The organism is Falsihalocynthiibacter sp. S25ZX9 (assembly GCF_041205405.1).
GTDB classification, from domain to species: Bacteria; Pseudomonadota; Alphaproteobacteria; order Rhodobacterales; family Rhodobacteraceae; genus Falsihalocynthiibacter; species Falsihalocynthiibacter arcticus.
This window is the reverse complement of the sequence record NZ_JBGFCD010000007.1, coordinates 111,955-212,685: the sequence shown is the minus strand read 5'-3', so window position 1 is coordinate 212,685 and position 100,731 is coordinate 111,955. Positions and strand designations below refer to the sequence as shown.

The window sequence follows — 100,731 nt, the reverse complement described above, 5'->3', positions numbered from 1 at the left end:
TCAATGGGTTCTACAATCCGCGACGGCGCCATTCAGCACTGGGATGGAAAAGTCCCGTCGCTTTCGAACGGAAAGTGGCTTAAACGAGCACTTGGGGCGGCACTAAAGCGCGACAGGTCCAGTATTGTCCATGTCAACGGCGCAACAATGGCGGGCGAAGCGTCGCTCCCCAATGGCGGAGTCAAGGATTCTGGCTGGGGCCGGTCGGGTCACTATGCCGTCGAGGATTTCACCGAAATTCGTTTAACAACGGTCAGCAGCAAACCGGGGCACTTTCCTTTTTAACCAGTTTTCCCGTGGTGAATTTTGTATTTTCCACGGGGAAATGGAAGGCCGCCATCCGTAAGAGAGCTCTCGCTGATTTGGTGCTTTTTCGTTTGTTCGATCTCACGGTCCAATTAAACATACTGCGCCTGAACCTGTCAGGGAAAGGCGCAGTCCAGATGATTGCGCGTCATTTGGCGTCGAAATTTTCCGCAAGCTATGGGGCGGGTGCCTTAACTGGCGATCCTGTCCCGCATACGATAATACGCCATGCCCACTGCGATCATGAGGCTCCCCATGCTGCGACCAACAGGCAAACTCCAATGGCGCACATTTTCAAAAACGTTGAATTCTGAGGCCTCTCCAGCGATTTCTCGTGCGGTGAGGTCGGCGAGGATATGCGTGAGGGCAATCCCATGGCCCGAGTATCCCTGCACATAGAAAACGTCTTTTGAGAGGCGACCCACTTGCGGAATGCGGTTCAAGATGATCCCATCAAGCCCCGCCCAACTGTAATCAATACCGACACCTTTGAGGCGCGGGAATGTGCGCTCCAATGCGGGGCGAAGTTCCGCCGCGATGTCGCCGCTGTCGCGTCCCGAATAATTGGTGCCGCCGCCAAACATGACGCGGTTGTCCGCTGTCAGACGGTAGTAATCCAAAATGAAACGCCCGTCATAGACCGCGATATCCTGTGGATTGATCGCCCGCGCGACGTCGGCGTCCAGTGGTTCGGTTACCATATTTGCTAAAGAGGCGGGGAACAGTTTTCCGCGAAGTTTTTCCTGCTCCAGCAGATGATAGGCATTACCAGCAAGGACAATTTTATCTGCTGTGATGACGCCGTTTTCGGTCACAAGTTTTGGCCGTGCACCGTATTCAATGGCTGTAACCTTAGTGTTCTCGAAAATCTGCGCGCCCAGCGATTGGGCCGCCAGCGCTTCACCCACACATAGGTCCAGCGAATGCACGTGCATGTTGCGACGGTTGAGCAACCCGCCGATATAGAGATCGGATTCTAGATACTCGCCCATTTTGTCCGCGGGGACCATTTCAAGGTGATCCTGCATGCCGCGCGCGCATCCTTGCTCAAAGGTCGCCGTCAACTCGCGCAGATGGCTTTTGTTCAAGGCCGTTTGCATTTGCCCGAACTTTAAATCGCACTTAATCCCGTATTTTTCCACACGGTTTTTGATGATGTCGTGGCCCCGCCACCGTAAATCCCAAACAAATTCAGAGGCTTGATCGCCTAAGGTTCGTTTGAATTCGCGCTCCATTGCTGTATCGCCAGACAGGCTTCCGGTAATTTGCCCGCCGTTACGCCCCGTCGCACCCCAACCGATTTGGTTGGCTTCGCAGACAGCCACGCGCAGGCCGCGTTCAGCCAGTTCAACGGCCGTTGCAATCCCCGTAAATCCCCCGCCAACGATGGCGACATCAACGTCGATGTCACCATCCAACGCTGGAAACCCGTCCTTATGACGGGCCGAAGCGGCATAGTAGCTTTTAGCATGCTCCAACTTTCTTACTGCACTTCACCAAAACACATGTACTTTAGCTCAAGGTAATCTTCTGTGCCGTATTTCGAGCCTTCGCGCCCGAGACCAGATTGCTTAACCCCGCCAAATGGGGCGACTTCAGTAGAGATCAGACCTGTGTTGATGCCCACAATCCCTGTTTCCAAAGCCTCGGCCACGCGCCAGATCCGATTAACGTCTTGTGCATAGAAATACCCAGCGAGGCCGAATTCAGTATCATTCGCCATGCCGATCACTTCTTCTTCGGTTTCAAAGCGGAACAGGGGTGCCAAGGGGCCAAAGGTTTCTTCGCGCGCTACGGCCATGTCGGGCGTCACGTCCGTAAGAATTGTGGGCTCAAAGTAGGTTCCGCCCAAGGCATGCCGCTTGCCGCCCATGGCAATTTTTGCGCCTTTTCCCGTGGCATTGGCGATGTGCTCTTCGACCTTGAGCACAGCCGCGTCACTGACCAATGGGCCAGTTGTGATGCCGGCCTCCATGCCATTGCCGATATTCAGCGCCGACATCGCCGTTTGAAGTTTGGCCGCGAAGGCCTCATAGACGCCCGATTGAACGTAAATGCGGTTGGCGCAAACGCAGGTTTGACCGTTGTTGCGGAACTTCGAGATCATGGCGCCCGTGACGGCCGCATCCAAATCGGCGTCGTCAAAAACAATAAACGGCGCGTTGCCGCCCAGCTCCAAGCTCATCTTTTTGATGGTGTCCGCGCATTGTTGCATTAGGATTTTCCCAACGCGCGTGGACCCCGTGAAGGTGATTTTCGCCACCTTAGGGTTTTCGCAGAGTTCCTGTCCCGTTTCGGCGGCATTGCTCGACGGAATGATATTCAAAACCCCTGCTGGAATGCCCGCACGTTCGGCTAAAACGGCCATGGCCGTCGCCGACAAAGGCGTGAGTTCTGCGGGCCGCGCAACGAAGGTACAGCCAACCGCCAAAGCGGGAGCGACCTTGCGAGCGATCATTGCGTTGGGGAAATTCCACGGCGTAATGGAGCCAACAACGCCAATGGGTTGCTTGATCACAAGGATACGTTTGTCGCGTTGGTGGCCCGGAATAACATCGCCATAGATGCGCTTGGCTTCTTCGGCGAACCACTCAATAAAGGACGCGCCGTAGAGGATTTCGCCTTTGGCTTCGGCCAATGGTTTGCCCATTTCCGCTGTTAGGATGGTGGCTAAATCATCGGCGTTCGCAACCAAGAGGTCGTACCATTTGCGCATAACCCCCGCGCGTTCCTTGCCCGTCCATTTGGCCCATTCCTTTTGGGCTTTATGGGCGTGGTCGATTGCGTCGCGGACCATCTCAACGGGCACATCGGCGACCTGTACAATTTCTTCGCCGGTTGCCGGATTGAGAACGGCAAAGGTTTTCTCGGTCTCAATCCACTTGCCATTAATATAGGCGCGCGGTTCCAAAAGACTGGGATCGTTTAAAGCGAGGGTCATTATGCATCTACCTTTGCTGCGGAGATTGAATCTTCAAGGATATCAAGCGCTTCAGCAAAGATATCGTCGGGAATAGTGATCGGCGCAAGGAAGCGAAGGACGTTGCCATACACGCCACAAGTGAGCAACACGAGGTTGCGTTTGAGCGCTTCCATCCGCACGCGGTTAGTGAAATCCGCATCCGGCTTGGAGCCATCAACGGTGTTAAATTCTGTGGCCACCATAAAACCTTGGCCACGAACATCAACCATTTGTGGCGTCGTTTGCCTGATTTGTTCTAGGCGCTGTTTTAGGCGCGAGCCAAGCTCGTTGGCGCGGGCGCAAAGGTCTTCTTCCTCAATCACATCCAAAACGGCGTGCGCCGCCGCAATTCCAAGGGGGTTGCCGCCGTATGTTCCGCCCAAACCACCCGGATTTGCGGCGTCCATAATCTCGGCTTTTCCCGTTACTGCAGCAAGGGGCAGGCCGCCCGCAAGCCCTTTGGCCATCGTCGTTATATCGGCGGACACATCATAGCCATCCATCGCAAACATTTGCCCCGTACGCGCAAATCCTGTCTGAACTTCATCCGCGATCATGACGATCCCGTGCTCATCACACAGGCGGCGCACTTCGCGCATGAGGGCGGCAGGGGCGGCATAAAACCCGCCTTCGCCTTGGACGGGTTCGATAATGATCGCCGCAACGCGGGTGGGATCAAGGTCTGCTTTGAAAAGCTTGGTCAAGGCGGACATCGACTCGTCGGTTGAGACACCATGTAGTTCAATCGGAAACGGGATGTGATAGACATCCGGCATCATGGCGCCGAAGCCCTTTTTGTAGGGCTCAACCTTGCCCGTTAGCGACATGCCCATAAACGTGCGTCCGTGAAAACCACCGCCAAAGGCGACAACCGCAGGGCGTCCGGTATACGCGCGCGCAATTTTGATCGAATTTTCAACAGCTTCCGCGCCCGTCGTCACAAACACGGTGCGTTTTTCAAAGTCACCGGGAACGATTTCATTCAGCCTCTCACCCAAGCTGATGTAGTTTTCATAGGGCAAAACTTGATGGCAAGTATGGGTGAAACGGGTCATTTGGTGTTGGACGGCGGCCATGACTTTCGGGTGGCAATGCCCCGTGTTGACCACCGCAATCCCCGCCGCAAAGTCGATGTAACGGGTGCCTTCAACGTCCCAAACTTCGGAGTTTAACGCACGGTCAACATAGATTTGCGTCATCATGCCTACGCCACGGGCAATTGCCCCCGTGCGGCGTTCTGCGATTGCTGCGTTTGTCATTTCGGTCTCCATTATCTTTATGGCGATAAGCTCTTAAGGGCGGTCAGCTTTGAAAAACTTCTCGATGTGATCGGCGAAGGATGCGGAAGTTAAGTCTTCACCCGCTCGGTTTGCGGCATCTTCGCGGACATCCACAGGCAATACCTTGCCACGGGTTGCCAAAAGATCGGTCAAGAAGGGGCCAGTGAACTCTGGATGCGGCTGAATAGTCAGTGCCTTGTTGCCATAGACAAGGATCGCATTCTCGCAGAATTCCGAACTGCCAACAACCTTTGCATCCGCTGGCTTTTCGACGATTTGGTCTTGATGCCACGCGATGATATTTTGTTCGCCAAACATGTCAGACGTATATTTTTGTGGGCCGACGGACCAGCCTTCCTTGAATTTTTCGACCTTCCCACCCAAAGCTTGTGCCAGAATTTGATGGCCGAAACAGATGCCCACAATCGGAATGCCCGACGCATAGGTTTCCCGCAGGAAATCTTCGAGCGGCGCAATCCAGTCATGGTCTTCATACACGCCAAACCGCGATCCGGTAATCAACCAGCCTTCCGCGTCATTCGGGCTGGTGGGGAAAATCCCGTCGAGGACGGGGAAGTTTTCAAACTCAAAGCCTTTGCCCTCAAGGAGCTTCACGAAAAACTCGTTGTAGTCGCCATGTTCGTCTTGGGTTTCGTCGGGTGCGTGGCCGGTTTGAAGGATGCCGATTTTCATGGATTAAATCCTTCCAACGGGTGCGGTTTTTGCCCCCATCTGTTCGGCAAGCACACAAAGCCAATCATGCGCCACGTGCGCTGCTGCAATGGCGGTAATCTCCGCGTGATCGAACGGAGGCGAAACCTCGACGATGTCCATCCCAATGAGGTTTAAGGGCTTGAGGCCGCGCACGAATTCCAAAGCCTGCCACGACGCCAAGCCCCCCGGAACAGGCGTCCCTGTGCCCGGTGCAAAGGCAGGGTCCAAGCCATCTATGTCAAAGCTCAAATACACCGGCGCATCGCCTGCGCGCTCAACCGCAACCTTGATCGCGGCGTCGATACCGTTGCGGTGAATCCATGGGCTGGTGAGTACCTCAAATCCGTAATCGCTTGCGTTATAAGTCCGCAATCCCACTTGGGTTGAGCGGCTTACATCGATGATACCCTCGTTGACAGCACGCGCAAACATGGTGCCGTGGTTCATCTCGGTGCCGTTGTCTTCCCATGTGTCGCAATGCGCATCAAATTGAATGAGGGCGATGGGGCCGTGTTTTTCTGCATGGGCTTTAAGGAGGGGGTAGGCGATGGAATGATCGCCGCCAATCGTGAGGAGGCGTGTGCCTGTGGCGATGATCTCGCGGGCTTGCGCTTCGATCGCTGGTTTGATCGTTTCGGGGTGATGTGGATCAAGAAATACATCGCCGAAATCGACAACCGATAGGGTTTGGAATGGGTCAAAGCCCCACGGAAACGCTTGCAATTCCGCGAGTTGAACGGAGGCCGCGCGCACGGCTTGCGGGCCGAGGCGACAACCGGGGCGAAAGGTGACGGCGTTGTCAAAAGGAACGCCCATAACGGCCACATCGACCCCCGTCAAATCGCGGGAATATTTGCGCCGCAGGAAGCTTAACGCGCCCCCGTAGGTCATCTCTTGCCACCTGCCCTTGGGGTCCGTTTTTCTAAACGCTTGATCGCCAGAATTTGTCATCTCAGCCTCACAATCCAAACCGGTCTTTAAAACCATAATACCAAGAGCCAATCACGGAGTAGGGCACGCGGAACATGCGTCCCCCCGGGAAGGGAATCCACGGGACATTGGCAAAAACGTCCAAACGAGTGCGGTCGCCGTCAATCGCTTCGGCCAGAATGCGGCCAAAGGTGTGCGATCCGGTAATACCGTGCCCAGAATAACCATGTGCGAAATAGGTGTTGTCGTTTAGCCGGCCCATTTGCGGGACGCGGCTAAAGGATAGGGCGAAGTTGCCGCTCCATGCATATTCGACCTTTTTGTCGCGCAACTCAGGGAAGACTTTATCCATGTTTTTGCGCAGTTTTGCCTCGATATTCTTGGGGTCAGCACCGCCGTAAACGGTACCGCCGCCAAACAAAAGACGGTTATCAGCAGAGAGGCGATAATAGTCCAGAATATAGCGAATATCTTCGATGCAAGTGTCCGTTGGAAGAAGGCGTTTCGCCAGATCATCGTCCAATTGTTCCGTCGCCATAACTTGGGTCGAGACGGGCATGACACGACTGGTAAGCCCCGGCACGACGTGGCCAAGATAGGCGTTGCCACAGAGGACCAGCGTTTTACAGGTGATCGTGCCAGTGTCGGTCGTGATCACAGGCTCCTTGGCGTCGCTATTTACGCTACGCACCATCGACATCTCAAAGATTGTGCCGCCATTTTTCTCAAAGGCGTCCGCTTCTCCAAGGGCCAAGTTGAGCGGATGCATATGGCCGCCGGCGTGGTCAATCATCCCGCCAGCATAGACGTCAGACCCGACGTAGTTCTGGATTTTGTCGGGGCCGATCATCTCTTGGGTTTCGATGCCATAGCCGCGCCACAAGGCTAGGCGCTCCTCTAGCTCCTTCATGTGAGCCGAGGTATAGGCGGTAAAAACATTGGTCGGTTTGAGGTCGCATTCAATGCCATAAGTGGCCACGCGCTCGCGGATGATGTCGCCGCCTTCCATGACCAAACCCGCAACAAAATTCGCGGTGTCTTTACCATAGCGACGGTCGATGGTTTGCAGCGAGGCGTTCAGGCCATTAACGACCTGTCCGCCATTGCGACCAGACGCGCCCCAGCCAATGCGGGCGCCTTCAACGATGGCGACTTGGTAGCCCTTTTCGGCCAAATGCAGCGCGGTCGAGAGGCCGGAGTATCCTGCGCCTACAACACAAACGTCGAATTTTTGATCGCCAATCAATGGCGCACGCAACGTCCGCGTGTTCGCAGATGCGGCGTAATAGCTGGTGGTGTGTGCGCCATCACCAGCGTAGTTTTTTTGTGTAACGGCCATTAGACGACCTCCAAATATGTTTGATATTCTAACTTAGTTACTGTTTCGAGGAACCGCTCCAATTCCTGCCGTTTTGATTGCACGATAAGCTGGATGAGCGAAGGATCGAAAATTTCTGCGACGATTGGCCCCTGTTCAAAGGCGTCGATTGCCGCCGCCCAATCCAATGGGAGTTGCGGCATTCCGGCTTCATACACGTTGCCCGTTAAAGGCTCGGGCGCACGTGTTTTGCCTTCAATACCCGCAAGGGCGGCACCCAAAATTGCCGCGAGAACAAGGTAGGGGTTTGCGTCCGCGCCCGCAACACGATGCTCAATGCGGCGTGCTTTGTTGTTTCCACCGGGGATGCGAATGGCCGCCGTGCGGTTTTCATAGCCCCAAGCAACGGTCGTGGGGGCATGTGAATTGGGGCGCAGTCGACGGTAGCTGTTGAAATGTGGCGCAAAGAGTAGCGCACTTTCCTGCATTGCATCCGTAAGGCCGCCAATCGCTGCGCGCATGATATCCGAACCCTCCTCGGAGCCATCATCAAATACATTCTCGTCTTTTTCGTTCAGCAGGGAGAAGTGAACGTGAAGCCCGCTTCCCGCGCCATCGCCATAGGGTTTGGCCATAAAGGTCGCTGTGTGGCCATGGCTTTTTGCAAAGCCTTTGACGATGCGTTTGAACATCATCGCGTCATCGGCCGCGCGCAAGGGATCGTCGGTGTGCAATAGGTTGATCTCAAATTGCCCTGCGCCGGTTTCGGAAATCGCCGCATCAACGGGGATGCCACTCTCTGCACAAGCAGCATAAACGTCATCTAAAAACGGCGACAATCGCTCAAGTTCTTGCACCGAAAGCACGTTCTCGGTGTCGAACTTCTCGGACGATGGAATGCCGCCTTGTTCGTGCAGATCGGTGAGGTAAAATTCAAGCTCGGTCGCCACAACAGGGCGCAGTCCAAGAGCCGCAAACCGCGCGACGACCGCCGCAAGCGCATGCCGTGAATCGGTGGGATGCGGTGCACCATTCTCATCATACATGCAAACTGGAACAAACCCAGAGGACGCGCCCATCCAAGGCGATGGCAGGATTTCGTCGCGGATTGGCAAGCAAATTCCGTCAGCGTCGCCTGACTCAAATACTAGTTCGCTGCCTTCAATATCACGGCCCCAAACATCGACCGTTGCCGCCGACATGGGCATACGAAGGGAGCCGTCAAAGACTTTATCTACTTGATCAATGGGCAATCTTTTCCCACGGAAGGCGCCGTTGATATCGCAAAGGGCCACCATAACCGAATTGTACTTGGGTTCAGACTTCGTGCTCATCGACATTACTTCCTTAAAATACGAGGCCACAAAATAATGTGATACCCTTTGTCTAGTTGTGATAGCGTTATTGACAAGAGTCAAGCGTCCGACTAAGGATTTAGCATGAGCCAAGGGGAAAAACGCGCAATGAGTTTTAACATCCCAGAGATCGAAAGTTCTGGTGAGCGGACAAGCCAAGAGTATGTCTATGCGCGTCTTCGCAATGCAATCATGGTGGGTGCAATTCCGACAGGGGAGTCCCTGACAATGCGTGGCTTGGCAGAGCAACTTGACCTCAGCCCAACCCCCATTCGCGAGGCCCTGCGCCGCTTGAGTTCTGAGTCCGCTATCGTGTCACAAGACAACCGTCGAATGCTCATTCCCTATATGACCCAAGGTCGGTTTGAAGACCTGATCGCCACGCGGATCACGCTAGAATGCCACGCCGCCTTGCGCGCTTTGCCCTATGTCTCCGATATTTTGATAGAGGAGATGCGGGCGATTGATATGCAGATGGACGAGGCGTTGGTGCGGCTGGATTATGATGCTCTCACGGCGTTAAATCACGTTTTTCACAACCGTCTTTATCGTGCAAACCCAGACCATATTTCGATGCCCCTTGTCGAGAGTATCTGGCTTCAATTGGGACCATTTCAGCGGGAGGTGATATCCGAACTTGGCGCGTTTTACGAAATTGACCGACACAAAGAAATCCTAACAGCCCTAGACAATCGAGATGCCGACGGGCTGTCTTCTGCCATTCAAAAAGACATCGAAGACGGCGTTGCGGCCGCTGGTCGTGACGCCATTGCTTTACGTGATGACGTTGTTATCTGAAACGTCTCCAACCAACCGAGGTTCCTATGACACAGCAAACAACAGCCCATTGGCACGCCGCAGCCAAGTCCCTGAAAATTCAGGCACATGGGATCATTGGCGGTAAATCCACACAGGCCCAAAGTGGCAAAACCTTTGCCTCCATCAGCCCGATTGATGGCGCATATCTGGCCGAGGTTCCGCTCATGGAATCGGCGGATGTCGACATGGCTGTTGCGAGCGCACGGGCCGCTTTTGAGGACGGGCGCTGGTCGCATCAACCTCCTGCGGCGCGCAAGGCGGTCCTGATGCGTTTTGCGGAGTTGATCCGTGAAAGCCGCGATGAACTTGCGCTGCTGGAAACGCTGGATATGGGCAAACCGATTGCCGACAGCCTCTCCATCGACGTGCGCGCCGTTGCCAATTGCTACAGCTATTACGGCGAGGCACTCGACAAGGTTTATGACGAGGTTGCCCCCACAGGGAAGGACTTCTTTGCCATGGTCACCAAGGAGCCGCTGGGCGTCGTGGCTGCAGTTGTACCGTGGAATTTCCCGATGCTCATGGCCTCGTGGAAGGTCGCGCCAGCCCTTGCTATGGGGAATTCAGTGATCCTCAAACCTGCCGAACAATCCTCGCTCACAGCGATCCGTTTGGCCGAACTTGCGCTCGAAGCGGGCGTCCCAGAAGGCGTTTTCAACGTGGTGACCGGACTTGGCCCTGACGTGGGCCGCGCACTGGGTATGCACATGGATATCGACGGGTTGTTCTTTACGGGCTCCACCCAAGTCGGCAAATATTTCATGGAATATGCGGCAAAATCCAACCTCAAGAAAATCGGTTTGGAACTGGGCGGCAAAAGCCCGAACATCATCCTTTCAAGCTACCGCGACACGGCCCATGCCGCCCGCGTTTCTGCAAATTCCGCTTGGTTCAATCAAGGCGAAATGTGCACCTGTCCTAGCCGTTTGATCGTCGAAGAGTCCATCCATGACGAGGTTATCGAGGTGCTCAAAGAGGTCGCCAAAACCTATGCGCCCGGTGACCCCCTTGATCCCGCAACCTCCATGGGCGCCCTTGTTGATGCCCGCCACACGCAGCGCGTTTTGGGCTTTGTTGATATCGCGAGGGAAGAGGGAGCCGACGTTGTCATTGGTGGCCGTAAAACACGCGAGGAAACGGGCGGAAGTTACGTAGAACCCACGATTTTTGACAATGTGACAAACGACATGCGGGTCGCGCAGGAAGAGATTTTTGGCCCGATGATTTCGGTCATTTCGGTAAAGGATCAGGACGAAGCCATCAAGGTTGCAAACGACAGCCCCTATGGTTTGGCCTCGGCGGTCTGGACGGATGATCTCTCGACGGCGCATAAGATGTCATCGAAAATCCGTGCAGGAATGGTCTATGTCAATTGCTATGACGCCGACGATATGACCACGCCTTTTGGGGGCTATAAACAGTCCGGTATCGGGCGGGATAAATCGCTGCATGCGCTTGATAAATACGTCGAACTCAAAGCGACGTGGATCAAGCTATAAGCTTTCCCCCAAAGCAAATCCTGCAAGCTTAGATTGGCTTGCAGGAATAATTTAAAGTTTGTCGCGCAAAGAATACCACAGCATAGCGAGGATCAGCATCGGGTGCTGCATTCTTGGACCACCGGGGAAACGGGGCGTCGGAATTTGCGCCATTACGTCAAACCGCTCAGACTGGCCTGCTATGGCTTCTGCTGCGATTTGGCCGGATAGGGTTCCAAGCGCAACGCCTGATCCAGAGAAACCCGACATGGATAAAATGTTGCCGGCATAACGTTCATAATGCGGCAAACGGTTCATGGTGATGCCCAATGTCCCCCCCCAAGCGTGGTCGATTTGCACGTCTGCAAGCTGGGGAAAGATTTCGCCCAACGGCTTGCGAACCTGTTTGGCAATGTCCTTGGGAAAGCGGTAACCGTAACTCTCGGTGCCGCCAAACAGCAAGCGGTTGTCGTCGCTGAACCTAAAATAATTCACCACGAATTTTGAATCGGCGACCGCGACATTGCCTTTAATGATCTGTTCTTGTTGCTCCGGACTCATAGGTGCGGTTGCAACCACGTAGTTGTTGATCGGCATAACGCGGCGCGCAACATCGGAATGTAAATCGCCAATATAGCCGTTACAGGCCAAAACAAGTTGGTCGGCGGTTATGCAGGCTTGATCCGTGTGGATTTTGACTTTTGCCCCTGTTTCAACTTTTGTAACCCGACTGTTCTCATGCAGCTTTGCCCCTTGCGCCACCGCCATCCGCGCCAGTCCCAAAACAAATTCAAGCGGATCAATATGACCCGAACGCGTATCGAGGGAGCCGCCAAAATAGACAGGCGAATTCACCGTTGCGCGCATTTCTTCTTGGTCTAGAAACCGAACGTGCGGATAGTCGTATTGCGTGTTCAACTTGTCGACATAGTCGCGACTGTGGCGCACGAAACGTTCGCGGTGATCGGCATGAATTATGCCCTGATGATAGTCGGCATGCACCAATTCTGAGCTGGCGAGCTCCCTGACCAATTCAACCGCCTGTGTGCCGATGGTCCAAAGCTCCTTGGCGCGTTCAAGACCGAATTTGGCTTCGAGTTCGTCTTGGTCAAGCCTCTGGCCCTGCCCAACTTGGCCCCCATTGCGCCCAGAGGCGCCAAATCCAACACGCTGTGCTTCGACAAGGCGCACGTCATAGCCGCGCTTTGCCAAATGCAGGGCTGTTGACAGGCCGGTAAACCCGCCGCCAATGACGCAGACATCGCATGAAACATCGCCTGCGATGGCGTCAAAACCGCCCAAATGTTTCGCCACAGATGCGTAATAGGACGGCGGGTAGGTGCCCGCCGTGTCGTTCACAGTAAGGAGGTCCCTCACACGTTTAACAACAGATGCTGCCGCTCCCATGGTGAAATTTCACGCTGGTACTCCTCGTTTTCCGCAAGCTTAATATCCAAATAAAGCTGACAGAACTCAGGGCCCAGAATCTCCCAGACTTCCTTGGCATCGGCGAAAATATCGAGCGCTGCGTTCAGGCTTGGAGGGAGACGGTCGTCCGTTTCCCAGACCTCGTTTCTGGCTTCCGCACGCGGCTCAATCTTGTTTTTCATGCCCAGCAACCCACAGGCCAGAGACGTCGCAATCGCCAGATACGGATTGCAATCCATTCCGATTACGCGGTTTTCCAATCGGCGTCCTTCTGGAGAGGAGTGCGGAACGCGCAAACCGGTTGTTCGGTTGTCAGCGGCCCATTCCAAATTGGCGGGCGCGCTTTGTCCCTCAACGGTAATGCGACGGTAGGAGTTGATATAGGGGGCGAGCAACGGCACAGATTGCATCAGATATTTTTGCGACCCTCCGATGAAGTGATAAAACTTTTCGGTGGCAGAGCCATCCTCATTCGAGAAGATATTTTTGCCGGTTTCTTTGTCGACAATCGATTGGTGAAGGTGCATCGCGCTTCCAGGTTCGTCACGCATCGGTTTCGCCATAAAGGTTGCGAAAATACCGTTCAGTAGCGCCGCTTCACGGATGGTGCGCTTGAAATAGAACACTTGGTCGGCGAGCAACAACGGGTCGCCATGTTGCAGATTAATCTCGATCTGGCCCGCGCCGCCCTCCTGAATGACGGTGTCGATTTGCAATCCCTGCGCCTCTGCGAAATCATAGATCGTATCAATAACGGGCCCATATTCGTCCACTGCGGACATCGAGAAAACTTGCCGTCCGGCACTTTTGCGCCCCGTGCGGCCAATCGGTGGCTCGATGGGCTCATTTGGATCGACGTTTGGCTTGGCCAGATAAAACTCGATTTCTGGGGCGACAACAGGTTTCAATCCTAGTTCATCATAGAGCTTTAGAACCCGTCGCAGTACATTGCGCGGCGCAACTTCTAAATCCGCACCCTCGCGGGTTTTCATATCACAGATAATCTGCAACGTCGGTTCACCCGCCCAAGGGGCCGCGGATGCGGTGTTCATATCTGGAACGAGGATAATGTCTTTCTCAAGCCACTGGTTCTCGATTTCCATATCCACAAACTCACCGGAAATCGTCTGATAAAAGAGCGAAATCGGCAAGTAGAATATCTCGTCTGGTTTAAACTTATATGCGGGCATCGCCTTGCCGCGCGATGTCCCAACGAGGTCTGGAATGATGCATTCCACCTCGTCAATGGAGCGACCATCAAGGTATTCCAAAAAAGCAGTTGGAAGACTGTCAGCCCACGATTCGGTTTTCTTGATTTTCCTAATTTTAGACACTTGTAGCTTCCTTTGCGATCTTTTGATCAAAAATTCAATTCGATGATGTGGTCGCGAGATTTAAACTTTGTTCTAAGTCCCCAGCCATGGCAATCGCCGCAGCTTCCTCATCCCGCTGTGCGAGAGCCTCTAGAAGCTCTGAATGTTTGTCCGGTAGGTTTTCAGTTCCATAGCGACTGCAATTGACGCGCAGACTTGGCCCAACTTGCACCCAAAGAGAGAGGGCCGCGCGAAAAAGGACGGGCGCTTGCGCCAAGGCATATATCTTGAAATGGAATCGATTGTTTCGTTCGAGGTATGTTTCGATATCGCCCGTTTCAATGGCGGTGTCGATTTCCGCGTCAATCGATGATAATTCCGTAATATCTTGTTTAGTAATGTTTTTTATCGCCCGACGTGTAAGCTCTGGTTCGACTTTTAAGCGCAAAAAATAGACGTCCTGAAAATTTATAATATTCATTTCTGGCACGACAATCCGCCGATTTCCAAGCGTAACGAGTGCATTTTCCGCCGCAAGCCGCCGTATTGCCTCGCGCACCGGGGTCATACCCGCACCAAGACTTTCGGTTAATCCCATGATGGTTAGAGGCTGTCCTGGCGAAAAACGACCAAGCAATATCATGTCGCGCAGACGCTCATAAACCGCTTGGTGTTCTGGAATTTTTTTGGCTTCTATTGTCATCTAATTTACATACCGCTTTTTATGGGCTGACATCTTTTTCACGAATTTTGTTGCTTTTGTCAAACTTTTGATCAAATTATTATCTACACATTCGGAGGTGACGATGAAATTAATTCCAATTACTGTTGCAATCAGCCTTGCGGCGACATTTGCAAATGCACAAGAGGTTCGGGTCTATAACTGGTCCGATTATATCGACGAAGAACTTTTGGAAAAGTTCGAGAAGGAAACTGGCTACAAGCTAATATACGATGTTTTCGACAGCAACGAAGTTCTCGAAACTAAAATGCTGACAGGGGACTCTGGCTACGACGTTGTTGTCCCAACGGCGGACTTCCTACAGCGTCAAATCGTGGCGCAAGCTTTCCAGAAGTTGGACAAGTCGCAACTCTCGAACATTGACAATATGTGGGATGTCATTGAGGCGCGCACGGCGCAATATGATCCCGACAATGCGTATTCCATCAACTATATGTGGGGCACGACGGGTCTTGGGATCAATCTAGGCAAAGTTCGGGAAGTGCTGGGCGAGGACGCCCCGCTCTCAAGCTTGGACCTCGTGCTGAAGCCAGAAAATATGGAAAAGCTGGCCGAATGTGGCGTGTATTTTCTCGACGCTCCAACGGAAATCATCCCGATGACGTTGAAGTTCTTGGGCGAAGATCCTGATACGACTGACCCAGAGATTATTGCTAAGGCCGAAGGGGCGCTGCTTGCTGTGCGTCCTTATATCAAGAAGTTCCACAGCTCCGAGTATATTAACGCCCTTGCGAATGGCGAAATTTGCGTGGCCGTTGGTTGGTCTGGGGATATCCTTCAAGCACGGGATCGCGCGATCGAAGCTGACAATGGAGTTGAGATTGTTTTCAACGCCTTCAAGGAAGGCTCCTTGATGTGGTTTGACCAAATGGCCATCCCTGTTGATGCTCCAAATCCAGAAGGTGCGCACGCGTTTTTGAACTTCATTATGGACGCCGAGAATATGGCGGCTGCGTCGAATTACGTCTATTACGCCAATGGCAACAAGGCGAGCCAAGAGTTCTTGCTTGAGGATGTGATTGGCGACACGGCGATCTATCCAGACGAGGATACCGTTAAAAACCTTTACACAAAATCGCCCTACGAGGCGAAGCTACAACGGGTTGTGACGCGCTTGTGGACCAAAGTTAAGTCCGGCACCTAAGTTTAGGTAATTTATAATACTCCGCCCGAGCCACATGGCTTGGGCGTTTCTTTCTGGAAAGATGACATGAACCAAAACGCCATTTTTGCCCCTTGGGAAGATGTTAAAGCAAAGCCGCTGATCTCCTTTGACAATGTCACCAAGCGTTACGGAGATTTCACCGCCATCGACAAGATGAGCTTGGCAATTTATCCGAAAGAGTTTTTCGCTTTGTTGGGGCCCTCGGGCTGCGGGAAAACCACGTTGATGCGGATGCTCGGTGGGTTTGAAGAGGCTAGCGAAGGCACAATCACCATCGACGGGCAGAATATGGCTGGCATCCCCGCCAACAAGCGCGCGGTTAATATGATGTTCCAATCCTACGCGTTGTTTCCGCATTTGACGGTTGCGGACAACCTAGCGTTCGGTTTGAAACGTTCTGACATGCCAAAATCAGAAATTCAGGGCCGCGTCGAAGAGATGCTGCGCCTTGTTCAACTGCAGAAATTCGCCAAACGCAAACCGCACCAGCTTTCCGGTGGCCAGCGACAACGCGTGGCCTTGGCACGCGCTTTGGCAAAGGCACCCAAACTGTTACTGCTCGACGAACCTCTCGGTGCGCTGGATAAAAAACTGCGCCACGAGACTCAGTTTGAGCTTATGGACATTCAGGAAAAAACGGGCACGACCTTTGTGATTGTGACCCACGATCAGGAAGAAGCCATGACCATGGCCAGCCGGATTGCCGTTATGGACCACGGAAAACTTGTTCAGGTCGACACCCCCGCGCGCGTCTATGAATCGCCCAATTCCGTTTATGTGGCCGACTTTATTGGCGACGTGAATATCATTGAGGGCATGGTCACGGAAATTTCCGAAGACGCCGCCGAGCTTTCATGGTCGGAGAATAATAGTGGCCTTCGCGCCATGGTGGGGGAAGGCGTTACAAAAGGGTCGTCCGCCGCTTTTGCCATTCGCCCCGAGAAAGTCACGATCGACACCGACGAGCCGGTTGATCGGCACAATCGCGTGACAGGGCAGGTGGAAGATATTGCCTATCTTGGCAATATTTCGACGTATTATGTGCGCTTGGCCACGGGCCAGTTGGTAAAAGCACAAACGGCAAATAATCGCCGTATTTCGCGCAGGAATATCACGTGGAAAGATACCGTCTGGTTGTCGTGGACCGACACCGCCGGCATCATTTTGCACAAATAGGGGCACAGCATGAAATTATCTCGTTCGCTTTTGATCGGCATCCCCTATTTCTGGCTTTTCATCTTGTTTTTGGTGCCGTTCGGGATCGTTCTGAAAATTTCGCTGTCCGATATCCAACTCTCGATTCCGCCTTATACGCCGACGCTCGATTTTTCCGAAGGTTGGGCAGGGTTTCGAGAGTTTCTAAGTGCACTGGATTTTGAGAATTACATTTTCTTGACCGAGGATGACCTTTATTGGAAGGCCTATCTCTCCAGTATTAAAATTGCGACCGTATCGACGTTTTTCACCCTTCTTGTGGGGTTTCCCATTGCTTACAGCATGGCCAAAGCGCCCGATGAGTGGCGTCCGAGCCTGATGCTTTTGATCATTCTGCCCTTCTGGACCAGCTTCCTTATCCGTGTTTACGCGTGGATTGGAATTCTGTCGAACGAGGGTTTTTTGAATCAATTTCTAATGGGTTTTGGCCTCATTTCGGAGCCCCTCACCATCCTGAACACAAATACGGCGGTCTATATTGGCATCGTTTATACGTACCTCCCCTTCATGGTTTTGCCGATTTATGCCACCTTGGAAAAGCTAGACGGCACCTTGATAGAGGCCGCAGAAGACCTTGGCTGCACGCGGTTCTCGGCATTCTGGTCGGTCACGGCCCCGCTTTCAAAACCGGGGGTTATTGCAGGTTGTTTCCTCGTTTTCATTCCGGCCTTGGGCGAATTTGTTATCCCGTCGCTCTTGGGGGGATCCGAAACACTGATGATCGGTAAAGTGTTGTGGGAAGAGTTCTTCTCGAACCGCGATTGGCCCGTGGCTTCGGCGGTTGCGACGATCCTGTTGCTGCTCCTGATCATTCCAATCGTCCTGTTCCAACGCAACGAGCAAAAACAACGGGAGGAGGGGCAATGAGACGTCTAACTGGCTTCAACATCATCGCCCTCACGCTTGGGTTTGCATTCCTCTATATCCCCATCCTGATCCTCGTGATCTTCAGTTTCAACGAGTCCAAACTGGTAACCGTTTGGGCGGGGTTTTCCACCAAATGGTATGGCGAGTTGCTGCAAAATCAAGCGTTCCTTGATGCGGCGTGGGTCACCGTCAAGGTTGCCTTTTTCTCGTCCATTATCGCGACCATCCTTGGTACGATGGCGGCGTTTGTTCTTGTACGTTCGGGGCGGTTTTTCGGACGCACGTTGTTCTCGGGGATGATTTATGCGCCATTGGTGATGCCCGAAGTTATCACGGGTCTGTCGCTTTTATTGCTCTTTATTTCGATCGGGATGCCGCGCGGTGTGGTCACCATCGTTCTGGCCCACGGAACGTTTTCGATGTGCTATGTCTCGGTTGTAGTTTCGTCGCGGATGGCGTCGTTTGACCGCTCCCTAGAAGAGGCGGCCTATGACCTTGGCTGTTCTGGTTGGGATGCCTTCAAAAGCGTGACTTTGCCCATTATCGCCCCCGCAGTCATCTCTGGCTGGCTGTTGGCCTTTACATTGTCGCTCGACGATTTGGTGATCGCAAGCTTTACCACGGGCCCGTCGTCGACCACACTTCCGATCAAAATCTACTCGTCCGTTCGGATGGGGGTTAGTCCGGAAATCAACGCGCTCTCAACGATTATCATCGGTATCGTTACGTTTGGCGTCTTAACGGTGTCGATCCTCTCTAAACGCGCAATCACCCGCCAACGCTTGGCAGAACGCGCTGCAGAACAACACTGATAGCGCGCTTGGTTGCAATGAGAAAACGAACCTGATGATGTCCCCCGATTCTCAAAGATTGGTTGCGTTGAACTTGCGTTAAATCAAGGACGATTGATTCTTCCATCGCTAGATAAGCAGCATGAAGAACGCCTTTGCACATTTTTCCAGATTATTGCTGATCGTGAGTTTCGCCTTGAGCAGTGCGGTTGCCGTAGCTGGCAGCAATGACGCAGGCGTTTTCATGGAAATTTGCGCCGACGGTGTAGCTGAAACGGTGCGGATCGACGACGACAGCAATGCAGTTGACCCTTCGCACACCTGTAATGATTGCGTGATGTGCTGTCTGCAGATCGGGGCGGATCTGGAAAATTCTTTTGGCCAGAAGCTGACCTTCGCGCAGTTGAAACTTAAAACAGATTTCGCTTCTTACCAAATACCCCTAATTCAAAAACGTGGCATTCGCCCGAACCCACGCAGCCCTCCCCTAACTGAATTTTCAGGCCGGATCTCAACTGATACTATAGAGTTCACCCTGAAAACACAGAGCGACGGGCGCCCTTACCTGAAGGATGCTGTCGCATGACGCTCCATAAAAACCTCCTGAATATCGTCGCATTCGTTGTGACATTGTTTTTCTTAGCACTCCCCGCAGCCGCTGAATCGGTTCTCGCCAAACTGCTCCCCAGTGTTCAGGTCGAGGAATTGGTCGAAGGGGCGGATGCCTTTGGTGCCATGAGCGCGGAAATTCCAGCGGTGGAGGTTCTCAAAGACGGAGAGCGCATCGGTTGGGCCTTTGTTACGTCCGACTATGTTTCGACCACTGGCTATTCTGGCAAACCCATTCACACCATGGTCGCTCTCGATGACGCGGCACAAGTGGCGGGTGTGCTTCTTGTCAAACACTCCGAACCGATTGTTTTGATTGGTATTCCCGACGCAAAGATGAAAGCGCTGGTGGCCAATTATCGCGGTCTTGATCTGGTGGTCGAGGCTGAATCCGGTGGTACAGCCCACAAACTCGATATTATTTCTGGCGCTACGGTGACCGTTATGGTGATCGACGATTCCATTGTTCGGGCTGGCCTGAAAGTTGCCCGCGTGCTCGGGCTGGGCGGCTTGGCGGTTGAGGAAAAAGGCACAGGTCCCCAATTTGAGATCAACCCAGACGCAGAAGCCTCCACCGATTGGATGACCCTTGAGGGCGACGGCACAGTGCGGCGTCTGTCGCTGGATGTGGGGCAAATCAACGAAGCCTTCGCGGCGATGGAAGACCCTCGCGCGGCCAAGCGCGCCCTAACCGAATCCCCCGAAACCACCTTCATTGAGATGGAGGTTGCGCTTCTTTCCCCGCCTGCAATTGCGCGCGCAATCTTGGGGGATGCTGTTGCCGCAAATATTGATGACTGGCTGGGCGAGGGCGAATATGCCTTGGCCATCGTGGGGCGCGGGCTCTATTCCTTTAAAGGGTCGGGCTATGTGCGCGGCGGAATTTTTGATCGAATTGTTCTGATCCAAGACGACGTATCGGTCCGGTTTCGCGATCGGATGCACAAGCGGATCAACACCATCGCTGCCGATGGCGCTCCGGCGTTTGAAGAGGCTGACCTCTTTAAAATCCCCGCCGATAGCGGCTTTAACCCGACTGAACCTTTCCGCATCCAACTTCTGGTGCATCGCGAAGTGGGTGCAATCGAGAAGGTCTTTACCACCTTCGATCTAAGCTACCGTTTGCCAGAAAAATACATCCGTCCAGTTGCTGTCGCGCCCACAACAGAAGTGCCCGCGAGTGTAGAAGACGTGCTCTCGCAATCTGAAGCCGACGCGCATCAGGCGCTCTGGAAACGGATTTGGGCGGGCAAGCAGGTCGAGATCGCAGTGCTGGGTGTGATGCTATTCGTGCTGACCGGTGTGTTCTTCTTCCAGACTTTCGCCACCCGCAATGAACGCAAATTCTATTGGTTCCGTATCGGCTTTTTGACCGTGACGCTGGTTTACCTCGGCTGGTTCGCCAACGCGCAATTGTCCGTGGTCAACCTTATGGCGCTGTTTGGTTCGCTTGTGTCTGGGTTCAGTTGGCAGGCCTTCTTGCTTGACCCGATGACCTTTATTCTGTGGTTTGCGGTCGCCACGGCGCTGCTGTTCTGGGGGCGTGGGGCTTATTGTGGCTGGCTCTGTCCGTTTGGCGCGTTGCAAGAGTTGCTCAACCAAGTGGCGCGGGCCTTGCACATCCCACAATGGACCCTGCCGTGGGGTTTGCATGAACGCTTGTGGCCGTTGAAGTATATGATTTTCCTTGGTCTTTTCGGGGTTTCCCTTGTTAGCATTGAGCAGGCAGAGCACCTCGCCGAAGTTGAGCCGTTCAAAACCGCGATCATCCTAAACTTTGTGCGGGCATGGCCCTTTGTGGCCTATGTTGGCGCGCTTCTTATCGCGGGTTTGTTCGTTGAGCGCTTCTTCTGTCGCTACCTTTGCCCCCTTGGTGCGGCGCTGGCCATTCCTGCGCGCTTGCGGATGTTTGACTGGCTCAAACGCTACCATGAATGCGGCAACCCGTGCCAGACCTGCTCCAACCAATGCCCCGTACAGGCGATCCATCCAACGGGCGAAATCAACCCGAACGAATGCATCAACTGCCTGCATTGTCAGGTACTTTATCAATCCAAAACAACCTGTCCCGTTGTCATCAAGAAGGTCAAACGCCGCGAAAAAGCTGGCGCGGCCCCTGATCTTTCGCGTGCCAATCTGGGACACCCGAACCAAATAAAAACCTAATTTACCAACTGAAAGGACGAGAAATGTCTGATAAAATGAACCTTCCAATGACTCGGCGGAGCATGCTAGGCGCTACCGCTGGAACCGCGGCCCTCGCGGGCGCATTTGGCAGCCGCGCCATGATGGCCGGTGGAGCCATTGGTGCTGCGACAATGGCCACTGCCACCAGCGCACGCGCGGCGGCAGGTGCAGAAGTTGGCCCAGGTCAGCTTGATGAATTCTACGGCTTCTGGTCCTCGGGCCAATGTGGCGAGATGCGCATTTTGGGCATTCCCTCCATGCGCGAATTGATGCGGGTTCCCGTGTTCAACACCTGCTCGGCCACTGGCTGGGGCATCACCAATGAATCCAAGAAAATTCTGACTGAGGGCCTTCTGCCCAAGACCAAGGAATATCTCGCTGCAAACGGTCACGAGTTCCCGCCAAACGGTGACTTGCACCACCCGCACATGTCCTTCACCGAGGGCAAATATGACGGCCGTTTCCTGTTCATGAACGACAAGGCCAACACTCGCGTTGCCCGCGTGCGCTGCGACGTGATGAAATGTGACAAGATCATCGAGATTCCGAACGCGAAGGCGATCCACGGCCTGCGTCCGCAAAAATGGCCACGCACCAACTATGTCTTCTGTAATGGCGAAGATGAAACACCAATGGTTAACGACGGTTCCGTTTTGGACGAGCCCGAAAAATACGTAAACTTCTACACTGCCGTCAATGCCGACGAAATGACCGTGGCATGGCAGGTGATGGTTACAGGCAACTTGGACAACACCGATTGCGACTACGAAGGCAAATACGCCTTCTCGACTTGTTACAACTCGGAAATGGGTATGAACCTTGCCGAGATGACCGAGTTCGATATGGACCACGTCGTGGTATTCAACATTGCCGAGATCGAAAAAGGTATCGAAGCGGGCGACTTTATTGAACTGAACGGTGTAAAAGTTCTGGATGGCCGTAAGGGACTAGAAAATAACTACACGCGTTACATTCCTGTTCCAAACAACCCGCACGGTTGTAACATGGCACCCGACAAAATCCACCTCTGCATCGCGGGCAAACTATCGCCTACAGTGACCGTCATCGACGTGCGGAAACTGGACGCCCTTTTCGAAGGCGAAACAGATATGCGCAGCGCTGTTGTTGCAGAACCGGAGCTGGGTCTTGGGCCACTTCACACCGCGTTCGACGGTACTGGCCGCGCCTACACCACGCTATTCTTGGACAGCCAAGTTGTTGTTTGGGACATTGCAAAGGCTATTGAGCTTTACAATGGGGCGGACGTTGACCCGATCATCACGAAAGAGGATGTACACTATCAGCCGGGCCACAACTCAACCGTTATGGGCGAAACTCTAGAAGCGTCCGGTAAATACTACCTGACGATGAACAAGTTCTCCAAAGACCGGTTCCTCAATGTTGGTCCGTTAAAGCCCGAGAACGAGCAGTTGTTCTCGATCGATGGCGACAAGCTGACATTGATCCACGATGGCCCAACCTTTGCCGAGCCGCATGACGCGATTATGGTTGATCCGAGCAAAATCAACCCGAAATCCGTCTGGGATCGCAACGATCCAATGTGGGAGGATGCGCGCATTCAAGCTGAGGCGGATGGTGTTGATCTTGACGACTACCAAGACACAGTGATCCGTGATGGCAATAAAGTTCGGGTCTATATGTCGAGCCAAGCGCCAGCTTTCTCACTGGAATCCTTTACCGTTCAGCAGGACGATGAGGTGACCGTTTATGTCACAAACTTGGATGACATCGATGACCTGACCCACGGTTTCACATTGGGGAACCACGGTGTTGCCATGGAAATCGGGCCGCAGGCAACCGCGTCCGTGACCTTTGTTGCGGCACAACCGGGCGTCTATTGGTACTATTGCCAATGGTTCTGTCACGCACTCCACATGGAGATGCGCGGCCGGATGTTTGTTGAGCCAAAGGCGTAAAACCATGTTACGTGCCCTGACCCTTGTGTTGTCATTTCTGATTGCGTTGCCCTTATCGGCAGCGGAAATCAGTGTGCCGTCTGGGTCGGGGCTCCTTGCCAATGCCATCGCCGGAGCAACCTCCGGCGATGTGCTCACTCTTGAGGCGGGCCTTCACGCAGGCCCTGTTATTATCGATCTTCCCCTTACATTGACGGGCCCGCCTGAGGCCATCATCGACGGCATGGGGCAGGGCACCGTCATCACAATTGATGCCTCCGATGTGGTCATTAAGGGCCTGACCATCACCGGTTCGGGTCTCGACAGCAAGAACCTTGATGCTGGTATCAAAATTCTCAAAAAAGCTGACCGTGCCTTGATTGAGGGCAACCGTTTGCTTGGCAATCTGCATGGAGTTGACGTGCATGGCGGCCACGACGCCGTGGTGCGCGAAAACACGATTGAGGGCACGCAAACCCCGCGGATGAATGATCGCGGCAACGGCATCTACGTGTGGAATTCTCCGGGGACTGTTGTTGAGGGCAACTCGGTTCGCTGGGGTCGTGACGGGATTTTTTCCAATGCCTCGCGCAAGGGCACCTACCGCAACAACCTGTTCCGCGACCTGCGTTTTGCCGTGCACTACATGTATACCAACGACTCCGAGGTGTCGGGCAACGTGTCGATTGGCAACCATCTTGGCTTTGCCATCATGTTTTCCAACAATGTCATTTTGCAAGATAACCTGAGCCTGTCGGACATCAGTCACGGCATGATGCTGAACTATGCCAACAACGCCGATGTGTCGGGAAATCTGGTGCGCGGTGGGGCAAACCGTTGCACCTTTATCTATAATGCGCACAAAAATCTGATCTATAATAACCGCTTTGAAGGCTGCAATATTGGCATCCATTTTACCGCAGGTTCCGAGCGTAACATCCTTACAGGGAACGCTTTTCTCGGCAATCGGACACAGGTCAAATATGTCGGAACGCGCGATATTGAGTGGAGCTTTGAGGGGCGGGGTAATTACTGGTCGGATCATTCCAGTTTCGATTTGAATGGCGACGGCATCGCCGACAGTGCGTTTCGTCCCAATGATTTGATGGACCATCTTTTGTGGTCCCAACCCGCCGTTGCCTTGCTGACGGGGGCACCCGCTGTGCAACTTATCCGCTGGGCGCAATCCAGCTTCCCCGCTACACTCCCCGGAGGCGTGGTCGATAGTGCGCCTTTGATGGTCGCGCCAACCATTACCGTTCTCCCACAATATACCGCGATGGAGGCCGACGCGGCTTCCCGCAGGAATGAAAGTGACTTTGATGACTTCGACGTTAACGATCTCGCAACTCACTAAGACGTTCGGCGGGGTCAAAGCCCTGTCCAATGTTTCCCTAAGCGTCGCCCCGGGCGAGCGCGTGGCGCTGCTTGGTCATAACGGCGCGGGTAAATCGACCTTGATGAAGATGATATTGGGCCTGATTGCGCCCGATAGCGGCGACATTTCGGTCTGTGGCGTGGCGCCTGGTGATCCTGAGGCGCGTTCGCGTGTCGCTTATTTACCTGAGAATGCGGCCTTCCATTCCGCTTTGTCGGGGTTGGAGCAGATCACCTATTATATGCGTCTGCGCAAAGTGAACACAGCGGGGGCGATGAACTTGCTGGATCGGGTGGGCTTGGCTCATGCCGCGAAACGACGGATTGGCACCTATTCAAAAGGGATGCGGCAACGCGTGGGCCTTGCCCAAGCCCTGATCGGTCATCCGACGCTATTGGTTTTGGATGAACCGACTAGCGGTCTTGATCCTGTTTCTCGCCGCGATTTTTACGAACTGTTGGATGGCTTGGCCGCGGATGGCGCGTCGATCTTGTTGTCGAGCCACGCCTTAACCGAGGTCGAAGCCCGCACCGATCGCTTGTTGATCTTGTCGGGTGGCAAAATGGTCGCCGAAGGAACCATGCCCGAGTTGCGGCGCAAGGCAGCGTTGCCCGTCGCGATGCGCATTTCCGCGATCAACGGGTATGATACGGATATCATGGCGGCCTTGCCCGATGCCATTCGGGTGAATGGGGCGCTTCACCTGACTTGTACGCAAGAAGAAAAACTAACCATGCTCGTGCGTATCTCTGCTTTGGAAAACAAGGTTGCGGATGTCGATATTATCCCCCCAAGCCTTGAAGATATTTACAGTTTTTTCAGCCGGAGGGATGGCCAATGATTGCCCGCATCCTCGCAACCGCCACCACCGAAATTCACATCGCACGGCGCAATCTCTGGGTTCTGATCGCGGTGTTGCTGATGGTGGTCTTCTCGCTGGTTTTATCGGCAGCGGGTTCGGCTCCGACTGGCGCGCTTGGCGCGGATCGCTTGTCGGTTGTTGTGGCCTCGCTCACGTCTTTGTCGGTCTATCTGGTGCCTCTGGTGGCGCTTTTGATGTCGTTTGATGCGGTCGCGGGCGAGGTCGAGCGTGGCACATTGCCCCTGCTTTTGACCTATCCGGTTGCCCGTTGGGAGGTTCTCGCGGGGAAAATGGTGGCACATACGGCCATCCTGATCGTCGCAATACTCGCAGGTTATGGTGCGGCGGCGGTGATCACGATTGCTGCTGATCCAACGGCCGTTTCGGGGTTGGGCGCATTGTGGCGGTTGACGTGGACGTCTACCTTGCTCGGCGCAACGTTTCTCGGAATTGGCTATGCGCTCTCGTCTTTGGCGCGTCGCGCTTCGGGGGCGGCTGGGCTGGCGATCGGGCTTTGGTTGGGGCTGGTTGTTCTGTATGATCTGGGCCTGCTGGCCGCAGTAGTCGCCGACGATGGCGGCACGTTCACCACCTCCGTCTTTCCCTTCGCGCTGCTCGCCAACCCCGCCGATGCGTTCCGCTTGTTCAACCTGACTGCTTCACAGGCCACCGCTGCTGCGTCCGGTGTTGGCGGTGCTGCTGCTGTTATTCCACAGTGGCAGTCGATGTTCTCCGTCGTGGTCTGGCCGCTATTGGCGCTTGGACTTGCTGCGCTGGCTTTTCGAAAGGTCGAGCCATGAGGACCCTTCTGATCGCCCTGTCGCTCCTCACTTTGACGGCTTGCAAAGAGGAGGTCGTGCAAGACACGACCGCTGTGCCGCTTTCTGAGGAAGCCGTCGGACATTATTGCCAAATGAACCTGTTGGAACATGATGGCCCCAAAGCGCAGGCCCATTTGGCGGGCCTACCGCGTGCGCCGCTGTTTTTCAGTCAGGTGCGTGACGTGGTCGCCTATCTGCGGATGCCTGAGCAAAGCCATGAAATTCTCGCCGTCTGGGTCAATGACATGGGCGCTGCAAGCGCCACTTGGGATGCGCCCGGAGCAACAAACTGGATCACCGCCGAGGAGGCCGTTTATGTTGTCGGGTCGCGTGTGGTGGGAGGCATGGGTGCGCCAGAAATCGTGCCGTTCTTGAAGCCGGAAGATGCAAATAAATTTGCGAAAACCAATGGCGGGCAAGTTATGAACCTCGCAGAAATTCCAGATAGTGCCGTTCTGGCGCCCGTTGTCTTGGATGGCAACACAGATGATGCAGATTTTGAGACCCGCCAGCGCGCCTTGTCGCGCAAACTCGGAGAATAAACCTATGACCAATCGCCGTCGTTTTCTGGCCATCAGTGCCGCCGCATTTGCTTTCCCTGGCTTTGGAGCTGCCCAACCTGTTTACACGTGGGAGGGTGTCGCCCTTGGTGCGCGTGCAACCCTGCGTCTGGCCCACCCCGACGCGCCCGCGATCAGCGCACGGGTGGTGGCGGAAATTTCACGGCTGGAAGATATCTTTAGCCTTTTTCGTGCCGACAGCGCGCTGTCACAATTGAACCGCACAGGCACCCTGCAAGCGCCGCCGTTTGAATTACTTGAATGCCTGTCGCTTGCGGGCGCTGTGCATGTGGCGAGCGATGGTCGATTTGATCCAACGATCCAGCCGCTTTGGAAAAGCTACGCTGAAGCTTCGGCACAGGGAGCGCTGCCTGATGCGCAAACGCTGGAATTGGCGCGTGCGCTGACGGGGTGGACGAACGTAAATCTCGACGCTGACGAAATTGCAATGCGGCCCGGTATGATGCTGACACTGAACGGGATCGCACAGGGCTATATCGCGGATCGTGTGGCGGATATGCTAAGCGCCGAGGGGTTGACCAATATCCTGATTAATACGGGCGAGTTCCGCGCGCTTGGCCAGCATCCAAATGGCGGTGCTTGGCCCGTCAAACTGGCGGCGGGAGGCGAAGTGCCCCTTGTTGCACGAGCTCTTGCCACATCTGCCCCATTGGGAACGACGTTTGATACGGACGCGCAAGTGGGCCATATCCTTGACCCGCGCACGGGTTTGCCGACCCCGCTAAACTGGCAGGAGATTTCAGTTTCTGCAAATTCGGCGGCCCTAGCCGACGCGCTCTCGACAACGGCCTGCCTCTTTGAGACCCGTGCGGAAATCGAGAATTGTCTGGCAAAGTTCCAAGGTGTCCGTCTTGAGGCAGCCGCATCCGTTTAACGGGAATGGGGATCAGGCGCGATGCTCCTCGGTTTGGCGATCCCTTTTGGCTTTGAGGCATTCGCCCTGCGTAGGATTACAGCATTTTGAGACAAAACGGGCGCGACGGGATCGGCGCTCGATGTGGCCGATGGTGATACTATCGTTGACCAGCTTGCCGCTTCAAAGCACCCCATGGGATCCTCGACTTGGCGAAATTTCGCAAGTATGACAGCTACCCATGTCGCGGGAAGTTTGCGCGCCCGCGTATTTGAATGGTGTCTTCCAATAGAAGGCAGAGCCAGCTCCTCTTCGACGGTCTCCATAAAAAAGTTGCCAAAAAATCGCTAAAACCGTAGTTTCTTCATACGATTGTAAGGATTTGGAAAACTCACGGACCCTGGGGAGGGATTAACTTGACTACATACGCATTTGAAGGCTTCGCCGTTTACTACGACAACTCTGTGGAGGAAGATACGGGCGCTGCCTTTTCGGGCATCACTCTTGAAATTGTGGTTCCGGAATCTACAACTGATTTTAGATATGTAACTCTGCCGCTTGAACCTGGTGAAGATGATGTAACGGAAACCAATGTTGATACCCACATCGACGATTACACAGTGCGTATCAACGGTGATACAGTCTTAGAAGATAGTGACTTCTACGAGGGTATTTTTGAGGTCAAGTGGCTGGATGGCGGCGTTGCACGCTCTACCATCGTCTATATTGCCGACTTTCGGAATGTGAATGTACCAGGCCTTGGGGTCGTCGACCCCCAGAATATTTTTGTTCTCTCAGGGGACGCGTTCCCCGCGTTTACATCTCTCCAAGAGGTGCAGGATCTTTTGGACAATCCGAATACCGAGATTGTGATCCCAACCGGTGCCTTTGCTCCAGGAGCAACAATCCAACTCAGCAGTCTCGACGCTGTTGTTACCGAAAATGACATCATAACGGGCGACAACAATGCCAACACGTTCGCTGGTGGCGGTGGCAATGATCTTATCGAGGGACTTGGCGGCGATGACCGTTTGTATGGAGGCAACGACCACGACCGTCTGAATGGTGGCACGGGGGCTGATGTGCTCAGTGGCGGGAATGGCATTGACCGTGCCGAGTACTCGGATGCAACGGCATCGGTACGCGCGGATCTCGCGTATAGCGGTAACAACACTGGCGAAGCTGAGGGCGACACCTATTTCTCCATCGAGAACCTGCTGGGATCCTCTTACGGCGACATTTTGGCGGGCAATAACGCTGCGAATAGTGTTTTCGGCGGCAATGGCAACGATTTTCTGATCGGACGTGGCGGCAATGACAATCTGTACGGAGGTAACAACCACGACAGGATGAATGGTGGCGCAGGAGCGGACGTGCTCCACGGCGGTTATGGTATTGATCGCGCGGAGTATACGACGGCATCCACGATGGTGCGCGCGGATCTTGGCTATAGTAGCAATAACACAGGTGAAGCGGCGGGGGATACTTACGTATCCATCGAGAACCTACTCGGGTCTGGATACGGAGACATTCTCGCGGGCAATAACGCTGCGAATAATGTTTTCGGCGGCAATGGCAATGATCTCCTAATCGGACGTGGCGGCAATGACGGTCTGTATGGTGGAAACAACCACGACAGGCTGAATGGTGGCGCAGGAGCGGACGTGCTCCACGGCGGTTATGGTATTGATCGAGCGGAGTATACGACGGCCACTACGATGGTGCGTGCCGATCTTGGGTATAGCAGCAATAACACAGGTGAAGCGGCAGGGGACACCTACATTTTGATCGAGAACCTGCTGGGATCCACTTACGGCGACATTTTGGCGGGCAATAACGCTGCGAATAATGTTTTCGGTGGCAATGGCAACGATTTTCTGATCGGACGTGGCGGCAATGACGGTCTGTATGGGGGTAACAACCACGACCGTCTGAATGGCGGCGCAGGGGCTGACGTGCTCCACGGCGGTTATGGTATTGATCGCGCCGAGTATACGACGGCCACAACCATGGTGCGCGCTGATCTTGGGTATAGTAGCACCAATACGGGTGAAGCGGCAGGGGATACTTACGTATCCATCGAGAACCTGCTGGGGTCTTCCTTTGACGACTTTCTCGCGGGGAACAACGCGGCGAACTCCCTTTTGGGCGGCAATGGCGACGATCTTTTGGTCGGGCGCGGCGGCAATGACCGCCTCTATGGTGGTAACAATAACGACCGTTTGCTTGGAGGCACAGGCAATGACTATCTCCAAGGCGGTCAAGGCGCGGATGTCTTTATTTTCGACGCGAACTCCGGTGTTGACACAATTTCCGATTATGACGCCCTTGATTTGATCCGTATCCAAAACGGTGCAGAAACCATGGCGGACTTCACATTCACCGACACAGTTGAGGGGCTGCTGATTGAATTTGGCAGTGTAGATATTTTCCTGAGCGGTCTGGACCGTGCGGATGTGAATGCAAGCGATTTTGATTTCGTCTAACGCGTGGAACTAACGGGGCGGGTACTGCGATGATGCGTGGTGCCCGCCTTCTTTGCGGGGTCAAAATGTGCGTAAAAGCGAGACGCATGACAGGACCGCTCGGCGTTATATTTTTGCGCGAATGAGGCGCGGGCACGCAATCGGTTGTGGTTGCGCCTCGAGTATGACGCAAAATATGGCCAAATGGCTGCGTGTTTGGAAGCGCCGCTTGGCTGGAGAATACCCGTTTCATTTCGTTTTACAGCGTCCAAAAAGGGGTTGATTCTGCTCCCCCAGGCGTCTTCTCCCCGCGATCAAGTGTGTGATGTTGGCTTTCGAAATTTTATGGCTGCCGCACTAAAACCCCCCAAAAGTCACCAAATAGTCATACATTTCGGCGAACCTTTGCCAGATGCGAGTGTGTTTGGAAAATGGCTGGACGTAAGTCTGTGACGGGCTATGAGTGCCCGCAAGAACACAAATTCGCCTCAAGGCGGAACATACAGGCTTAGGAGCAGTAGCATGTCCAATACATTTGCGGCCTTTTTGGTCGCATTGAAAATGATGGAATCCGGTGGAGACTATCAATCTGTAAACTCGCTTAACTTTTTGGGAGCCTATCAATTCGGCGAAGCGGCCCTCACTGATCTTGGGTATGTCCGATACGACGGCAACGCCTATGATAACAACTATAGTGGTGGTTTCACGGGCAAAGGCGGGGTCCGATCAGCCAAAGATTTCCTCTCCAACAAAAAAGAACAGGATCGCGCGGCAAAGGCGTGGATGACGCTGATGTGGGACTATATCGAGCTTCACAAGATCGCGCATTATAAAGGTCGCAATGTTGGCGGCTCAAAACTGACGGCGAGTAGCATGTTGGCGGCGTCGCATTTGTTGGGCGCGGGTGCTTTGAAAGAATACATTCAATCGAATGGTAAGGCCGATTTGCGCGATCCGTATGGCACGCCGCTCAAAAAATATATCAACAAATTTAGCGGCTACGACGTTCGGGTCGCCTCGCGCTAATCGCCCCCTTGTTTTGGACCTCGTCGCGGAGCATATGGGCGATAGCGGTCAGGATGATGCCGTTTGTGTTGACATCGCTGTAGAGATACATCGGTTTGTGGTCTTGGGCGAAGATACCAGCCGAGAACCCTTGTCCCTCAATTCTGGCTTTGTCGCGAATGAAGGCCACTAACTTCTGGGAATAGGGGTGGGGAACCGTCGCGGCCCAAAGATACGCTGATTTGGAGCTGATAACCTCCGCCTTGCGACGAAATGCGGGTGTTTGAAACTTGCTTGAACTGGAGGTGAAGGCAACAACCCAGCTTTCATCCAAATCCCTATCAAAGCGGACACCTTGATAGGAAAACCACGGCGAAAAATCCAAAAGCGTCTCAGAGGCACATTTCAACGTGCCCGTTTTTTCATACCACCTGAGTTGCGCGTCAAACAACACGCGCGCCAAATAGGCCGTTGGCTCGTCTTTTCCTAGCTCGATTTCCTGCAAAAGGGCAGGTTCCGTACCAAAATGCCCAATAGATGCGGCGGTATAAAGGAAGTTTATCTGCTGCTCAGTTTTGGAACCCTGCCTGTCGTCGGCATAGGGCGAGTCAATTTCCTGACCTGCCATAGCATACCCGAGCCGCGAATACTGGGTGCAATGGGACAGGTATTTATCGACCAATTTCCCGTTGATGTAATCATAGGGATGACCGTCGCGCACAATACGGTTCAGGTCCCAGCCATCCAAAATACGCTGCACGGTTTCTGGCGCCGCCAAACCGTCCTGTTTTACAGCAAAAAGCGCGACCAAGAACCGTCCCGCATCACATGCGTCGAAATCCTCAGAAATACCGCGCCCCGTCTCTGTTGACAGTCTTGCAGGCGGCAATCGCGCGCCATCGATTGTCACAGGCGGTAAGTTCGCCAGTACTGTTTCAACGCGTTCGGTTGCGTTTTTACGGTCGATGATACCAAGGGAGCATGCGGACATAATACCACGCAACTGACTGGCAATGTCCCACATCGTGGCGTCGCGGTTCACGCGGCCACCAGATCCGCCCTTGGCTGTGCCCGCACAAAGCCCCGTGGTTGAATGGGAATACCGTTCAATATACTGCCAAGCCAGCGCCGCATCTTGCAGCAACTTTTTACGTTCCTCCGCGACTGGGGGGGCGACGGTTGGGGGCAAGGTTGCCAGCAAGCGCCGCGTTGATTGGAGGTTGCTTAAGATCGGTTCAGACGCAAAAAGATAGTCAACCATACCGCTGACCGAGCGAAGTTTGGCACGGCCCTCATGGCGCATCGTGGTCAAGCGATGGATGAGAGACGCCCGCTTGATATACGTTGAAACATTTTCGGGCGTGATGACAATCGTCATATCTGCGACGGGGTTCAACGGCAGAAGCGTTTGCGCTGGCATGTCGGGAGCGCCGTGACTGGCAATTTGGTACCGACCGTCGGGGCGCAGGCCAAAATAGGCATTCGGCGTTTCTGGCGGCAACAGAATGATCCGCGTGTCTGCCGATAGGAGCGCGCTGTCGCCCTGCGTAAAGTGAATACACTTGGTTTCAATTTCATGCGAGGCGGTCGCAGGGCAGGGGCTGAAGGCGTCCTTGCCAAAGCGCGTGAAGGGGATGCTCGCCGCCGTAAGCTCTTGTTCAAACGCATCAAGGGCATCCTTTGATAGCGGCGTCTCATTCTCAATCAAAGCAAGGCTTAAGCTTGAGGCGGGGTAGGCGTCGGTCTGGAGCAAAAGATCGGTGGGCCGCGAGATAAAAAAACTGCCGGAATTGTTCGCGTCGGCGAGCTTCATGGCGAGTGCGGTCAATTGTTCCACCACGTCTTTTTCAGGCAATTTAGACGCGATATCGACGGGAATACATATAAGGCCACCCACGACCGTTTCCTCACTGGCGGACGTCCCAAATGGGCGCGCGCCCGTGTCCGAAAATTTGAAAAAAGTCCCGCCACTAACGACGATTTGCTCTCGGCCCATCGCCTTGATGTCCGGTGTCTTCTCAGAGTTGAAGGGTTGCAAAAAGACCCGAAACCCAGAGCCACGAAACGCGGCATGATCCAGATCGTCGTCTGGAAAGGGGTCATAAAGCGTCGTGACATTGGACCCGAGCACGTGAAGCGGGCTATCGCTGGGGCCAGTCGTTAGGTTGGCGCGTAACTTCGCCGCGGTGCGCATTTGAAAGTAGCGACGATCACTTGCGCGTCGCGGTATTTGTGCTGCGACTTCAAAAAGTCCAGCCTCTGTTTGGGCAAGCGTTTCGACCAGCCGCCCGACAGTCGAATCGAAACCCCGCCCCTCGGAGAAGTCTAGAGCGCAGCAGATTGGAAGCCCCCGCGACATGAAAAGTTTTGCGAGCAACTCCACCAAATGCGAGGAGGTTGTCTCCGATACTCCAACTAAGCAAATAGTCACAGAATGCGCTACATCTTGCGCATGCACACCTGTGCCAACCCTAAATGAAGGCACGATAGACACCCCAGCGGAGGCCATGAAATTGCGTCGATTCAGCATAAATTAATTTCCAGGAAATCTATTCATATTGATTTATGTCATAAATTCAGTTATTTATGCAGTATATTGTAGCTGAATATATTGCGATAGCGCCAACAGCGGCGCACTCAGTTCATTGCTTTTCTAGACTAACTCATTTTCAGGCATTGTCTGGGTCGCGGGATTAAGTCCTCGGGGGGGGGTATTGGGTGCGGAAAATGTTGTTTGAAGACAGGACAGGCACGCGCGTTGTCCTTTGGAGGGGTGTTGTTGCGAGCCTTCTAATTGGGCTTCCACTGTGGGCCGGCGACTATCTGTATCGAATTTATAATCTGCCCACATTACCACATGTCGTGGCTTCTAGCACAGAACAACTTGAGCGACTTGATCCCGATCTTTCGGGCTTGGGGCAAGAGGCTTGGTTTGAAAGCCGCCTTAAGCCCGAAGTCACAGAAAATTGCCAGCACTCGGCAAATGGTGCGCGCAAGGTCTTTGGCTATCTTCCAGCGAACGATCCGCGCGCTTTATCTGGATTTTGGCAGCACTGCTCCGACTTAGATGCGGTCATCGCGGAAAGCTTTGTTTTTGACGCGCACAGCCAAGGTCTAACATCCGTTGGTCAGGATTATTTTGCGTCGAAGCGAGATGTGAAGTTGCCAGACGTCCTGCTCTCCATCAAGCCGCAGTCGAGCGAATTGGAGCAAGATTTTGAACGGTTCCTTATGGACCAGAAAAAACGCGCAACCTTGGTGGATGAACTCGCGTTGGAAACCGCTGGTCGCACCTTTGCGGGGCTGTGTTTGGATCTGACAGGGTATCCCGCGCTCGCCTCCGATGGGCTTGTCGCCTTGCTTGATGAAGTTGCGTCCATGCGGGAGGGGAGCGACACAAAAACCTGTCTCATCGCAGGTGCGAATGCGGCGCTTTGGCAACGCAAGGACTTGATCGATGCTGTGGATTTTGGGGTCGTTCAGGGCTTCCAGACGAATAGAACGGCGTTCACACCCATTGCCCCCGCGGACTGGTTCGCGCCCGCAATGGCCGAGGTGTCTACGCATCTTACTGTCGAAAAACGGGTCATTGCCCTTGGAGCGTTCGGGGAACAGTGGCAGACGGGCCGTGCCACCAGCCAAACCGTTTCCTACAGTGAGGCGCAGTGGATGACGAACCGATTTAAGGGCAGCGTTGGCGAAAACCTTCAACTCGGAAACACGTATCTTCAATTCGTAGACACAGACCGGCAACGAAACCGGATTTGGCTTTCTGATGCTGTTTCGCTCTACAATCAGATGCGCGCGTTGGAAAACGACCAGACCGTCGCAGTTTGGCCGTTAGGGTATGAAGATCCAGCGATTTGGCCGGTTTTGTCGGCGCCAGTCGACAGTGATGCGGCGCGCAACAGTTTGTCGAGGCGCATTTCCCTTGAGGACAGCTTGATCCATATCGGCCGCGGCGTTGCGGTTATGGAGGTCGTGAATGCCACCGTGGGAAGGCGGAAAGTCACATTCGACGGGTCCGGACGTGCGATCACGCAAACCTATGAAACACTGCCGACCCCTGCAATACTGCGCCATGACGTACATCCCAATGACACGCAAGCGCTCGTGACGTTCAACGGTTTTGGGGGTGAAAGCGACCTCAATACATTGCTTGGTGTTTTGCACGACAACAATATCAGCGCGACCTTTTTCCTAAGAGATCGCGGGCTGCTTGATATTGGGGCCAAACTCCCTCATGTGGAGGCGCTTGGCCACACTCTTGGTACAATTGTCAGAAGCCTTGCTACGGCAGGCCCATTTGAAGCCGATCTAGAACAACTGGCCAATAATAAAGCGCAACATGTATTGGCCCATCTAACCGGACACCGCACGACGCTTATTCGCAACGCGGGCCAACCCCTTGATATGCCATCAACCCGAAAGGAACTCGCAGTAACGCGTGCGTGGGTTGCGCAAGATTTCATTCCAATATCCAACGGAGCCGTATTCCAAAATCCCGAGACGGATCGCGCAGGCTTTGTTGCCCAACTTCGTGAAGCAAGTCTCACAGGCCATCCGGCGGTTATGTCGTTTGATCTGACAACCAAATATGCTGCGGAGCTTATTGCAACTCTGCCGGACCTGTTTGCCGATTTGCGGCGGGACGGGTTCACGTTTGCGCCCTTGGCCGAAGTCGCCAACCTTGGTGCGGCGGAAATAGCTCCGCTCGATCCGAATTCAATGAGGGCGCGCGACACGGTCACCTATCGCCTTCTCAACTTCTGGTATTTTGGCCTAACGACAAGCTTCCTTGTCTTGCTTGTTTTTGCGATTGCCAGATCGTTGATTTACCTTGTTTTGGCTTTCTTTCGCAAGCCTTCGCCACAGCGTGACCCTGAATACCTTCCGGGGATTACAGTTGTGGTGCCAGCCTATAACGAGGCGAATGTTATTGTGCGGAGCGTTTGGTCAATTCTGGGCTCCAACTATCCCAACTTTGAAATCATCGTGGTGGATGATGGCTCGTCCGACGGAACCTATGATACGGTCAACGCGGAGTTTCACAATCATCCACGCGTAAGGATCATCCGGCAAGAAAACGGCGGCAAATGGCAGGCCGAGAACCACGCTCTGCAGTATATCAAAACGCCCTTCTTTGTGGGGGTGGATGCCGATACTATTTTAGACCCCGATGCTCTAGGTTGGTTGGTTCAGCACTTCAAAGACGAGCGTGTCGGAGCGGTGGCAGGCTTTGTGGAGGTCGGTAATCGAAAGGGGTATCTGACATCCTGCCAAGCGCTGGAATACCTCGTTAGCCAAGCGGTCACGCGGCGCAGTTTCGAAACCATCAACGGTATTTTTGTTGTGCCCGGTGCGATCGGGGCTTGGCGCGTTGCGGCAGTTGAGGCCGCAAATAGGTATTCGGGCGATACAATCACCGAGGATGCCGACCTGACGGTTGCGGTACATCGCGCCGGTTATACCGTGCGTTTTCAGGAGCAAGCGCGCGCCTATACTGAGGCCCCCGAACAGACTAAAGCTTTCTTAAAGCAACGGCGGCGCTGGACGTTGGGGATGCTGCAAACCTCGTGGAAACATTGGCGCTCTATTCCAGAACGCCGTGCGATTGGGCTTGTGTCGATTATGGACGCGATCTGGTTTAGTCTGTTGACGAGTATGGTGTCGCCTTTCGTCGATTTGCTTTTGCTCAGCATCTTGGTCAAGACGGTGATTGAATACAGCCTGCATGGTGCGCTCAACGTCACAGGATTTCCAACCGTGGTCTTGATCAGCTATATTGTCCTTGTGGCTATCGACATGGCCTACACTCTTACAGCGTTCTGGTTTGAACGAAAGTTCGACCTAAAACTGCTGTTGCTGACAATTATCCTGCGTTTTGGATATCGGCAACTGATCTATTTTTCGTCCTTTCAAGCGATCAGAGACGCGATAACTGGCCGCTTGCCCGGCTGGCAAAAACTGGAACGCACAGCTTCCCGACTAAGCGGCAACCTAAATTTTGTGAGCCCGGTTCTTGTGAGCATAAAACAAACAGACTCGGGCCGGAAAATGAGAACTTAAAACCTGCCAGTTGCGTTGCAGAACGAAAGTGCTTGCGGCGAAATATCGTCCGGAGATTGACGGACTGCGTGCCATCACAGTTCTCGCGGTCATTGTTTATCATGCTGATACGACATTCTTGAGGGGAGGGGGCCTTGATCTCGCAATTAATCATGGAAAATTTGAGCCTCGGACGATTTACCTTCGGGAACTTCCTTACGGGTTGCCACGATTTTAGCGACATTAGGTCTGCGCGCCGTCATTTCATCCCTCGCGCTGCTTAACGCCTCTACGCTGCCCTTAGTTGCGGGTGCTTCCGTGATTTTAGTGTTTGCAGTTGGCAACACCCCAATCGCACCTCTTTTGTCGTGGCGACCATTGGTTGCTATGGGGTTGATCAGTTGCAGCGCGACTGCACGCTTCAACACCCCCAGTCCCCCGACGTTTTCGGATTGATTGCCTTGTCGATCTTGGTAGCGACGTTCACATACCACTTCGTTGAAATACCCTTCCGAAAACGTAACAAAAGGGCCGTGATATCCTTACGCGGGCGTATCTCTTGCCGTCGTCGGTGTCGTGTTGGCAATTGGGGTTGCCCAATCCACACCGCGACCCACCAGCGTTTCCATCCCGCGAGCACCGCCAAAATAGACTTTTTGCGGACGTTGGATCCCGAGATTTCGGTCTTATAACTTGAGAATTTCCTGTGCCCGAATGGCGTGTGTGACACAATGATCGGGTCGACTTCTATGTTTCGCAATGAAGGGCATCTTTCAATCGAAGGATCGCGCTATCTCGGGACGCATACTGATTTCATGCGTAAAATCATTGCTAAATCCAATCTAAGGTATGGAGCTTAGGAACGGGGAAATATTCGCATCGATGCCAGCTATGGGAAAAGTTTTTCCATGAGGTCAGACGTGGCCAAATCCAAAAGAATGGCATGTGAATTCAAGAAAAAGAGGCCCGCAAAATTTGAAGCTTAGAGGCGCCGTGCAAATTATATTTGTAAGACAACTTGTTCTAATGTGTGATTCTTTAATGCCACACACAACATTAGATTATGTTTCTCTCTTCCTGATTTTCTTCTCAGCCCTTGTGATTGTCGTGGGGATCGTTGTCGTCCATGAAATCCCGAGTAAAGGCGCAAAAGCGCGCAATCACCCACAGTTGGATGCGATCAAGATCACCAGTTATTTAGGCTTGCTGGTCTTTCCACTGTGGATGTTTGCTCTCATCTGGGCACACTTCCGTCCTTGGACCGTTTCGGGCCTTGAGGGGACTTCCGACAGCCCTCCGCCGGAACAGAAATAGCCTCCCCGCCAACGATCCCTTCTTCATACAACCCAGTCAGGACGCCAGAAAATGGAAATCCTTGTTACGATTGCCTATCTGTTTTTGATCCGGTTGGTTTTCTTTGATTTTAAATGGTTGAAGTTCAATCTTGTCTGGGGGCTTTTGTGCTCTGGCCTTTATGCTTCGGCCGCTTTGGTTGAGGTTGTTTTTCTTGGACAACTTACCCCTTATTCGGATTCCGCGTTTGTCCAGAGATACGTCGTCCAGATTGGGCCCCAATTTGGCGGCACAGTCACAGAGGTTCACGTTAAACAGGACGACATAGTGAAGCTCGGCGATCCTTTGTTCAGTCTCGAGAAGGACACGTTCCAAGCTACGGTCGATGAAAATCAAGCCAGTCTGGTTTTGGCCAAGCAAAATATAAAAATCATGCAGGCGCAATTGACCTCTGCCGGAGCAAATGTTGCGCATCAGGAAAGCTTGCTTGAACAGACTTCTGTTCAGGTTGAAATTTCCAAAGCAGCTGTCTCAGCGGCACAGGCCCGAGCTAAATACGATGTCGACGAAGCGGCCAGACAAACAAAACTGGCAGAAGAAGGTGCTGCACGAAAGGACCTAGCGGAGCGTGCGCGTCAGACCGCGGCTGTTTCAACCGAATTGGTTATCGAGGCTGAAAAGCAGCTAAAAGAAGACGAACTGATTGCGCGTGATAGCTCCGAACTGGACGTGGCAAAGGCAGCCTACGAAGAAGCAAAACTGTCGCTTGATGCGATGATCGATGGCGAACATGCCTCCGTTAGATTGGCTGAGGCGGCGTTGGCCCATTCCACAGCAATTTTGAAGGACCGCACAGTCTATGCGCCCTCGGATGGTCAGATTCTGAATCTCCAACTTCAACCCGGCGATGTTGTGCGGCTTAAAACGCCCGTCCTGACATTCGTGAACGAAGCCGATCCTTGGATTTTGATGAAAATTCGCCAAAAGGGTGCGCAGCATATCACCGTTGGCGATATCGGCGAAGTGGCCTTTGAAATGTACCCGGGTTACGTGTTTGCCGCCGAAGTCACGCGGATCATTTACGGCAATGGAAACGCCCAGTTGCAGCCTTCTGGCGTGCTCCCGAGGGAGCAACAGGTCGTACCGGGGGAAACATTTTTTGTGGCAATGAGGCTGACCGATCAGTACCCCAACTTCCCGTTGCGTTTTGGGGCTAAGGGGATCGCTGCGATTTATACCTCCGACGCGGCCGATATACTCAAGGTCTTGCGGAAAATTGAACTGCGTTCCGAGAGTTATCTGAACTACGTGTACAATCCATTCCGAGGATAAACGCGTCCGCGTTAACTCTCGGCGCTATCCCTATTTATGCCTGACGCATTCAAGGTTGACCGTAACGAGGCTTACTTGGGCTGAGATATGTTTATACGGTTCTAGTTGTAAAACCGCAGTGCCCAACTAGGTTGGAAGGTGGACCGACGGACAAATTTTGTACTATACAACAGACAACAGTTTGATCTTGCGCCAGAAAACAGAGAGTTCATATTTTGGTTCTTCTCGACCTTCGGCGCGCCAACAATGAGGGACTACAATGGTCGACACCACCAAGACGCCTGCGCCATCTAACCATTTCGACGAAATTTACGGCTCCGACGAGATGTCGGTCCCGCTTTCAGAAAGCATCTTTCCCGGAAGCGAAAGTGACCCGCGCAATGTCTATGCATCGATCCGCGACGAGTTGATGCTTGACGGTAACTCGCGCCAAAACCTCGCAACGTTCTGCCAGACTTGGGAAGAGCCTGAAATCCACCAATTGATGGACGATTGCATTGATAAAAACATGGTGGACAAGGACGAATATCCACAGACTGCGGAGATCGAGCAACGCTGTGTGCGTATGCTTGCGGACCTTTGGAATGCGCCCAGCGATGAAGCTACGGGTTGCTCTACGACAGGGTCGAGCGAGGCGGCGATGCTGGGTGGATTGGCGATGAAGCGCCGCTGGGAAGCCCGCCGCAAAGCCGAGGGTAAGCCGATCGATAAGCCCAACCTGATCACAGGTCCCGTGCAGGTTTGTTGGCATAAATTCACCCGCTATTGGGATGTGGAACACCGCGAAATTCCGATGGAAAACGGACGCCTTTTGATGACGCCAGAAGAGGTGTTGAGCCTGTGTGACGAGAACACCATTGGTGTCGTGCCCACGCTTGGCGTAACGTTCACGGGGCAATACGAACCCGTTGAGGCGGTTTCTGCGGCGCTCGATAAGTATGAAGCGGAAACGGGCCTTGATATTCCGATCCACGTTGATGGAGCTTCTGGCGGATTTCTCGCGCCGTTCTGTGCCCCTGAATTGATGTGGGATTTCCGCTTGCCGCGGGTGAAGTCGATCAACGCGTCCGGCCATAAATTCGGCCTCGCGCCGCTTGGTGTGGGCTGGATCGTTTGGCGCAGCGCCGAAGACCTCCCCGAAAACTTGGTGTTCTGGGTGAATTATCTGGGCGGGAATATGCGCGATATTGGGCTTAATTTCTCGCGGCCGGGTGGCCCGATTACCTGCCAATATTATAATTTCCAGCGACTTGGGCGCGAAGGCTACACCAAAATCCACAAGTCGTGCTACGCGACTGCGCAATATCTCGCGGCCGAAATCGGCGCGCTTGGACCTTTTGATATTGTCTACGATGGGGACATGACATCTGGCATCCCAGCCCTGTGTTGGACGCTCAAACCCGATGTTGATCTTGGATTTACCTTGTTCGATTTGGCCGACCGTCTGCGGATTTATGGCTGGCAAGTGCCCGCATATACCTTGCCTGCAAACTGTCAGACCCAAGCTATTCAACGCATTTTGGTGCGCAACGGAGTCAGTCGCGACCTTGCTACGCTCCTGATGCGCGATATCCGTAAAGCGTTGGCACATTTGACAAAACATCCGGCGGAAACACCGCTCGGCGAAAATGCCGCCGGTGGTTTTCATCATTGACCGAAGACTGTCGCACCCCCTCCACTGATGGGCCGAAAGTCAGCGCTGCAAGCGGCCCATGGCCGTTTGTAACGCGCCGGCAATATGCGCACCAAGGGCAGCAGCACGTCTGGCGCTCGCGAGATCATCGCAAGGGATTGCGGCGGGCATTTTTGCCCACTTATAGTGACGCGTGGAAACCAGAAAGCCTGAACGTCTGGATCGGCAGCGGGTTCTCGATTGGATCGTTCTTGTTCATCGCAGGTTCGATTCTAACGCTGTGGCCTGTGGCCGCGCGCACCTTTTCGATGTCTGGATTTGACGTTAATGCGGTCTTTTTCCTCGGTTCGATCTTTTTCACGATAGCGGGATACCTGCAGTTGTTTCAGGCAGCGAACTCGGGCGCATTACCGCATGAAAGCGCTGAACCTCGGCGATTTTTTTTGATTGGCTGGCAACCCTCTCAAATCGGCTGGCTTAGTAGTTTTTTGCAATTTCTGGGAACGCTTTTGTTTAATGCCTGCACTTTTATGGCGTTGCTGTCGATTGAAAGCTGGCTTCAACAGGATTTAGCGATTTGGGTGCCCGACCTGCTTGGGTCCATCCTTTTTCTCACCTCTGGATATCTGGCATTTATCGAGACCTGCCACCGCTATTGGTCGTGGCGTCCGTGGGATATCTCGTGGTGGGGCGCGTTGGTCAATTTCGCGGGTTGCGTCGCGTTTATGATCTCTGCCGTCATGGCCTTCGTGCCGTCAGGTGGCGCGAGCAGTGCTGTTATTACTGCGTCGGTCGCTTGGACGTTGATTGGAGCAGTTGGATTTTTTGCGGGCGCTGCGCTCGTGCTGGTGGAATGCCGCGTAAACGCCTCTCCACCAGTTGCGTTGCCGTCCACAACTCCGGCCTTATAAGGCGCTTACTGGTTAAGGGGGCGCCAAAGATCGTTCACGTGGCCGGCGATGATTTCGGGGACCTCAAGGCAGGGCAGATGCCCAACCCCTTGGATGATTTCCAGTTTTGAATTCGCGATCAAGTCAGAGAGTGCACGCACAAGTTCGGGCGGCGTCGCTTTGTCTTCGGAGCCGCCAATGCAGATTGTGGGGACGGTGATTGCGCGGGTTGATACGGTCAGGTCCGCGTCGCGAATGGCTCTGCATGTTTGCGCATAGCCCTCGACGGTGGTTCGCGTCAGCATGTTGCGATATCCCGTCAATTGCGCGGATTTAGTCTTGTGGAATTCTGCTGAAAACCACCTTTCCATCACCGCATCCGCCATGGGTTCTAGGCCCGTGGCTTCGACCGCGTCGATGCGTGGGTTCCACGTGGCGTCGTCGCCGATTTTGGCGCCCGTGTTACTCAACACAAGTCCAGCGACCAGGTCGGGGCGAAGGGCAGCAAGAGATTGGGCAATCAATCCACCAACGGACACGCCGCAAATGATGGCCGCTGTGAGGCCAAGATGGTCCATCAAATCGGCCACATCTTGAGCGAGGCCTTCAATGCTAATCGCTCCCATATCACTCAAGCCGTGCCCGCGTTTGTCCATCATCAATTTAGGAACATCCGGCAACCTGTCTGCTACACCCTGCCAAATCCGAAAATCCGTTCCCAAGGAGTTGAGGAAGACAATCGGCCTCGCTCCCTTAGTTCCGGAGTGGAAGCTGTAGTGCAAATTGGTGTCGCGGATTCTTTCGAATTGTAATGACATAGTGTGGCTGCCCGTTATCCAAGGGTGGAGCGTACCAGCTGCGGTACGCGTTTTCAAAAACCTGCGGCGCGAAACCGCACTGACCTAATACATAACGTATCACAGGCTGATCTGCGTGCACTTCATTTTTTATGTCTGTGATGAACTTAGTGATGGAGAGTGGTTAAGTATATATATTAAATTCAATAGGTTACTATTCGATTCTAATGCGTCACATCAACCTCAGTGGGCAAGCGACACTATCTAAACATGCGACCTCACACGCGCTATCAAAATTCCTCAGGCATGTTTTTTGCTAGGGTTTGACAGAAGCGCCCCGAAAGTTTCGGAAATGTCTAGTACTACGTTTTAGGAAAAACAAGCGTTGTTAGTTACAAAAGCAACTGATATTTTAGACGCAATGGCAATTGTCGGAGGCCTCCATGAATACGCAAATTCCACCACACCGAATGGTTCAGGCCCCGTCCTTGCCGGGACCCAACACGGGTTACATGCCCGGGTTTGGCAATGACTATGAGACCGAAGTGCTTGAGGGGGCGTTGCCACAGGGCATGAATAGTCCGCAGAAATGCAACTATGGTCTGTATGGTGAGCAGCTTTCTGGGACCGCATTTACGGCTCCAAGCCATCAAAACGAACGCACGTGGTGTTATCGAATTCGTCCGTCGGTTAAGCATTCGCACCGATATGAAAAAATCGATCTGCCGTATTGGAAATCCGCGCCGAACGTCCTGAATGATGTGACCAGCCTTGGGCAATATCGCTGGGATCCGGTGCCCCACGGCGATCATCCGCTGACGTGGTTGACGGGCATGCGCACGATGACGACGGCGGGAGATGTGAACACCCAAGTCGGCATGGCGACCCATATTTATCTGGTCACTGAAAGCATGGAAGACAGCTATTTCTTCTCGGCAGACAGCGAAATGCTGGTGGTGCCACAGGAGGGGCGGCTGCGGTTTTATACCGAGCTTGGTATTCTGGATGTGGAGCCTAAGGAAATCGCGATTATCCCGCGCGGGCTTGTGTATCGCGTCGAAGTGCTTGAGGGGCCTGCCCGCGGATTTGTCTGCGAGAATTATGGACAGAAATTTGAGCTGCCGGGGCGGGGTCCGATTGGGGCGAATTGTATGGCCAACCCGCGCGACTTTAAGGCGCCTGTTGCAGCCTATGAAGATCGCGAAGTGCCCTCAACTGTGACCGTGAAATGGTGCGGCCAGTTCCATGAAACCAAGATCGGCCAGTCGCCTTTGGATGTGGTGGCGTGGCACGGAAATTACGCGCCGGTGAAATATGATCTGCGGACGTATTGCCCTGTAGGGGCGATCTTGTTTGATCATCCAGACCCTTCGATTTTTACCGTTCTGACGGCGCCTTCGGGGCAAGCTGGGACGGCCAATATCGACTTTGTGCTGTTCCGCGAGCGCTGGATGGTGGCCGAAGATACTTTCCGTCCGCCTTGGTACCACAAGAATATTATGTCCGAGATGATGGGCAATATTTATGGCAAGTATGATGCCAAACCGAAGGGGTTTGTGCCCGGCGGGATTAGTTTGCACAATATGATGTTGCCGCATGGTCCAGATAAAAATGCGTTTGAAGGCGCGTCGAATGCCGACCTCAAAGCCGAGAAACTCGACAACACGATGTCGTTTATGTTCGAGACCCGTTTCCCCCAACATCTGACCGCATTCGCCGGTAAGGAGGCGCCGCTTCAGGATGATTATATCGACTGCTGGGAGAGCCTTGAGAAGAAATTCAACGGGACTGCGGGCAAGAAATGAAACGGTATATTATGTTTAAGTCGCAATGAAATATGTGATGGATCGCGCCGATCAACAGCAAATTATTAAGGGGATATCATGACGAAATTGCATCGCTCTTGGGTGGAAAGCGCCAACAACGCCTCAACTTCTTTCCCACTCAATAACTTGCCGTATGGTGTGTTCTCTGTAGGCGAAACCTCTCCGCGATGCGGGGTGGCTATCGGGGACTATATCCTTGATATTCAATTGCTTGAAGGCACAGGGCTGCTCGACTTTAACGGCGCATTTGGGGGGGGCTCGTGGAACGCGTTTATGGCACAGGGCCGCAGCAAATGGGACGCGCTGCGCACGCGTTTAATCGAGTTGTTGGCCGAGGGAAGCAAAGAGCAGGAGCGCGTCGCAGCCTACTTGGTGGCGCGCGACGAGGCCACCTTACACATGCCCCTTCAAGTGAGCGAATACACCGATTTTTACGCAGGCATTCAGCACGCCAAAAATATGGGTGAAATCCTGCGTGGGTCGCCAGATTTGCCCGCGAATTGGTTGCACATTCCCATCGGTTATAATGGGCGCGCGTCCTCGATTGTGGTGTCGGGCACGCCGATCCACCGCCCCAACGGCCAGACCAAAGCGCCGGACGCCGAGGTGCCATCCTTTGGCCCAACCAAACGCTTGGACATCGAATTGGAATTGGGCGCCATCGTGGGGGCGGGCACTAAGTTGGGCCAACCGATTACGGTGGATGAGGCCGACGACATGATCTTTGGCTATGTTCTGCTCAATGATTGGTCTGCGCGCGATATCCAAGGCTGGGAATACCAACCGCTAGGCCCGTTTCAAGGCAAAGCCTTTGGCACAAGCATCAGCCCGTGGATCGTAACGTCTGCTGCGCTAGACCCCTTCCGCGCGGGGACACCACCACGTGAAAAGGCGCTGCTACCCTATTTAAACGGCACAAAAAAAGGGTTGTATGACATTGATCTTGAGGTGCTGATGCAACCCAAAGGGGGCGCGACAGCCACCGTAATCAGCAGAACCAACTACAATCGCATGTATTATTCCGCCGCCGAACAACTGTGCCACCACGCGAGCAGCGGTTGCGCCATGAACACGGCGGATATGTTGGGGTCGGGCACAATTTCGGGGCCCACACGCGCCGAGTTTGGGTCGCTCATGGAACTCAGCTGGGCAGGGCGCAAACCTTTCGCCTTAGACACTGGCGAAATCCGCAGCTTCATCGAAGATGGTGACACGCTAACTTTGCGAGGTAAAGCGCAAGGGGACGGGTATATCATTGGGTTTGGCGACTGTAGCGGGATGATCCTTCCCGCTGTAACTCGTTGCCGCTCAGAAGTCTGACAAATAGTATTCTATAACTAAATTCCAAAAATGTGTTGACTGGCTGGAACGTTCCAAATAATAGTGGATTCGAAATTGGAACGTTCCAAATAGTTAGGAGATAGTATGAACTGGGGATTGATAGGGGCGAGCACGATTGCAGCCGGGCATATGATTTCGGCGATCCGGTCTTGTGCGGACAATCAGATCATTTCAGTGCTCAGCACAAATGCTGAACGGGGTGCGGAGTATGCAAAGACGCATGATATCATGTCCTCCACAACGGATCTTGAGGCGATGCTTGCCGACCCGAATCTTGATGCCGTCTATATCTCAACCACAAACGAAAAGCATAAATTTCAAGCGCTTGCTGCGATTGCTGCGGGCAAACATGTGCTGTGTGAGAAGCCTTTGGCGATGTCCTGTGCGGATGCGCTTGAGATGGTCAATGCTGCCGAGGAGGCGGGCGTTATTCTCGCGACGAACCACCATTTGCGCAACGCTGGGTCGCACTTGAAAATCAAAGAGTTGATCGATGCGGGCCGGATTGGCGATGTGCAGGCTGTGCGCGTTTTCCATGCGGTTTACCTACCTGAATCGCTTCAAGGCTGGCGTATTAACAATGCGGCGGCGGGGGGCGGTGTCATACCAGATATCGTTGTGCATGACGCGGACACGGTTGGCTTTCATCTCGGGGAATATCCGTTGGAAGTTACGGCGATTGAGGCCTCCGGCAGTTTGGGGCAGGGGGTTGAGGATTCAGTCATGTCTGTCTGGAAAATGCCGTCAGGAATATTGGTCCAGACCCATGAAGGTTTCACGCTTCGCCACGCCGAAACGGGTCTCGAATTTCATGGCACCAAAGGGTCGATCATTGCTAAAAACGTAATGACGCAACAGCCCATTGGGCAAGTTGAGTTGCGCACGGCGGACGGCGTTGAGGAGATTAAGTTCAGCGATCATAATCTCTATGCGCGGTCGATAGATCGCTTTATGGGCGCGGTTGCAGGGCAGGGACAGCCTGCTGCGACAGGGCGCGATGGCATGCGATCGCTTGCCGTCGCCGCAGCCGTCAAACAGGCCGCGACCACGGGAACCCGCGTCGCTGTCAATTACGGAGGCTTGTAAGCCATGCCCTCGAAGATTGTGTCCGCCGCAGAGGCGGTCTCGAAAATTAAGGACAGGGACGTTGTAACTGTGTCGTCGTCGTCTGGATTGGGGTGTCCTGATCTGGTGCTTAAGGCGCTCGGCGACAGGTTCGCACTGGAGGGCCGTCCTCGCGATTTGACCACGCTGCATCCCATTGCTGCGGGCGATATGTACGGCATCAAAGGTATCGACCATCTTGCGCAAGACGGCTTGCTGGCGCGGATCATTGCGGGGTCCTATCCCAGCGGGCCGTCCTCTTTGCCGATGCCTGCTATTTGGGAAATGCTGACCGAAAATCGCGTGGCTGCGTATAATGTGCCGTCGGGTATTCTGTTTGATATGCACCGAGATGTGGCCGCCAGAAGGCCGGGCGTTTTGACCAAAGTGGGGCTTGAGACATTCGTTGATCCAGCGCGGGAAGGCTGTGCGATGAATGAATGTGCCGCCGCTGAACCAATTGTCCATAAACTGGAATTTGCGGGGGAAACATGGCTGCATTTTCCAAATATCGTACCCAATATTGCGATTATTCGCGCCACCACCGCCGACGAACGCGGCAATCTCACCTTTGAACATGAAGGTGCAACGCTTGGCGCGTTAGATCAGGCAATTGCCGTGCGCAATCATCGTGGCATCGTTATCGCGCAAGTGAAACGTGTGACGGCGGCGGGTTCGCTCCGTCCACATGACGTGCATATCCCCGGACATTTGGTCGATTATGTAGTGATTGACCCCGATCAAAAACAGACAACAGAAACCACGTATGATCCTGCGATTTCGGGGGAAATTATGCGTCCGTGGGACAGTTTCTCCCTTCCTGAATATGGCGTCGAGAAGGTTATTGCGCGCCGCGCTGCGATGGAGCTGAAGGAGGGGGATACCGCCAACCTAGGGTTTGGAATTTCGGCGAATGTGCCACGGGTCCTTCTGGAGGAAGGGCATCCGCAATCGGTGACGTGGACGATTGAACAAGGTGCTGTCGGCGGCGTCCCATTGACTGATTTCGCCTTTGGCTGTGCCTCCAACGCGGATGCGATTTTGCCGTCGCCAACGCAGTTTACCTACTTTCAAGGGGGCGGGTTTGACGTCTCGTTCCTGTCGTTTTTAGAGGTAGATCGCGACGGAAATGTCAACGTGTCAAAGCTGGGGAAGAAGCCCTATTTGACGGCGGGATGCGGCGGGTTCGTCGACATCACGGCCCACGCTCGCAAGATTGTTTTCTCGGGATATTTCGCCGCAGGTGCCAAATTGGAAGTGTCCGAGAGCGGAATTCGGGTCACGGCACAGGGGAAGTTTACCAAAATGGTAGAGACGGTTGAGCATGTTACCTTTGCGGGGCAACGCGCGCGACGCCAAGGGCAAGACGTTATCTACATCACCGAAAGATGCGTGATACGTCTGGAAGACAACGGTCTCGTTGCCTTCGAAATTATGCCCGGAATTGATCCGGAGGTTGACATAATCGCCGCAAGTGAAGGTCGCGTTGCTGTGGCTAAAGACGCTAATATTATGCCGCTTTCACTGCTGTCCGAAGGGAAGATGGGGTTGAAGCTATGAGCAATGTACATCTTGATCTCACCGATGGTGTCGCAGAGTTGCGACTGGATAATCCCACCAAACTCAACGCCTTGACGCCCGCAATGCTTGCCGACCTTGAGCGCCATTTGACTGTACTGGAAACGAATGCCGATTTGCGTTGTGTCGTCCTTACGGCGCAAGGGGATCGCGCGTTTTGCGTGGGGGCAGATATCAACGCGTGGGCGGACTTGTCGCCGATGGATTTCGCACGCTATTGGATCCGCAGCGGTCATCGGATTTTTGACCGTATCGCGCGCCTTCACGTGCCGACAATTGCGGTGCTTTCGGGCCACGCTTTTGGCGGCGGGCTGGAACTCGCGGCTGCCTGTGATTTGCGTGTAGCGAGCCCGCGCGCAACGCTGGCCCTTCCTGAAACAGGGGTTGGGATTGTGCCTGGATGGTCCGGAACACAGCGCCTAGTTCAGTTGATGCCAGCGGCCGTTCTCAAAGAACTTGTCCTAACGGGGCGTCGGTTAAGTGCTGAGCGCGCCTATACATTGGGGTTTGTGAATTCCGTTTCCGATGATCCGCGCGGCGACGCATTTGCTATGGCCGCCGAGATAAAAACCAAGTCGCCACAGGCCACTGAGGTGGCGAAATATATGTTGGCGGCGGCGCTAAATGAGGACCGCAGCGCCATGATCGAGGCTTTAGGCGGTGCGGTTATGGCCGCCTCGCCAGACAAAACCGAAGGGGTTGCCGCGTTTCGCGCCAAACGCCCTGCAAATTTCAAGGATATTTCCCGTGATGACTCATGATCTGACGCTGATTTCTGGAGCGGGTGCTGTTCCTGCCCCCACGGATGTTTTTATTGCGCAGCACCTCATTAACGGCGCTTGGGTCTCCAGTGCGTCTGGCCAAACGTTTGATCGTTTTTCGCCCGCCAATGGACAGTTGGTGACGCAGGCCACTTTGGGGGGAGAGGCCGAAGTCGAGGCGGCGATTGCTGCGGCCCGTACTGCGTTTGATGATCGGCGTTGGTCGGATACCTCTGGCAAGGAACGTGCGACATTTCTGTTGAAAGTTGCCGACCTTATCGACGCCAATCGGTCGCGCATTGCCCTGTATGAAACGATGGAAAGCGGCAAGCCCATCGCCCAAGCCGAAGCGGAAATCGAAGGTGCAGCCGACATCTGGCGCTTTGCGGCCTCGCTTGCCCGCACGATCCATGGTGACAGCCACAACACGCTCGGCCCCGATATGCTCGGAGTTGTCCTCAAAGAGCCGATTGGCGTTGTTTCAATGATTACGCCGTGGAATTTTCCGTTCCTTATCGTGTCGCAAAAACTGCCCTTTGCCTTGGCGGCAGGCTGTACCGCCGTTATCAAACCCTCCGAGTTGACCTCGGCAACCACTGTGATCCTCGGCCAGCTTTTGATCGAGGCCGGATTGCCTGCTGGGGTCGTGAATATCGTTTTGGGCTACGGCGATCCTGTCGGCGCAAATCTCACCAATCATCCCGATGTCGATATGGTGTCGTTTACCGGCTCCACGGCAGTTGGAAAAGCGATCGTGGCCGCAACCTCCAAAACGTTAAAGAAAGTCTCGCTGGAACTTGGCGGCAAAAACCCGCAGGTCATTTTCCCCGATGCCGATTTGGATGAAGCCGCAGATGCGATTGTGTTTGGTATATATTTCAATGCGGGCCAATGTTGCAATTCTGGTTCACGGATTATCGTACATCATGATATTGCTGCGGTGCTAATACGGAAAATTGTTGAATTATCACGCAAGGTTCCATTCGGTGATCCGCTGAACCCGTCCACAAAGGTAGGGGCTATTATTTCTTCACAACACCAAGCCAAAATAGACGGTTATGTAAAAGAGGCAGTTAAGGCTGGCGCAACCGTTGCGATTGGCGGCGCGCCCCTTACCATTGACGGGATGTCGGGCGAGTTTTATCAGCCGACGGTCGTGGCAAATGTGACCAAAAATATGGCAATTGCCTCTGAGGAGGTCTTTGGACCCGTTTTATCCGTCCTAACGTTTACAACATTTGACGAAGCTTTGGAAATCGCGAATGGTGGCGATTATGGATTGTCGGCGGGAGTCTGGAGCCAAGATATTAGCACCTGTTTGAAATTTGCACGGCGGGTTCAAGCGGGAACTGTTTGGACCAACACGTGGATGGACGGGTTTGCAGAGCTGCCTTTTGGCGGCGCGAAAGAAAGTGGATTAGGCCGGGAGTTGGGCCACCACGGAATGGATGAATATCTTGAGACAAAGACCGTTCAAATGAGGATCGGCAAAACGCGCTCCAGATGGGTCTAAATCCATAAAGACGACAACGCAAAAAGGGAGGAAACCAAATGCGTAAATTTATGAAACTTACTACTTCTACTTTGGCCACACTTGCGATCACGGGCAGCATGGCTGTTGCCGAAGATGTTGAGGTCCTACACTGGTGGACGTCTGGGGGGGAGGCCGCAGCGCTTAACGTGCTCAAGCAAGACCTCGAAAGCCAAGGCATCGGTTGGCAAGATATGCCCGTTGCGGGCGGTGGCGGCGATGCGGCGATGACCGTTTTGCGCGCACGTGTTACAGCAGGAAACGCACCAACAGCCGTTCAAATGTTGGGCTTTGATATCCTCGATTGGGCCGATGAAGGTGCCTTGGCGAACCTCAACGATGTTGCAGCCGCTGAAGGCTGGGACGCGGTTGTGCCAGACGCATTGCAAGCCTTTTCCAAGGTGGATGGCCAGTGGGTTGCAGCCCCTGTTAACGTCCACTCGACCAACTGGGTTTGGGCAAATAAAGCGGTGCTAGAAGCCAATGGTATTGCTGTTCCAACGACATGGGAAGAGTTCGAAGCGGCGGTAAACACCCTCGCAGCAGCGGGCCTCACCCCCATCGCTCACGGTGGCCAAGCTTGGCAGGATGCGACCATTTTTGATGCGGTTGTCATGTCTACGGGCGGCCCTGATTTTTACAAGGCGGCCTTTATTGATCTTGATCCCGAAGCACTGGGTTCGGACACAATGAAACAAGCGTTCGACCGCATGTCTTTCATTCGCGCAAATGTGGATGACAACTTCTCGGGTCGCGATTGGAACCTTGCAACGTCGATGGTCATTAATGGCGAAGCGGGCTTCCAAATGATGGGCGATTGGGCCAAGGGCGAATTCTTGAATGCGGGTAAAGTTCCCGGCGAAGATTTCCTTTGCTTCCGCTTTCCAGGCACCCAAGATCAAGTCACGTTCAACGCGGACCAATTCGCGATGTTCAGCCAAGGCGATACGGTATCGGATGAGCAAGCAGCCCTTGCAACAGCGATCTTGTCACCGTCCTTCCAATCGGCGTTCAACGTGGTCAAAGGCTCCGTTCCTGCCCGCACTGATGTGAGCGACGAGGCCTTCGATGCCTGTGGTAAACAAGGCATTGCCGATCTCGCAGCCGCTTCTGCATCCGGTAATCTCTATGGATCAATGGCGCACGGCCACGCATCGAATGCGTCCGTTAAGAACGCGATCTATGACGTTGTAACCGCGCACTTTAATGGCGAGTACGACAGCGAAACAGCGACGTCAGAATTGGTCGACGCAGTCTCCATCGCACAATAAGATCTCTACATCTGGGCCGACCTCGCGTGGGTCGGCCCACCCTGCAATCGCTTTCAAAAACAGGGAGAGCACTATGGCGCAGCCAACTGCCCAGCCAGATTTCAAAACACGCCTACAAAACTGGATTCCCAAGCTCGTCCTGTCTCCCTCGGTGGCGATGGTCTTTGTCTTTGTCTATGGATTTATCATTTTCACCGTCTATCTGTCGTTTACCGACAGTCGGATGCTCCCCAGTTTTGGCTGGGTCGGATTTGAGAATTATGATAAGCTTTTTCGCCTAAGCCATTGGACGATTGCCCTCAAAAATCTCGCCATTTTTGCCTCGCTTTATATCATTATTTGTACGGTGATCGGCCTTGCACTGGCGATCTTCCTTGACCAAAAAATTCGCGGCGAGGGCGTTTTGCGCCCGATCTATCTCTATCCCATGGCCTTGAGCTTTATTGTGACGGGTACGGCATGGAAATGGCTGCTCGACCCCGGAATTGGGCTTGAACATACCATGCATCTTTGGGGCTGGACCAGCTTCCAATTCGATTGGATCAAGAACCGCGACTATGCGATTTACACCGTGGTCCTTGCCGCCGTCTGGCAAACCAGCGGGTTTGTCATGGCGATGTTCTTGGCTGGCCTGCGCGGCATAGACAACGAAATCCTCAAAGCGGCGCAAATGGACGGGGCCTCCAACTGGAACCTCTATCGCCGCATCATCATCCCGCAATTACGTCCCGCGTTTCTGTCTGCTTTCGTGATCCTGAGCCACCTTGCGATCAAGTCCTACGACCTCGTTATCGCCTTGACGGGCGGCGGTCCAGGGCGCGCGACAGAACTGCCCGCAACCTTCATGTACTCCTATACGTTCTCGCGAAATCAGATGGGAATTGGGGCCTCAAGTGCTGTGATCATGCTCATGACAATCGCTGCGATTATGATCCCCTACCTCTATGCTGAACTCAAGGAGGGCAAATAATGTCTGCTGCTTCTGCCGATAGCGCCATCCGCACAGGTCGTGTGACGCGCGTCTTTATCTATCTGTTCTTGCTCCTTTTTGTCCTGTTCTACGCGCTTCCCTTGTTTGTGATGGTGGTGAACTCCCTCAAACCTTTGGCCGAGATTACGGGCGGTAACATGCTTGCCTTGCCCGAAATCTGGACCTTTGACGCATGGCGCAGTGCGTGGTCGACTGCTCAAATTGGTGTCGAGCCAACGGGCCTGAAACCCTACTTCTGGAACTCCCTCAAAATGGTGGTGCCTGCCGTTGCGATTTCGACCGTCTTGGGGGCGTTGAATGGCTATGTGCTTACGAAATGGCGGTTCCGCTATGACACATTGCTCTATGGGTTGGTGCTGTTTTCCTGCTTTATCCCGTTCCAAATAGTGCTGATCCCAATGGCCCGCGTTCTTGGCTTGTTGGATATCGCGGGAACAACTTCTGGCCTTGTGTTGGTGCATGTCGTCTACGGTGTCGGCTTCACCACGCTCTATTTTCGCAACTACTACGCCGCGTTCCCAACGGAACTTGTGCAGGCTGGGATGATCGACGGCGCGGGTTTCTTTCGCATCTTCTGGCGCATTCTTTTGCCAAGTTCAGGGCCGATCATCGTGGTGTCCGTTATCTGGCAATTTACCAATATCTGGAATGACTTCCTGTTTGGCGCATCCTTCGCGGACTTTGACAGCCAGCCGATGACCGTCGCCCTCAACAACCTCGTTCAGAGTTCGACTGGGGTCAAAGAATACAATGTCCACTTCGCAGGCGCGATCTTAGCCGCCCTGCCAACACTCCTCGTCTACATCGTCGCTGGTCGGTACTTCGTCCGCGGTTTGATGGCTGGCTCAGTGAAAGGCTAATCCAATGGGTTTTCTCGATATTAACAATGCAACGAAATCCTATGGCTCCGTGCAAGTGCTGCACAATGTGGATATATCTGTTGAAGAGGGGGAGTTTCTGGTCCTCGTCGGCCCCTCCGGCTGTGGCAAGTCTACTCTGCTGAATATGATCGCGGGTCTAGAGGAAATCACGACGGGCGACATCAGTATCAAGGGCAACCTTATGAACGGGGTGCATCCCTCGCAACGCAACATCGCGATGGTGTTTCAAAGCTATGCACTTTACCCGAATATGACCGTGGGTAAAAATATCACCTTTGGCTTGGAAATGCACGGAGTGCCCAAACCCGAGCGCGAAAAAGCCTTGGCGGATGTGGCCAAACTGCTCCAGATCGAACCGCTTTTGGACCGCAAACCGGGGCAACTTTCGGGCGGCCAACGCCAACGTGTGGCGATGGGGCGTGCCCTTGTGCGCAAACCGGATGTGTTTTTGTTTGACGAACCATTGTCGAATTTGGACGCCAAATTGCGGGTCGATATGCGGACCGAGATCAAGAAACTGCATCAAAAACTCGGTACAACCATCGTTTACGTGACCCACGATCAAATCGAAGCCCTGACTCTGAGCACGCGGATCGCGGTAATGAACGGCGGTTATGTACAGCAATTAGGCACGCCGAAGGAAATCTACGACACCCCCGCCAACCTGTTTGTGGCCTCCTTTATGGGGTCTCCGTCGATGAATTTACTGCCCATGACTGTGCAGGTCGAAGGCGAGTCCGTTTACGTAAAAACCCAGACCAAAGACGGCGAAGGTGTGCGTCTGAAATGCGTGAATTCCGCCAATGCATTGCGCGCCTACGACGGACAACAAATCACCATGGGCATTCGTCCTGAGGCGATCACCGACCCAGATGGTGCCGACCAATCTTCGCGTCATATTGAGGCGGTTCAAGCCCGTGTCGAAGTAACCGAACCCGCGGGATCAGACACTTTTGTCACCTGCACCTTCGGCGGATTTGAATGTGTCGCACGGATGCGTGCGGATGCCGAAGTTAAGCCGGGTGAAATTGCTCCGTTTGCGATCAATATGGAAAAAGCGATTCCGTTTGATCCGCAAACAGAAAACCGCATTGCCTGATTGGCACAAGGGAGTTTTGGCTTTGTGAAACCCGAAATTGTCATCATCGGCTCTGGAATGGGCGGCGCAACTTTGGCTGCGTCCCTCGCTCCAACCGGCGTTCAAATTGTCATGCTGGAACGTGGCGATTATATGCGCGCAAGTCCCGAGTGTCGGGACGACGACGCCATTTTTAAACGCGGATTTTTCCGATCTGAAGAGCAGTGGCTTACGCCGTCGGGCGCAGGTTTTAGCCCCGGCAACTTCTATTATGTCGGTGGAAACACGAAATTCTACGGCGGTGTGATGTTGCGCTATCGCGCCGAGGATTTCGCAGAGATGCAACATTTAGGCGGAACCTCCCCCGCATGGCCGCTTTCTTACACGGATTTCGCCCCTTGGTATGACAAGGCCGAAGCGCTTTTTGATGTGCGTGGCCACGCGGGCGAGGACCCAACAGACCCTATTCGCGCGGGCGCATATCCCTTTCCCGCAGTCCCAGATGAGGCATCTATTGCGGATGTCCGCGCACGATTGCGCCGTGCAGGCGTGTCGCCCGCGAGCCTGCCGTTGGCCGTGGACATCGAACATTGGCTCAAGGGGGGCGACGACTCTTGGGATGGCCATCCCGACACAACGGGGGCCAAGCGCGATGCGCAAAGTGTTGGCATTGCCAAAGCAAAACAATACGAGAATTTCACGCTCATTACGGGCGCAATGGTTACGCGTTTGCAGGCGGATTCAAAACAGCGGATCACCGAAATTCACTATGAAAAAGACGGTGAATTTCACACCCTCAAGCCCAAAATCGCGATCTTATCCGCAGGTGCGGTGAATTCGGCGGCGTTGCTTCTGCGCTCGGCGAACGACGCACATCCCACAGGGCTGGCCAATAGCTCTGATCTTGTCGGGCGGCGGTTCATGAACCACAATTGCACAGCCCTCATGGCGATAAATCCGTTGCGGCTCAACACCGCAATCTATCAGAAAACGCTGTATTTCAATGACTTTTACTTAAAGGGGGGCCCGAATAATTCCCCCTTGGGCAACATGCAATTGCTTGGGAAAATCACAACACCCATCCTTCGCTCGCAGGCCCGTATACCCACGCGCGTGGCGGATTGGATCACCCGACATTCGGTCGATTGGTATGCCATGAGCGAAGACCTTCCGTCGCTTGAAAGCCGCGTGACGGTGAAGGGGGACCAAATCGTTCTGGATTGGAAACGCTCGAACTGGGAATCTCATGAGGCCCTTGTTGCACAAGCAAAAAAAGTGATGCGTAAAGCAGGCTATCCTATCTTGCTTTCCCGAGCTTTCGACCGTGCGACTCCTTCGCATCAGTGCGGTACCGCCGTTTTTGGCACCGACCCAAAAGCAAGCGTTTTGGACCTGCATTGTCGTGCGCATGATCACCCAAATCTATTCGTCGTCGACGCCAGCTTTTTGCCAAATTCCGCAGCTGTGAACCCCGCGCTGACCATTGCCGCTCAGGCGTTGCGTGTCGCCGAGCATATCAAACACAAGGACCTGAAAGAATGAAACCGGTTGCCCTGATCACAGGTGGACAAAAAGGCATTGGCCTTGGAATCGCCCACGCCCTTGTGGAAAACGGCTATCGGGTGGCGCTTGCTGCCGACAGTGCGCCTGATAGTGTCGCGGTGCGTGACGCCCTTGCGGAGCTGGGCGAGGACGCGCGGTATTTTCAGCACGACCTACGGGATATTGCCGCCGTTGATCGCCTATTGGATCAAATTGAAGCCGATTGTGGACCCGTCGCAAGCCTTGTCTCAAACGCAGGGGTGCCCGCAAAATTGCGCGGCGATTTGCTGAACCTCACCCAAGATAGCTATGACTTCGTGATGGACGTTAACCTCAAGGGGGCGTTTTTTTTGGCCCAAGCGGTGGCACAGCGGATGCTCGCTTCGCCTGCAAGCGCAAACTATCGTTCCATCGTATTTGTGACCTCCGTCAGCGCCGCGATGGTGTCGATTGAACGGGGGGAATACTGCCTGTCTAAAGCGGGGGCGGCGATGATGGTGCAACTCTTTGCTGCACGACTGGCGGAGGACGGCATTGGCGTGTTTGAATTGCGGCCCGGAATTATCGAAACCGATATGACCGCCGGCGTAAAGGACGCCTACACGCCCCGCATTGAAGGTGGCTTGGTTCCTGCAAAACGATGGGGTATTCCAAGCGATATCGCAAGCATCGTGGTGCCTCTTGTGCGGGGGAAAATGGCCTTCGCCAATGGGGCGATTATTCCAGTGGATGGTGGCTTGTCCATCCATCGATTGTGAGGGTGCAATGACCAAATCATATGACTTTATCATCGTCGGCGGGGGCTCGGCTGGGTGCGTTTTGGCCGCGCGATTGTCCGAAAATCCACAGACCTCTGTTCTTTTGCTTGAGGCTGGCGGGCGCGATTGGCACCCCTTCTACAAGATGCCCGCAGGCTTTGCGAAAATGACCAAGGGCATTGGCAGTTGGGGTTGGCATACCGTTCCGCAAAAGCACATGAACGATATGGTGATCCGCTATACGCAGGGTAAAGTGATCGGCGGTGGGTCGTCGATCAATGCTCAGATTTACACGCGTGGCAATTCTCTGGACTATGATGAATGGCGGCAGATGGGGTGTGAGGGGTGGTCTTATGAAGGCGTCCTGCCGTATTTTCGCAAGTCCGAGGACAATGACACGTATGGCGGAGAATTTCATGGGCAAGGCGGGCCCTTGGGGGTTTCCCAACCGCGCGCGCCTTTGCCGATTTGCGACGCATATTTCGGCGCAGGGGCCGAACTCGGGATTCCGCGCAACCATGATATGACGGGCGAGACGCAGGACGGAGTTGGTTTTTATCAATTGACTCAACGGGATGCGCGCCGTTCTTCAACCTCGGTTGCCTTTCTTGATCCCGCTCGAGGGCGGCCCAATTTGACCGTGCGGACCGATGCAATGGTCCGGAAGATCCTTGTCGAAAATCACCGCGCGGTTGGTGTTGAAGTTCTGGCGAAGAACGGCGCCGAAACTCTGCACGCCAATGCAGAAGTCATCGTCTCGGCGGGCGCAATCGGCTCGCCAACCCTGTTGATGCGTTCGGGTATCGGTCCCGCCGATCACCTGCGCGACGTAGGCGTAGATGTGATTTTTGATCAGCCTGAAGTGGGATCAAACCTACAGGATCATCTTGACCTTTTTACAATTTCGGAATGCACGGGCGACCATACCTATGACAAATATGCCAAGCCGCATTGGTCGGTGGTCGCGGGCCTGCATTACATCTTCTCCAAAAGCGGGCCCGTCGCTTCCAGCCTGTTTGAAACCGGTGGCTTTTGGTACGCGGAGGAGGGGGCGCGTTCGCCCGATATTCAATTCCACCTCGGACTTGGGTCGGGGATTGAGGCCGGTGTTAGCAAAATGCGCAATCCGGGTGTGACGCTCAATTCGGCCTATTTGCGGCCCCGTTCGCGCGGAACCGTGCGCCTTGCGACTGCGGATCACGCAGATGCGCCGTTGATTGATCCAAACTACTGGGCCGATCCGCATGACCGCGAGATGTCCATTCGCGGGCTCAAACTTGCCCAAGAAATCATGCGGCAGGATGCCCTTAAGCCCTTCGTGCAGTCGGAAATCCTTCCGGGAAAAGATGTGCGCACGGAGGAGGATTATTTCAACTTTGCCTGCCAAAACGCCAAAACCGATCATCACCCCGCAGGCACATGCCGGATGGGCGCGGACGCGGCGGCAGTAGTTGATCCACAGCTTAAATTCAACGGGATCGCTGGATTGCGGGTCGTGGATGCCTCGATCATGCCACGCCTTATTTCCTCGAATACAAATGCGCCGACGATCATGATTGCGGAAAAAGCAGCCGACATGATCCGCGCTGAACATGGACTTTGACAGATGCGCTTACCCACATATGAAAATACGCTCAAAACCTACACATTGATTGGCGATCCATTGGTGCCGCAAGTGCCGTCGGTTCCTTTTACCCGCACAGCGTTTGCCGCCGCGCATGTGGTTTCTGATCCGTTGGCCGAACGCGCGCCATGGGTGGGACGCCCTGCGGTGGATTGGGAAAATACACTTAAGTTTCGCCACACGCTTTGGGATCAGGGTCTCGGGTTGGCGGAAGCGATGGACACAGCCCAACGCGGGATGGGGGTTGATTGGCTCACAGCCAAGGAATTGATTGAACGCACGATGATCGAGGCCAAAGCGCATCCGTTAAAACCGCGCGTCGCCTGTGGTGCGGGCACCGATCAATACGACATCAGCGCGTTGACCTCCGAAGACATGCTCATTCGCGCCTATTCCGAACAAATGGAAGCGATTGAGGCGGCAGGTGGCCAAGTCATCATCATGGCAAGCCGCGCTATGGTTGCTGCGGGAACGGGTCCAGATTTCTATGCCCGTGTTTACGGTCGCTTGATTGAGCAGGCCAAGGAGCCAATCATCCTGCATTGGCTTGGCGATATGTTTGACGCGCAACTCAAAGGATATTGGGGGGCGGAGGATCTGGATGCCGCAGCGGACTCCGTTTTGGACATCATTACGGCGCATGAAGACAAGATCGACGGCATCAAAATATCGCTGCTGGAACAAAGCCGCGAGGAGGCCTTTCGGGCGCGTCTTCCAGAGTCTGTGCGCCTTTATACCGGCGATGATTTTAACTACGCCGCCTTGATCGAAGGGGACGGAACACGGTTTTCACACGCTTTGCTCGGGATATTTGCCGCCATCGCTCCCGCCGCCTCGCAAGCGCTTACGGCCTTGGCCAAAGGCGATTCCGCAACCTTCCATGCGCTTCTTGGCCCCACGGTTCCGCTCAGTCGGGAGATATTCAAAGCTCCGACGCAGTTCTATAAAGCAGGCATCGCTTTCCTCGCATGGCTCAATGGCGCCCAGAGCCATTTTATTATGCCCGCCGGGTTCCAATCCTCGCGTGAAATCGCGCATTACGCCGAGGTGTTTCGTTTGGCCGATCAGGCCCGCCTCCTGAGCCAGCCGGATTTGGCTGTCCATCGAATGAAGCAACTTTTATCTCTGCATGGAATCGAATAAAGGTCATTGAATGAACAAAAAGCCAACAATAATCGACGTCGCCGCCCATGCGGGCGTGTCAAAGTCGACCGTTTCGTTGGTGGTTCAAAACAGCCCCTTGGTCAAAGACGACACGCGCAAATTGGTGCAGGAGTCGATGAAAGCGCTCAATTATGTCCGCAATCGCGCCGCCGCAACCTTGCGCGGATCGGGCACGGGGCTTGTTGGGCTTGTGATCAATGACCTGCGCAACCCGTTTTTCACCGAATTTGCAGCAAGCGCACAGATGGCGTTTTCCGATCATGGGCTGGCCACGGTGATTGCAAATTCAAATGAAGACCCGAAAATTCAGCACCAAGTGATCCAATCCATGCTTGAACATGAGGTTTCCGCGCTTTTGATTTCTCCGTGTTATGGCGACACAAAAGGGACCTTTGATGCAATCGCGCAGTCGGGCATTCCAACCCTTCAGGTGTTGCGACAAGCGGATATGCGCGCGGATATTTTTCCGTTCTACTCGCTTGATTATGGTGCGGGCAGTCAGTTGGCGGTTGAGCACTTGATCGGTCAAGGCATTCGCGAGATTGCCTTTGTCGGCGGCGAAAAGGGCGTGGCCATTACTAGCGAACGAATGTCGGCCTATCAAACTGGAATAATTGATAAGGGCTTGCAGGGGCATGTTTTTCACGGGCGGGCCACGCGGGTCTTTGGTCGGGAAGTCGCTTTTAAACTGCTCAGGGAGCATCCGACAGTCAAAGCGGCAATCTGTTTCAATGATCTCGTTGCCTTGGGGATGATGTCCGCATTTGCCCAATCGGGGGTTGTTGTTGGCAAGGATTTCTTTTTGATCGGGTTTGATGACATCGAAGAATGCAGCCACGTCTATCCAAAGCTTAGCTCGGTTCATTGCGATATCGCAGAATTTGGGCGGCAAAGTTCGAGGATCGTTCTGGATTGGCTTGAAACGGGGATTCAGCCTATTTGCCCCGACCGTGCTCCGGTGCATCTGGAAATCAGACAGTCGAGCGTCGTGCCCTCATCTTTGCAATCACCAGAATAAGGAATTTCCCATGTTGAAGCACTGTGTTTTCGTCGATTTTCAACTGCAATACACACAAAATGAGCGCGACGCCGTTTTGGCGGGGTTCGCCGAGGTGGCCGCGGACGTGCCCGGAATGCTGGACTATTGCTTTGGCCCCAACCTCGATTTTGAGAATAAATCCCCAGCGTACCGCGATGGGTTTGTCGTGACGTTTGAAAATCGTGACGCTCTTTTGGCCTATGCAAACCACCCGCATCACGTGGCCTTGGGCGCACGAATGGTCGCGATGTGCAACGGCGGATACGATGGAATTATTGTATTTGATTTAAGTGTTTGAGTTTTAAACGGACTTATCTTCCCCTAGTTTCGGGGGCGTTAAAGATGAAATTGGAGAAAGAAATGGCCAAATACGCCTTTGAGATGCCTTTGGCTGCTGCGCTGCCTATTGCCGGTACTGATGCGCTCTTCCCCGTAAGACGGGTATATTGCATTGGTCGTAACTACGCCGCACATGCGCTTGAAATGGGCCACGACCCAGATCGAGAACCGCCCTTTTTCTTTCAGAAAAACCCGAACAACCTTGATGCTTCGGGCGTGTTTTCCTACCCGTCTCAATCCAGGGATGTGCATCACGAAATCGAAATGGCCGTGATGTTGAAGTCTGGCGGCACCAATATTCCTGTGACCGAGGCGATGGCCCATGTGTTTGGCTATGGCGTGGCCCTCGACATGACGTGTCGTGATTTGCAGGCGCGCATGAAGAAAATGGGTCGCCCGTGGGAAATCGGCAAAGCTTTTGAGCATTCCGCGCCGATCACTCAAGTTTACCCTGCTTCAATGGTTGGCCATCCTGACCAAGGGCGCGTTGAATTGAAGGTGAATGGCGATATTCGTCAAGAGGGCAACCTGAACCAAATGATCTGGAAGGTGCCGGAAATGATTTCCTATTTGTCGGAGTACTTCGAACTTGCACCGGGCGATGTTATTCTCACGGGAACGCCTGCTGGGGTCGGACCTGTTGAGGTCGGGGATGTGATGGAGGCCACAATCGAGGACATGGGAAAGCTGGTCGTAACGGTCGTTTGACACGCTACTTGTGTGCGCAAACACATTTACATAGGCTTGCCAATCAGACTTTGGCGCGGACTCATCACTTTTTCGATAGTTGACGCTTGCAAGTGTGGCGGTAAAACTGTTTCCAACTAAAAAGTCAAAAAAATCCACGGGAGATACTCAATGAAATCGACAAGTTTTATGCTGAGCACAGCCTTAACGGGACTGTTTGCATTGACCGCGACACAAGGTTCCGCAGAAACATTTCGTTGGGCCTCAACGACGGATGCGCAAACGATGGACCCACATGCCGTCAATTCGACACCGGTTCTGTCGTTTCTGAATAATATCTATGAAGGGCTTGTGCGCCGCGGCCGAGACATGGCGATTGAGCCCTCGCTGGCCGTCTCTTGGGAACCACTATTTGGCGAAAATGGCTGGCGCTTCAACCTGCGCGAAGGTGTGACTTTTCAGGACGGCTCCGCGTTTAATGCGCAAGATGTTTTGTTTTCATACGAACGGGCTTCCGATGAGGCGGCGGACACGCGGTCTTGGTTTGCACCGGTTTCTGAAGTGCGTATTGTGGATGACTACACAATTGATTTTGTGACCACAGCGCCAAATCCATTGTTCCCAGACAGCATCGCGAATTTCATGATTTTGGATCAGGGGTGGGCCGAGAGCAATGACGCAGCGCTCCCTGCCCGCGACGCCGAGAATTTCGCCACGATGAACGCCAACGGAACTGGGGCCTTTGCCTTGTCCAGTCGCGACCCAGGGGTTGAAACACGTCTGTCGCCTAACGCCACATGGTGGGGCGACGTCGAGCACAATGTGACAGAGGCCATCTTTACGCCCATCGGCAATTCGTCTACCGGATTGGCGGCTTTGCTTTCAGGAGAAATTGACTTCATTCAACCCATTCCATTGCAGGATGCGGAACAAGTCGAAGGCCGCGATGGCTTTAAGGTTTTGGAAGGCGAAGAAACCCGCGTGATCATGTTTGGCTTTGGACATGAGCACGACGCGTTGCTGTATTCTTCTGATGTCACCGATGCCAACCCCTTTCAGGACTCCAAAGTCCGGCTTGCTGCGGCCCATGCGATTGACATGGATGCCATTGATCGCGTCATCTTTCGCGGGAAAATTGAGGCAGCAAATCAGTTGGTACCTGAAGGCATTTCCGGCTACTCAAACGCCCACACCAACCGGCCGGAATACAATCCCGAACGCGCAAAAGAATTGCTGGCCGAGGCAGGCTATCCCGACGGATTTTCCTTCGGTCTGAAATGTACAAACGACCGTTACATCAACGACGAAGCCCTCTGTCGTGCCGCCGCATCCATGTTTGCCGCTGTGGGTCTGAATGCTGAGTTGAGTACCGGACCCGTGCGCGATTACTGGACACAACTTCGCGAAGACGATTTCGATATGTTCTTGTTAGGTTGGTCCCCCGGCACGTTCGACGCCGAGCACCCGATCCGCTTTTTGCTGAACTCGCAAGACGATGAGAAAAAGCTCGGATCGTGGAACTTTGGCAACTATTCCAATGCACGCGTCGATGAATTGCTGCCACTGATCCAAGAGGAAATCGATTCCACTACACGTCAGACTATGATCGACGAGGTCGTTGAGATCACCCAAAACGAGGTGGCCTATATTCCATTGTATACACAGCCGTTGATCTGGGCATCCAAAGACAATATCGACCTTACCCAACGTGCGGATAACTTCTTTATCTTGCGCTGGGTGACAGTGAACTAAGAAAAAAATCGAGATATCAAGGCGATGGCATTGTTTATATTCAAGCGGTTGATCCAATCCGTATTTGTGATGATCGCCGTCGCCTTTTTGGCTTTCTCGCTATTTCGCTTCGTTGGCGATCCGGTGAGCCAAATGACGGGGGTCGAGACTTCGGTCGCCGACCAAGACAGACTGCGCGAGGAATTGGGGCTGAATGATCCAATTGTTGCGCAGTTTTATCGCTTCACCAGTGATTTGCTACATGGCGAGTTCGGCTATTCCTATCGAACGCGCCAACCCGTGGCCTCCATGATTGCCACACGTATTCCTGCGACGCTCGAACTTGGGGTTGTTGCCCTGCTGATTTCGCTGCTTGTTGGTATTCCGGCGGGCGTCTTTACCGCCCTACGGCCAAAGGGTCTCACAAGCCAAACGATACTTCTAACGACCCTTGTTGGGGTGTCCATTCCGACCTTTGTTATTGGCATTCTCTTGATCTTTCTGTTCGGGGTTCAGCTGGGTTGGTTGCCGACATTCGGACGGGGAGGGACCGTTCAAATTGGTGGCTGGACGTCGTCGCTCTTTACTTTGGATGGCTGGAGGTCGCTCCTTTTGCCAGCGCTGACCTTGGGCATTTACCAACTCACATTAACAATGCGACTGGTGCGCGCCGAGATGATGGAAGTGATGCAATCGGATTATATCCGCTTTGCCACCGCGCGCGGCATTCCGTATCGTTCACTGTATTTCCGCCATGCTTTGGCCAATACGATGATCCCCGTTATCACGATCATTGGCTTGCAATTTGGCGGCGTGATCGCCTTTTCCATCGTCACCGAAAGCGTGTTCCAATGGCCGGGGATGGGGCTGTTGTTCCTTGAATCCATTCGGTTTGTCGATATTCCGGTGATGGGCGTCTATTTGGTTGTCATCGCGTTTTTCTTTGTCCTCGTGAATTTGCTGGTCGATTTATTATACATCGCGATTGATCCACGGTTGCGCGTGAAGGAGGACGTCTGATGTTGGGGCGTATTTGGCACAGCGACGGGATGTGGCTTTTCTGGCGTAGCCCTGCGGCCATTCTGGCGGCGATTGTTGCCATTGTAATTATTGGTGGCGCGCTTCTCTCGCCTTGGATTGTCGCGACCAGCCCCTATGATCTCGCGTCGTTTTCGCTGATCGATGGCCTCCTGCCTCCGCTTTGGCAGGGGGGCGATCCGCGCTTTCCGTTGGGGACGGACGATCAGGGGCGGGATATGATCGCGGCGATATTATTTGGCGCACGGCTGTCGCTCACCATCGGGTTGATGGCGATGGCGATTGCCTCAGTGTTGGGCATTGGGCTTGGCCTTGCCGCGGGGTATTTCGGCGGCCGGTTTGATGCCATTGTAATGCGTATTGCCGATGTACAACTGGCGCTTCCCGCGATCCTGACGGCACTTTTGATTGATGGAATTTCGCGCGGATTATTGCCGCCGGATGTTCAACAGAGCTTTCGCGTGGCGGTTTTGACACTGGCCATTGCGCTATCCCTTTGGGTGAATTTTGCCCGCACGGCACGGGCATCGGTTTTTGTGGAACGCAACAAAGATTACGTTCAAGCGGCGATCATGATGGGGCAACATCCTTTGCGGGTGATGACGTATCATATCCTGCCAAATATCCTCGGCCCGCTGTTGGTCATCATGACGGTCGACCTTGCTTCGGCGATTTTGCTCGAAGCGACGTTATCTTTTCTCGGCATCGGCCTCCCCGCCGACAGCCCGTCTCTCGGCACGTTGATCCGGATTGGTATGCAGTTTTTACTGTCGGGTGAGTGGTGGATTCTCTGGGTGCCCACGCTGTTCCTTGTGGCGCTTGTGGTGTCGATTAACATCCTTGGCGATTTTCTGCGCGACGTTTTTAATCCGAAGGTGCGATGATGCTGGAAGTTTCAGGTCTTACTGTCGAATTTCCGGGGCGTCATGGGGTTTTTACCGCCATCGAGGACGTGTCCCTGACGATTGCTCCGGGGGAAATCCATGGGCTTGTCGGTGAAAGCGGGGCGGGGAAATCGACCATCGGCGCGGCCATAATCGGCTTGCTACAGCCTCCCGGTCGGATCGCTGCGGGCACATTAAAGTTAGATCAAACCGACCTGCGCGGCCTCTCGCCAAATGAGGCGCATAACGTGCGTGGTAAGCGTATTTCAATGATCTTTCAAGATCCGCAAACCAGCCTCAATCCGTTGATGACCATTGAGGATCAATTGATCGAGACCATCCTTGCGCATGAACGGATCGACGCCAGCGAAGCCCGACAACGGGCGATCGACCTGCTCGAAGAAATTGGCATTGAAAACGCAGCGCAGCGCATCCGCGCCTATCCGCACCAGTTTTCGGGCGGGATGCGGCAACGGGTTGTGATCGCCTCGGCGCTTTGTACGAACCCCGAATTGATCATTGCGGACGAACCGACAACCGCTTTGGACGTTGCCGTTCAGAGCCAAGTTTTGGAATTGATACGCAGAACAGCAGACACCCGTGGCATTGGTTTTCTCCTAATCACGCATGACATTGGCGTCATCGCCCAAATTACCGATCAGGTGACCGTGCTGCGCGGGGGAAAGGTTGTTGAAACGGGGCCAACCGAGCAAGTTTTGGGCGCGCCGCAACATGAATATACCCAAGCCTTGATGGCGGCGGTTCCTCCGCTAGATCATAAAATGCAACGCTTCCTTGTGCCAGAAAGTACCTTGCCGTCTACGGTGCAGGCGAGCGAGGATGCGAGCGAATGGCTTCGGCAAGGCGCGCAAACTTTGGGTGAAGGGCTGGATGTTACAGATATTACGGTGCGTTTTTTCGGAACTCGCACGAGCCTTTTTAAAAAGCCTGCGCCCTTCGTCGCGTTGGATAACGTGTCATTTTTGGTCAGGCCGGGAAGCGTTACGGGACTGGTCGGCGAAAGTGGGTCAGGGAAATCGACGCTTGCGCGGGTGATTTCTGGGATGATTCAACCCGCGACGGGCCACATGCGCCTTGGCGACGACGACTTGCCCCTTGCGCGCGATCGTGGCCGAAAAGACCCTTCACGCAGGTTGATTCAGATGGTCTTTCAGGACCCTTACTCGAGCTTGAACGGTCGACACCGGATTGGCGCGATCCTGTCAGAGCCATTGTCCCTGTACGGGCTTGAACCAGATGCCCGGCGACGGCGGGCACTATGTGCCGCGATGATCTCATTGGTGGGCTTGCCAGCGGACACAATCGACCGTTATCCGCATCAGTTTTCCGGCGGCCAACGTCAACGGATCGCCGTTGCGCGGTCGCTCTTGGCGCGTCCGCGAGTGCTGATTTGCGATGAGCCGACCTCGGCGTTGGATGTGTCCATTCAAGCGCAAATCCTTAATCTGCTCAAAGATTTGCAGGATCGCTTTGGGCTAACGATCCTATTCATTAGTCACAACCTCGCCGTGGTGCGGCAGATGGCCGATGATGTTGTTGTTTTGAAGGGCGGGCAAGTGATTGAGGCGAGCCCTTCAGAGCAGTTCTTTGAAAATCCTCAAAGCGACTATTCCAAAACCCTGTTGTCCCTCACGCCGTCAATGTCGTTACGAAAACCTTCGCATTCTCTGGGGTAAGTCACGTATGTTTTTGCTGTTAGAAAGCTTGCGAATGCGAAGTATTAGTCGCATTATGTTGATACTTTATCTTTAATTTATCTGCGAGTTGCTATGACCATGCCCCCGAATAATCGACGTATTGTTTCATCCCGTCACTTGGCGGAGGGCGATGGCTGGGAGGCGTCGGAGTTTGAATACGGGCTGATCATTGCTCATAACGCTTTCAATCGTTGGATGCAGCGCTGCATGACGGCGGCGGGAATGCCCGAATTGTCACCGCTCGAAATTCTGGTGCTGCACAATACCAATCATCGGGATCGTGAAAAGCGCCTTACCGATATTGCGTTTTTACTGAATATTGAGGATTCTCATACGGTAACCTACGCCTTACGAAAACTGTTAAAACTTGGACTGCTGACTTCGGAAAAACGGGGTAAAGAGGTGTTTTACAAGGCGTCGGACGCAGGGCAAGCGCTGTGCCAACGCTACCGTGATGTGCGGGCCCAATGCTTGCTGGAATCCTTGCCCCATTCGGGATTGGCGGGCGAAGAGTTGCGAGAGATTGCTGCCGCGCTTCGGGCTATGTCAGGCCTTTTTGATCAAGCCAGTCGCGCGGCAGCCTCGCTTTAATTGTTCATTGCGTCAGGTAGAAAAGTGACTATTTGTGGGAAGATCGTGATCAATAGGGTGCCAAACAGCAACAGGAAAAAGAACGGCAGCGCCGCACGGGCAACCCGCAGGATGTTGATGCCAGTCAGCCCTTGAATGACAAACAGATTGAAACCAACAGGCGGCGTGATCTGGCTCATTTCCACAACCAGAACGAGGTAAATCCCGAACCAAAGCGGATCAATGCCCACGGCTTCGACCATGGGTAGGATGATCGAGGTGGTCAGGACGACAACCGAAATACCATCCAGAAAACACCCCAAAACGATAAAGAAAACCGTCAGCACGGCAAGCAGTGCATAGGGCGACAGGTTGAACGTCGCGATCCATTCCGCCAGATGGCGTGGAATACCAGTGAAGCCCATGGAAATGGCCAAAAAGGCCGCGCCCAGAAGGATAAAGGCGATCATACAGGAGGTCCGCGTGGCGGACATCAGCGCTTCCTTGAATTGCTCCCAGCCAAAACCGCCAGAACTGAGCGCAAGGATAGTTGCGAGCACGACGCCAACGGCAGCCGCGTCGGTGGGTGAGGCAACGCCCGTGTAAATCGTGCCAATCACCCCGCCAATCAGGAGTAAAACGGGGATCAGACGGCGGGACGCTCTGAGTTTGGCGCGAAAGGGGAGCGTAATTTCTTCGGAGGGAAAGTCGGAGGGATTGCGCCATGCGCTAAACATCACATAGCCCGCGAACAGTGAAACCAGCATAATGCCGGGGAGGATTCCCGCAACAAAAAGGCGGGCGATGGATTGCTCGGTGGCTACGCCATAAACGATCAAGATGATCGAAGGCGGGATCAGGAGGCCTAAAGTAGCGGAGCCTGCGAGGGTACCGAGGATCAGATGCTCGGGGTAGCCGCGTTTGGTTAATTCAGGCACGGACATTCGGCCAATCGTGGCTGCTGTGGCCGCTGAGGAGCCAGACACCGCTGCAAAGATCGCGCAACCAAGCACGTTGACGTGCAGCAATCGGCCCGGAACGCGGCCCAGCCATGGCGCGAGGCCAGAAAACATGTCTTGGCTCAAACGCGACCGAAGCAGGATTTCCCCCATCAGAATAAAGAGGGGCAGGGCGGCGAGGGGCCAGCTGTGGCTGTGACCCCAGAGGGTGGTCGCCAAAACGAGACCTTGCGGCGCGTTGGAGAAGAAAACGAGCGCGGCCAATGCCATGATCGTTAGGGAAATCGCAACCCAGACTCCCATAGCAAGAAGGGAGAGCAAAAGCCCAAGCAGGAGGAGGAAAATTGCGGGGTCGGACATGGGCTACTCCGATCCGGTGTCAGTGAGGATGGGGGATTTGGCGCGCAGGCTTTCGAGAAGCGTGTCGACAAAAGCGAGGGTCAAAAGCGCGAGGCCCGCGACCATGGTGAGCTGCGGTATCCAGAGGGAAATGGCGATAATGCCAGTGGATTTATCCCCGTAATGCCAGCTCTCCTGTACCAAAGCGGCGGTGAAATACGTGGCATAACTCGAGACCGCCGCACCAATAACCAGCGTTCCGATCTCCAAAATCCATCTGGAGTGCTCCGGAAGGCGCTGAACCAGCAGGTTGACGCGAATATGGGTGCCAGACCGCAACGTATATGCCATGGCCATGAAACTGGCGGTGGCAAGGAAATATCCAGCAAAATCCGCATAGGACGGGATGGTGTAGGACCAATCAGGGCCGCCGATCCGCGCGAGGATATTCAAGCTGACCTGTGCTGTTACCAGAAGGCAAATCGCCACAATGGCAAGTGCCGCGATGGCGGCGGCAAAGGTATAGAGTCGATCAAGACTGGTGCGTAACATGGTGTGCCCCTCCCAAAGCAAAAAGCGCCCCGCTGTGAGCAGCGGAGCGCTTGGGGTAATGTGGGTTACTCTTGGTAGGCGTTCAGGATCGCTAAGGCGTCGGGGCTTGCGCTTGCTTTCCAATTGTCGAGCATTGTCGCGCCGATGGATTGCAAACCGCTGACCAAAGCTTCGGAAGGTTCAACGATGATCATGCCGTTATCGGCCATGATTTGGGTCTTGTCGGCGGCTTCTGCTTTGGACATTTCCCAACCGCGAACTTCGGCGGCTGCGGCAGCTTCTAGCACGGCAGCTTGAACTTCGGGCGCAAGCCCGTCGAAGCTGCGTTTGTTGACGACAACGATGTTTTTAGGAACCCAAGCGTCGATCGCGGTGTAATGGGACACAAAATCCCAAGCCGTGGAATTGGCACCAGTCGAGGGAGAGGTGATCATTGCTTCCACTTGGCCAGTGGCAAAGGCTTGCGCGATATCGGAGGCTTCGACTTGTACGGGGGCGGCCTTAGCGAGGGCTGCGAATTCTTCTAGGGCAGCATTATACGCGCGGAAACGCAGGCCAGACAGCCCGTCGATATCAGCGATTTCACCTTTGGTATAAAGGCCTTGGGCGGGCCATGGCACCGAGAAAAGCGGCATCAAGTCTTGTTCCGCGAGGAGGGCGGTGATGACGGGTTTTTGAGCGTCCCAAAGCTTGGCTGCATCCGCGTAACTGGTGGCCACAAAAGGTTGGCTGTCGATGCCAAAGGCCAGATCTTCGTTGGACAGGGTAGACAAGAAAAACTCGCCGATGGGGACCTGACGAGAGCGCACAGCGGTTTTGATTTCGCCGTGGGGAAACAAAGAACCCGCCGAATGGACGGTGATTTCAAGGGCGCCATCGGTGGCTTTTGCGACATCGTCGGCAAACTGTAGGATGTTGACCGTGTGGAAGGTGCTGTCGCCATATGGTGTTGGCATGTCCCAAGTTTCCGCGAATGCTGGGGCGGCTAGTCCAAGGCCCATGGCGAGCGTGGCTGCATATTTTAACATTTGTGATCTCCCGTTGATGGCGTTTTTATGATTGAAGCCATTTAATGATATAACGTTGACAAATTGTCATTGTTTTGCGATTCTGGTCAAGCAGAATCTTTTTTGAACCCAGAAAAGGCATGAAATGACCAATTCCAACGGAGATATTTCGCCTGAAGTTCTGCCTATGGGGCAAGACGGGCTGATTGTGCGCTTTGCTTTGACGAGTTCTGCGCAGGCCACAAGTGCCGTGCAGCGGTTTTTCGGCATTGCAGATGCGGCAAAGCTTAGCGGCGTGCACGAGATCGCGGCGGCTTTGACCTCGGTCCTCTTCAAATTTGACCCATTGCGCACAACGCGCGCTGAATTGGCGAAAGAGCTTGAAGTCTTGCTTGCACGGTTTGATTTGCAAGCGACTGAAATGCCCGATGCGATACGTCTTTGGCATATTCCAGTTCAATTCGGCGGCACGGTTGGACCACAATTGCAGGAGGCCGCCGCGATGGCCGGACGTTCTGAGGCGCAGGCAATAAGCGATGTGACGGACACAGACCTACGGGTTTTGACCATCGGATTTGCACCGGGCCAACCTTATATTGGCCTGCTCCCGCCACAATGGGATTTGCCGCGGCAAACAGAATTGACGCCAAAAGTCCCAGCGGGGGCTTTGGTTGTGGCCGTGCGCCAATTGGTCCTTTTTGCCAACCCGAGTGTGACGGGCTGGCGGCAAATTGGGCTTTGTGCGTTTCGGCCGTTTTTACCCACACGCAGCGAGCCTATTGCCTTGCAACAGGGGGACGCACTGCGCTTTTCTGCGGTCACTGAGGATGAAATGGCCCGCATTTCGGTGGATAATCCGGACGGGCTTGGCGGCGCACGTTGCGAGGTGCTCCGATGAGCGGCACCCTGACGATTGAGCGGGCAGGACCAAGCATGAGCGTGCAAGATTTGGGGCGACCAAACCATATCGCGCAGGGGCTTTCGGCGGGGGGCGCTGCGGACCGTCTTGCCTTGTTCGAGGCGACTGCGTTGTTAGGTTTGCCCGACGTGATCCCCGCGATCGAAATGGCGGGTATGGGCGGCGTGTTTAGCTGTGATGTGCCGATGCGCTTCGCTCTAACGGGTGCGCCAATGCGTGCGAGTATTGATGAGCGGCCCATTAGTTGGAACATGACGCATCTCCTTTTGCCCAATCAGCGTTTGACAATTGGCGGCGCGTTGCACGGCACATATGGCTATCTTACTCCTGCCGCAGGATTGGTTGCGCCCGAGTGGATGGGCAGTATTTCGACCCACCTTGTGGCAGGGGTTGGCGAGGCTTTGGCGGCAGGGGATATGCTTGCGTTGAAACAGGATACAGACATCGCCGCCCCCTCACAAAAACTCGTTCCAAGTGCGCGCTTTTCTGGAGGCGTCATACGCATGATCGCAGGGCCACAGACGGAATTCTTTAGCACCGAAACTCTGGCGCGCTTTCAATCGACCACATTTCTCCGAAGCGCACAGGCCAACCGGCAAGGCCTGAGATTGGAAACCTCGGAGCCGCCGTTTGCCAATATTGCACCCAAAGGCTTGGCGTCCGAATTTATCATGCCCGGGGATATCCAAATGACGGGGGATGGCGTGCCCTTTGTTTTATTATGTGAATGCCAAACGGTTGGCGGCTATCCGCGTATTGGCACGGTCGTTGCACAGGATTTGCCCCTTGTGGCACAGGCCTCGGCGGGAGCCAATTTGCGGTTCGAAATGGTCGCGTTGGAGGTTGCTGATGCAAGTGCCCCCAATGAGGCCGAGCAGTTGCGGGTGCTGCGAACCAAGGTGCAGCCTGCCCTGCGTGACCCGCATGATATCGCGGATTTACTCAGGTACCAATTGATCAGTGGCGTGACCGCTGGCGACGATCTGGAAAGGACGTAAAATGGCCAAGACAATCGATCTGAACGCGGACATGGGCGAGGGTTTCGGCCCATGGAAAATGGGCAATGACGCGGCCCTTCTGGATGTTGTCAGCTCCGCCAATATTGCCTGCGGTTTTCACGCAGGTGATGCGGATACAATGGCGCAAACGATGCAAGTGGCCCTTGAAAAGGGCGTCGGCATTGGCGCGCATCCAGGCTTTGCGGATTTGCAGGGTTTCGGGCGCCGTCGCATTGCTCTGTCGGACGCCGAACTTGCGCATATGGTCACCTATCAGTTGGGTGCAGCGGCTGCGATGGCACGCAGCGTTGGTGGGGAGGTTCGGCATTTAAAGCTGCATGGCGCCCTTGCGAATATGGCTTCGGAATCTGAGTCGATGGCGCGGGTTTGTTATGAGGCCGCTTTGAAAGTTCAGCCCGATATCATTCTGATGGTCTTGACCGCGACGGCGATGGAGGCTGTGGCAAAGGATTTGGGCTGTGCGTGGGCGGGCGAAATATTTGCGGATCGGGCCTATAACGATGACGCGACGTTGGTTACGCGTGGCACTCCGGGGGCGGTTATTACGGACCCTGACGTGGCGGCGGTGCGGATTGTTGCGATGCTTGAAGCAGGCGGAATTATCGCCCAAAGCGGTAAGGTTATCCCGTGTCAGATTGATACCATCTGCTTGCATGGTGACGGCGAAAGCGCGGTTCCTATGGCGCGTGGGCTGCGGGCGAAGCTGGAATTGTCTGGCTACAACATCCGCGCGTTTTAGCTCCGTGACCGATAGATAAAGACATGCCGTCGAGTGGGGGATTTCGCCTGTCTTGCGTTTGGGATAACGATGCCTAAAACTAGAAGGTTTTCTAGGCTTGAGAGGTTGAATTTAACAAAGTGAACTACCAAGTTTAGTTTGTAAGGACGCACTTCAGATTGATCCAAATAAAGATGTTAGATTTGCGGCTGCTGTGAGATTGATGAAGTGTTCGCCCCCCCGTTGCGATTGAATACATAAAAGGACAAGAAAAATGACACAAAAAACAACCGAAAACCGCCGTCTGGTACTCGCCCAAAGACCAAAAGGCGAACCAGATGCCAACACTTTGCGGCTTGAAACGGTTGCTATACCCGTGCCCGAGAAAGGGCAAATGTTGCTCCGAAATGAGTATTTGTCCCTAGACCCCTACATGCGTGGCCGCATGAGCGACGCGCCGTCCTATGCGGCCCCCGTTGAGGTGGATGCACCAATGATTGGCGGGACCGTTTCGCAGGTTGTTTCCTCGCACCTAGACGGGTTTGCCGAGGGCGACTGGGTTGTTGCGTTTGGCGGATGGCAGGACTACGCGCTGTCGGACGGAACCGGCATCATTAACATGGGCAAAAATCCGGAAAACCCATCGTGGGCGCTTGGCGTTTTGGGCATGCCCGGCCTCACGGCTTGGGCCGCGCTAAAGCATATCGGACAGCCTAAAGCGGGTGAAACGCTGGTGGTTGCGGGGGCAAGTGGGCCTGTGGGCGCCACCGTTGGGCAGATCGGTAAGATTTTGGGTCTGCGGGTCGTTGGGATCGCGGGTGGCGCTGATAAATGTAAACATGTTGTGGAAAATCTTGGGTTTGATGCCTGTATTGACTACAAAGCCGACGGTTTTGCCGAGACGTTGAAATCGGCTGTTCCAGAAGGCATCGACATTTATTTTGAGAACGTCGGCGGCGCTGTTTTCGATGCGGTTCTTCCTTTGCTGAACACTTTGGCGCGTATTCCACTCTGCGGGTTGATCTCGCAGTATAACGCCACATCTCTGCCTGATGGACCGGATCGGATGAACTATCTGATGGGGCAAATTTTGCGCAAACGTCTTACAATGCGCGGCTTTATCGTCTTTGATGATTTTGGCCAGTATTATCCCGAATTCGCCAGTGAAATGGGCGCATGGGTGCGCGAAGGGAAAATCAAGTATCGCGAAGAGATGATTGAAGGTCTGGAACAAGCTCCAGAGGCCTTTATCGGTCTTCTGAGGGGCGAAGCTTTCGGAAAACGGGTTATTCACCTCGGTAACTAAATCAAACGAAACAGGCCGCATTCATTATAAGAAGTGCGGCCTGTTTTGCCTGAAATTCTATGCGGGTTTAGGCGACGCCCAACTATAAAAGTGGTCCAACAATTGAGAGCGCATTGTTCCAGAGACGTTGCCACCATTTCCAGTTCTGGACCTCCTCGACTGTGACCAAGCGACACTCTTTTAGGTAGTCCTCTTGGCGTGCGCGCATTGCTTTGGTCATGCCGTGGTCTTGGAGGAGGATGTTATTCTCATAGTTGAGGTCAAAGCTGCGGCGATCCATATTCGCCGACCCAATGAAGGTGATTTCATCGTCAACGGTCATTGATTTGGTGTGCAGAAGTCCCGCTTCATATTCGTAAATCGTAACGCCAGCCGCCAACAGGTCTGCGTAATAGCTGCGACTCGATGCGCCGACGGCGAAATCATCGTTGCGGGCTGGAAAAATGATGGTCGTCTTGACACCACGGTTGCCCGCGGCACAAATCGCAGCCTGTAACGCGTCGACGGGCACGTAATAGGGCGTGGTGATGAAAAGTTCGCGCGTGGCCGAATAGATCAGGGTCACAAACATTTCCGGCATCGCGGAGGCTCGCGACGTGGGGCCCGAAGTAACCACTTGAGCGGGGAAACCTTCAGCATAGTCGGGATACGGGTGGCTCAAAACGCTTGTGATATCCTCTTGGTTGCTTTCCATCCAATCGCCGACAAACACGCGTTGGTTTTGGCGGACAATCGGCCCTTCAAAGCGCATAACGGCATCCACCCACGGCGCGAATTTTGCCTTCTGGACAAACTCTGGGTCGGCGCAATTTTGGCTGCCGCAATAGGTGATTTTATTATCGATAACGAGGATTTTTCGGTGATTTCGCAAGTCAATGCGACCGTCAAAAATGCGCGCGATTGGGTTGCCCACTTTAAGGGCGACGGCGGTATTTACGCCTGCTGCGGCCATCTCTTTCCAGAGGTCGGATTTCACCATGCTGCGCGATCCGATGTCGTCGACCATTGCGCGACAGGTCACGCCTCGGGCGGCGGCGCGTTTGAGGGCCTCCGCCATTTTGGTACCATTGCGATCGGGCACCCAGATGTAGAAAATGAGGTGAACGTGGTCTTGTGCGGCGTCCACATCGGCAACCATCGCGTCGATCGCCGCATTGGAGTTGTCCATAAGGCGCGCGGAATTTCCACCAACGGGCGAAAATCCACTGATCGATGTCCCGACATTAAAGAGCGGCAGATGCACGTCCTTAATTTTGGGTTGGGACATGGCAAGGCCGCCGCCCTCAGGGTCTGGGGCGCTTTCCAAGGTCGCTTTTACGTCCTTCATGCGCTTGAGGCGTTTGCGCCCGATGCTGGTTTCGCCCAGCATAATATAGGCGGCCACGCCGACAAACGGTATCGCAAGGACAGTCGCAATCCACGCAGCCCGCGCCGCAGGATCGCGGTTGGGACGCAGAAGAATTCGAACAACACATAGCGCGACAATGAGGAAACCAGAGAGAGCAATGAGCAAAAGGGCCACCTGTTGAGCTGGAAAAGGAAAAATATAAAAGAGGTCTTTCGATTAACATAGGGCAGGAACAGGCGAAGAAGAAAGGGCATTTTGGGCTTGATCCCAAATGAGAATATGCGCGAGGGGGGGCGCCGCCACACAGCAAGATTACCAGGCCCCTCAAGGCAGAGATCTAGAGCATAGAACCAAAGTTGGCAGCAGTGAACCTCTGGGGCGTGAAGTCTCCGACGGTGTTGAACCTTGACAAGGTCACTGTCGATAGACGAGCAATGAGCACAAATTGTACATTTCACGCCGCGGGAGGAGACGGAGTGTTTTTAGACTATTCACATAACTATCTGTTTGTCTTTGCCGCCGTGGCTGTGTCCCTTATGGCGAGTTTTACGGGGTTGGCGTTGACGCGTGGCGTCTCTCTTTTGCCTGAAAATCAGCGTAAACAGCGGATCGCGATGGCCTCGGTGGCCTTGGGCGGCGGTATTTGGGCCATGCATTTTGTGGCCATGCTTGGGCTGCAATTGCCGATCCTGTTTTACTACGATGCCCTGACAACCTTGATTTCAGCCCTCACGGCGATTCTTGTGGTCGGTATCGCTTTGTTAGTTATGCATTTTCGCAAACGAACACGTTTGAGCATTATCTTGGCGGGAACGATTGCCGGATTGGGGATTTCGGCGATGCATTACATCGGCATGTCGGGAATGCAGCTGTGTACGGCGGTTTATACTCCGTTTGGTGTCTTGCTCGCGGTCGCGTCGTCGGTGGTACTCGGCATTGGAACCTTTGCAATCGCTTACGGCGAACGCACGCATCGCAGTATCATTTTGGGAACGCTCACCTTTGGGATCGCCGTTTGTGCGGTGCATTTTCTGGCGATGGCTGGAACGAACTATCTGGAGGTGGATAATGTGGGGACGTTGGCGGCCCTCATCGACAACGAAACACTGGCCTTGATCGTCACGCTTATTGCGTTTTTTATCTGCGGTGGTTTTTTGTTGCTCGGGGTGACTTTTATTCCCGCTCCCACGGCAACACCCCCTTTGGTTGAGCAAGAAAAATCGGGCCACCCGACAACCTCAGTGCCTTATCAAAAAGATGGGCATGTTCAATTCATTCGTCCCTCTGAAATCGCGGGCCTTCGCGCCGAGGGCCATTATAGTATTATCTATACTGGGAGCGACAAACTGTTCTGCCCATGGTCGATCACCGAAGCGGAGAGCCGACTGCTTAAGGGAAGCTTTATTCGTTGCCATCGCAGCTACCTGATTAACCCTGAACACGTCACGAGTTTCGAGCGTAAAAAGGACTCAGGCGTTTGTTTGTTCGCGGGCAGCCTCGCCTTGGGGGCCGTCCCCGTGAGCCGCTCGCGGATGGCCGAAGTCCGAACGGCGTTTGGCCTCATCTAGATCGCAACTCGTGCAGCTTATTCGCATTTCGTGAATTTTTCGACCCAAGCGGTGCGTCAAATGCGTGGACCTCGCCGCTTTAGGCACAGACTTTCCCCAATCAGTTTAGACAATTAGGGAGGTCGACAATGATACCATCAGCATTTGAGTATCACCGCCCCGCCGATGTAAAATCAGCGGTCGGAATTTTACACGAACAAGGGGATGAGGCACGGGTTCTTGCAGGGGGGCACAGTTTGATCCCGATGATGAAGCTGCGGATGGCGGCCGTGACTCACCTTGTTGACCTGCAAGATATCGCCGAATTGAAGGCGATCAACATTGACGGCGGCAAAATTTCCATTGGGGCAATGGTCACGCAGCACTCCCTAATCGCAGACGCCGCGCTGGCCAAGGCTGCGCCCATTTTGCGCGAGGCTGCGCTGCAAATCGCCGACCCACAAGTGCGCTATTGCGGCACGATTGGCGGCAATGTGGCCAACGGCGATCCAGCGAATGACATGCCGGGCATCATGCAATGCTTGGACGCGACTTTTACGTTGGCGGGGCCAGACGGGACGCGCGAGGTGAAGGCCCGTGATTTTTACGAGGCCGCCTATGTGACAGCCTGCGAAGACGACGAAATCCTTGTTTTGATCAGCTTTGATCCAACAAGCGGCGGGTATGCCTACGAAAAGCAAAAGCGCAAAATCGGCGATTATGCGACGGCGGCCTGTGCGGTGCTTGTTTCAATGGATGGCGGAACCTGTACTGCGGCATCAATTGCGATGACCAATCTTTCCGACACTCCGATCTGGTCCGAGGCGGCGAGTGCTTCACTTGTTGGCACCAAATGCAGCACGGACGATATCAAAAACGCTGTCGCCAATGCGCTGGCCGATATTGACCCCACCGAAGATAATCGTGGCCCAGTTGCGTTTAAAATGCACGTGGCCTCCATTGTTATCACGCGCGCAATTACCCGCGCAATCGCGGCTGCGTAGGAGAAAAAACATGAGCAAAATGCACTTAAAACTCACCGTCAATGGCAAGGCAGAAGAACTGCTGGTTGAGCCACGCGAACTCCTTATCCATGTATTGCGGGAAAAACTGAACGTCACCGGCCCCCATATTGGATGTGAAACCTCGCATTGCGGCGCCTGTACCGTTGAATTGGATGGTAAATCCGTCAAGTCCTGCACGGTTTTTGCGGCCCAAGCCAATGGTGCCGAGGTTACAACAATCGAGGGCCTTTCGCCGCTTGGTGAAATGAACGTTCTGCAAAACGCCTTTCGGGAGCACCACGGACTTCAGTGCGGTTTTTGCACTCCCGGTATGATTACCCGTGCGCACCGCTTGCTTCAGGAAAACCCGACGCCGACCGAAGAAGACGTACGTTTCGGCATGGCGGGCAACCTGTGCCGCTGTACCGGATATCAAAATATCGTCAAATCAATCATGGCCGCAGCCTCAGAAATGAACGCAGCCAAGGAGGCGGCAGAATGAATGATCAAACCCCCACAAGCGTAGAGCGCGCCACGAAACTCAAAGGTCTTGGCCATTCCCGCAAACGCGTCGAAGACGTGCGATTTACCCAAGGCAAAGGCAATTATGTCGACGACATCAAGATGCCCGGAATGCTGTTTGGCGATTTTGTGCGCTCGCCCTATGCGCATGCGAAGATCAAGTCGATCAACATCGAAGCCGCAATGGCGCTTCCAGGTGTGATTGCTGTTTTGACGGCCAAAGATTTGGAGCCGTTAGGTTTACATTGGATGCCGACACTGGCCGGTGACAAGCAGATGGTTCTGGCCGATGGCAAGGTTCTGTTTCAGGGGCAAGAAGTTGCTTTCGTGGTCGCAGAAGACCGCTACATCAACGCCGACGCCATCGATTTGGTTGAGGTCGAGTATGAAGAGCTGCCTGTTGTCACGGACCCATTTAAGGCGCTCTTGCCTGATGCGCCTGTGCTGCGCGAAGATCTTGCCGGCCAGACAAGTGGGGCGCATGGTGCGCGTAAACACCACAACCATATCTTCCTGTGGGAAGTTGGTGACGAGGCGGCGACAGACGAGGTTATGGCCGATGCTGACGTCGTCGCCGAAGAAACCGTGTATTATCATCGCACGCATCCCTGCCCATTGGAAACATGCGGTTGTGTCGCGTCGATGGACAAGGTTAACGGCAAACTCACCCTGTGGGGCACCTTCCAAGCGCCTCATGTGGTGCGGACGGTAGCGTCGCTTCTGTCTGGGATCGAAGAGCACAACATCCGCGTAGTTTCCCCCGATATTGGCGGTGGTTTTGGCAATAAAGTTGGGGTTTACCCTGGGTATATTTGCTCCATCGTGGCCTCGATTGTTACAGGGCGACCTGTGAAATGGATCGAAGACCGGATGGACAATCTGATGGCCACCGCCTTCGCGCGTGACTATTGGATGAAAGGCAAAATTAGCGCCACCAAAGACGGCAAAATCACAGGCCTTCATTGCCAAGTAACCGCCGATCACGGTGCTTTTGACGCCTGCGCCGATCCGACCAAATTCCCAGCGGGCTTCATGAGTATTTGCACGGGATCCTATGATATTCCTGTGGCTTACCTCGGCGTTGATGGTGTTTATACCAACAAAGCACCGGGCGGCGTTTCGTATCGTTGTTCCTTCCGCGTTACGGAGGCGGCCTATTTTATTGAGAGGATGATCGAAGTCCTCGCGATTAAGTTGGGCATGGATGCCGCCGAATTGCGTGCCAAGAATTTCATCAAGAAAGATCAGTTCCCGTATCAATCCGCCCTTGGGTGGGAATACGACTCGGGCGACTATCACACGGCTTGGGAAAAGGCGCTCAAAGCTGTCGATTATGACGCTTTGCGCGTTGAGCAAGCCGAGCGTGTCGAAGCGTTTAAGCGCGGCGAAACGCGGAAACTTCTGGGCATTGGCCTGAGCCACTTTACCGAGATTGTGGGAGCGGGACCGGTGAAAAACTGTGACATCCTTGGAATGGGTATGTTTGACAGTTGCGAAATTCGCATTCACCCAACAGGGTCCGCAATTGCGCGTTTGGGAACGATTTCCCAAGGGCAGGGCCATGCCACAACCTTCGCTCAAATTCTAGCGAGCGAGATTGGCATTTCTGCCGACAGCATCACGATTGAGGAAGGCGATACAGATACGGCTCCTTACGGACTTGGAACCTATGGATCGCGTTCAACTCCTGTTGCGGGCGCTGCGGCGGCCATGGCGGGTCGCAAAATTCGAGCCAAAGCACAGATGATCGCGGCTTATCTGTTGGAGGTTCACGACGGCGATTTGGAATGGGACGTTGATCGTTTCATCGTCAAAGGCGCTCCTGAGCAGTTCAAAACCATGACGGAAATCGCCTATGCTTCCTATAATCAGGCGATCCCAGGGCTTGAGCCAGGATTGGAGGCGGTCAGCTATTATGACCCGCCCAACATGACCTATCCGTTTGGGGCGTATATCTGTGTTATGGAAATCGACGTCGACACGGGCACGCATGAAGTGCGCAGATTCTATGCGTTGGATGATTGCGGAACCCGTATCAACCCGATGATTATCGAAGGCCAAGTGCATGGCGGAGCAACCGAAGCCTATGCCATCGCGATGGGCCAAGAGCTTGCCTATGACGAAATCGGCAATGTCAAAACTGGCACGTTGATGGACTTCTTCCTACCGACCTCATGGGAAACACCAACCTATGAAACCGACTTCACCGAAACCCCAAGCCCGCATCACCCGATCGGTGCAAAAGGTGTTGGTGAAAGTCCAAATGTGGGTGGCGTTCCAGCGTTTTCAAACGCGGTCCATGATGCTTTCCGGCCCTTTGGCTTGAAACAGTCGCACATGCCGCACGATCAATGGCGCATTTGGAAAATCGCCAATGATCTTGGCTTGCACAGCTAGAAAAGGAGTGTCGGGCGACTGCGCGTCGCCCGACGAACCGATTATGTCAGATTGGACAACACTCAAATTGCAGCTTGCAGAGCAGGGGTACATTGCGTCCTCTGATCTAGCTATGGCGTTGCATATATCGCTAAAACTTGGCCGCCCTTTGTTGCTTGAAGGCGCTGCGGGCGTTGGGAAAACCGAAGTCGCGCGCACATTGGCTGCGGCCTTGGACACAAAGCTAATTCGGTTGCAATGTTATGAGGGGCTGGATGCGGGCCACGCAATTTATGAATGGAATTACCAGCGGCAATTGCTCGCAATCCGTGCGGCAGCCGAGGACGGAAAAACAGGAGCGATCGTCGAAGAGAGGATCTTCTCGGAGGAATTCCTTCTGGAGCGTCCATTGTTGCAAGCCATTCGTCAGGAAACGTCGCCCGTTTTACTGATCGACGAAATCGACCGTGCCGACCAAGAATTCGAAGCGTATTTGATGGAAGTTCTGTCTGATTTTCAAATATCTGTGCCGGAGCTTGGCACGCTGACCGCTAAATCGCGGCCTCACGTAATCCTGACATCCAATGGCACACGCGATCTGTCTGATGCGCTGCGGCGGCGCTGTATCTACGCCTATGTTGAGTATCCAGATCGCGCAACCGAACTGGCAATTCTGGCGGCGCGGTGCCCCGATATTGATGGTAAGCTTGCGGCGCAAATTGTTGGATTTGTGCAAGCTTTACGAAAAGAAGAGCTGGAAAAGACCCCCGGCGTCGCGGAAATGTTGGATTTTGCTGCTGCACTGACCGGATTGGGGATCAATGATCTCAATGAGAATCCGCAGATTTTACGCGCGACATTGGTGACATTGCTCAAAACGCAAAGTGACCGCGCGAATATTCCCATCGAAGTGGCCCAACGTCTCGCGGGGAAAGCGGCATGACCAAAGTCACGCGTTTTTCAGGCCGCGATCCAGGTGCAACCGCCCGCGTTCTCGGGTTTGTAGCCCATTTGCGAGAACATGGATTTGCCTTGGGCGTTTCGGAAACGCAAACGGCCATCGAGGCGCTTACGCATATCAAAGCGGTTGATATGACGGAGGTGTTTCTGGCGCTCAAATCGGTCTGCGCGGCTTGCGAAGATGACGCAAAACGCTTTCAGATGCTGTTTGACGCCTACTGGCGCAACGAAGGGCGTATCCGCAGCAAAGTGGTGAAAAGTCCGAATGAAAATGTCGCCAAACACACGCGGACCAATCAGGAAGATACTGGCCAACAAAGCGCCGGAGCGGGCCAAATCGACAGTCCAGACACGGGGCAGGGCGAGGGCGATGCCGCATCCGATGGCGAAGGCCGCCTTGTTGCGAGTGGCGTTCAGAACATGATGAAAAAAGACATGCGCGAGTTGGTTTCGCCCCAAGATATACAGGACGCGGCATTAGTGGCCCGGCGGATGGCGGACGCGATGCGCGACCGCCGGTCTCGGCGTCGCGTGGCCGCGTGCAAAGGCGCTCAGCTCGACTTTCGCAAAGTGGTCCGGCAAAGCCTGTCAACTGGTGGCGAGCCTATCCGCTTGCCGCGCCGCCGCCGCCCCGAACGCCCCGTTCAAATCACCGCTCTTTGTGATGTCTCTGGCTCAATGACGGTTTATTCTCGTGTTTTCCTATCCTTTTTGGCGGGTCTGATCCGCACGGATTCGACGGCTGACGCCTATCTGTTTCACACCCGCCTCGCGCGGATCACGGGGGCATTGCGCGACGATGATCCGTTGCGCGCGCTTAACCGATTGACGCTGCTGGCCGATGGGTTTGGCGGCGGGTCCAAGATTGGGACGAACCTTGATTTGTTCGCGCGCACCTATGCGCGGCGGTTCGTTTCGGGCCGCAGCGTGGTGATCATTCTTTCGGATGGATACGACACCGACCCGCCCGCCGCCCTTGCGCAGGCCCTGAAGGATATCAAGAAACGCGGATGCAAGATTATTTGGCTTAACCCCCTGAAGGGGTGGAAAGATTACGCGCCTGTTGCCGCAGGAATGGCGGCCGCCTTACCGTATTTGGATATGTTTGCGGCGGCAAATACGCTTGAGAGTTTGGCGAAATTAGAGGGGGAACTGGCATGGGTATAAGCAGTCATTCATTCGAAAACCGCGCGTCAGATTTGCGCGCGCAGGGGCAGCCTTTTGCCATTGCCACGGTCGTGCGCACCGTCAACGCAACATCGGCCAAACCCGGATCCAAGGCGATTATCTTGGCTGACGGCACCATCACCGAAGGTTGGGTCGGGGGCGGTTGTATTCGCTCCGCCGTTAGGAATGCCGCGAAGGCCGCGTTGTCGAAGGGCTGCACGCAGTTTATCTCGTTGCGACCCGAAGAAATCCTTGCGGCAGAAGGTTTGAGCGCGGGCGAAACGCGCGAAGGCGTTCAATTTGCCCGCAATGGCTGCCCGTCCAAAGGGTCGATGGACATTTTTGTGGAACCCGTTTTGCCGCAACCCGAGTTGATTGTTTTTGGTGAAGGTCCGGTGGCAAAAGAGCTCGTTGTCCTTGCGGAGCGGTTCGATTTTTCGGTGTCGCATTCTGTGGACGGAAAACATGATTTTGACGCGCCCACTTCGGGGCTGCAATATGTTGTCATTGCAACGCAAGGCAATGGTGACGAGGCCGCGCTGCGTGCTACAATCAAAGCTGCGCCAAAATTTGCGGCCTTTGTTGGGAGCCGCCGCAAATTTGAAACCCTTGTTACCCGCCTTATCGCGTCGGGCGTGTCACAGGTGGCTTTGGATCAAATTAAGTCGCCTGCGGGTCTCAATATTGGAGCGATCACGCCAGATGAAATCGCCCTTTCGATCCTGTCTGAAGTTGTGCTTAAACGCCGCGAATTGCAGCGTGCAAAAGGAGACCCCGATGACGTCAATTGTTGAACCACTGATTTTGGAAATAGAGCCCAAAATCGTCGAAACGCGCCTCGTAACAACGCTCTTTAGGCGCATTTTTCCCAACCTAACACCCTCACAGACCGAGCTTCTTGCCGGTATCAAATTTCCCTGCTGCTAAAGGAATACTCCCTTGGAATTAAACGACGAAATCCTTATCAACGCTCCTGTATCCGTTGTCTATGCTGCCCTGAACGATCCTAAAATCCTTGAAGAGTGCATCCCAGGATGCGAGGAACTCATCAAGCATTCGGACACCGAGCTTGAAGCCAAAGTTGTGTTGAAAGTAGGGCCCGTCAAAGCGCGATTTTTAGGCAATGTAGTTTTGGACACTTCGGGCGCACCGCATCAGTTTTCGCTTACGGGCAACGGCAACGGCGGGGTCGCGGGCTTTGCCAAGGGCGGTGCCGATGTCATCCTTGAGGCAGATGGCGAGAATACCCTTCTGAAATATACGGCCAAAGCGGACATCGGTGGAAAAATCGCTCAATTGGGCAGCCGTCTTATGACCAGTACAGCCAAGAAACTGGCGGGGAAATTCTTTACGCGCTTTGCGGAGATTGTGGACGAGAAACAAGCGGTTTAAGCAACCCATCACCAAATACCCCGCCGGATGTGTTTAGTTCGCCGATAAACCCGCGTTGGTGTTGAGGAGGAAAAGATTGAAAATCGGGGTGCTGGCGGCCCCGATACTACGTGCTTTTTCTCCGACATGACCTTGCACAATTTGCGGGGGGATCAAGCCACGCGTGTCTTGGTTCACGAGATAGCGTTGTACACGTTCAACGAGTTCGGTGCGGACATCTTCGGGGAAGGAGCCGTCAATCAAAATGGCTTCAAAATCGATCACCGAACACACCGAAAGGGCGGCCTTGGCGAGTTCTTGGGCGGTTTCCCCAATCCATGGGTCGACGTAACGTGTGAGGGTAGACCAATCTTGGGGATGGCGCCACAAAACCTCTGGGTTGAGACCGGCTTCAATGAGGCGCCCTTCGAGTAAATGCAGAGACGCGACGTCGACAAGTTGGCGGCTTTCGCCGAGGGGACCTGTACTGCGAAGAGATCCCAGCGCACCTGCGTTCCCCTGATTTCCTTCAAAAACCGTGTTGTTCAATACAATGCCGCCACCGGCAAATGAACCGATAAAAAAATGCGCGTAATCGCGAAATTCATTTCCGCGGCCAAAAAGGTGCTCCGCACGACAGGCGGCTGTAGCGTCGTTAACAATCGACACGGGGAGGTCACTAAATCGGGTAACGTCTTGGGCGATATTGATGTGCTGCCAAGCCTGAAATTCCTCCGAGGGCGCCCCCACCAAATCATGCCACTTCCACAGCTCAAATGGTGCTGCAATTCCAATTCCACAGAGGCGACGGCGGTCGTCCTCGGACATTCTGGATGCAATCGTATCAAGCCCCTCTTGGAGGAACTCAAAGACCGTGTCGGGTATCGGGTAGGAGTATGTTTTGTTGAGCTCGTGGCGGATAACACCCATAAAATCAATCAACACCAAATCCGCGCTGCGCCGACCGATTTTCAGGCCAAACGAGAACACGCCATCTGGATTTAAGGCCATAGGCATGGAGGGTTTGCCCACCTTGCCGCGAATTGGGTCACCACGTCGCAAGAGGCCGTCTTTTTCGAGCTTTCGCAGGATCACGGATACCGTTTGCGGGGAAAGACCAGAGTGGCGAGCAAGATCAATGCCCGGCATCGCGCCGTGACGTTGAAGCATGGAGAGCAATAGGCGTTCGTTATGATTACGAACCCCGCTCTGATTCACGCCGCCACTTAAGCCTCTGATTTTGCTCCCGTCCATACCGTTGACCATAGCGCGCTCCTTTCTAGGAAGGAAGATGGCATTCTTTCATTAATAAATAAAGTTTATTTATTTATTGACAGCTTTGGGGGAATCAGGCTTCCTTAAGGGGAACTTGCGAATTCAAACGGCGCAGTTTTGGAGAGGGAGGAGCCCACTTCATTGATAAATCCGTTGATCTTTTTGGGAGGAAGACCATGAAAAAACTATTGATGTGTACAGCACTTACCGTCGCTGCAACCGCTGGCGGCGCTTATGCGCAAGACGTAAGCGCTTGCTTGATTACCAAAACCGACACGAACCCGTTTTTCGTGAAAATGCGTGAAGGTGCCGAAGCAAAAGCTGCCGAATTGGGCATGACTCTTAAGTCGTACGCAGGTCGTGTTGATGGCGATCACGAGAGCCAAGTTGCGGCGATCGAAACATGTATTGCTGACGGTGCCAAAGGCATCCTCATTACGGCTTCCGACACGTCTTCTATTGTAACTGCAGTGACGCAAGCGCGGGACGCGGGCCTTGTTGTGATTGCTCTGGATACACCGCTTGAGCCGATTGATGCGGCGGACGCTACTTTTGCGACCGACAATTTTCTGGCCGGTGAGTTGATTGGCAAATGGGCCGCGGCCAAGCTTGGCGCAGAGGCGGCAAACGCTAAAATCGGAATGTTGGACCTTGCTGTAAGCCAGCCTTCAGTTGGCGTGTTGCGCGACCAAGGTTTCCTTCAAGGCTTTGGTATTGATTTGGGCGACCCAAACAAATGGGGCGATGAAACCGACCCACGCATTATTGGCAATGACGTCACTGCGGGCAACGAAGAGGGTGGCCGCAAAGCCATGGAAAACCTTCTCGCAAAAGACCCAATGATCAATGTGGTTTACACAATCAACGAACCCGCTGCCGCAGGTGCCTATGAGGCGCTCAAGGCCTTTGGTCGCGAAAATGATGTCTTGATCGTTTCTGTCGATGGCGGCTGCCCTGGTGTGGCCAATGTAGCAGATGGCGTGATCGGTGCGACGTCGCAACAGTATCCATTGCGCATGGCGGCTTTGGGTGTTGAAGCCATCAACAACTGGGCCAAAGACGGAACAAAGCCAGCTATGACACCAGGTAAGGACTTCTATGACACGGGTGTTGCTTTGGTAACGGATCAGGCCGTCGAGGGTGTTGAGTCAATCGATACGGTTGCAGGCAAAGACCTCTGCTGGGGTTGATCTTTAGACCATAAAACCTTCAGTCTGTGAAAGGGGCGTGCCAAGGCCCGCCCCTTTTTGTGCTACATTTGGCAGAGAGGCTTCCCATGCCCCCCCTATCCAACGAACCGAAAACCACTGTCGCCGGTCCTGATACTGTTGCGTCGTTTTCCCAAGACCACACGTCCCCGATGCGCCGCATTCAACATGCGCTGCATGAAACGCCGTCTTTGGTTCCCATGGTGGTCTTGGTGGCCTCCCTTGCGATTTTCGGCATTTTACTGGGATCAAAGTTCTTTTCACCCTTCGCACTGACGTTGATTTTACAACAGGTCACAATCGTTGGTATTGTGGGCGCGGCCCAATCTCTGGTCATTTTGACGGCGGGCATCGACCTTTCCGTCGGGGCGATCATGGTGCTCAGCTCGGTCGTGATGGGGCAATTTACCTTCCGCTATGGGATGCCTGTTGAACTCGCCATTGTGCTCGGCCTTGCTGTGGGAACGGCTGTCGGGTTCATAAATGGCTGGCTTGTGGCGTATATTAAATTGCCGCCGTTCATCGTGACTTTGGGCATGTGGCAAATCGCTTTGGCGACGAATTTCCTTTATTCGGCCAATGAAACTATTCGCAGCCAAGACATCTCCGAGAACGCACCATTGCTGCATCTGTTCGGGGAAAAGCTGGAAATTGGCGGCGCGGTCTTTACCTTCGGGACCATGTTCATGGTTCTGCTGGTTCTTTTCCTCTCCTATGTCCTGCGCCAAACCGCGTGGGGACGGCATGTTTATGCTGTCGGGGATGATCCGGACGCGGCTGAGCTTTCTGGCGTCAATGTTAAGCGCACATTGATCTCGGTTTATATGTTGTCTGGGCTAATTTGCGCCTTCGCCGGATGGGCGATGATCGGGCGGATCGGGTCTGTGTCTCCGACCTCAGGGCAATTGGCAAATATCGAAAGTATCACAGCGGTTGTGATTGGCGGCATCTCGCTCTTTGGCGGGCGCGGCTCGGTTGTGGGTATGTTGTTTGGCGCGTTGATCGTGGGGGTCTTTAGTATGGGGCTGCGCCTGTTGGGAGCCGACGCACAATGGACATATCTGCTGATTGGCGTCCTCATCATTAGTGCTGTGGCCGTCGACCAGTGGATTAGAAAGGTATCAGTCTGATGGAACCCATTTTATACGCCCGCAATCTGGTGAAACGCTATGGCCGCGTCACGGCGCTCGATAACTGTGACTTTGATCTCATGCCAGGCGAAATTCTGGCGGTAATTGGCGACAATGGTGCTGGAAAATCCACCCTTATCAAGGCCATTTCTGGCGCGGTGCAACCCGACGGAGGCGAGATTTTTCTCGAAGGCAAAAAGATCGGTTTTGCCTCCCCGATTGAGGCGCGCAAGGAAGGGATTGAGACGGTATATCAAACCCTTGCCATGTCGCCAGCTTTGTCGATTGCGGATAATATGTTTATGGGGCGCGAACTCCTCAAGAAGGGGTTCCGCGGCAAATTCCTGCGCCAATTGGATCGCCCTGCCATGGAAAAAGCGGCGCGCGAAAAACTCACAGAACTTGGCCTTATGACCATCCAAAACATTAACCAAGCCGTGGAAACCCTTTCTGGCGGGCAACGCCAAGGGGTGGCCGTGGCGCGGGCCGCGGCGTTTGGCTCCAAGGTTATCATTCTGGACGAGCCAACTGCGGCGCTTGGAGTCAAGGAAAGCCGTAAGGTTCTTGAGATGATCCAAGACGTAAAATCGCGCGGGATACCGATTATTCTCATCAGTCACAACATGCCGCATGTGTTTGAAGTCGCGGATCGCATCCACGTGCATCGGTTGGGCAAACGTCTGTGTGTTATTGATCCCAAAGACTATACAATGTCGGATGCCGTGGCCTTTATGACCGGCGCAAAAGACGCACCGGAAGGTTCTGAATGAGGGACCTAGACGCGATTTGCACCACACTCCTCGCCGCTCCACGCAAGGGGCGGCGACGCCTTGTAGCGCTCGCGGGGGCACCCGCCAGCGGGAAATCCACCCTCGCGCAGGATTTGGCCGATCGGATGACGGCGGCGGGGTGTGACACGCGGGTTTTGCCTATGGACGGGTTTCATCTGGGCAACACGCAATTACACGCGCAGGGAAATTTTGCCCAGAAAGGCGCACCGCAAACCTTTGATGTCAGGGGGTTTCTGATGTTAGTCGCGCGGATTCAGACCGAGGATGAGGTTTTCTACCCGATTTTTGATCGCACGCTAGATGCCGCTATTGCCGCAGAAGGGCGCGTCGATAAGGTTTGTGACACAGTGATCGTCGAAGGGAATTATCTTTTGTTTGATGCCCAAGACTGGCGGGACTTGGTGGCCTTTTGGGACATCTCTCTTCGGCTGAAGGTGTCACGGGATATCTTGCAGCAACGCCTCCTAGAGCGCTGGTTAGGGCAGGGCCTGTCGCCCGCGGCGGCCCTCATAAGGGCACAGGGCAATGATCTGGTGAACGCGGACCTCATCGCCAAACTCCCGTTGAAAGCGGACATCCTTTTGGACTAAACGAAGGCGAAATCGCCCGCGTCGAGTTGCCCCGGTAAAACATCATCCAGTCGAATGGCCACGTTCGAGAAGGATATGATCGTGTCCGCTCCTGCGGTGGTGAATGTCAGATCGGAATAGTTGTTTGCGCCCGAGCAAATCTCAATCCTGTCCACATTCACCACAAAATCGTCCACAAAGTCGCTTCCCGATCCTGTGCCAAAAACAAATGTATCCGCGCCAACACCGCCATTTAGGAAATCGTTTCCTGTGCCACCAGCGAGGCGATCTTGGCCGTATTGACCATAGAGCCTGTCGACACCCTCTCGGCCATAGAGCGTGTCATTGCCGTTGCGCCCAAGAAGCAAATTCGCACCCGCATTTCCGATCAGAAGGTCGTTGTGGTTGGAGCCGCCAATGTTTTCGATGGAGAAGTAAGTGTCGCCTGCGGCCTCCCCTGTATTGGACCACGTAATTTGCAAATCGACGCGTAGGCCACTCGCCGCATTAATGTAGTTTGCGCGATCAATACCCAATCCGCCATAGAGCCTGTCGGCTCCCGTACCGCCGTCGAGGTAGTCGTTGCCGTTGCCCCCAATGAGCGTGTCATTGCCGCCACGTCCCAAGAGCGAGTCATTTCCATTCACGCCCCAAAGCGTGTTGGTATTCCCATCGCCAGCCAACACATCGTTGAACCCAGAGCCGACCATATTTTCGATAGAATGATACGTGTCGCCAGCTGCAGCCCCCGTATTGGTGCCCGTTAAAACGAGATCGGCGCGCACACCGCTTGTGGCGTAGTAATACTGCGCTTGATCCAAGCCGGTGCCGCCATATAGGGCGTCCGCCCCATTTCCCCCCTCAAGCCGATCATCGCCTTGGTTTCCAACAAGAGCGTCGTCGCCGTCGCGTCCGAAAATGACGTCGTTTCCGAAGCGACCTACAAGCGTGTTTGCACCAGTATCGCCAATGAGGCGGTCGTCGAAACTGGATCCCGAGAGGTTTTCAATCGAAAAATATGTGTCCCCTGCAGCATCCCCAAGGGTCCCCCCCGTTTCGAGAAAGGCCCACACAGCGCTTGTGGCATAGGTGTATTGCGCAACATCTGTTCCGGTCCCGCCATATAATGCGTCGTTTCCTTCGCCGCCCTCCAGATGGTCGTTACCCGCTTGGCCATAGAGTGTGTCGTTACCGCCTCGGCCATAAAGACCATCGTTTCCCGCGCGCCCAAGGAGGGAATTTCCGCGCGCATCTCCGAGTAAAATGTCATTGTGGATAGATCCGCCAAGGCCCTCAACGGAGATATATGTATCTCCTGCGGCCTCACCCGTATTTGCGCTGGAATATTGCAAGTCTGCGCGAAGGCCAGTTGTCGCGGTCAAGTATTCTGCACGGTCAAATCCGTTCCCGCCATTGAGGTAATCCGCCCCAAGCCCGCCAATGAGATAGTCGTTGCCGCCCCCCGCGTTGATGAAGTCATTGCCGCCGCGCCCGTCGATTGTATTGCCGAAATTCCCTTGAGCGTAAAACACGTTCTGAGCGGAGGTGCCGATACTTCCCGCAGCACCGGATACGTTGACAGCCTCAAAACGCGCAACCGAAGCTTGGGCCACGCCGTCATAGGTTATGACGCCATCTTCCAAGTTGATAACATGCCCCGACGACTGTGAAACAACGTGGAAATAGAACGTGTCGTTCCCTTGTCCGCCGTCATAAGTGTTCCAGAGGCCGTCGATGGTCTCGGCTGTCATCTCCACGGAATCATTTCCGCGCCCAAGGTGAATTTGATGGGCCGTTGTCGCGGTATCCCCTAACTCGACATGGTCATTGCCATCGCCCGTATAGGCATTCTCAACGCCCGAAACGGTTATGGCGACGCCGTCAATCACCCCTGTGCCTGTGGCGAAATTGAGGGTTACCCCGGTTGTGACCGCAGCGGCATTGATCCAGTCGGCGCCGCCATTTGTGTCGTCAAAGGCGACACGGTGGTTGCTTATGCCTGCATAATCGGAAAACGCATCGGTAAAGATATAGCGGTCATCGGCGGAAATCTCTGATCCGGTGGTGGTCAGCACAATGTCCGAAACAGTTAGAATGTCGCCTGGCCCAACGTCCGCAATCCGCACAGTCCAAGTGCCGTCGCTCCGTTCGCCGCGAAAAGCTTGGCTTTCGAACGTATAAGCGCCGTCAAAAACGGCACCTCCCGCTTGGTTCGCGATTAACAGGTGCTCTTCTCCCTCCGGCGAGGTTAGATAAATCATCATGTCACCCAGAAACGTTGTCGAGAACGTCAGCGTGACGGCGACCCGTTCCACCAAAATAGCTTCCCCGCCTTGGAGTTCGAAACTGGTGCCGGTGGCATTCTCGTCAGGGATCGTGGCCGCGACGGCAACGCTTGCCAAACTCCCCCGCGCATTGAGGCTTGTTTGTGCGGCTCCCATAGTGAGCCATGATTCAGCCAACCGTACCGCCGCATGCGCATCGATAAGGCCGTATCCGTAATCATTGCTGTAGTGCAGACCGCCGCCATTCCAATTCTCGGCGGCGTTAAAGTGCCACGGTGTGCGTTCGGAACCTGCAAACGTGGCGTTGTCGACAACACTGCCGACGTGCCGCCCCGTATAGGCCAAAATTGTCTGGACATCGCGCCAGCCAAGACCTTCCTCGGCATCATACATGAGGGTAACAACGCCCGCGACCATTGGTGCCGCAGCCGAAGTGCCGTTAAACGTGCTCATGTAGTTTGTGGTGGTATAGCCTTCGTTATCGGTGCGATCCGTGGTGACAACTTGGCCCGAGCTGCCAAAACCAGAAATCAGATTGGCAGCACCGTAGGACGAATAACTGGAGATAAAACCGTCCTGATCAACGGCGGCGACGACGACTTGCTGGGTGTTGTTGGTCCAAAGGTCAGAATTGACATCATAATGGGCCCCACGCGAATTGCCCGCAGATTTTACAATGGTTGTTCCAAGCCCGCCGCGTCCCGTTGAAACGGCAAGGCTGATCGACGCGTCAATCTCGGTGAATCGCGTCGCATCGTAGCCTATGCCGAATTCAGAGCTGGTGTCGTTTGCGATGCCTTGGCTGATATTCACCACATCAGCTCCACCCGTCGCGGCACTCGCGATTGAGTCGCGGACATTTTGCAACCAAGCGTCGCCAATGAAGTTTTCAATCCGATACCCAACCAGCGTAGATTCATAGGCGATACCTGTTGTGCCGATATCGTTATTTCCAACCGCGCCAATGATACCCATGACCGCAGTGCCATGCGAATTGCTTGCGATGCCAAAGGGGTTGTCATCATCATCGGTGAAATTATAGTCGAGAAGGGTGGCGTAATTGGCCGCCAAATCCTCGTGGGTATAGTCAAATCCGTTGTCGATGACGAATACGTTGATACCTGCGCCCGTATAGTCGTCCCAAAGGGACTCAATCCCATTGGCTCCAACTATATTTAGATCAAACAGCCCAGACCCCGAATTGCGAAGATGCCATTGTTGGCTCAGCATTGGGTCATTTACAATTGGATGGGGCATTCGGAAATCCTTGTTTGGTAAAATTTAAAACTCAAACGGCGACCGGCAGAGGGGTATCGACGTTTCGGTTTTTCGTCCTCGTTAAAATACAGTGGTTTCTTGTGCCACGACGACAGGTCCGAGGCAGTCGGTTACGACGGCGTAAAATCCGCTTACAACGACGTGCGTTCCAATCGGAATTTCTGGCGAAATATACGAAATGGCGATGAGCGTTCCGTCTTTGGTATTGATTTGCGGGCAGTCAACGCCATTGGCCCGCGTAATAAGGGAGCCGGAAACCGTCACCTGTTCACGGCCATTATTCTGTGCGGTTATATTCTCACCCGATGCATGGCGGACAAAGAGGCTTGCACTCAATACCACCAAAACAAGGCAGAGAATGGATGATGTTTTCCTAATCATCTGATAGTTCCGCCCATTTCATTTATTAACAATGTGTTAACATGTAGGCTGAGAGGGCGGTTTAATCCATATTGTTTTGACCAACGCGCTTTCTAAGTAATTAAAATTTTTTGTTCTTGCTCAGACGGCAGTTGGTATTGGGAATTTTTCTTCCGCTTGAAATAGCAATTTTTTGCTGAAGGTTAGGGCTGATATCCAATTTCTTCGGGCTGATATCCGATAACAATGGCACGTGATGTTGGGAAAGCATCTGCTCTAATAGTTTGAAAGGTAAGGGTAATTTGCCGTTTTTGCAACCGCTTCGGCAGGCGCTTCATTTCGAGAAATTGAGTGGATTGCTCCTAGTGGTTAGGCTAGACTGGTTTCAGTCAACGTATGCTGAGGAAACCCCTCAGTGAACAAGATACCAAGGTCATCAAAATTCTGAAGGGAATTAACATGCTCAAACTTACGAAAATTTCAGTCGTGCCACTTCTATTCTTGGCCACCGCATGTACGAATACAGGGGCGGGTTATACGCCGATCATCGACGGGCCAGTGAGCGCAAACTACAACTACGATCTCTCGCAATGTCAAAACCTCGCGGCCTCCCAGCCACTTGTTGACGAAGGTACTATCGGTACTGTCGCAACAGCTGCTGCCGTTGGTGGCGCCGCATCCGCGATTTCAAAAGGGAGCACGTACCAATCTGGCCGTGGTGTCGCAATCGGAGCGCTCGTTGGCGCCACTGGGAGTGCACTCCAGAACAACTCTAACCGCGAAGTCTTGGTTAGAAACTGTATGCGAGGCCGCGGCTATAATGTCGTAGGTTGATCGATCTAAGCTGTGCGTCGCAGGGCTTAAAAACGAAACGTTTCTAAAGACGTCCTTATCGCCGCTGCCTAGAAATAGGTGGCGGCGAACTAGTGTGAGGGGCCGTTGAAAACCCAGCGCCTGCTCAAAATATATGTGAAACCCGCGACCAAAAGAGTGGCCAAAGCGAGGGCGCTCGACGGGGGCATAAGATTGAGCCCGACAAGACTCGCCAAGATCAATTCATTCAGCAAAAACCCGAGCGCCGACGTTGTTAAGAAACGAGGTGCCGTCTTGCCCAAGGGGAGGTTGTGATTGTTAAAGGTGAAGCTGTGGTGGCCCCAAAAACTCACAATAAGCGCGGTAATATAGGCGAGGAAATTTGCGACCAAAGGGTTCAATCCAAACCGAATCCACAGGATGCCAACCGTGATATGAACCAAGGTTGCCAAGCCGCCAACAAGTCCGAATTTCAGAACACTTTTGAGCATCAATCGTCCTGATTTTCTGGTCGTGAAATCTCGGCGACAATGAAGCCGGGGCGGCCTTTGACCTCGGTGAAAACGCGCGCAAGGTATTCGCCGATCACCCCTATTGAGATCAACTGAATCCCCCCCAAAAAGAAGATAGCGACGGTAATGGTGGCGAAACCGGGGGTATCAACGCCCCAGATGATGGTTTTGGCGAAGATCCAAAGGCCATATAGAATTGAGAGAATAGCCAAGACGCTCCCGACACCCGTCCAAACCCGCAGCGGGAAATTGGTGAAGGAGGTAATACCCGTGAGGGCCAGTTTGAAGAGGGCGCTGAAACCAAAACTTGAGCGCCCAGACGTGCGTTGTTTCATTTCAATAGGGACGGCCTTGGTCTTGAAACCAATCCATCCATATAGCCCTTTCATGAAGCGGTTACGTTCGGGTAGGGCACATAAAGCATCGACAACGTTACGGTTCATCACGCGGAAATCGCGAGCATCTTGCGGGATAACAACATCGCTTCCCATTGATAGCAGCTTGTAAAACGCCGACGTAAATAAACGTTTTGGAACGGATTCATCGTCGCGATTTCCGCGCACAGCATAGACCATTTCATAGCCATTTTTAAGCTCGCCCAGCATTTCTTCTAAATAGGAAATAGGTTCTTGCAGGTCTGCGTCGATGATCGCCACAATATTGCCGGTGGACGCGCTCAATCCCGCTGAAATCGCGTGCTCCTTGCCAAAATTGCGCGACAACCGCAGGACCGAAACGGGGAAATGCTGGCCCATGTTGCTTGCGGTTTTGAAGGTGGCGTCGGCACTTCCGTCATCGACAACGATAATTTCGGTGGAAATATTGAGGCGCACCACTTCCGACATGATGGCATTGATGGTCTGCTCAATGTTGCCTTCCTCATTATGCGCAGGCACCACAATGGAGAGGTCGGGAAGGGGGGCTTTCACTGTCAATTCTGACGTGTCGGTTGTGGGGCCCTTGTGTGTTTTCGTGGCATTCATCTAATTACCCTCAATTTTTTCGATCAGAACGGCTTTGCGCCCGAATTCACCAAGGTATGTGAACCTGTCACCGAAGGCCTGTTCAACCTCCGCTTTCTGCCGCGGTTCGACAAGAAGGACGTCGGTTTTATCATTTTCAGCTAGGCCGGAAATCGCATCGAAATCCGCCAAAACCTGAACCTTGCCTTTGGTATAGAATTCCAGAGAATAGCTTCTGCCACCCATAAGGTTAAAGACGGGGGCCTCAACGCGTTGGGACGCGATTTTGACAGTCGACTTGTGGGAGCGAAGGTCCAGACTGTCGGGAGAAATCGCAAGGACGGCACAGAGCAGCACAAAGACGCCGATCATGAGTGCCATCCCAGTGCCAAACAGAATGCGCACTGTTTTCGTCGGTGTGGCGCCAAAAATATCGACGGTTAGTATCGTTAACAACAGCGCCGCAGCGGGCAGGCCGGGCAGGACGTAGGACGCCAAAATGTTGGCCGCAGGCGTAAAGAGGATCATCGGAGCGATGGTCCACAGAAGCAAGTAGGAGCGAAGACCCGCGCTATCCAGCCTGAACGCCGCGCGCAATTTACGCGGGAAAAACAACACGTATCCGCCAATAAGCGACCACGGCAAAGCCGCCAAAATCCAACCCAGCCAAATGCTGCCCTTGGCGCGAGAATGTCCCGACCCGTATAAATCGCCTTGCCACCCTGAGACAACAAACCGCTCATAATGCTCGCCGATTATGAAATACCGCAGGAAGCCGGGTGTTTTCTGCTCGGCGAGATAGTACCATGGAGCAGTGAGAATGACGGCAAGCAACATCCCCGTGATCCACGGCAGGTATTGCAAAACGCGCCAGCGCCAGCCGATCAGCAGCCATAGAAAAATTGGAATACCGGTAAGGACGACCGCAACAGGACCCTTAGCCAGCATGCCAATTGCGAGCCCGACAAAGAAGAGATGCCCCGCGATACGCGCCGCTTTTCCCTGTGTGGTAATCGACCAAAACGCCATCATTGAGAGGGTTGTTCCAAAAGCCATCGCCAGATCTGTCATAACAAATGCCGACGCCCCGAAAAACAACCCTGTGGACGACAAGACGCAAACAGAGATCAAGGCGGCGTTGGTGCCAACAATGGTTTTGGCCCACTTATAGAAGAAAAGGAGCAGCAAGAGCGCCGCTAGAAAGATAAATATGCGCGCGCCAAATTCGTTTTCGCCAAAGAGGTTTATACCCGCAGCAGAAAGCCATGTATGTAGCGGCGGCTTGCCCCAAAACGGAATGCCGTAATCAAACTGTGGGGTGATGAAATCGCGGGTTTCAATCATCTTGCGGGCGATCTCGCCATAGCGCGACTCGGTGGTATCCGTCAGCGGCAATAGGAAGATCGCGACGATTCGTGTGATGAAAAGCAGGAACAGGCTACCGTAGATATACGGCAAATAGGTCACTTTGAGGTGGAGTGTGGCCGGTTCAGGCTCGTTTTGCACGGTGTTTGCGTCGCCGAAAGAAGCCATGATGTTCCCTAAGTCTAAGGGAAGCTTCCTGCATCCCAGTTTTTTGGGAAGTCTAAGCGAAGGGGCGTGTCGCAACAATCAACAATTTTCCCCTAGAAAATAAATGGTTACGGTTTTGAACAATGTAAATGTGTTGGACAGGATCGATCAATTCTAGGGACGCGGGGCTTTTGATCCCCGAAGGTACAGATAGTAAAACAAGGGTATGTGTTAGAAATACCCATCTGGAAAACTCTACATAAGGGGTGGATTTCTTTAAGTTACTTGTTCGTGCTTTGTGATAAGATTGAGGCTGGTTATTCTGGCTTTCTTCTCAAATTCAACAGGGGTTTCATTTGACTCGCTTCAAAATTTCCGACACGTGCATCTGGATTACGCTGGGTGCCTCTTTGCTCGCTTTGCCGGCTGTGGCGCAAGAAACCCTCAGTGTTTTCGACGAGAATGGGTATTTGGATTCTGCGGATCCAGATATGGTTATTGGGATACGCCTTGGCGCTCAAAGAGAGTCGGCGTATTTCGGGTCCTCAGATTTGGAAAACGGGCCAGGAGGTTCGGTTCGATTTGACTATGTTCGGTTCCCGAACGGGTTTGAGTACGGATCAGGCCAGACCGTTGGATATAGGACTGGCTGGGGCTTGCGTGGCTCGGCACGGTTTATTGGCGAACGGAATTCGGCGGATTACCCTGAGTTGGCCGGCTTATCGGATGTGGATTGGACACAGGAATTTGGCTTTGGGGTTGGCTACGAGGAAAAACATTTTCGCGGCTTTGCCGATGTTAGATATGGCTTCTTTGGGCACCAATCCTTTGTCGGCGAGGCTGGTTTTGACGTTATCGCAACTCCCGCCGAAGGGTGGACACTGACGCTCGGCCCCCGATTGCTGATTGGGAGCGACAAATATACCCAGACATATTTTGGGGTCACAGCGGACGAGGCCGCCGCGAGCCAATATTCTGAATACGACCCGAATGGCGGACTCGTTTCGGCTGGCGTGGTGTTGGGCGCGCGGTACGATTTCAACGAACGTTGGGGGATTGAAGCTGTTGCTGGTTATAGTCGTTTCATGGGCGACGCTGGGAATTCGCCAATCGTCCTTGGCGGGTCGGACGAAAGCCTGAAAATCGAAATCGGCATTACACGCCGCATCAGCATCGATTTCTAGAGGTTTCGATTAAAACATTGCCACAAAATCTCATAGGCACCGGCATTTACGCAGATGCCTATGATGAGCTTAATTTAGGTATTTTTCGAAATGGGCGAGGGTGCGATCCCATGCCAGTGTTGCTGCGGCCTCGTCGTAGCGCGGCGTTGTGTCGTTATGGAACCCGTGATTTGCGCCTTCATAAATGAACGCCTCGTAGGTTTTTCCTTCCGCAATGAGAGCCGCCTCATAGGCGGGCCAACCTGCATTCACGCGCTCGTCCAATTCACCGTAGTGGATGAGGAGGGGGGCCTCAATCGCGGCCACTTCTTCGGCAGTGGGTTGGCGTCCATAGAAAGGCACAGCCGCCGCCAGATTTGGATAGGCCACCGCCAAAGCATTGGACACACCGCCGCCATAACAGAAGCCCACAACACCCACTTTGCCCGTACTTTGTTCGTAATCCACAAGGAATTCGAAGGCGGCAAAGAAGTCTTCCATCAGTTTGGTGCTGTCGAGTTCTTTTTGCATGTCGCGCCCGTCGTCATCATTTCCGGGATAGCCGCCAAGCGGTGTCAAACCGTCAGGGCCAAACGCAAGAAACCCCGCCTTGGCCAGCCGACGCACGACGTCTTCGATATAGGGGTTTAAACCGCGATTTTCATGCACAACCAAAACGGCGGGGAGCTTTCCAGTGGCACCCGCCGGCTTTGCCATAAGGCCTTTGATCGTGCCATGACCTTCGGGGCTTTCATACTCCACAGTCATCGTTTCAATGTCGGGGTCATCGGGGGCAACTTGTTGCGCAAGTGCATAATTTGGTTGCAAACTTTCAAGGACTGCCGTGGCAGCGACACCCGCCGCAGCATAGCGGGTCGCATTGGACAGGAACTCTCGTTTTGTCATTTTCCCATGAACGTATCCGTCGTATAATTCGAGTAATTTCGGGT

At 54.0% G+C, this 100,731-nt stretch carries 85 protein-coding genes and 1 pseudogene (1 of these 86 only partly in view); 62 read left to right on the top strand and 24 right to left on the bottom strand.

The annotated features are described in order from the left end of the window. Positions 1–285, top strand: a pseudogene (locus AB9F29_RS10345) (hypothetical protein); the annotation flags it as partial. Positions 286–497: 212 nt separating this feature from the next. Here the strand turns inward: AB9F29_RS10345 and AB9F29_RS10340 are convergent. Genes AB9F29_RS10340 through AB9F29_RS10310 form a run of 7 tightly spaced genes read right to left on the bottom strand, consistent with a single transcriptional unit; the run spans position 498 to position 8,844 of the window. Beyond that, positions 498–1,784, bottom strand: coding sequence for an NAD(P)/FAD-dependent oxidoreductase (locus AB9F29_RS10340; protein ID WP_369755612.1), 1,287 nt, complete (start codon positions 1,782–1,784; stop codon positions 498–500). A 5-nt stretch (positions 1,785–1,789) separates the two neighbouring features. Further along, on the bottom strand, positions 1,790–3,247 hold the full coding sequence (locus AB9F29_RS10335; RefSeq protein ID WP_369755611.1) for an NAD-dependent succinate-semialdehyde dehydrogenase: 1,458 nt from the start codon (positions 3,245–3,247) through the stop codon (positions 1,790–1,792). Then, positions 3,247–4,527 (bottom strand): 4-aminobutyrate--2-oxoglutarate transaminase, encoded by a 1,281-nt coding sequence (locus AB9F29_RS10330; protein WP_369755610.1) that lies wholly within the window; start codon positions 4,525–4,527, stop codon positions 3,247–3,249. The genes AB9F29_RS10335 and AB9F29_RS10330 overlap by 1 nt, the downstream gene beginning before the upstream one ends. A 33-nt stretch (positions 4,528–4,560) precedes the next feature. After that, positions 4,561–5,241, bottom strand: coding sequence for a type 1 glutamine amidotransferase (locus AB9F29_RS10325; RefSeq protein WP_369755609.1), 681 nt, complete (start codon positions 5,239–5,241; stop codon positions 4,561–4,563). Positions 5,242–5,244: 3 nt separating this feature from the next. Beyond that, on the bottom strand, positions 5,245–6,213 hold the full coding sequence (gene speB, locus AB9F29_RS10320) for an agmatinase (protein WP_369755608.1): 969 nt from the start codon (positions 6,211–6,213) through the stop codon (positions 5,245–5,247). A gap of 7 nt (positions 6,214–6,220) precedes the next feature. Continuing rightward, positions 6,221–7,531 carry an NAD(P)/FAD-dependent oxidoreductase gene (locus tag AB9F29_RS10315; RefSeq protein WP_369755607.1) on the bottom strand — a complete coding sequence of 437 codons (1,311 nt, stop codon included), beginning with the start codon at positions 7,529–7,531 and terminating at the stop codon, positions 6,221–6,223. Continuing rightward, on the bottom strand, positions 7,531–8,844 hold the full coding sequence (locus AB9F29_RS10310; RefSeq protein ID WP_369755606.1) for a glutamine synthetase family protein: 1,314 nt from the start codon (positions 8,842–8,844) through the stop codon (positions 7,531–7,533). The genes AB9F29_RS10315 and AB9F29_RS10310 overlap by 1 nt, the downstream gene beginning before the upstream one ends. 129 nt (positions 8,845–8,973) lie before the next feature. On the opposite strand from AB9F29_RS10310, the gene AB9F29_RS10305 reads away from it, so the two are divergent. Both AB9F29_RS10305 and AB9F29_RS10300 read left to right on the top strand, forming a co-directional pair. Next, complete coding sequence (locus AB9F29_RS10305; RefSeq protein WP_369755605.1) at positions 8,974–9,663, top strand: GntR family transcriptional regulator; 690 nt, start codon at positions 8,974–8,976, stop codon at positions 9,661–9,663. Between the two features lie 26 nt (positions 9,664–9,689). Further along, positions 9,690–11,183 (top strand): aldehyde dehydrogenase, encoded by a 1,494-nt coding sequence (locus AB9F29_RS10300; RefSeq protein ID WP_369755604.1) that lies wholly within the window; start codon positions 9,690–9,692, stop codon positions 11,181–11,183. Between the two features lie 51 nt (positions 11,184–11,234). On the opposite strand, the gene AB9F29_RS10295 is transcribed toward AB9F29_RS10300, so the two are convergent. Genes AB9F29_RS10295 through AB9F29_RS10285 form a run of 3 tightly spaced genes read right to left on the bottom strand, consistent with a single transcriptional unit; the run spans position 11,235 to position 14,606 of the window. Beyond that, positions 11,235–12,569 carry an FAD-dependent oxidoreductase gene (locus AB9F29_RS10295; protein WP_369755603.1) on the bottom strand — a complete coding sequence of 445 codons (1,335 nt, stop codon included), beginning with the start codon at positions 12,567–12,569 and terminating at the stop codon, positions 11,235–11,237. Then, a complete protein-coding gene (locus AB9F29_RS10290; RefSeq protein ID WP_369755602.1) occupies positions 12,536–13,924 on the bottom strand; it encodes a glutamine synthetase family protein in 1,389 nt (462 codons plus the stop codon). The genes AB9F29_RS10295 and AB9F29_RS10290 overlap by 34 nt, the downstream gene beginning before the upstream one ends. Before the next feature lie 34 nt (positions 13,925–13,958). Beyond that, positions 13,959–14,606, bottom strand: coding sequence for a GntR family transcriptional regulator (locus AB9F29_RS10285; protein WP_369755601.1), 648 nt, complete (start codon positions 14,604–14,606; stop codon positions 13,959–13,961). 103 nt (positions 14,607–14,709) lie between these two features. Here AB9F29_RS10285 and AB9F29_RS10280 point away from each other — a divergent pair, with 103 nt between their 5' ends. From AB9F29_RS10280 to AB9F29_RS10215, 14 genes are all read left to right on the top strand, one after another. Beyond that, complete coding sequence (locus AB9F29_RS10280) at positions 14,710–15,789, top strand: polyamine ABC transporter substrate-binding protein (RefSeq protein WP_335583477.1); 1,080 nt, start codon at positions 14,710–14,712, stop codon at positions 15,787–15,789. A 66-nt stretch (positions 15,790–15,855) separates the two neighbouring features. Next, a complete protein-coding gene (locus tag AB9F29_RS10275; protein WP_369755600.1) occupies positions 15,856–16,986 on the top strand; it encodes an ABC transporter ATP-binding protein in 1,131 nt (376 codons plus the stop codon). Between the two features lie 9 nt (positions 16,987–16,995). After that, complete coding sequence (locus AB9F29_RS10270; RefSeq protein WP_369755599.1) at positions 16,996–17,892, top strand: ABC transporter permease subunit; 897 nt, start codon at positions 16,996–16,998, stop codon at positions 17,890–17,892. Beyond that, positions 17,889–18,704, top strand: a complete 816-nt coding sequence (locus AB9F29_RS10265; protein WP_038999955.1) for an ABC transporter permease — start codon at positions 17,889–17,891, stop codon at positions 18,702–18,704. The genes AB9F29_RS10270 and AB9F29_RS10265 overlap by 4 nt, the downstream gene beginning before the upstream one ends. Before the next feature lie 121 nt (positions 18,705–18,825). Beyond that, the gene (locus tag AB9F29_RS10260) at positions 18,826–19,269 is read left to right on the top strand and encodes a hypothetical protein (protein WP_369755598.1); all 444 of its coding nucleotides are present in this window, start codon (positions 18,826–18,828) and stop codon (positions 19,267–19,269) included. Further along, the gene (locus AB9F29_RS10255) at positions 19,266–21,458 is read left to right on the top strand and encodes a 4Fe-4S binding protein (RefSeq protein ID WP_369755597.1); all 2,193 of its coding nucleotides are present in this window, start codon (positions 19,266–19,268) and stop codon (positions 21,456–21,458) included. The genes AB9F29_RS10260 and AB9F29_RS10255 overlap by 4 nt, the downstream gene beginning before the upstream one ends. 23 nt (positions 21,459–21,481) lie before the next feature. Continuing rightward, entirely contained in the window at positions 21,482–23,416 is a 1,935-nt protein-coding gene (gene nosZ, locus AB9F29_RS10250; RefSeq protein WP_369755596.1) for a TAT-dependent nitrous-oxide reductase, read from the top strand. A gap of 4 nt (positions 23,417–23,420) precedes the next feature. Then, on the top strand, positions 23,421–24,752 hold the full coding sequence (locus tag AB9F29_RS10245; RefSeq protein WP_369755595.1) for a nitrous oxide reductase family maturation protein NosD: 1,332 nt from the start codon (positions 23,421–23,423) through the stop codon (positions 24,750–24,752). Beyond that, a complete protein-coding gene (locus AB9F29_RS10240) occupies positions 24,718–25,614 on the top strand; it encodes an ABC transporter ATP-binding protein (protein WP_369755594.1) in 897 nt (298 codons plus the stop codon). The genes AB9F29_RS10245 and AB9F29_RS10240 overlap by 35 nt, the downstream gene beginning before the upstream one ends. After that, positions 25,611–26,435: an ABC transporter permease gene (locus AB9F29_RS10235; protein ID WP_369755593.1), complete on the top strand. Its 825-nt coding sequence runs from the start codon at positions 25,611–25,613 to the stop codon at positions 26,433–26,435. Before AB9F29_RS10240 ends, AB9F29_RS10235 begins: the two co-directional genes overlap by 4 nt. After that, positions 26,432–26,998, top strand: coding sequence for a nitrous oxide reductase accessory protein NosL (locus AB9F29_RS10230; RefSeq protein ID WP_369755592.1), 567 nt, complete (start codon positions 26,432–26,434; stop codon positions 26,996–26,998). Before AB9F29_RS10235 ends, AB9F29_RS10230 begins: the two co-directional genes overlap by 4 nt. 4 nt (positions 26,999–27,002) lie before the next feature. Continuing rightward, positions 27,003–27,911 (top strand): FAD:protein FMN transferase, encoded by a 909-nt coding sequence (locus AB9F29_RS10225; protein ID WP_369755590.1) that lies wholly within the window; start codon positions 27,003–27,005, stop codon positions 27,909–27,911. 395 nt (positions 27,912–28,306) lie between these two features. Beyond that, positions 28,307–30,376, top strand: a complete 2,070-nt coding sequence (locus AB9F29_RS10220) for a calcium-binding protein (protein ID WP_369755589.1) — start codon at positions 28,307–28,309, stop codon at positions 30,374–30,376. A gap of 501 nt (positions 30,377–30,877) precedes the next feature. Continuing rightward, on the top strand, positions 30,878–31,381 hold the full coding sequence (locus AB9F29_RS10215) for a hypothetical protein (RefSeq protein WP_369755588.1): 504 nt from the start codon (positions 30,878–30,880) through the stop codon (positions 31,379–31,381). On the opposite strand, the gene AB9F29_RS10210 is transcribed toward AB9F29_RS10215, so the two are convergent. Continuing rightward, positions 31,347–33,890 carry a DUF3131 domain-containing protein gene (locus AB9F29_RS10210; RefSeq protein WP_369755587.1) on the bottom strand — a complete coding sequence of 848 codons (2,544 nt, stop codon included), beginning with the start codon at positions 33,888–33,890 and terminating at the stop codon, positions 31,347–31,349. The genes AB9F29_RS10215 and AB9F29_RS10210 overlap by 35 nt on opposite strands. Positions 33,891–34,087: 197 nt before the next feature. On the opposite strand from AB9F29_RS10210, the gene AB9F29_RS10205 reads away from it, so the two are divergent. After that, positions 34,088–37,429: a glycosyltransferase gene (locus AB9F29_RS10205; RefSeq protein ID WP_369755586.1), complete on the top strand. Its 3,342-nt coding sequence runs from the start codon at positions 34,088–34,090 to the stop codon at positions 37,427–37,429. A 146-nt stretch (positions 37,430–37,575) separates the two neighbouring features. Here the strand turns inward: AB9F29_RS10205 and AB9F29_RS10200 are convergent, their stop codons facing one another. Then, positions 37,576–37,833 (bottom strand): hypothetical protein, encoded by a 258-nt coding sequence (locus tag AB9F29_RS10200; RefSeq protein WP_369755585.1) that lies wholly within the window; start codon positions 37,831–37,833, stop codon positions 37,576–37,578. Positions 37,834–38,449: 616 nt separating this feature from the next. Between AB9F29_RS10200 and AB9F29_RS10195 the strand changes: the two genes are divergently transcribed. From AB9F29_RS10195 to AB9F29_RS10180, 4 genes are all read left to right on the top strand, one after another. After that, positions 38,450–38,722: a DUF3302 domain-containing protein gene (locus AB9F29_RS10195; RefSeq protein ID WP_369755584.1), complete on the top strand. Its 273-nt coding sequence runs from the start codon at positions 38,450–38,452 to the stop codon at positions 38,720–38,722. Positions 38,723–38,773: 51 nt separating this feature from the next. Further along, complete coding sequence (locus AB9F29_RS10190; protein ID WP_369755583.1) at positions 38,774–40,033, top strand: HlyD family secretion protein; 1,260 nt, start codon at positions 38,774–38,776, stop codon at positions 40,031–40,033. Positions 40,034–40,292: 259 nt separating this feature from the next. Next, a complete protein-coding gene (locus AB9F29_RS10185) occupies positions 40,293–41,687 on the top strand; it encodes a glutamate decarboxylase (RefSeq protein WP_369755582.1) in 1,395 nt (464 codons plus the stop codon). Between the two features lie 152 nt (positions 41,688–41,839). Next, on the top strand, positions 41,840–42,577 hold the full coding sequence (locus AB9F29_RS10180; protein WP_369755581.1) for a hypothetical protein: 738 nt from the start codon (positions 41,840–41,842) through the stop codon (positions 42,575–42,577). 5 nt (positions 42,578–42,582) lie between these two features. Here AB9F29_RS10180 and pcaD read toward each other — a convergent pair whose 3' ends face one another. After that, positions 42,583–43,374 carry a 3-oxoadipate enol-lactonase gene (gene pcaD, locus AB9F29_RS10175; protein WP_369755580.1) on the bottom strand — a complete coding sequence of 264 codons (792 nt, stop codon included), beginning with the start codon at positions 43,372–43,374 and terminating at the stop codon, positions 42,583–42,585. A gap of 422 nt (positions 43,375–43,796) precedes the next feature. Between pcaD and hmgA the strand changes: the two genes are divergently transcribed. The 22 genes from hmgA to AB9F29_RS10065 all read left to right on the top strand — a co-directional run bounded on the left by hmgA (position 43,797) and on the right by AB9F29_RS10065 (position 68,830). Beyond that, a complete protein-coding gene (gene hmgA, locus AB9F29_RS10170; protein ID WP_369755579.1) occupies positions 43,797–45,158 on the top strand; it encodes a homogentisate 1,2-dioxygenase in 1,362 nt (453 codons plus the stop codon). A 78-nt stretch (positions 45,159–45,236) separates the two neighbouring features. Further along, positions 45,237–46,499, top strand: coding sequence for a fumarylacetoacetase (fahA, locus tag AB9F29_RS10165; RefSeq protein WP_369755578.1), 1,263 nt, complete (start codon positions 45,237–45,239; stop codon positions 46,497–46,499). A 105-nt stretch (positions 46,500–46,604) separates the two neighbouring features. Next, positions 46,605–47,606 (top strand): Gfo/Idh/MocA family protein, encoded by a 1,002-nt coding sequence (locus AB9F29_RS10160; protein ID WP_369755577.1) that lies wholly within the window; start codon positions 46,605–46,607, stop codon positions 47,604–47,606. Positions 47,607–47,609: 3 nt separating this feature from the next. Beyond that, the gene (locus AB9F29_RS10155; RefSeq protein WP_369755576.1) at positions 47,610–49,184 is read left to right on the top strand and encodes an acyl CoA:acetate/3-ketoacid CoA transferase; all 1,575 of its coding nucleotides are present in this window, start codon (positions 47,610–47,612) and stop codon (positions 49,182–49,184) included. After that, on the top strand, positions 49,181–49,963 hold the full coding sequence (locus AB9F29_RS10150) for an enoyl-CoA hydratase/isomerase family protein (protein ID WP_369755575.1): 783 nt from the start codon (positions 49,181–49,183) through the stop codon (positions 49,961–49,963). Before AB9F29_RS10155 ends, AB9F29_RS10150 begins: the two co-directional genes overlap by 4 nt. Next, positions 49,953–51,476: an aldehyde dehydrogenase family protein gene (locus tag AB9F29_RS10145; RefSeq protein ID WP_369755574.1), complete on the top strand. Its 1,524-nt coding sequence runs from the start codon at positions 49,953–49,955 to the stop codon at positions 51,474–51,476. The genes AB9F29_RS10150 and AB9F29_RS10145 overlap by 11 nt, the downstream gene beginning before the upstream one ends. A 38-nt stretch (positions 51,477–51,514) precedes the next feature. Then, a complete protein-coding gene (locus tag AB9F29_RS10140; RefSeq protein ID WP_335583460.1) occupies positions 51,515–52,765 on the top strand; it encodes an ABC transporter substrate-binding protein in 1,251 nt (416 codons plus the stop codon). 73 nt (positions 52,766–52,838) lie between these two features. Continuing rightward, positions 52,839–53,735 (top strand): carbohydrate ABC transporter permease, encoded by an 897-nt coding sequence (locus tag AB9F29_RS10135; RefSeq protein WP_039000402.1) that lies wholly within the window; start codon positions 52,839–52,841, stop codon positions 53,733–53,735. Continuing rightward, the gene (locus AB9F29_RS10130; protein WP_335583458.1) at positions 53,735–54,616 is read left to right on the top strand and encodes a carbohydrate ABC transporter permease; all 882 of its coding nucleotides are present in this window, start codon (positions 53,735–53,737) and stop codon (positions 54,614–54,616) included. Before AB9F29_RS10135 ends, AB9F29_RS10130 begins: the two co-directional genes overlap by 1 nt. Before the next feature lie 4 nt (positions 54,617–54,620). Further along, positions 54,621–55,736 (top strand): ABC transporter ATP-binding protein, encoded by a 1,116-nt coding sequence (locus AB9F29_RS10125; RefSeq protein ID WP_369755573.1) that lies wholly within the window; start codon positions 54,621–54,623, stop codon positions 55,734–55,736. A gap of 24 nt (positions 55,737–55,760) precedes the next feature. Next, positions 55,761–57,257: a GMC oxidoreductase gene (locus AB9F29_RS10120; protein ID WP_369755572.1), complete on the top strand. Its 1,497-nt coding sequence runs from the start codon at positions 55,761–55,763 to the stop codon at positions 57,255–57,257. Beyond that, positions 57,254–58,015: a 3-ketoacyl-ACP reductase gene (locus AB9F29_RS10115; RefSeq protein ID WP_369755571.1), complete on the top strand. Its 762-nt coding sequence runs from the start codon at positions 57,254–57,256 to the stop codon at positions 58,013–58,015. The genes AB9F29_RS10120 and AB9F29_RS10115 overlap by 4 nt, the downstream gene beginning before the upstream one ends. A 7-nt stretch (positions 58,016–58,022) precedes the next feature. Continuing rightward, positions 58,023–59,618, top strand: a complete 1,596-nt coding sequence (locus tag AB9F29_RS10110) for a GMC family oxidoreductase (RefSeq protein WP_369755569.1) — start codon at positions 58,023–58,025, stop codon at positions 59,616–59,618. Positions 59,619–59,621: 3 nt separating this feature from the next. Beyond that, entirely contained in the window at positions 59,622–60,782 is a 1,161-nt protein-coding gene (locus AB9F29_RS10105) for a dihydrodipicolinate synthase family protein (protein ID WP_369755568.1), read from the top strand. Positions 60,783–60,792: 10 nt separating this feature from the next. Beyond that, positions 60,793–61,821 carry a LacI family DNA-binding transcriptional regulator gene (locus AB9F29_RS10100; protein WP_369755566.1) on the top strand — a complete coding sequence of 343 codons (1,029 nt, stop codon included), beginning with the start codon at positions 60,793–60,795 and terminating at the stop codon, positions 61,819–61,821. A 10-nt stretch (positions 61,822–61,831) separates the two neighbouring features. Next, on the top strand, positions 61,832–62,140 hold the full coding sequence (locus AB9F29_RS10095) for a Dabb family protein (RefSeq protein WP_369755565.1): 309 nt from the start codon (positions 61,832–61,834) through the stop codon (positions 62,138–62,140). A 62-nt stretch (positions 62,141–62,202) separates the two neighbouring features. Further along, positions 62,203–62,889: a fumarylacetoacetate hydrolase family protein gene (locus AB9F29_RS10090; RefSeq protein ID WP_369755614.1), complete on the top strand. Its 687-nt coding sequence runs from the start codon at positions 62,203–62,205 to the stop codon at positions 62,887–62,889. A 150-nt stretch (positions 62,890–63,039) separates the two neighbouring features. Next, positions 63,040–64,620, top strand: coding sequence for an ABC transporter substrate-binding protein (locus AB9F29_RS10085; protein WP_369755564.1), 1,581 nt, complete (start codon positions 63,040–63,042; stop codon positions 64,618–64,620). Positions 64,621–64,644: 24 nt separating this feature from the next. Next, positions 64,645–65,619: an ABC transporter permease gene (locus AB9F29_RS10080; RefSeq protein ID WP_369755563.1), complete on the top strand. Its 975-nt coding sequence runs from the start codon at positions 64,645–64,647 to the stop codon at positions 65,617–65,619. Then, positions 65,619–66,521 (top strand): ABC transporter permease, encoded by a 903-nt coding sequence (locus AB9F29_RS10075; protein ID WP_369755562.1) that lies wholly within the window; start codon positions 65,619–65,621, stop codon positions 66,519–66,521. Before AB9F29_RS10080 ends, AB9F29_RS10075 begins: the two co-directional genes overlap by 1 nt. Further along, entirely contained in the window at positions 66,521–68,218 is a 1,698-nt protein-coding gene (locus AB9F29_RS10070; RefSeq protein ID WP_369755560.1) for a dipeptide ABC transporter ATP-binding protein, read from the top strand. The genes AB9F29_RS10075 and AB9F29_RS10070 overlap by 1 nt, the downstream gene beginning before the upstream one ends. Positions 68,219–68,311: 93 nt before the next feature. Then, the gene (locus AB9F29_RS10065; RefSeq protein WP_369755559.1) at positions 68,312–68,830 is read left to right on the top strand and encodes a winged helix DNA-binding protein; all 519 of its coding nucleotides are present in this window, start codon (positions 68,312–68,314) and stop codon (positions 68,828–68,830) included. Here AB9F29_RS10065 and AB9F29_RS10060 read toward each other — a convergent pair. The 3 genes from AB9F29_RS10060 to AB9F29_RS10050 form a co-directional block, all read right to left on the bottom strand. Then, entirely contained in the window at positions 68,827–70,128 is a 1,302-nt protein-coding gene (locus AB9F29_RS10060) for a TRAP transporter large permease (RefSeq protein ID WP_369755558.1), read from the bottom strand. The genes AB9F29_RS10065 and AB9F29_RS10060 overlap by 4 nt on opposite strands. A gap of 3 nt (positions 70,129–70,131) precedes the next feature. Further along, positions 70,132–70,659 carry a TRAP transporter small permease gene (locus tag AB9F29_RS10055; RefSeq protein ID WP_369755557.1) on the bottom strand — a complete coding sequence of 176 codons (528 nt, stop codon included), beginning with the start codon at positions 70,657–70,659 and terminating at the stop codon, positions 70,132–70,134. Positions 70,660–70,724: 65 nt separating this feature from the next. Next, a complete protein-coding gene (locus tag AB9F29_RS10050) occupies positions 70,725–71,687 on the bottom strand; it encodes a TRAP transporter substrate-binding protein (protein ID WP_369755556.1) in 963 nt (320 codons plus the stop codon). 124 nt (positions 71,688–71,811) lie between these two features. On the opposite strand from AB9F29_RS10050, the gene AB9F29_RS10045 reads away from it, so the two are divergent. The 4 genes from AB9F29_RS10045 to AB9F29_RS10030 all read left to right on the top strand — a co-directional run bounded on the left by AB9F29_RS10045 (position 71,812) and on the right by AB9F29_RS10030 (position 75,628). Further along, positions 71,812–72,564: an allophanate hydrolase subunit 1 gene (locus tag AB9F29_RS10045; RefSeq protein ID WP_369755555.1), complete on the top strand. Its 753-nt coding sequence runs from the start codon at positions 71,812–71,814 to the stop codon at positions 72,562–72,564. Beyond that, entirely contained in the window at positions 72,561–73,583 is a 1,023-nt protein-coding gene (locus tag AB9F29_RS10040; RefSeq protein WP_369755554.1) for a biotin-dependent carboxyltransferase family protein, read from the top strand. The genes AB9F29_RS10045 and AB9F29_RS10040 overlap by 4 nt, the downstream gene beginning before the upstream one ends. 1 nt (position 73,584) lies before the next feature. Beyond that, positions 73,585–74,343, top strand: coding sequence for a LamB/YcsF family protein (locus AB9F29_RS10035; protein ID WP_369755553.1), 759 nt, complete (start codon positions 73,585–73,587; stop codon positions 74,341–74,343). A 253-nt stretch (positions 74,344–74,596) separates the two neighbouring features. Continuing rightward, positions 74,597–75,628, top strand: coding sequence for an NADP-dependent oxidoreductase (locus AB9F29_RS10030; protein ID WP_369755552.1), 1,032 nt, complete (start codon positions 74,597–74,599; stop codon positions 75,626–75,628). An 82-nt stretch (positions 75,629–75,710) separates the two neighbouring features. Here AB9F29_RS10030 and cls read toward each other — a convergent pair whose 3' ends face one another. Next, positions 75,711–77,150 (bottom strand): cardiolipin synthase, encoded by a 1,440-nt coding sequence (gene cls / locus AB9F29_RS10025; protein ID WP_369755551.1) that lies wholly within the window; start codon positions 77,148–77,150, stop codon positions 75,711–75,713. A 302-nt stretch (positions 77,151–77,452) separates the two neighbouring features. Here cls and AB9F29_RS10020 point away from each other — a divergent pair, with 302 nt between their 5' ends. The 8 genes from AB9F29_RS10020 to AB9F29_RS09985 all read left to right on the top strand — a co-directional run bounded on the left by AB9F29_RS10020 (position 77,453) and on the right by AB9F29_RS09985 (position 85,944). Beyond that, positions 77,453–78,544: an MHYT domain-containing protein gene (locus tag AB9F29_RS10020; protein ID WP_369755550.1), complete on the top strand. Its 1,092-nt coding sequence runs from the start codon at positions 77,453–77,455 to the stop codon at positions 78,542–78,544. A 128-nt stretch (positions 78,545–78,672) separates the two neighbouring features. Further along, positions 78,673–79,527 (top strand): xanthine dehydrogenase family protein subunit M, encoded by an 855-nt coding sequence (locus AB9F29_RS10015; RefSeq protein WP_369755548.1) that lies wholly within the window; start codon positions 78,673–78,675, stop codon positions 79,525–79,527. Between the two features lie 10 nt (positions 79,528–79,537). Further along, the gene (locus AB9F29_RS10010) at positions 79,538–80,029 is read left to right on the top strand and encodes a (2Fe-2S)-binding protein (protein WP_369755547.1); all 492 of its coding nucleotides are present in this window, start codon (positions 79,538–79,540) and stop codon (positions 80,027–80,029) included. Continuing rightward, entirely contained in the window at positions 80,026–82,446 is a 2,421-nt protein-coding gene (locus AB9F29_RS10005; protein WP_335586874.1) for an aerobic carbon-monoxide dehydrogenase large subunit, read from the top strand. Before AB9F29_RS10010 ends, AB9F29_RS10005 begins: the two co-directional genes overlap by 4 nt. Positions 82,447–82,489: 43 nt before the next feature. Continuing rightward, positions 82,490–83,368 (top strand): AAA family ATPase, encoded by an 879-nt coding sequence (locus AB9F29_RS10000; RefSeq protein ID WP_369755546.1) that lies wholly within the window; start codon positions 82,490–82,492, stop codon positions 83,366–83,368. Further along, the gene (locus AB9F29_RS09995) at positions 83,365–84,552 is read left to right on the top strand and encodes a VWA domain-containing protein (protein WP_369755545.1); all 1,188 of its coding nucleotides are present in this window, start codon (positions 83,365–83,367) and stop codon (positions 84,550–84,552) included. Before AB9F29_RS10000 ends, AB9F29_RS09995 begins: the two co-directional genes overlap by 4 nt. Beyond that, positions 84,543–85,346: an XdhC family protein gene (locus tag AB9F29_RS09990; protein ID WP_369755543.1), complete on the top strand. Its 804-nt coding sequence runs from the start codon at positions 84,543–84,545 to the stop codon at positions 85,344–85,346. Before AB9F29_RS09995 ends, AB9F29_RS09990 begins: the two co-directional genes overlap by 10 nt. A gap of 145 nt (positions 85,347–85,491) precedes the next feature. Then, positions 85,492–85,944: a CoxG family protein gene (locus AB9F29_RS09985; RefSeq protein ID WP_369755542.1), complete on the top strand. Its 453-nt coding sequence runs from the start codon at positions 85,492–85,494 to the stop codon at positions 85,942–85,944. 33 nt (positions 85,945–85,977) lie between these two features. On the opposite strand, the gene AB9F29_RS09980 is transcribed toward AB9F29_RS09985, so the two are convergent. Next, the gene (locus AB9F29_RS09980) at positions 85,978–87,177 is read right to left on the bottom strand and encodes an ROK family protein (protein WP_369755613.1); all 1,200 of its coding nucleotides are present in this window, start codon (positions 87,175–87,177) and stop codon (positions 85,978–85,980) included. A gap of 197 nt (positions 87,178–87,374) precedes the next feature. On the opposite strand from AB9F29_RS09980, the gene AB9F29_RS09975 reads away from it, so the two are divergent. The 4 genes from AB9F29_RS09975 (at position 87,375) to AB9F29_RS09960 (ending at position 90,917) form a co-directional block, all read left to right on the top strand. Next, complete coding sequence (locus AB9F29_RS09975) at positions 87,375–88,388, top strand: sugar ABC transporter substrate-binding protein (RefSeq protein ID WP_335586963.1); 1,014 nt, start codon at positions 87,375–87,377, stop codon at positions 88,386–88,388. Between the two features lie 86 nt (positions 88,389–88,474). Next, the gene (locus tag AB9F29_RS09970; RefSeq protein WP_335586962.1) at positions 88,475–89,536 is read left to right on the top strand and encodes an ABC transporter permease; all 1,062 of its coding nucleotides are present in this window, start codon (positions 88,475–88,477) and stop codon (positions 89,534–89,536) included. Then, positions 89,536–90,306, top strand: a complete 771-nt coding sequence (locus AB9F29_RS09965) for an ATP-binding cassette domain-containing protein (protein WP_039000432.1) — start codon at positions 89,536–89,538, stop codon at positions 90,304–90,306. Before AB9F29_RS09970 ends, AB9F29_RS09965 begins: the two co-directional genes overlap by 1 nt. Continuing rightward, the gene (locus AB9F29_RS09960; RefSeq protein WP_369755541.1) at positions 90,303–90,917 is read left to right on the top strand and encodes a nucleoside/nucleotide kinase family protein; all 615 of its coding nucleotides are present in this window, start codon (positions 90,303–90,305) and stop codon (positions 90,915–90,917) included. The genes AB9F29_RS09965 and AB9F29_RS09960 overlap by 4 nt, the downstream gene beginning before the upstream one ends. Here AB9F29_RS09960 and AB9F29_RS09955 read toward each other — a convergent pair. Together AB9F29_RS09955 and AB9F29_RS09950 are read right to left on the bottom strand one after the other, a co-directional pair. Further along, positions 90,914–94,438: a S8 family serine peptidase gene (locus AB9F29_RS09955; RefSeq protein ID WP_369755540.1), complete on the bottom strand. Its 3,525-nt coding sequence runs from the start codon at positions 94,436–94,438 to the stop codon at positions 90,914–90,916. The two genes, AB9F29_RS09960 and AB9F29_RS09955, sit on opposite strands and share 4 nt — an antisense overlap. A gap of 81 nt (positions 94,439–94,519) precedes the next feature. Beyond that, on the bottom strand, positions 94,520–94,840 hold the full coding sequence (locus AB9F29_RS09950) for a hypothetical protein (RefSeq protein ID WP_369755539.1): 321 nt from the start codon (positions 94,838–94,840) through the stop codon (positions 94,520–94,522). Between the two features lie 438 nt (positions 94,841–95,278). On the opposite strand from AB9F29_RS09950, the gene AB9F29_RS09945 reads away from it, so the two are divergent. Beyond that, complete coding sequence (locus AB9F29_RS09945; RefSeq protein WP_039001195.1) at positions 95,279–95,653, top strand: glycine zipper family protein; 375 nt, start codon at positions 95,279–95,281, stop codon at positions 95,651–95,653. An 89-nt stretch (positions 95,654–95,742) separates the two neighbouring features. Here AB9F29_RS09945 and AB9F29_RS09940 read toward each other — a convergent pair whose 3' ends face one another. Genes AB9F29_RS09940 through AB9F29_RS09930 form a run of 3 tightly spaced genes read right to left on the bottom strand, consistent with a single transcriptional unit; the run spans position 95,743 to position 98,639 of the window. Then, positions 95,743–96,123 (bottom strand): GtrA family protein, encoded by a 381-nt coding sequence (locus tag AB9F29_RS09940; RefSeq protein WP_369755538.1) that lies wholly within the window; start codon positions 96,121–96,123, stop codon positions 95,743–95,745. Beyond that, on the bottom strand, positions 96,123–97,127 hold the full coding sequence (locus AB9F29_RS09935) for a glycosyltransferase family 2 protein (RefSeq protein ID WP_369755537.1): 1,005 nt from the start codon (positions 97,125–97,127) through the stop codon (positions 96,123–96,125). The genes AB9F29_RS09940 and AB9F29_RS09935 overlap by 1 nt, the downstream gene beginning before the upstream one ends. Then, complete coding sequence (locus AB9F29_RS09930; RefSeq protein WP_369755535.1) at positions 97,128–98,639, bottom strand: ArnT family glycosyltransferase; 1,512 nt, start codon at positions 98,637–98,639, stop codon at positions 97,128–97,130. A gap of 335 nt (positions 98,640–98,974) precedes the next feature. Here AB9F29_RS09930 and AB9F29_RS09925 point away from each other — a divergent pair, with 335 nt between their 5' ends. After that, positions 98,975–99,802, top strand: coding sequence for a MipA/OmpV family protein (locus tag AB9F29_RS09925; protein ID WP_369755534.1), 828 nt, complete (start codon positions 98,975–98,977; stop codon positions 99,800–99,802). A 69-nt stretch (positions 99,803–99,871) separates the two neighbouring features. Here AB9F29_RS09925 and yghX read toward each other — a convergent pair whose 3' ends face one another. Then, positions 99,872–100,731 carry the 3' portion of a YghX family hydrolase gene (gene yghX, locus AB9F29_RS09920; protein WP_369755533.1) on the bottom strand. The gene runs 28 nt beyond the window's last position, so the window shows 860 of its 888 coding nt (coding positions 29–888); its start codon lies beyond the right edge, outside the window — the gene reads right to left on this strand; its stop codon occupies positions 99,872–99,874.

Bases quoted from the DNA above. Each gene is read 5' to 3' on its own strand.
- AB9F29_RS10335 (WP_369755611.1), bottom strand. From the start codon at position 3,247: ATGACCCTCGCTTTAAACGATCCCAGTCTTTTGGAACCGCGCGCCTAT.
- AB9F29_RS10330 (WP_369755610.1), bottom strand. From the start codon at position 4,527: ATGACAAACGCAGCAATCGCAGAACGCCGCACGGGGGCAATTGCCCGT.
- AB9F29_RS10325 (WP_369755609.1), bottom strand. From the start codon at position 5,241: ATGAAAATCGGCATCCTTCAAACCGGCCACGCACCCGACGAAACCCAA.
- speB (WP_369755608.1), bottom strand. From the start codon at position 6,213: ATGACAAATTCTGGCGATCAAGCGTTTAGAAAAACGGACCCCAAGGGC.
- AB9F29_RS10315 (WP_369755607.1), bottom strand. From the start codon at position 7,531: ATGGCCGTTACACAAAAAAACTACGCTGGTGATGGCGCACACACCACC.
- AB9F29_RS10310 (WP_369755606.1), bottom strand. From the start codon at position 8,844: ATGAGCACGAAGTCTGAACCCAAGTACAATTCGGTTATGGTGGCCCTT.
- AB9F29_RS10305 (WP_369755605.1), top strand. From the start codon at position 8,974: ATGAGTTTTAACATCCCAGAGATCGAAAGTTCTGGTGAGCGGACAAGC.
- AB9F29_RS10300 (WP_369755604.1), top strand. From the start codon at position 9,690: ATGACACAGCAAACAACAGCCCATTGGCACGCCGCAGCCAAGTCCCTG.
- AB9F29_RS10295 (WP_369755603.1), bottom strand. From the start codon at position 12,569: ATGGGAGCGGCAGCATCTGTTGTTAAACGTGTGAGGGACCTCCTTACT.
- AB9F29_RS10285 (WP_369755601.1), bottom strand. From the start codon at position 14,606: ATGACAATAGAAGCCAAAAAAATTCCAGAACACCAAGCGGTTTATGAG.
- AB9F29_RS10280 (WP_335583477.1), top strand. From the start codon at position 14,710: ATGAAATTAATTCCAATTACTGTTGCAATCAGCCTTGCGGCGACATTT.
- AB9F29_RS10275 (WP_369755600.1), top strand. From the start codon at position 15,856: ATGAACCAAAACGCCATTTTTGCCCCTTGGGAAGATGTTAAAGCAAAG.
- AB9F29_RS10270 (WP_369755599.1), top strand. From the start codon at position 16,996: ATGAAATTATCTCGTTCGCTTTTGATCGGCATCCCCTATTTCTGGCTT.
- AB9F29_RS10265 (WP_038999955.1), top strand. From the start codon at position 17,889: ATGAGACGTCTAACTGGCTTCAACATCATCGCCCTCACGCTTGGGTTT.
- AB9F29_RS10260 (WP_369755598.1), top strand. From the start codon at position 18,826: ATGAAGAACGCCTTTGCACATTTTTCCAGATTATTGCTGATCGTGAGT.
- AB9F29_RS10255 (WP_369755597.1), top strand. From the start codon at position 19,266: ATGACGCTCCATAAAAACCTCCTGAATATCGTCGCATTCGTTGTGACA.
- nosZ (WP_369755596.1), top strand. From the start codon at position 21,482: ATGTCTGATAAAATGAACCTTCCAATGACTCGGCGGAGCATGCTAGGC.
- AB9F29_RS10245 (WP_369755595.1), top strand. From the start codon at position 23,421: ATGTTACGTGCCCTGACCCTTGTGTTGTCATTTCTGATTGCGTTGCCC.
- AB9F29_RS10240 (WP_369755594.1), top strand. From the start codon at position 24,718: ATGACTTCGACGTTAACGATCTCGCAACTCACTAAGACGTTCGGCGGG.
- AB9F29_RS10235 (WP_369755593.1), top strand. From the start codon at position 25,611: ATGATTGCCCGCATCCTCGCAACCGCCACCACCGAAATTCACATCGCA.
- AB9F29_RS10230 (WP_369755592.1), top strand. From the start codon at position 26,432: ATGAGGACCCTTCTGATCGCCCTGTCGCTCCTCACTTTGACGGCTTGC.
- AB9F29_RS10225 (WP_369755590.1), top strand. From the start codon at position 27,003: ATGACCAATCGCCGTCGTTTTCTGGCCATCAGTGCCGCCGCATTTGCT.
- AB9F29_RS10215 (WP_369755588.1), top strand. From the start codon at position 30,878: ATGTCCAATACATTTGCGGCCTTTTTGGTCGCATTGAAAATGATGGAA.
- AB9F29_RS10210 (WP_369755587.1), bottom strand. From the start codon at position 33,890: ATGCTGAATCGACGCAATTTCATGGCCTCCGCTGGGGTGTCTATCGTG.
- AB9F29_RS10205 (WP_369755586.1), top strand. From the start codon at position 34,088: ATGTTGTTTGAAGACAGGACAGGCACGCGCGTTGTCCTTTGGAGGGGT.
- AB9F29_RS10195 (WP_369755584.1), top strand. From the start codon at position 38,450: ATGCCACACACAACATTAGATTATGTTTCTCTCTTCCTGATTTTCTTC.
- AB9F29_RS10190 (WP_369755583.1), top strand. From the start codon at position 38,774: ATGGAAATCCTTGTTACGATTGCCTATCTGTTTTTGATCCGGTTGGTT.
- AB9F29_RS10185 (WP_369755582.1), top strand. From the start codon at position 40,293: ATGGTCGACACCACCAAGACGCCTGCGCCATCTAACCATTTCGACGAA.
- pcaD (WP_369755580.1), bottom strand. From the start codon at position 43,374: ATGTCATTACAATTCGAAAGAATCCGCGACACCAATTTGCACTACAGC.
- hmgA (WP_369755579.1), top strand. From the start codon at position 43,797: ATGAATACGCAAATTCCACCACACCGAATGGTTCAGGCCCCGTCCTTG.
- fahA (WP_369755578.1), top strand. From the start codon at position 45,237: ATGACGAAATTGCATCGCTCTTGGGTGGAAAGCGCCAACAACGCCTCA.
- AB9F29_RS10160 (WP_369755577.1), top strand. From the start codon at position 46,605: ATGAACTGGGGATTGATAGGGGCGAGCACGATTGCAGCCGGGCATATG.
- AB9F29_RS10155 (WP_369755576.1), top strand. From the start codon at position 47,610: ATGCCCTCGAAGATTGTGTCCGCCGCAGAGGCGGTCTCGAAAATTAAG.
- AB9F29_RS10150 (WP_369755575.1), top strand. From the start codon at position 49,181: ATGAGCAATGTACATCTTGATCTCACCGATGGTGTCGCAGAGTTGCGA.
- AB9F29_RS10145 (WP_369755574.1), top strand. From the start codon at position 49,953: ATGACTCATGATCTGACGCTGATTTCTGGAGCGGGTGCTGTTCCTGCC.
- AB9F29_RS10140 (WP_335583460.1), top strand. From the start codon at position 51,515: ATGCGTAAATTTATGAAACTTACTACTTCTACTTTGGCCACACTTGCG.
- AB9F29_RS10135 (WP_039000402.1), top strand. From the start codon at position 52,839: ATGGCGCAGCCAACTGCCCAGCCAGATTTCAAAACACGCCTACAAAAC.
- AB9F29_RS10130 (WP_335583458.1), top strand. From the start codon at position 53,735: ATGTCTGCTGCTTCTGCCGATAGCGCCATCCGCACAGGTCGTGTGACG.
- AB9F29_RS10125 (WP_369755573.1), top strand. From the start codon at position 54,621: ATGGGTTTTCTCGATATTAACAATGCAACGAAATCCTATGGCTCCGTG.
- AB9F29_RS10115 (WP_369755571.1), top strand. From the start codon at position 57,254: ATGAAACCGGTTGCCCTGATCACAGGTGGACAAAAAGGCATTGGCCTT.
- AB9F29_RS10110 (WP_369755569.1), top strand. From the start codon at position 58,023: ATGACCAAATCATATGACTTTATCATCGTCGGCGGGGGCTCGGCTGGG.
- AB9F29_RS10105 (WP_369755568.1), top strand. From the start codon at position 59,622: ATGCGCTTACCCACATATGAAAATACGCTCAAAACCTACACATTGATT.
- AB9F29_RS10100 (WP_369755566.1), top strand. From the start codon at position 60,793: ATGAACAAAAAGCCAACAATAATCGACGTCGCCGCCCATGCGGGCGTG.
- AB9F29_RS10095 (WP_369755565.1), top strand. From the start codon at position 61,832: ATGTTGAAGCACTGTGTTTTCGTCGATTTTCAACTGCAATACACACAA.
- AB9F29_RS10090 (WP_369755614.1), top strand. From the start codon at position 62,203: ATGGCCAAATACGCCTTTGAGATGCCTTTGGCTGCTGCGCTGCCTATT.
- AB9F29_RS10085 (WP_369755564.1), top strand. From the start codon at position 63,040: ATGAAATCGACAAGTTTTATGCTGAGCACAGCCTTAACGGGACTGTTT.
- AB9F29_RS10080 (WP_369755563.1), top strand. From the start codon at position 64,645: ATGGCATTGTTTATATTCAAGCGGTTGATCCAATCCGTATTTGTGATG.
- AB9F29_RS10075 (WP_369755562.1), top strand. From the start codon at position 65,619: ATGTTGGGGCGTATTTGGCACAGCGACGGGATGTGGCTTTTCTGGCGT.
- AB9F29_RS10070 (WP_369755560.1), top strand. From the start codon at position 66,521: ATGCTGGAAGTTTCAGGTCTTACTGTCGAATTTCCGGGGCGTCATGGG.
- AB9F29_RS10065 (WP_369755559.1), top strand. From the start codon at position 68,312: ATGACCATGCCCCCGAATAATCGACGTATTGTTTCATCCCGTCACTTG.
- AB9F29_RS10060 (WP_369755558.1), bottom strand. From the start codon at position 70,128: ATGTCCGACCCCGCAATTTTCCTCCTCCTGCTTGGGCTTTTGCTCTCC.
- AB9F29_RS10055 (WP_369755557.1), bottom strand. From the start codon at position 70,659: ATGTTACGCACCAGTCTTGATCGACTCTATACCTTTGCCGCCGCCATC.
- AB9F29_RS10050 (WP_369755556.1), bottom strand. From the start codon at position 71,687: ATGTTAAAATATGCAGCCACGCTCGCCATGGGCCTTGGACTAGCCGCC.
- AB9F29_RS10045 (WP_369755555.1), top strand. From the start codon at position 71,812: ATGACCAATTCCAACGGAGATATTTCGCCTGAAGTTCTGCCTATGGGG.
- AB9F29_RS10040 (WP_369755554.1), top strand. From the start codon at position 72,561: ATGAGCGGCACCCTGACGATTGAGCGGGCAGGACCAAGCATGAGCGTG.
- AB9F29_RS10035 (WP_369755553.1), top strand. From the start codon at position 73,585: ATGGCCAAGACAATCGATCTGAACGCGGACATGGGCGAGGGTTTCGGC.
- AB9F29_RS10030 (WP_369755552.1), top strand. From the start codon at position 74,597: ATGACACAAAAAACAACCGAAAACCGCCGTCTGGTACTCGCCCAAAGA.
- AB9F29_RS10015 (WP_369755548.1), top strand. From the start codon at position 78,673: ATGATACCATCAGCATTTGAGTATCACCGCCCCGCCGATGTAAAATCA.
- AB9F29_RS10010 (WP_369755547.1), top strand. From the start codon at position 79,538: ATGAGCAAAATGCACTTAAAACTCACCGTCAATGGCAAGGCAGAAGAA.
- AB9F29_RS10005 (WP_335586874.1), top strand. From the start codon at position 80,026: ATGAATGATCAAACCCCCACAAGCGTAGAGCGCGCCACGAAACTCAAA.
- AB9F29_RS10000 (WP_369755546.1), top strand. From the start codon at position 82,490: ATGTCAGATTGGACAACACTCAAATTGCAGCTTGCAGAGCAGGGGTAC.
- AB9F29_RS09995 (WP_369755545.1), top strand. From the start codon at position 83,365: ATGACCAAAGTCACGCGTTTTTCAGGCCGCGATCCAGGTGCAACCGCC.
- AB9F29_RS09990 (WP_369755543.1), top strand. From the start codon at position 84,543: ATGGGTATAAGCAGTCATTCATTCGAAAACCGCGCGTCAGATTTGCGC.
- AB9F29_RS09980 (WP_369755613.1), bottom strand. From the start codon at position 87,177: ATGGACGGGAGCAAAATCAGAGGCTTAAGTGGCGGCGTGAATCAGAGC.
- AB9F29_RS09975 (WP_335586963.1), top strand. From the start codon at position 87,375: ATGAAAAAACTATTGATGTGTACAGCACTTACCGTCGCTGCAACCGCT.
- AB9F29_RS09970 (WP_335586962.1), top strand. From the start codon at position 88,475: ATGCCCCCCCTATCCAACGAACCGAAAACCACTGTCGCCGGTCCTGAT.
- AB9F29_RS09965 (WP_039000432.1), top strand. From the start codon at position 89,536: ATGGAACCCATTTTATACGCCCGCAATCTGGTGAAACGCTATGGCCGC.
- AB9F29_RS09960 (WP_369755541.1), top strand. From the start codon at position 90,303: ATGAGGGACCTAGACGCGATTTGCACCACACTCCTCGCCGCTCCACGC.
- AB9F29_RS09955 (WP_369755540.1), bottom strand. From the start codon at position 94,438: ATGCCCCATCCAATTGTAAATGACCCAATGCTGAGCCAACAATGGCAT.
- AB9F29_RS09950 (WP_369755539.1), bottom strand. From the start codon at position 94,840: ATGATTAGGAAAACATCATCCATTCTCTGCCTTGTTTTGGTGGTATTG.
- AB9F29_RS09945 (WP_039001195.1), top strand. From the start codon at position 95,279: ATGCTCAAACTTACGAAAATTTCAGTCGTGCCACTTCTATTCTTGGCC.
- AB9F29_RS09940 (WP_369755538.1), bottom strand. From the start codon at position 96,123: ATGCTCAAAAGTGTTCTGAAATTCGGACTTGTTGGCGGCTTGGCAACC.
- AB9F29_RS09935 (WP_369755537.1), bottom strand. From the start codon at position 97,127: ATGAATGCCACGAAAACACACAAGGGCCCCACAACCGACACGTCAGAA.
- AB9F29_RS09930 (WP_369755535.1), bottom strand. From the start codon at position 98,639: ATGGCTTCTTTCGGCGACGCAAACACCGTGCAAAACGAGCCTGAACCG.